The organism is Alkalihalobacillus sp. FSL W8-0930 (assembly GCA_037965595.1).
Lineage (GTDB): Bacteria > Bacillota > Bacilli > Bacillales > Bacillaceae_D > Alkalicoccobacillus.
Genome location: CP150183.1, coordinates 1,038,089 through 1,153,431 on the forward strand (window position 1 = coordinate 1,038,089; position 115,343 = coordinate 1,153,431).

Genomic DNA, 115,343 nt, shown 5'->3' on the forward strand with positions numbered 1-115,343 from the left:
AGAACATGTGCATTCGCTTGTGATGGATCCACAGGTACAGAACTATCGTGCATTAGCGTGTTATGAAAAGTGTGGATTCATCAAACAAAAGCTTCTCCCATCACGTGAATGGCATGAAGGAGAATACCGTGATTGCTGGCTCATACAATACACGGTATGATAAAAAGGAACAAAAAATTAAAGCTATATGTAGCTGACTAGCGCTCAGCTGTGATCGATTGATTATTCGGATTGATGGGTACTCGGAGGATATTTTTATTACGGGAAGATCATATCCTGTTAGAAAAGTGAGAGAAATGTACAAACACGCCATGTCGATGACCTATGAGATGGAGCACTTTCCAGATGTGTTTTGTCGGTTGTATAGGTTTGAACGGTTGGATGTGGAAGAAATAGATCCTGATATTGCAATGGATGTAGATACGGATTTAGTGTATCGGCCTGGCTAAAAACCTCTATCCACCATACCGCTTCTGCAAAAACTCAATTGACTGAGTAATCAGTTTACGTAAAACATCTTCATCTACATCGGCAAGCTTATTAATATACACGCACGCTTTTCCAGTCGTGTGTTTACCAAAGGTTTGGAGCAGTTGTTCGCGTTCTGTATCGCCAGTTGCAAAGTACAAACTAATTTTCGCTTTACGGGGAGAGAATCCAACGAGTGGGGCGTCACCTTCGTGTCCAGTTTCATATCGGTAGTGATAGCGACCGAACCCAATGATGGTGGGACCCCACATTTTGGCTGTGTACCCGCTTGTCTCTGTAAATAAATCTAAGAGCTTGTAGGCATCCTCGCGTTTTCGGGGATGTTCTATTTGTTCAATAAATTCAATGACACTTTGGTCCGTTTCCTTTGTTTTTAGCTTGTACATACAATCTCTCCTTTTTAATGTTTGAGAACGAATAGAGATGGTAAAGTAAAGTATATGTTCATTATGAGGGAGTGAGCGAATGAAATCTATTTATTTAATTCGTCATTGTGAAGCGAGTGGACAGGAACCAACTGCTCCTTTAACGGAAAAAGGTACGCAGCAGGCACTGGAGCTTGCCGAATTTCTCACACATGAAGAGATTGATCGAGTTATAACAAGTCCGTATACCCGTGCTGTTGATTCGATCAAACCGTTTTGTGAACAAGAAAGGCTAGAATTAACGCTTGATGAACGACTAACGGAGCGTGTTCTGAGCAAGCAGCCGTTAGATGATTGGTTAGATGCGTTAAAAGCATCTTTCTCTGATATGGAGCGAGTGGTTGGTGAGGGGGAATCCAGTCAGGCGGCTCAGGACCGAATTGTTACGGTACTAAAAGAGCTTTTAACCGATGATTCTTCGCAAGGGATTGCCATTGTGTCACATGGGAATCTGCTATCATTGCTCCTTCATTATGTTGATTCAAGGTTTGGGTTTAGAGAGTGGAAGCAGTTAAGTAATCCAGATGTTTACTTAATTACTGCAGAGTCTGATGAATCGTTATCCATGACAAGGTTATGGAACTCGTGAGGAGGAAACAATGAGCAAAAAACATCTTATTTTTTATGATGCCAGATGTCCATTATGTCAATCCATCAAGTCCATCATCGTGAAGTTAGATTGGTTTCATCGATTAGAATGGCTTCCAGTACAGAAAATCCATCAAACAAATTATCGGTTTTTACGGAATCGAAACCTGTATGATGAAATTCATATGATTACGTCCACGAATGAAATCAAGACGGGCTTCTATACGGTTAGAAAAATTCTTATGAATATCCCGCTAGCCATGCCTTTAGCCTTGATATTGTTTCTCCCATTAGCAGATAAGCTCGGAGTACCCTTGTATCAGTTTGTCTCTGAGAACCGATACGAATGGTTTGGTCGACTGGAAGAAAATCCATCTTAATTGATGGATTTTTTTCTTTGCAGTCCAACCCTAAAAGGCGTATACTATTAGAAAAATCAGAAAATAACCAAGGGGAGGACTTTTTGATGATGAACCATCCAAAAGGACAGAGAGACCTAGTATCGTTTTCAGGATTTATCCGTGATCAAAACTTGCAGCAAGTAGAGTGGTCACAAACGAAAGTCAAAGAAAGAGACATTCGTGACGTTGTTTTTGAAAACTGTCGTTTAAACAACGTGGCCATTGAGAATTGTGACATTCAAGGATTAACCATTAACGGGATCGACGTGCAGGATTTATTAACGAACTATTATGAAAATAAAGCGCCATTAATTGATATGGCTCGAGAATTATAATAAGAAGAGATTGAGATAAAATGGCGAATGATTCTACGATCAAATCATTCGCCATTCGTGTTTCCCATATTATTTAGTAAGACGAGAAGAAGGAGAACCCGAGACTCCTGCGGAAGGGGCTGAGGCCGTCCCTCGCGGGTGCGAGGGATTCTCCTGTAGCGGATATTGTGCTATGTTTGTGTCTTGGTATCCGCATTAATGTTAGTCTCAGTTCTTCTTGTTAAAGTTAAATAAATGAACGTAACAACGAAACAAATACAAACACCACATGAGTAAAGATATGAGCAATCATAGCCGCTTCAAGACCTTTACGCCAATAAAGCCACCCAAAGATAAGCCCTCCAAACCCATTTAGAAAGATCATACGAAGAAAAACAAGTGGAGTCATCTCAGTTAATGCGGCCGTTGCACCGTAATGACCTAGCCCAAAGAGCAGAGCTGAAAGAATAATCCCTATCCAGACAATGGCTGGGCTTGGTTTTGTTTTACGACGTTGAAAGATCTTCCACATAAGAAATACAAGAAGGGTCATGACTCCAAAGCGGAGCATAAGTTCTTCAGCTATTCCTCCATACAAAAACCGTGTGCCAAGATCAATAAATGTAATCGACATCTCATCAGAGGAAGCATGTAATTCTTTAGGTAGGTAAGGAAGGAGTAAGAAATCAACAACTAGAATCGTGATACCCGCGAGCACTCCAAAACCAATTGCGGATGGAAGAATGGCTTTAAAACGAGTAAAAAACGGCGTCCCATATCGATCTCTTTCATATACGAATGATGAAAACCCAGTCTTTTCAGCCAAGAAATGACCGATTGTCAGACCGATAATAATAAAGAGTAGGGGATTGATTAATGACAATGCTGCTAAAAGCTCTAATGGAAGCCCAATAGAAACGCCTAGCTCATCTAATTGCGCACTTATTTGCTCAAGGAGCATTGGGTAGAGAAACAAAACGGCTACAATACCAATGCCTAAGAAACATAAAAATGAACGCCATGCTTTTCGTTTGACTTGCACTGTACCAACTCCTTTACTTAAGACTATGTAGGATTGTTACCAATTTAATACTTATGGTATGACAGCCATAAAGTACAGTCTACCTTTTTCAGGAAAATAATACAGACAAAAAACAGGCAGCTCCCATTTGGGAGCTGCCTGTTTCCACATGTACGAATCAATCAAAACCGTAACGTTCTTTAAAGCTCTTCGCATATACATCAACTGCTTTGATGGCTTGAACGACATCATCTGCAGTTACCTTCTGCGGAAGGTTGTGAATCGTTTCCCCTTCTTGTGTCGCCAGTTCAGCAATCTTCATTAAGTCTTCATCAGATGCATCTTGAAGATGAATTTCTTCAAGAGTGACTGGTAAGCCTAACTGAACATAAAGCTCTAAGTAACGATCAAGCTCGTCTAACGGCTTGTTTTCAAGAACAAGCTGTGCGATTGTACCATAAGCAACCTTTTCACCATGTGTCAGGTTGTGAATGTCACCGTGAATCGCTGTAAATCCATTATGGATCGCGTGTGCTGCAGCAAGTCCAGCTGTTTCAAAGCCAAGCCCACTTAGAAGTGTGTTTGCTTCGATAACTGCTTCAAGTGCTGGAGTCACAAGCTTATTCTTGTTGGCTTCTACTGCTTGAATGCTGTATTCAAATAAGACTTCCTCTGCTTTTTCAGCAATGGCTTGACCCGCAATTGTTGGTTGTCCACCAGACATAATTTGTCCGTTGGATTGTTTAACTGCACGAGCTTCAACCCATGTAGCTAATGCATCAGCAATACCAGATACTAAGAAACGTGGAGGAGCACCTGCGATAACCGCAGAGTCTACAATGACTAGATCTGGGTTCTTATCATAGAAGGAGTATGTTTCAAATACACCTTCATCAGAGTAGATAACAGATAGTCCAGAAGTTGGTGCATCTGTTGAAGCAGTAGTAGGAATGATTGCCACTGGATATCCTAACTTATCAGCTACCCCTTTAGCGGTATCAAGTGTTTTTCCTCCACCTAATCCAATCACAACATCAACTGAGCTTTCTTTGCCAAGTTTGATGATACGATCGATCTCGTTCAGTGAAGATTCTCCACCAAATGTTACTTTTTCAGCTTCGATTCCATCTTGTTTAAGTGTATCGACTAATTGATTCCCTGCCATATCCCATACAAATTCATCTGCAATAAGGAGAGCGTGTTTCCCGAGCTTCTGTATGTAGCTACTTGCGCCACCTTGTAAAATGTTTTTTCCTTGTACATAACGGCTTGGACTAATAAATACTTTTTCCACTTTTGTTACCCCCTAAATGATCATTCCCTCATCTATTCCTCACAAATAAGGACTTAAAACTAAAAACACCCCTTATAACGTCTCCAAAATGAAGGAGTATTATGTGAAAATGTAGACTTCCATTAAAAGTCCTCTGGATTCTAGGTGCAATTTCTGTTAAAATAATGCCGGTCAAGGAATTAAGATTAGAGAGCCTATACACATAGGCAAGCCTAAGATTTGTATCCTGCAAATATAAATGAATAGGTGGTTTATTTAATATGAGTCAAATGACAGACACTACGTATCAAGTATTACTTTACTATCAATATGTAACAATTGAAGATCCAGAGGCATTTTCTGCCGAGCATCTTGCTTTCTGTAAGGAGCTTGGGTTAAAAGGAAGAATTCTTGTAGCGTCAGAAGGTATTAATGGAACGGTTTCTGGTAGCATTGAGCAAACAGAAGCATACATGGAAGCCATGCATGCCGATGAACGTTTTAAAGATACAGTTTTTAAAATTGATGAAGCAGACAAGCATGCATTTAAGAAGATGCACGTACGTCCTCGTTCTGAGTTAGTGAACTTGTCACTAGAAGACGACATCAATCCGAAAGAGCAAACAGGTAATTACCTGGCTCCTAAAGAATTTTTTGAACAAATGCAGGATGAAAATACAGTGATCATAGATGCAAGAAATGACTACGAATATGAGATTGGTCATTTTCGTGGGGCGATTAAGCCAGACATTCGCACATTCCGCGAGCTTCCAGAATGGGTTCGTAACAATAAAGAAATGCTTGAAGGTAAGAAGCTATTAACGTATTGCACAGGGGGCATTCGTTGTGAAAAGTTCTCGGGCTGGTTAAAGCGTGAAGGCTTTGAGGATGTGTCTCAGCTTCATGGAGGAATTGTCAGTTACGGGAAAGACCCTGAAGTACAAGGTGAGCTTTGGGACGGGCAATGCTACGTGTTTGATGAGCGTTTAACGGTTCCAATCAACCAAAAAGAACATGTTGTTGTAGGACGTGATCATTTTGACGGTGAGCCATGTGAACGTTATGTGAATTGTGCAAACCCAGAGTGTAATAAACAAATTATTGCATCTGAAGAAAACGAACATAAATATATGCGTGGATGCACTCCAGAGTGTCGCGTACACCCACGTAACTTATATATTAATAAAGAACACAATCTTTCTGAAGCAGAGATTGATGCAAGACTTGCAGCGATCGGTGAGAAAAGAGAAGTGAACGCATAGAATGGACGAGAACGTGGGACTTTCCTTAAGTGAAAGGGCCCACGTTTTTTTATATTCTTAGAGAATTGTATACATAACCTTTTGTAAAGCGGGAATAGGGAAGGGAGGAGGGTCTGACATGGAAAATATGCAAGAAGAAATCCTTGAATATCTAGAGAAAATCATTGAAGAAGAAAAACAGCTTGCACGAAAGGGTGAGATCCCTGATTATATCGAAGCCGTGGATAATAATGACCATGGGGCTGTAACGGTGTCACTGACCTCAACGAATGGCACAACCGTGCGCGCAGGCGATTACGAGGGGCGCTTTTCCTTGCAAAGTATTGCTAAGCTATTTCCGCTAGCACTCGCTTTAATGGATCATGGAAGTGAAGAAGTATTTAAATATACCGGGAAAGCGCCAACCGGTAACGTCTACCACTCCCTGATCCAAATGGAGATGCAGGAGAAGGAGAAGCCACTTAATCCATTAGTGAATTCAGGAGCTATTGTTATGTGTGGGTTAATGAAGGGGAAGGATGCCGATGAGAAGGTTGAGCGTATCTTATCTCTTGCCAGAAAAATGACTGGTAACCCTGATTTATCTTACAACGAAGAAGTGTACCAAGCAGAGGATCAGGACCTAAACCGATCACTCTTTTACTATAATCGACATAATGGCTTTATTAAAGGTGAGTTTGAAGATACACTCCCTGTCTATTGGAAAATGACTGCGATTGAAGTCACCATTGAAGAACTCTCAAATATGGCTGCTGTCATCGCAAATCATGGAATTTGCGTGCATTCAGGAGAAGAATTAATCCCTACGGATGTTGTCACAACATTAAAGGCATTTATGACTACATGTGGCATGTATGATGAATCAGGCTCCTTTGCTTTAGAAGTTGGGATTCCAGCTAAAAGTGGGGTATCCGGAAGTATCGTAGCCGCTATACCTGGGAAACTCGGGATCGGAGTGATGGGACCGGACTTAAATCAATACAGTAATAGCATCGCAGGTATTCGAATGTTAAAGAAAATATCAGACAAATGGAAGCTAAGTATTTTTAGTAAGGATGAGATAGGCGAAGAAAAAGGAGAATCCTAGGTTGTTCTAGGATTCTCCTTTTTTGTTTAATAACCCTTTTCATAATCAACAACGTTAATCGTTGGTTTTTTGCCTTCTATATAATTCTTCAGGTTAGGTATGAAGATGTCCTGGATGACGCGCTCCTGGTAATGCTCTGTCGCCCCAGCCGTATGTGGCGTAATGATGACTTCATCCATTTCCCAAAGTGGGCTGTCTTCTTCCAGAGGCTCTTTCTCAAATACATCGAGTCCGGCTCCAGCAATTTGTCCGGATGTTAAGGCGTCGACAAGGTCCGCTTCCTTTACAATTTCACCACGCCCAATGTTAATAAAGAATGCAGTTTCCTTCATGACATGGAATGCATCTTTATCAAAGAGCTGATGTGTTTCCCGTGTTAAAGGAAGGGTGACGACAACGTAATCGCAAGCTGGTAGCATCTCTTGAAGTTGATCCGTTTTGTACATTGTATCTACATACTCATTTTCTTTTCCGGAGTGGCGCAGACCAAGCACATTCATTCCAAACGCTTTGGCAATTTTGGCTGTCTCTTCACCAATCGCACCAACACCAAGGATTCCAATTGTTTTTCCATGGATCTCAAGCTTTAGGCCTTCATTTTCCCATGATTTTGTTTGTTGATTGCGGACATAGGAATGAATTTTGCGAGTGAGTCCGAGCATTAAGGCAAAGATGGTTTCAGATATAGGGTAGGCATGCACACCGTTTGCGCTTGTTACAGTGATTCCGCCTTGATTCATTTCTTCAAGTGGTAAGTAATCCACTCCTGCACTCCAAGTCTGTAGCCATTCAAGCGAGCTTGGTTGATTGAAGTTTAAGTTCTTCAACTCTTTTTTCCAACCTACAATGACACTTGCATCTTCAAGCTTAGATTCCCACTTCTCAGGATCTTTCCCGTAATCAATTGACCAATCAGGAGCGACTTCCTTAATTTGTTGAAGCGATTCCTCTGATAAATTGTGTGTAATGACTAAATGTTTGGGTTGTGACATTGTTAGTCCTCCGCATCTGCTTTTTTAGTTAGTGTACCAGAATAAACAGAGAATTTCGTTCATTTTACCTTAACCTACAAGTGGATTTCGTTTTATATAAAGAATAATAGTCGCTAAAACAAGCAGCTCGGCAATAGGAATAGCAAGCCAAACTCCATTCACACCTAGTGCATAAGGGAGTGTGAACAAGATGATCAGCATAAATAAAATCTCGCGCGCAAACGTAATCCAGGTAGCCATTTTTACATTTCCAATAGATTGATAATAGGTCATCATGACAAAATTAGCTCCCATAAACAAATACGCAAAAAAGAATAAACGAATACCTGTTGTCGCTAGGCTTGTGACCGTTTCATCAAAATCTCCAAAAATACTAACGATTGGTCGCGCGCCGAACTGACCTATTATGAAAAAGACTAGACCTGCTATGGCTGCCGTTCGAATAGCAATCTTAATTGTCTGCCGTTTGCGATCCTGTCTGCGTCCTCCATGATAATAACTAATCAATGGTTGAATGGCTGATCCCATTCCAAGGAACATCAGAAGCATAACACCATGTACATAGTTTAAAACGGAGAAGGCGGCCACCCCGTCGGTTCCTGCCAACCTCTCTAATGTCACGTTGTGCGAAACGGTAAAGACAGAAATTCCGACCTCAGCAAGAAAGCTAGGGAATCCCAGCATGATAGCTTGAACAAGTAATGGTCGCTGTAAGCGAAACTTTACTAATTTTAGTTGATTATCTTTCCTGAAAAAGTGAAGGCTCAATACACCAATTCCAAGTGCTGCAGAAATAATTGTTCCATACGCTGCACCTGCAACTCCTAAGTTTAAAACGTATAAAATAATATAGTTCAAAATAACGTTTGTCACAGCTGTCACAATTAAGGCGCTCATCGCAAGTGTTGGATTACGATCATTTCGAACAAACACACTTGTCGCATTCTCAACGGTAAAAACAAAACCAAAGAGAAGCATGACGTTTAGATAGGCCGATGCGTAAGGGTATGTTTCTTCGTTAGCACCAAGGGCATATACAAGTGGTTCTCTGAAAATAAATGCAATGATACCAATTACAAGCGTAGCAGAGAAGATCACAATCAGTGATTGAGTGAAAATGAATTGTGCCTTCTTAGGGTCTTTGGCACCCATAGCTTGTGAAAACAATGTTGCTCCACCAATTCCAATCCATAAAGACATCGCAACAAATACCGTATAAACGGGACCGGCAATCCCAACACCAGCAAGAGCCACTGGCCCAAGACGATTTCCGACCATGATTCCGTCGGCAACAAAGTTTAATGCCATGAGTAACATCCCAACAAGTGAAGGAACAAGATATTTTAAAAAGATCTTTCCAACTGGTTGAGTGTCTAATGGATTCGTAAGTGTTTCTTGAGTAGTCATGTAAGCATCTCCATCATTCATTCAATTTATTTAACGACACCACGCCAGAATATTGACCATAATGCCTTTAACTTCATCAGAGCACGTTCCTTATTTCCATAAATTAATTCGATGAATATCGCATCGACCATTGATAAATAAGCTAATACACCTGATCTGGCATCTTTTATGTCCAAGAAACCTTCTGAAAGAGCTGTTTCAAATATAGGCATAAAAGCCTCCTCAAATCTTGATTCGTACTGGGCAACCTGATGCATCACCTTTTCATACAAATGAGAAGGTGGGAAGAAGGAAATTCGCAGCCCAAATCGGTAGCTATCCTCTTCAGAAAAACGTCGAAGCAATAAGTAAAGATGTTCTTCCAAAAGGTCATGCATTGAGAGGTCTTGATTCTGATCAATCCAGTTTACGAGAAACGACCAATCATTTTGTAAAGAATCTTCAAGTACCGTTAGAAAAAGATCATCCTTGTTTTTAAAATGTGTATAGATTGATTGCTTTTTAATGCCCACTTCATCAGCAATTTGGGCTAAAGAAGCACCTTCAAAACCATTTTGTCCAAACGAAAACAAAGCAGCTTTTTTAATTTCATCAGCTGTCATACATTATCCACCTTCCGAACGTTCGTCAGCTTATCCTAACAAAGATTTTTATTCGTGTCTAGAATGAAAATGAGGGACCCTTTTGACACAAAATTGTCACATTACAATATGGAAAAAGAAGGACTATTTCTACTATTTTTTTATTATACTAGTACTAGACAAAAATCGAGTTTCACAACATAAGAGAAGATAGAGAGAAAATAAGATTAGGAGGAATGAAAGACGTGAAGGGCGGTCTCGGCATTAAAATTATTTCAGCGGTATTTTTAGTTGGTGTAGTCGGAATGATGATCATGGCTAGCGTACAAGTATCTTCATAAGAAGATGATCATATAAAGAGCTCCATGCGCTTGAATCAAGCGTTTGGGGCTCTTGTTTGTTTTGGACGTGGTATGAAGGTAGGAGTTAGTCAAGTCCATATTCATGTGTAAATTCCAACCACAAGGTATTGTTTTCGTTTGGTTTTATCTTTTGTTTTTTGGAGAAGAGGGAAGGGCCCTTCCCCCTTCTCCAAAAAACGGCCGTTCTCATGATGATGGGTTTACACTATCCTTAAAGATTAACTGTCGCTTTTTCATGGAGTCGGCTTCATCCATCAAAACTGCTCCTATGAGTCGGAAAGCCGATTGGGTATTTGGAAATATGCGAATGACCCTTTCTCTTCTTCGTATTTCTTGATTCAATCTCTCGATTGAATTCGTTGTTCTTAAGAACACATGATAAGGATGAGGTTCATTCATGTATTGAATCGAATCATCAAATCCTTCTTCCAGCTTCACGATGGCCTTTTCTAATTTGGGATGATCTGCATATTTGGAAATAAATTGATCTTTAAATAGACGGGCATCTTTTGGGTTGATGGCTTGAAAAATTCGTTTAAGATCCAGCTTTACCTCATCCATATTATTCTTTGGAAGTGACTGAATGATGTTCTTCTTGAAATGAACCGTACAGCGTTGCCAGGCTGTACCGATGAACTCTTTCTGAATGGCTTTTCTTAATCCAGCGTGCGCATCTGAGATCACTAATTTTGGAGACTGTAGGCCTCTACCTTTTAACTGATCAAAGAACGCTTTCCACGCTTCAAAACTCTCTTCATGACTCACATTCAACCCTAGAATTTCCCGACTATGGTTTTCATTAATCGCTGTGGCTATGTAGACAGCTTTAGATACAACTTTATGGTGTTCACGCACCTTAATGTACATCGCATCTACAAACACATATGGATAATATTCGGTGTTAAGAGGACGTTCAGCCCACTCGCGAACGAGTGGATCTAGCTTCTTGGTCAACGAAGAAACAAAGGATTTTGAGACGGTTTCTCCACAAAGCTCCTGAACGATATGATTCACTCTGCGAGTAGAGACTCCGTTGACGAACATCTCAAGCATCGACATGATAAATGATTGATCACATCGTAAATACTTTTCAAAGATAGATGGCGAAAACTCTCCACTTCGAGTGCGAGGGACACGGAGTTTCACGCGCCCGATTTGATACATCATCTCTCTCTCATAGTAGCCATTTCGATGGTCTTTTCGAAGATCTGAACGTTCATAATGATCTACTTGGAGATAATCATCTCGTTCTTTTTCCATGTATTCATTTAAAATTAAAACAATCATAGACTTCATAACAGGTTCAATGGAAGAATTCATTACGGATTCTTTTAAGGTATCCATATTTAGGTTAAACTGAAATTGAGTCATCATCATTCTCCTTCACGTTTTGTTTTTATGGGTAAAAACATTGTGGTCGGAATGATGATGGCTTATTCTCTTTTACACAATTATATGGACTTAATCTAGGAGTTGGCTGTCGCGCACAGATGAGCCAAAGTCGCGCAAAAGGAGAGGAGGTCGCGCATACATGAGCCAAAGTCGCGCAAAAAGAGGGGAGGTCGCGCACACCTGAGTCAAAGTCGCGCAAAAAGGGTAGAGGTCGCGCACAGATGAGGCAAAGTCGCGCAAAAAGAGGGTAGAGGTCGCGCATACATGAGCCAAAGTCGCGCAAAAAGAGGGTAGGCCGCGCACAGATAAGCCAAAGTCGCGCAAAAAAGGGAGAGGTCGCGCACACCTGAGTCAAAGTCGCGCAAAAAAGGGAGAGGTCGCGCACATCTGAGTCAAAGTCGCACAAAAAGGGTAGAGGTCGCGCACACCTGAGTCAAAGTCGCGCAAAAAGAGGGTAGGCCGCGCACAGATGAGCCAAAGTCGCGCAAAAAAGGGAGAGGTCGCGCACACCTAATCCAAAGTCGCGCAAAAAGAGAGGAGGTCGCGCACACTTGAGCCAACCTCGCGCCTCTTCCCATGCTTACACCTCTGTAAGGTTCTTGAAAGTATAATCGATAGGTGCAGAGTGGTTTGCTTCTTATACTAGAGGTATACTAAGTGAACAGGAGATGGACTGAATGAGGGGAAGTCTAGGAATTAAAGTAATATCAGCGACATTTATTATTGGGGTTATCAGTATGCTATTGATTGCAGCGAGCGTTCAGGCTTAAGAGGAGGAAAGTAAGATGCTAACAGTGAGCCATGTTTCCAAAATGTATAGTGGAAAGGTTGCTTATCGTGCGCTTGAGGATGTTTCATTTGATGTGGGTGACGGGGAATATGTTGGGATTATGGGACCCTCTGGTAGTGGGAAAACGACTCTTCTCAATATCATGTCAACGATTGATTCACCCACTTCAGGCTCGATCCAATTGGATGGAGAGACGCCTCATGCATTAAATGAAAAGCAGCTGGCTTCCTTTCGGGCGAGAAAGCTGGGATTTGTGTTTCAAAACTTTCAACTGCTTGATACGCTAACAGTGGAAGAAAATATGGTCCTGCCTCTTACGCTTGACGGAGGTCACTCCATTCAAGAAATGCAAAGTCGGATTCAGCAATTGGCAAAGAAACTTGGAATTCATGAAATTCTTGATAAACGGATCTATGAGTTATCAGGTGGACAAATTCAGCGCACGGCGATTGGACGGGCTTTAATACATAAACCGAAGCTTTTGCTGGCAGATGAGCCTACGGGAAATTTAGATTCCAGGGCAACAAGTGATGTCATGGAGCTTTTACATAAGATGAATAAGGAAGAGAAGACAACCATTCTGATGGTGACACATGACCCAGTTGTCGCGAGTTACTGTGATCGGATTTTATTTATTAAGGATGGTCAGCTGTTTAACGAATTATATAAGGGGGAGCATCGGGAATCCTTTTATCAAAATATTGTTCAGGTTCTTTCATTGATGGGAGGAGACAATCGTGACCTTTCGTCAGTTCGCCTACCGTAATATTATTCGCAACAAACGAACGTACTCTGCTTTTTTACTTAGCTGTGCGTTTTCTGTGTTTGTATTTTTTGTGTATGCTGTATTTGTGTTTCATCCGAGTGTTGGTGAAGGATTGATTACAGAGGTTGCAGTTGTTGGTATGACCGTGTCTCTTTATGTAATCTTTGGATTTTCGTTCTTATTTGTGCTGTATTCAATGGGCACGTTTTTAACATCAAGGAAACAGGAATTTGGCATTCTGGTGCTACATGGCTTAACGAAAAAAAAGCTAAGGCAGCTGCTTTTTTTTGAAAGCTGTTTAATTGGATTTGGGGCGATCTTGATCGGAGTAAGTGTTGGGCTAGCGTTTGAAAAGCTGTTTCTAATGGCGATTAGCAACGTCATACTGTTGGACCATATGCCGTTTTACATGCCGTGGAGTGCGCTTGGATTAACAGTCTGTGTCTTTATATTGTTATTTGCAAGTATTTCATATTTTACGTCCTTTATCGTGCGGACCACAAAGGTTCGTGAGTTGCTTCAAGGGAAGGAAAGGCCTGAATCTTTTCCAATTGCCTCTCCATTTCTTAGCATCCTCGCGCTCGTTTTAATTGGTGGAGGATATCTTCTGGCGTTTACCGCCGAATCAGAGCAAGTGGTTGTTCGCTTTTTCCCAGTAACGTTGATGGTGGTTGTAGGTACCTATTTCTTCTTTACGCAGCTAAGTGTATTCGTTATGAGGCGACTTCAACAGAACCCGAGGAAACATTGGAAAAGTTATAAGTTAATTAGTCGATCTAATTTAATTTATCGATTGAAGGATCATTCACGTGTGTTCTTTCTAGTTTCTATAATTTCGACAATCGCTATTTGTGCAACTGGGACGATTGCTACCTTTGGAACAACAATGGATCGTGAGTTTGAACAGCCGATGGCGATGACATATATCAGTCTAGATCAAATGGATGCGAATCAAGTTCGACAGCAGTTATCTGAGGAATTAATGGAGAAGCAGATAGACTATCAAGAAACGAGCCTCACGTTAAAAGAGACAGAAGGCAAACTTCAGAGCTCTGAATGGGAAGTGGACTATGCTTATGATTATACTCTAGTTTCGTTATCAGATTTTAATCAGCTTGCGAGTATGTTAAACCTTCCAAAACTTGATTTAACCGATCAACAAGTGCAACCACTAGCTACTCATGAGGGGGAATGGGAAAATAGAAGAGAGGAAGAAACATTACGTTTCGAGGGACAACCTCCCTTAGTTATAGAGGATATGTACCCTTATCAAGTGTTTGGTACTTCCTATTTCTTGAGCGTTAATCCTGTGGTGGTATCAGATTCTGTTTATAATGACGTTCAAAGGTTTAAAGAACAGTTTTTTGTCGGTTACGCAATCGCTGATTGGGAGAGGACAGAGTTAATAGGACGAGATTTATACGAAAACGAATTGCAACTGGAACGTGCGTACTTTCAGGATAGGAGTAACCCTGTTCCAACCTTTAGCTTCCATTCAAGTGGACTCTTTTATTTACAAGCAAGTAGCCTGTACCAGACCACGTTACTGATCGGCTCGGTGATAGGAATAGTCTTTTTTATCGCAACGGGGAGTTTCCTTTATTATCGTTTGTATACCTATTTACCAAGAGACGCTGAGCGGTTTATTATTTTAAGGAAACTAGGATTTACATTTAAACAGATCAATCGTGTCGTGACAACCGAGATGAGTTTGTTATTTTTTATCCCATTTGCTTTATCACTTATTCATGCGAGTGTTGCGTTTGTAGCACTACAATCGATGTATGTACAAAGAGTGAATATTTCCCATCAGATACTTCTAGTTATTGCTGGATTTGTAGCTGCACAGGTGATTTATTTTCTATTAATGCGCAAGCAATACATTCAGAATTTACGCCAGCTCATAGAATAACCATAGGTCAGGAGGCGAGCAAACATGGCAGAAACGGTATTAATCATAGAGGACGATGAAAAACTGGCTTCCGTGTTAAAAGAAAAACTCGTTCGTTATGGATTCACGGTGTTTACACATAATGGAGAGGCGGATCTACTTTCTTTTTTTGAAAAAGCAGATCCAAGTATTATCTTACTAGATATTAACCTTCCGACCTTTGATGGATTTTATTGGTGTCGTCAAATTAGGCAACGTTCGACGTGTCCTGTAATTTTTATCTCGGCACGAAGTAGTGAGATTGATCAAGTGATGGCTTTGGAGCATGGTGGAGATGACTACCTTCCAAAACCGTTTCATACAGACGTTCTGGTGGCGAAAGTGAGAAGTCATATAAGGCGGGCGTATGGAGAATATTCTACCGCACCTGAAGAAAAAACAATTGAGCTTAATGGTCTTGTCTATCATTCAGAACGTATGGAGCTTTCATTTGAAGAGGGAACAGTTATGCTTTCTAAGAAAGAATGCCAACTGATTGAACTGTTAATGAAAACATATCCGAACGTGGTCACACGCCAAGCCATTCTGGATAAGCTTTGGGATGACACGCATTTTATAGATGAAAATACGATCAATGTTAATATGACAAGGGTTCGTAAGCAATTACAGTCGCTTGGGATCCATGAAGCTGTTGAAACCATTCGTGGAGCTGGCTATCGGTTGCACGTGACATGGGATCGTTCATTATGAGCTTATTTTGGCGAGACCATCGACTTTTACTCATCATTCAAGTCGTTCAAGCATTCATGATTGCATCCATTCTTTATCTTGATCCCGGGGCTCAAGAATCCAGTCTTCTGTACGCTGTGTTTTTGTCCCTATTACTAATGGCCGTCTATTTAGTGTATAGATATATTGTGTTAGCTCCCTACTACAAGAAGTTAACAAAGGAAGCAGGGGGTCATCACGACTTTGAAATTGAAGGAAATCATCCGCTCATTCGTGCACATAATCAATTACTCGCACGTTATTATAACCAGCATCAAGCAGAGCAGCACCAGCTTGAAATACGCAAAAATCAACAGGTTCAATTTATGACGCAATGGGTGCACCAAATGAAGACCCCTGTTTCTGTCATGAATTTGATTACTCAAAATGAAGCAGATTTTCACGAGTATCCTGCTCTCAGAACAGAATTAAAACGACTGGAAAAAGGGCTAGATCTTGCCTTACATACAGCCAGGTTCGAACAATTCGAACAAGACTTCCGGGTGAAATCAGTTCATTTAAAAACGCTTGTTCAACAAGTCGTACAAGAAAACAAGCGATTGTTTATCTTGAAGGAAATGTATCCGAAAATTGATGTAGATGAGAAAATCACGATATCCTCAGATCCCAAATGGCTTGTGTTTATGTTGGATCAATTAATTGTAAATGCCATTAAGTACACAAAGGATTCGGGAAAACAATTATTGATCTCAAGTCAATTAGATCAAGATGTCCCAACTCTCCTGATACAGGACCAAGGAGTAGGAATTCAAGCATCAGACCTACCAATGATCAGCCGGCCCTTTTATACAGGGGAAAACGGGCGCAAATACGGTGAATCAACAGGAATGGGACTGCATCTTGTCGATCAATTATGCGAGAAACTCAATATCGAAATTAAAATTAAATCAGAAGTTGGGGTAGGTACGAAGGTTTACCTCACCTTCCCGAGCTCGTAGAACCTATAGAGGTTGGGACAAAAATAAAAATCAATGAGAAAATGGCGAATGATTCTACCTCCGAATCATTCGCCATTCATGTTTTTTATGAGTAAGTCTCCCGTAGCGGATTTGGTGCTATGTTCGTGCTTGGCTAACAACGTTAATGTAATGTCCACTCTATGATCTGTTATTTAATCAAGAGTATCATCTAAGCAAAACTCATCAGTTGTCATAATCGTCTTCGTGCTCGAAATAAGATATAATTAGATTAACGAAATAGATGCCGGGGTTGGGGTTAAGGAGTAGATTAAATGAAACATGTATTTTCATATTTGAAGCCTTATCGAATAGCTGTGTTTATTGCCCTGTTTTTAATGCTTCTCGAGCTTACGGTTGAGTTAGCATCACCACTCATTTTGGCCCGGATCATTGATGATGGTGTTGTGGCTGGAGATTTAAACGTGATTTTATTTTGGGGAGCTATCCTCATGGGGAGTTCTTTTATTGCTTTCTTTGCAGGGGTCGTCAATTCATTTTTTGCAGCGCATGCGGGCCAGAGTACAGGACTTGATCTAAGATCATCGATGTATCGGCGTATTCAATTGTCCTCATTTGAAAAGCTGGAGAAATTCTCAACTTCTTCATTAATCATGAGACTCACAAACGACGTCACTCAAATTCAGAATACTGTGTTTATGGGACTACGTATTATGATGAGGGCCCCACTTCTGATCATTGGGGGAATTACTTTATCCTTTTTTGTGAATGTCCAGCTGGCACTTGTATTCGCTGTTGTCATCCCTTTACTTGTTTTAACCATTACGATTTTAATGAGAAAAGGTGCTCTATCGTTCGGCTGGGTCCAACGAAAGCTTGATCAAGTGAATCATAGTATGAGAGAAAATCTATTAGCCATTAAGTTGATCAAGGCATTTGTCCGACGTGGTCACGAGGCTAAACAATTCGTCACAAAGAATGAGCAATTAAAGGATCAAACGATGCGGGCATTACGTTTAATGGAGATCACCCAACCCATCCTATTACTTCTTATGAATGCATCAATCATTGCTGTATTATGGTTTGGTAGTGTTCAGTTGGGTACGGGCGGAGCTCAAGTTGGAGAGATTGTAGCCATTGTAAACTATGCTACGAGAATTACTGGTGCCCTGACCGTTCTTTCCATGATTATTATGGTCGTGTCGAGAGCGAAGGCTTCCGCAGAACGAATTGAAGAGGTATTAACGGAATGTAGTGGGGATGAGGAACAAGCGATTCAAAAGAGTGGAACATCTTATACTCAAAAAGGTGATCTCACATTTGAACATGTGTCATTCGCTTATCCTGAGGCTAACATTGATGCGATTCGTGACCTCTCCTTTCATGTATCAGCTTATCAAACGGTTGCGGTGATTGGCGCAACAGGTTCTGGGAAATCGTCTCTTTTTCAATTAATTCCTCGGTTATATCAGCCGACTAGTGGCCGCATATTAATCGATGGATCAAATATTAATGAGTTTGATTTACGTACATTACGACATACGATCGGATACGTATCCCAGCAAACGATGCTTTTCTCCGGAAGCATCCGTGAGAACATCTCATGGGGAAAACCAGATGCAACAATGGAGGAGATCATTCAGGCTACTGAGGCTGCACAAATTCATGATACAATCTCTAAACTGCCGGATGGGTACGAAACACGAATTGGTCAACGGGGTGTGAATCTTTCTGGTGGCCAGAAGCAGCGTATTGCCATTGCACGGGCTCTACTTAGAAAGCCTGCTATCCTTCTATTAGATGATAGTACGAGTGCACTTGATAACAAAACCGAGGCAGCGTTTTTTAAAGCCTTAAGGCAGTATCCATGTACAACCATCTTAATTACACAAAAGCTCTCAACCGCAATGGCCGCAGACTCGATTCTGTTGCTTGAGCACGGGGAACTAGTGGATGAAGGTAGACACAAGCATCTTCTTGCTACATCAGCCTTCTACCAGGAATTGTACTATTCGCAGTATCGAAAGGAGGCATAGAGTATGGGATCTCCTCTAAAAGAGCCGTTCCAGTACGAGAAGATTGAGATTGATCATTCAAAGGATAAGAAAAAGAAAAACGATAAAAAGGCGAAGGATTGGAAAGGAACACTTCTCCGAATTTGGACGTTTTTATCTATTTATAAGTTTAAATTAGTTCTTGTGGTCACGATGGTTGTCATTAGTTCCATATTAAGTTTACTTGGACCATTTCTTGTGGGAAAAGCCATTGATGATTATTTTATTGCTGGAAATTTGGAAGGATTACCTTCGCTTCTACTTGCTCTAGCAGCGATTTATCTGGGCCTGTCACTCGCCACGTGGTTTCAAAATTATTGGATGATTGGTGTATCCCAGCAAACTGTTCAGGAAATGAGAACTCTTTTATTTCTGCAGATTCAACGGTTGCCTCTTGCCTATTTTGATAAACGACAACATGGTGAATTGATGAGTCGCATGACAAATGATATGGAGAATGTCAGTAATACCTTAAATAGCTCAATTATCCAACTACTCTCCAGTGTTATTACGTTTATTGGGATTTTAGCCGTCATGCTTTGGTTAAGTCCATTACTGACGGTTGTCACGCTGATGGTAGTTCCATTAATGTTCATTGGCTTAAGATGGATTACTAAACGAACCTCTGTCTTTTTTAAGGAACAACAAAAAAATCTAGGGAATTTAAACGGCTATATTGAGGAAACCATTGCGGGTCAGGCGATGGTTAAGACATTTTCTAGAGAAGAGCCCATCATTCAAGAGTTTGAAGAAAAAAATCAAAAGCTCCGAACATCAGGATTTTGGGCTCAGACGTATTCAGGTTTTATCCCTAAAGTCATGAACGTCTTAAACAATGCTAGTTTTGCGATTATCGCAGGTGTTGGTGGATTACTCGCTTTAAATCCAGCCTCAGGTGTGACGGTGGGGACCATTGTGATCTTTGCGGAGTATTCACGACAATTCACCCGGCCACTTAACGACTTGGCCAACCAGTTTAATACGTTACTTTCTGCTATTGCTGGAGCGGAGCGAGTGTTTGAAGTCATTGATGAACCATCAGATCTAGATCACGAAGGGGCAAAATCAATCGAGTCAATTAAAGGTGATGTCAGGTTTGAGCGTGTGTCTTTCTCTTATGACAATGAATTGATCTTAAAGGATGTTTCTTTTTCTGTGCGATCGGGTGAAACGGTTGCGTTTGTTGGACCAACAGGTGCTGGAAAAACAACGATCATTAATTTGCTTTCGTACTTTTACGAAACCGATAGCGGTCACATTTTCATCGACGATATCGATATGAAGCACATTCAAAAAGAAAGCTTACGGAAAAAGATGGGGTTTGTCTTACAAGATTCCTTCCTTTTTCAAGGTAGCATTAGAGAGAATATCCGCTATGGACGATTGGACGCAACAGACGAAGAAGTAGAAGAGGCAGCCAAAAAGGCCAATGCGCATGACTTTATTATCAGGCTTCAAAATGGGTATGATACAGAACTGAAGCAGGATGGTGGAGGAATAAGCCAAGGGCAAAAGCAACTCCTTTCAATCGCAAGAGCTATCCTTGCTGACCCTTCCATTTTAATTTTAGACGAAGCCACATCCAGTATTGATACGATTACTGAAATGCGTATACAAGAAGCGCTTCAACGTTTGATGAAAGGGAGAACAAGCTTTATGATTGCTCACCGTTTAAACACGATTGAACAGGCTGACCGCATTTATGTCCTACAGGATGGCGAGATTACAGAGCATGGTTCTCATGAAGACCTTATCAGCCAAAAAGGTTTTTACTTCGGCCTACATCAAAAACTTGAGCAGCAGCAAACAGGGTAACATTATAATGAGAGAGTGACATAACTATAATATGGATAGCAAAACACAAACATAGCACCTAATCCGCTACAGGAGAAGCCCTCGCACCCACAAGAACGGCCTCAGCCCCTTTCGCGGAAAGGGCGCCGCTACAGTGTCTTCACCGCGTTCTGTTCCGTAGGAGTCTCGGGTTCTCCCTCCGCTTGTTCAAATAAAATCATGAATGGCGAATGATTCGATAGTTGAATCATTCGCCATTTTCGTATTGATTTTTAGTTATATCCCAGGATCATTTTTAATAAGATTTTGATTCAAGATTTCTGTAACTCTCAAAAAGGATTCTGTTAAAACATGTCGAAATATACAACAAGAAGGAAATTGTTAATACGTGGGGAGCGCCGACAACATGATTTTTGGGATTTTTGAGAAGCTAATATTACATGTGTTAATTGTACTAGTTCCAATTATTCTGTATTTAATGATCTATGAAGGTCAGCCAAAGAAACGAAAAAATATCGTATTAATTTGTTTTATGTCCATTGCCGCTATACTTTGTGTCATGTACCCATTTCACGATAATGGACTGCTATGGGATCTACGTTATGTTCCGATTGTCATAGCGTTTATGTATGGAAATCGTACAGCAGGTTTGACTGTAACCGGAATTGTCTTGCTTGTCCGTGTTTATCAAGGTGGGGACATGATTGTCTATGGCGTGATAGGACTGATTATAAACTCCATTATATTTCTTCTGTTAACTCACTTGGTAAAAGAGAAGGTGCTCCAGAGTAACCGTTTGAAAATTTCTATGTTCGGTATTTTAATTCCTATTGGCTTACAGCTTATGCTGGCGCTCGTTAAGCTGGTAAGAGAAGGAACATTTCAATCTGATATCGATGAATTACTGGTATTCTCAGGAGTTTATACCTCGCTTATCTTATTTTCAATGTTTATAGCTGCATCATTATACGAAATGTTTTTAAAAAGAGAACGAATGCAGGATGAATTATTATATGCAGTACGGCAACAATCAATTAGCGAGCTTTCCGCCTCCATTGCGCATGAGGTACGTAACCCATTAACGGTTGTTAAAGGATTTCTTCAACTAATGAAGGAAGACGACACGCAAGCAAAGCAAGAATACTATCAACTGATTTTAAGTGAATTAAACCGAGCTGAGAACATCATTCATGAATATCTCACCCTCTCAAAGCCACAGCTAGGAGAGAGTCTTACGGTTCCGATGAAAGAGTGCCTCGTGCACACGATCACCCTCCTTACCCCTTATGCTTTTAAAGAAGGTGTTCTATTAAAAGAACTTAAGACAAATGAACAAGAAGCGTTTGTGTTCACAGATCGTTCTAAGTTAAAACAAGCCATTATTAATTTCTTGAAGAATGCCATCGAAGCATCTGCCCCAAGCGGTGAGGTTGAAGTCACAATGAACGTAAACAAACAATTTGTTGAAGTAGAGATTCGAGATACTGGTAAAGGAATGAGTAAAGAGGAGTTAGCTAAGATTGGAACAGTTTATTATTCAACAAAAGAAGAAGGCACAGGACTTGGCACGATGGTTTCTATTCGTTTGATTGAAGAGATGGGTGGGAAGATTTTATACGAAAGTGAAGTCAATAAAGGTACAACGGTTCAAATTGTACTTCCCTTAAAAACAGATAATGAGTAAAGTAAAAAGAAAGGGTTTACAAAATAAAATGTATGCGTTATAGTGAACCTAAGTTTATAATGCCAAGCTGATGAGCCAATGAGAGCAGCTTTTTATTCCATAGTGTGTACTTGCGCTACGGGAATAGGAAGCTGTTCTTTTTTGTGTTAGAAAAAGATGGAATCAGGGTAGGTTATACAAGAGGGGGAAACAATATGTTTGCAGAATTTTTAGCTGAGATGATAGGTACGATGGTGTTAATTATATTTGGTGCCGGTGTTGTGGCAGGTAACCTATTAAAGAAATCGAAATCAGAAGGATCCGGATGGGTTGCTATTTCCGTAGCATGGGGTTTAGCTGTTACAATGGGTGTTTATGTATCAGGAACAGTAAGTGATGCTCATTTGAATCCCGCGGTAACACTCTCATTTGCGGCAATTGGAGAATTTTCATGGGATATGGTACCTGCCTATATTGCTGGTCAATTAATTGGAGCGTTTCTAGGTGCTTGTGTGGTGTATTTGAACTACTTACCACACTGGAGAGAAACAAAGGACCAGGGTGCAAAGCTTGGAGTATTTGCTACTGACCCTGCGATCCCGCATTACCCATCTAACATTATTAGTGAAGCAATTGGAACCGCTGTTTTAATCTTTGGTTTGCTTGCAATTGGGGCAAATCAGTTTTCAGAAGGACTTAATCCATTTATAGTAGGGTTGTTGATTACAGCCATTGGTTTCTCACTTGGAGGACCAACAGGATATGCAATTAACCCTGCCCGTGACTTGGGACCGCGTATTGCTCACTTCCTATTGCCGATTCATGGAAAAGGACCATCTAATTGGAGCTACGCTTGGGTGCCGATTGTTGGACCACTACTTGGTGGTGTGATCGGAGCAGTTCTTTATCAATTTGTCTTTTTGGAAAACTCAGTTGTAGGAATTAGTATTGGCGTTATTGCCATTTTGGCATTGGTTGCTTTATCTACAACCTTCTCAATTGTGAAATCGAACCAAGAAAAAACCAGCAAAACAGCTACAAAACGTGTTTAATCAAAGCTAAAGGGGGAAACAGTAATGGAGAAAAAGTACATCTTATCACTAGATCAAGGAACAACTAGCACAAGAGCCATTCTATTTAACAAAAAAGGGGAAATCGTTCACTCTGCACAGCGCGAGTTTACGCAGCATTTTCCTAAGCCAGGCTGGGTCGAGCACGATGCAAATGAGATTTGGGGATCTGTTTTATCCGTCATTGCTGGTGTTCTTTCAGAATCAGGCGCGACTGCAAAAGAAATCGCATCAATCGGGATCACAAACCAACGTGAAACAACGGTTGTTTGGGATAAGGAAACAAGTAAGCCGATCTACCATGCGCTTGTATGGCAATCACGCCAAACAGATGGCATCTGTCAGGAGCTACGCGCGGCTGGGCACAATGATTTATTCCGTGAAAAAACAGGTCTATTAATTGACGCTTATTTCTCAGGGACAAAAGTTAAATGGATCCTCGATAACGTTGATGGTGCTAGAGAGCGTGCAGAAAAAGGAGAACTCGTTTTTGGAACAATCGATACATGGTTGATCTGGAAACTTACAGGTGGAAAAGCACACGTAACCGATTATACGAATGCGTCTCGTACATTAATGTATAACATTTATGATCTGAAATGGGATGATGAGTTACTAGACATTTTAGATGTACCACGTAGCATGCTTCCTGAGGTTCACTCTTCTTCAGAAGTATATGGGGAAACGGTTGGTTATCACTTCTTTGGTGAAAATGTACCGATCGCAGGTGTTGCTGGAGACCAGCATGCAGCCTTATTTGGTCAAGCATGCTTTGAACCAGGAATGGTGAAAAACACATATGGAACTGGTTGCTTCATGCTTATGCAAACCGGTGAGAAAGCTGTTAAATCCGACAATGGTCTGTTAACAACGATTGCTTGGGGAATTGATGGCAAGGTTGAATATGCGCTTGAAGGAAGCATATTTGTAGCTGGATCAGCGATTCAATGGCTACGCGATGGATTAAGAATGTTTAACGATGCGAAATTAAGTGAAAAGTATGCAGAGAGAGTTGCAAGTACAGATGGCGTATACATGGTTCCGGCATTTGTAGGTCTTGGCGCTCCGTACTGGGATAGTGAAGCAAGAGGTGCCATCTTCGGCCTAACAAGAGGAACAACAAAAGAGCATTTTGTTCGTGCAACGCTTGAATCACTTGCCTATCAAACACGTGATGTGATGCGAGCGATGGTTGCAGACTCAGGAATTGAAGTGAAGAAGCTTCGAGCAGATGGTGGAGCCGTTAAAAACGACTTCCTTATGCAATTCCAAAGTGACATTTTAAATCAGCCAGTTGAAAGACCGGTCATTAATGAAACCACAGCACTTGGTGCAGCATATCTTGCAGGGCTTGCAACAGGTTTCTGGGAAAGCAAAGATGATATTGCTCAAAACTGGAAGGTTGAAAAGTCCTATGAGGCGAACATGGATGAAGAAGAACGCGAAGCTTTATATGATGGCTGGAAGCAGGCTGTCAAAGCAACTATGGGGTTTAAGCCAAACGTGAAATAACGTTACAGCAAAATGTGGAAACCTCATCAATTATTTAAATAAGTCTACTTCAAGCAAAATCCTTTACGTGGACCTTCAAGTGGACTATAATTTAGATAAGTTAATAACGGTCTGAGACGATGAGGAGGCCACAGCATTCCAATGTTCCTAGCGATAGGACTCGGAATTTGCTGTGGTCTCCTTTTTTTCGTCTTTGGCACACTTTACATCAGGGGTGGAGCAAAATGAGTTTTTCATACAAGCAAAGAGAAGAGAATATGCGCAAGATGAATGAAACAGAATTAGATCTGTTAATTATAGGTGGAGGAATTACTGGATCAGGGATAGGATTAGATGCTGCATCAAGAGGCTTGCGTACTGGATTAATTGAGATGCAGGACTTTGCGGCAGGTACATCAAGCCGTTCCACAAAGCTTATTCACGGTGGACTTAGATACTTGAAGCAATTTGAAATAAAACTTGTTGCAGATGTGGGGAAAGAGCGTGCCATTGTTTATGAGAATGCACCACATGTAACAACACCACTATGGATGATGCTACCGTTCTACAAAGGAGGAACGTTTAACTACTTAACGACTTCTTTTGGACTGAAGGTATATGATTTTCTAGCAGGTGTTAAGAGAGATGAACGTCGGAACATGTTGAAGTCCGAAACAGCCCTTTCTAAAGAACCATTGCTAAACAAAGAAGGACTTAAAGGTGCAGGCGTTTACGTAGAGTATCGAACGGATGATGCGAGATTGACAATCGAAGTCATGAAAAAGGCGATTGATCATGGTTTGCTTGCATCAAACTACGTTAAAGCAGATACATTCATTTACAAAGATAAGAAAGTTGTAGGTGTTCAAACAACGGACTTAATTACTGGCGAGAAGCAAGAGATCTACGCCAAGAAGATAGTGAATGCTACGGGACCTTGGGTAGACAAGCTTCGGGAAGAGGATAACTCGAAAAAAGGAAAAACAATCCACCTAACAAAAGGAGTTCATCTTGTTGTAAGTGGAAAACGATTCCCGTTACGTAGTGCCCTATACTTCGATACACCGTTTAAAGATGGACGCATGATGTTTGCGATCCCACGTGAAGGAAAAACGTATATCGGTACAACGGATACGAACTATAAAGGCGATCAAGCTGATCCTGGCGTAACAAAGGAAGATGTTGATTACATCTTAAATGCTGCGAATGGAATGTTCCCTGAACTTGATCTGCACGCAGAGGATGTAGAGTCAAGCTGGTCTGGTTTAAGACCACTAATTCACGAGGAAGGCAAGGATCCTTCAGACATCTCTCGTAAGGATGAAATCTTCCGTTCAGATAGCGGATTATTTACAATCGCAGGTGGGAAGCTGACAGGATACAGAAAAATGGCTGACAGTGTAGTGAATATGGTTATTGATGAGCTTCCTGGTAATTATTCTTCCTGTAAAACGGAAAAAATGCTGTTATCGGGTGGGGATGTAGGAGGATCTGATCAGTTCGAAACATTTGTTAAAAAACACGTAGCGAAAGGACAAGAGCTTGGACTATCCAAAGATGAAGCAACAGAGCTTGTTCACCGTTATGGTTCAAATGTAGAGACTGTGTTCTCTTATCTCGGCCAAGGTAGAGAGACTGGATTACCAGCTTATCTTCAAGCAACATTAGACTACGCACTTGAGCACGAAATGGCCGTTACACCTCTTGACTTTTTTGTTCGTAGAACTGGGTATTTATACTTCCACATCGATCGCGTCTTAAAATACAAGGACTTAGTTGTCAATGAAATGGCAGATCGTTTAAACTGGGATACAGAACAAAAAGAACGACTGACTCAAGATCTGGATCATCAGATTGATGCAGTATCATTTAAGCACACGGTGAACTGATCCGTCTTAAGAAGTCGATGAGGAGAGTACGTCATGTTTGATGGGCAACAAATTCTTCCCGCGATCAAGCGAATGAAGGACTTCGAGAAGGTACTTGAAAGTGAGTATACGTATATTGTGATGCTGGACCTCCATATCTCACAGCTTGTGGGAGTGGCTAAATATGCGAAGGCTCATAATAAGAAGCTCCTTCTTCATGCAGATATGATACAGGGAATGAAAAGCGATAAGTACGCAGCTGAGTTCCTGTGCCAAACCCTGCGACCAGCAGGTCTGATTTCCACTCGGGGAGAAGTATTAAGAACGGCAAAGAAAAATGGATTGCTCGCAGTACAGCGCTTGTTTCTACTTGATACGATTGCACTAGAGACAAGCTATAAGCTTGCTGAAAAGGTTGAACCAGACTTAATTGAAGTCCTTCCAGGTGTTGTGCCAGATCTGATCTCAAAGGTGCAAAAGGAGACTGGAATCTCTGTGATAGCTGGTGGACTTATTGAGAGCGAGTCCGACTTGAAAAGAGCACTTGATGCAGGTGCACAAGCCATTACAACCTCACGTCAGGACCTTTGGGGCACGCACTAAAGATAAATAAGGGTTCATGTAAACCGATTCCGTCTTTATTTATGGGTTGTACCATATTTAAAGGACATCCCTCATATACCTAATATGAGAGATGGATAAAGGAGTGGACGGTAGCATGAACCCTTTTTTTCGTGGAGCGTTGTTGTTAAGTACAGCAGCTCTGGCTGGAGAATCACTAGAATTTCTAATAAATATCGTTTTAGCAAGAGAACTTGGGGAGCATAACTTTGGCTTATATATGGCTATTCTGCCAACCTTAGTCTTTGTTGTGGTTTTATCAAGCTTAGAGCTTCAAGTATCTGTGTCAAAAATGGTAGCAGAACGAGAGCATTCAGAACATATAAGCTTAGTGAGTGTGGCGCTTAAGCTTGCCATTATAGTTGCTGTTACCTGTCTAGTCGCTGCTTTCTTCGTTTTGCCGAATCTATCTGTATTAAACAACTACCATCCTTTAGTCAGGTGGATGCTCATCCTTTTAATTCCGATCGTTACGTTTTCATCAGTGGCACGAGGCTACTTTGTTGGTGCCCAGCATACTAAAAAGATCGCAGTTATTAATTTAATGAAACGTGGAGCACAGTTAACTTTTTTGTATGGTGTGTTCCAACTCTTTCAGTTTCAAAGCCAGACGGCCATTTTTGTGGCATTGGGCACGGTTGTCCTAAGTGAAATTCTTGTTTTATTTTACATGGGAACAGCGTTTACTCTGCACATGAACAAACTTAGAAAACAACCACAGAAAGAAGTAGAGAACAAAGAAATTTATCAATCATTATTAGCGGTCTCCCTGCCGACAACTGGGCTTCGGGTGTTTCACGCGATTACTTTTGCTATAAAACCATTTTTAATTACAACGGCTTTATCTAAGGCCGGGTTAATGGAAAGCATGGCTTTGATTCAATACGGGAAGCTTGCTGGAGTAGCCTTTACGATCGGTTTTTTCCCGGCCTTTATTGCTCATTCATTACTGACGGTCATGGTGCCACTCGTCTCCTCAGGTTATTCGAAAGGGGATTTCCAATCTCTTGCAAAGATGCTTAGACAGGCGATGGGTGTAACACTTGCTTATGGATTACCCGTGGTGATGGTTTTTTATTTCTGGGCTGAACCGATGACTGATTTGTTCTTTGAGCATTCTCCCGCTTCGGGGTACCTCACTCTTCTTGTTCCTTATTTCCTCTTTCACTATTTTGCCATTCCGATGCAAGCGTACCTTATTGGAATTGGACTTGTACGAGAGGCATTTATGCATTCTGTCTGGTCAACGGGTGTATCCTTTTTGTTAATGTTTACGTTAGGGTCACTTCCGTCTCTTCAGATGGATGGCATCATTATCGGAATGAATGTTGGGGCTGTTTTACTAACGCTGATGCATTACTTAACGATTACTGAGAAGCTGAATTTAACATTATTTTTAACGCAAAAAAAAGCTGTGTGAACAGGGATAGAGTAGTGTGGAGATTCGCTTCACACTACTTATAGCTAAGGGATGCTAGACGGATTACACTTGTCCGTATATGATTAGAGTATAATGTAAGCGCTATTATAAGGAGATGAAGTGGTATGAATAAAAAAGCTGTGATTCACTTTGACGGAGAACGCTCAATTATTAACCCAAACGTGTACGGTCATTTTGCTGAGCATTTAGGGCGCTGTATTTATGAAGGGATCTGGGTAGGGGAAGAATCAGCGATCTCTAATACAAATGGAATTAGAAATGATGTGTTACAGGCATTAAAAGATTTAGAAATTCCTGTGCTGCGCTGGCCTGGTGGTTGTTTTGCTGATGAGTATCACTGGAAAGACGGAATTGGACCAAGAGAAGGCAGAAAGCGTATGGTTAACACGCATTGGGGTGGAGTGGTAGAGAACAATCATTTTGGCACACACGAATTTTTCTTATTATGTGAATTGATTGGTGCGGAGCCTTATATCAACGGAAATGTGGGAAGTGGAACGGTTCAGGAGATGCAAGAGTGGGTGGAGTATATGACCTTCGATGGGGAATCTCCAATGGCGAACCTTAGACGTGAGAACGGTCATGAGAATGCCTGGTCCCTCACTTACTTTGGTGTGGGGAACGAGAACTGGGGCTGTGGCGGAAATATGCGTCCTGAGTTTTATGCGGATCTCTACCGGCAGTTCCAAACCTATGTCCGTAATTACGGAGAAAATAAGATCTATAAGATTGCCTGCGGACCAAACGGAGATAACTACCACTGGACTGAGGTGCTGATGCGAGAAGCAAAACCATATATGGACGCACTTACCTTACATCACTACACCATTGCGGGACCAAGCTGGAATCAGAAGGGCTCAGCTACCAAATTCACAGAGGAAGAGTGGGACCGGACATTCAAAAGTGCATTACACATGGATGAACTGATCACAAAACATAGCACAATCATGGATAAATATGATCCAGAGAACAAAGTCGCATTAATTGTTGATGAGTGGGGCACATGGTTTGATGTAGAGCCGGGAACAAACCCGGGCTTCTTATTCCAGCAGAATACCATTCGTGACGCTCTTGTAGCAGGTGTTACCCTTAATATTTTTCAAAACCATGCGGAGCGTGTTCAAATGGCGAATATCGCCCAAACGGTAAATGTTCTGCAAGCGATGGTTCTGACAGAAGGAGATCAGATGCTCCTGACGCCGACTTACCATGTGTTTAACATGTATAAGGTTCATAAGGGAGCAACAGCCATTCATCTACAAATGGAACATGGCACGGAGCCTTTGCACATCAGTGCCTCTAAAAACAAGGAAGGTGAAGTTCATATCTCCCTTTGTCATTATGGGTTAAAGGGAGATGCAGAATTTGAGCTGGAACTAAGAGGATGGGAGAGCCAACCGAGTCAAGCAACTGGAACGATCCTACAATCAAGCTCAATGAATGAGCACAATACCTTTGAACAACCAGATACACTCACGCCAACAAGCCTGGAAGGAATTAAGCTAACGGAAGGGAAAGTATCTGTTTCCATTCCACCGATGTCTGTGTCTGTCATTAAATTAAGGTAAGGAGTGAGTACGTGTGGCATGTGTGGGGTGCTTACTAAAGGAAGAGATGAAGAATATGTCCATCGAAACACTTGTGAATGAACAACTGGCATATGAAACAGATATTTTAGATGAGAAAGCCTACCAAAAACGCCTCTCCATCTGTGAACAATGCCCATCGCTCCAAACAAACACGACCTGCAAACATTGTGGTTGTTTTGTAGGCTACAGGGCAAAGCTTGCTTATAAGAGCTGTCCATATCCCGGGAAAGATCGTTGGAGTGCACTCGCAGAATGAGATCTGCGAGTGCTTTTTTGATTTATTGCCATTGGATTTCATTGAAGAAGTAACGAGCCAATTGAGCAGAAGGCCACTCTCCAAATTGTTGTGTGCTCGTTGAGTCTATTTGTTCATACATGAAATACGTTTTGTTATGAATTGAATAGAGCTTTAATACACCTGATATTTTATTAATTGGATCGTCAAAGGTGATGGTCTCATCATTCGCTTTTTCTATAGCATCAAAGGTAATCCCATATGTATCTATGAGAAAATCTTCTACTTGATTTAATTCAAGTTTTGAATGCAGTAGGCCGAAACTATAGAATTGCTTGTCGGTTGTATCTAATGAGACCCTCCATTCTGTAAAATCCTTGTGAACGAATTCGTTGATTTCGGATTCCTTAGGAATGTAGGTAGAAAACCGTAATTCCTCATTCTGATACAGTTTAAATGCTTCTGAGACGTATTCATCTAACTGTACAGTTGTAACCATTTCTTTTTCTAAAGGTCGACCATCTTTTGAGACTTCCTCACTAACCTCGAGTACATAAGGTTGATACGCTTTAGGAATGATTTTAGACATAAAGTGATAGGTCTGAGCCCATGTCTCAGGTTGATCTAGAGGGTAATCGGCGAATAATAGGATTTTTTTACCAAATAACTCTGACGCAAAAAGGTCATAAAATCGATCTGTCTCTTGGTTCTCGAATGAATAAAACCATGAATGTTGATCGATTGTAAAACCAAGTCGGTCATGTCGTTGGCCAATCTCCGTATTAACAATATATTTTACTAGGTTTTCATATGGTAATCGAGTTGCGGAAGTGTAGGGGTGTTCTGATAAGAGATTCTCGGCCTCTTGCATGACTGTGTCTTTAGAACTTAAATGATCAAAAATAACAACCGATAGTTCTTCTGAGTTAGGTCCAGTAAAAGTTGTTTTTGTTCCGTCTTTTATATTTTCCTCTCGTATGTTCCAATCAGTAGAAAGAGATACCGTAAACTCGCCGTGGTGGAGACTTTCTGTTTTAGTAACAGAATAATCATAGGTGCCTCTTGGAATAAGCTCTAATGCCCACTCTGTATCAATTTCAACATCTTCTAGAGATGCAGGAACTTCGGCCTCGTCTTCGTTCTCGTCTCCAATTATGATCAGTTGATCCGCTTGCCCAATCGGATTAGGCGCCCCCGTAACTGAAACAAACAGCAACATTGCGACAATTGCTGCGCCAGCTAACGCGAGACCTGCTAACAGATAGGGTTTGTTTTTTCTTGCAGGTGCCCCGTCTATTCCATGTTTAAAGGCCTGAAAGCCTTTTTGATATGTTCGATCAGACATCTCCACATAATCCTGATCAGGTGGTTGTTTGTTCAAAGGTATGTACCTCCATTCCTACGTCTTTTTTGAGCATCAAAAGACCACGTTTTTGTAGGGCTTTAACTGAGTAAATGGTTTTTCCCATGACCGCCGCTGTTTCCTTTAACGAAAAATCTTCGATGTAGCGAAGATATAAGACTGTACGATAAGATAAAGGGAGTTGATTAATCGCGTGATGAAGTTGCTTTGTCTCTTCGTTTCTCATGACGGTTGCTTGTGCACTTTCTTGTTGCTGTTCGCTACCAGGGATAAACCGGGCTAACTGATTTCGGAAATAGGAGCTTCTGTAATAATCAATAATTGCATGACGTGCAATTTTAAAGATCCATGTTTTAAACGAAGCTTGTTTCTTAAATGTTGATAAATGGTTTGCTGCCTTAAAGAAGACGTCTTGAAGCAATTCCTCTGAGTCATGATAATGATTCGTTTGTGAATAAATGTATGAAAATAGCTTTTTCGTATAACGATCATATAAGGTTTGAATGGCTACTTGGTCACCGTTTAAGATTCGTTCTACAAGTTCCTGGTCACTCATATTGACCTCCTCTCTACATATATAGACGAAACCTATTTTAAAAGGAGTCTCGAAAAGGAGAAATTAAATGAAATATAGTTTAAGTGGACTGGCATTAGTACTAGGATTGCTTCTCATTGAGCACCCATTGTTGATTCAATCATATGCGTTTTGGTTTGGGATGGCTTCGCTAGCTGGTCTTGTTTTAAGCAGACCTCTGTGGCGTTCAGTGTTGTTTTTTTATGGAACGCTTTTAGGTATATACAGTCTATTTCATTTATTTATTTTACCGGATGGGATGATTACACCCTTTAGTGTGTATAGTATCCTAGCAATTGCTTCGAGCTTTGAGGTAAAACTAAAAAACAACCTCTTACTCTATGTAAATGGTCTGCTCTTATTTAGTCAGGCACTTCTCACACAAGCGTCGATTTCATTCATTCTTCTTATTCTTACACAGTATAGTCTCTTAGCAATGATTCTTCTAACTATTAAAAAATTATTGATAGCCAATGATGAGGCGAAGCATGAAAAGCAAACGCATGTAATGGAGTATCGTTCACTGAGTAGGCAGCTCAGAGAACAGGAGCTTAACACAGCGGCAAAGGAGCGGAACCGGATTGCACGTGACCTTCATGATTCTGTTGGTCATCAGCTAACAGCTTTGATGATGCAGCTTCAGGTTGTCGAGTTACAGCTTCAATCGATGCCAGAGCAGCAGGCTCTAGTTAAACAAACAAAGGATTTAGCGAGAAATAGCTTACAGGAAATGCGTGAATCCGTTCAGGCACTCCAGCAGGATTCGGCTAAAGGTCTGGATGCTGTGATTCAGTTAATTCGAAAGCTTGAAGCAGAGAGCCATGTTCGCATTCAGCTTGTGACCAAACCAGGAGCAATGTCGGTTAAGCTAACTGATGATCAGAGTGTTGCCGTTTATCGTTTTATCCAAGAGGGCTTAACAAATGCCATGCGCCATGCGTATTCCAGAGAGGTGGATGTTACTCTCGAGGTGGTGGGTGAGCATAGCTATGCCTTAACCATGTCAAATCGAGTTCATAACGAGAGTCGCGTAGAAGAAGGGTTTGGCTTGCGTAATCTTAGAACTCGGTTTACTGCGTTAAGAGGAAGGTTTGAGTCTGGTATTCGTCGAGATCAATTTATCATTGAAGCCATCTTCCCGATGACCGAACAAACGAAGGAGTGATAAAGTTGGCAAATATCATGTTAGTAGAAGATCAGGCTCTAGTCCGGCAAGGATTAAAGATGATGATTGAAACAGACTCGACGTTAAAAGTGGTTGCAGAAGCAACAAATGGCCAAGAGGCAATTGAAACATATCGAGCAAACCAAGTGGATTTACTATTAATGGATATTCGCATGCCTGTTATGACTGGGCTTGAAGCTACAAAAAAGATCAGAGAAGAAGATCCTCTTGCAAAAATTGTGATCCTAACAACCTTTTCAGATGATGAGTATGCGCTTGAAGCGCTAAAGCTTGGGGCAGTTGGATACATACTTAAGGATGCAGATAGTGAAAAACTGATTCAGTCCATTCATAGTGCAATGCGCGGAGGAATGAGTCTTGATGACCAGGTGGCTGCATCTGTTGTGCCGAAGCTACTTACGCAAACAAAAGAGAATTCACTGTCGATCGACTTAAGTGAACGAGAAATCTCGATTCTACGTCTTATTGGGGAAGGAAAGAATAATCAGGAAATCGCAGGTACTCTCTTTCTATCACTCGGGACGGTTAAGAATTATGTCAGCCAGCTTTTAACAAAGGTCGGGGCTAGAGATCGAACTCAATTAGCAATATTTGCGATCAAACATCATTTAGTGTAACAGAAGCACACAGTCTTCATCTGACCGTGTGCTTTTTTTCATGACTTAAGTCACCTCGTTAAACCCGATAATGATGACTTTTAGGAATAGGCTGGAAACGGAATCTAACATAAAATGAAAATGAAGAGAGGGAGGGAGTTACATGCTTGAAGTGGTAAACATGTCAAAAACGTATAAACAGCTCGAGGCTGTTAAAGGCGTAAACCTATATTTAGAAAAGGGAGAGTCAGTTGGGCTACTCGGACCTAATGGCGCTGGGAAATCAACGGCTATCTCCATGATTTCCACACTGATTAAACCAACGGAGGGGAATGTGCTTTACTACGGAGAAAGCATGATTAAGCAACCAAAAAAGCTTAGAAGAGCGATTGGACTTGTTCCGCAGGATTTGGCTTTGTTTCCGCAGCTTACGGCTGAGGATAATCTGTTGTTTTTTGGGAAAATGTACGGGATTGCAACAAAGGAGCTTAAGCAGAGAGTCCAGGATTTATTAGTTGAGATAGGCCTTGAGGAACGGAAAAAAGATAAGGTGAAAACATACTCTGGTGGGATGAAACGGAGATTAAATATTGCCATTGCTTTAATTCATCAGCCTGACATTCTTATTATGGATGAACCTACAGTGGGGATCGATCCGCAATCCCGCCACTTTATATTAGAGATGGTCAGAAGACTTCAAAGAGAAAAACAAATGACCATCCTTTACACAAGTCACTACATGGAAGAAGTCGAGCAGGTTTGTGACAGGGTCTATATTATGGACCGTGGATCTATGATTGCGTCAGGAACAAAGCACGAATTAAAAGGGATTTTACGTTCTGAAGAAACCATTGTGATCCAAGTGGATCGAATGAGTCACCATCTTGAAGAAACCTTATCATGCCACCCAAGCGTTTCATCGGTTGTCATAGAAGATTCATCATATAAAGTAGTGACCATGCAAACGGATTTGTTTGATGAGATTATTGCGATGGCTGCTGAAGCCCGTGTGAAGCTCTTAAGCATTCAGGTTAAGCCACCTACGCTTGAAGATGTGTTTTTACACTTAACAGGCCGAAAGCTGCGAGATTAGGAGGTGAGTGGATGTTATGGGCACTAGTTAAAAAGGATCTTCAGCATTTACTAAGAGAGAAATCGGTACTTATTCTCTTGTTTGTTATGCCTCTCGGGTTAATTGCAATCCTTGGATATGCACAATCAGGTGGAGGGATTGAGCCTTTTTCAATTGCCGTGGTGGATGCAGAGCTAACCGATGAAGAGACACAAAGGTTTGTAGAAGAGATGGAAGCTGAAGGCATTCCTGAAGATGCCGTACAAGAACTCATGACTTCTTTTAACGTGAAAAACATCTTAGTTGAAGATGTTTTTCAAGAGAATCTTAAGGAGATCACGATAGAAACCTCAATGACCCTTGACGAAGCACTAGCTGACAAGGAGCTAGCAGCCGTGATTGAATTTCCAGAAGGATATCAACAAAGCATTTGGCGGTCTCAATTAGTACGAACAGGTGAACAAGAAGAGGTCATTGTTCATATGAATCGTGAGCAATCGACAAGCTCACAATTGATCAATAGTATTGTGCAATCCTTTTATGAAACCTTACGTATGAATCAGTTGGCTCTTGAGATAGATGGAGCAGCTTCATTTGAAAGTAATCGTGTAGAAAGCACCATTACACAAACACAGAACCGAACCATTAGAGTGTTTGATTATGTTGTGATTGCCATGTCTGCGATGTTTGTTTTGTATACGGCTGGTTTGGTGTCAGAGTTTGCGTTTGATGAAAAGCGCGCTAAAATTGTGGACCGCATGATTTTATCCAGCGCACCGCCATATATTTATGGTATTAGTAAATGGATAACGGGAACATTGACAGCTGCCTTTCAGCTGTGTGCGATCTTTTTAATTTCCTACGTTATATTTGGTGTCACATGGGGTAGTTTGTTTCAGTTTGCACTCACAACGCTTGCAATCAGTATGACTGTTGGAGGGCTTACTGTGTTACTTACAGCTTTGAATTTCAAGTTTAATTCCCACAAAGCCTCTACGTTATTTATCAATATTGTCGTAACAATCTTTGCTTTTATTGGGGGAAGCTTTATTCAAATTGATATATTAAGTCCACTTCTTAGTAAGTTTGGAGAACTTACACCAAATGGAACGACGATGAAAGCTTATTTTCATGCGTTTCAAGGGGGAGACGTTTTAGACATTCTTCCAAGCATCCTCCTATTACTCGTATATAGTATTGTGTTAGTTTTGGTCGCAGTGTGTTTGTTTCCGAAAAGGGGGGGACAACAATGAGGGGTATTATCTGGGGATTATTAAGAGATTCTATACGAAATCCGTGGGCACTTCTCTCTATGTATGCTCTCACAATTGCTTTTGTCTTTGTTTTAGGCAACACGGATTTATCTCCTGCTATTCGAATACCTGTTTATTCAGAAGAACTAAGCATAGTAGAGATTGAAGAAGCAGTGGAAGATTTGAACTGGGAACAAAATCTAGCATTTGAAGTAACGCTGAAAGAAGATATTCAGGGAATCTTAGATAGACAATCGGCTGAGGCAGCGGTTGAACTAAATGAGGAGAGTTATTCCATCCTCGTTGCTAGAGATTCGTTTGTCATTGATTTTGTGGATTCACTTGTTCAATCATATTATATGAAAAAGCAATTTGCTGATGCTGCTGTAGACTCAGGTCTTGGAGAAAAAGAAGAGATCTTATATGAAATCCATGAGAGTGAGTCGCTTTTTCCTGCTAGTGTTAAAAGCTTTGAAGGAGAAAACTCTGAAAGCTGGGTTTATGACCAATCCTTACAATCGATCTTTGGTTTTTCACTATTCTTTGTTATTTATACAATTACATTTTCTATCTCATCCATCATCGAACAGAAGCAAAATGGTGTATGGGATCGTCTCATTCTTTCACCCGCTTCAAAATCAAGTATTTATTTGGGGAATTTAACGTTTAGCTTTTTAATAGGATACCTTCAAATTATTCTAGTGTTTCTTCTATTTGCGACACTCTTTCAATATGATTTTCAAGGTGGACTTTTATTAAGTATGATTGTTGTGATTCCTTATGTATTTGCACTAGTCTCATTTGGCGTATTTATCAGTGGTATCCTTACGTCTACAAGGCAGCTTGGCGCGATCATTCCATTCATCGCTGTCAGCATGGCTATGCTTGGAGGTGCATTTTGGCCAATTGAGATTGTTTCATCTAAGGTCATTTTAGCTCTCTCCTTTTTAAGTCCAATAACGTATGGAATGGACATGTTAAAAGGAGCAACACTATACAATTGGGACTTTGAACAATTTTTGTTTCCGGCATCCGTCCTATTCTTTATGGGTGTGATTTTTATGGGCATTGGACTAAATTTAATGGAAAGAAGATCCGTTCAATAGTAACAAAGAGACTGACACACAACTAAAAATCAATAAGAAAAAGGCGAATGATTCTACAATCGAATGATTCGCCTTTTTTGTTTTTAATATTTTTGGAAGACGAGCGAGGGATTCTCCTGTAGCGGATTTTTTGCTAAGCTCGTGTTTTGCTAACCACACTAATATTATATCTCTGTCTCTTTTTTTATGATTCAAAAGAATTAGCGATTTAACAGGCCTTTTTAAGGGTATAGGAAGGCGACTTTATCGTCTTTGTCGAAAAAAGAAGATTTTAGTTGACTAATTTGTATATACAAGTTAAGATGTAACCGTAATCATTTGTATATACATGTTGATCATATGTTTAGTACGAGTTGAAGAATGATATAGGGGGGATAAACGATGAGTGAGAACCGCAAGATTGCAAAAGACATACTTGAAGCAATTGGAGGGAAGGAAAACGTATCGTCAGCAACACACTGTGTGACAAGGCTGCGTCTTGTTTTACATGATGAAAGTAAAGTAGACAAACAAGCATTAGAAGGTATTGATAAGGTAAAAGGATCATTTGCTGCGAATAACCAGTATCAAGTGATTCTTGGACAAGGTCTTGTTGATAAGGTCTATAATGAGTTTGTTTCTGAAGCGGGGATCTCAGAGTCAACGAAGGAAGAAACGAAGCAAGCATCGGCAGAGAAGATGAATCCGTTGCAACGAGCAGTAAAAGGACTTGCTGATATTTTTATTCCGATTTTACCAGCAATCATTACAGCAGGTTTGTTACTGGGTATTAACAATATTTTAGTAAACGCAATTTTTACAGACCAACCATTAGTGGAGATGTATCCTCAGTGGGCAGGACTTGCTGAAATCATTAATACAATCGCAAGTACCGCCTTCGCGTTTTTACCAGCATTAATTGGGTGGTCTGCGGTGAAGAAGTTTGGAGGAAGTCCACTTCTTGGTATTGTACTCGGACTCATTCTATGTCACCCTGATCTATTAAATGCAAACGGATACGCCGATGCAGTAGAGAATGGTACGGTTCCTTATTGGAATTTGTTTGGCTTTGATATTGCTGCAATGGGATACCAAGGACAAGTTCTACCAATTCTTTTAGCATCGTATGTGCTCGCGAAGATTGAAAACTTTATGAAACGAATTACTCCGGATTCCATTCAGCTACTTGTGGTTGCTCCGGTTGCATTACTTATTACTGGTTTCCTTGCATTCGTATTGATTGGTCCTGTAACCTTTGCAATAGGTAACAGTATCACGGATGTGTTTGTATTCTTATTTGATAAATTTGCAATTGTGGGCGGACTTATTTATGGTCTATTTTATGCACCACTTGTTATAACAGGTGTGCACCACACGTTCCTTGCAGTAGACTTTCAATTAATTGCGAGTCAGGGTGGTACATTCTTGTGGCCGATTCTGGTTATGTCAAACATCGCACAAGGTTCAGCAGCACTTGGTATGTATTTTGTATTAAAGAACCAAAAAACAAAAGGATTGTCGTTTGTCTCTTCTATCTCTGCTTACCTTGGAGTTACCGAGCCGGCGTTGTTTGGTGTAAACTTACGCTATCGCTTCCCGTTTATTTGCGCCATCATTGGTGCCGCGATTGCAGGAGCATGGGTAGCACTCAATGGTATTTTAGCTCCAGCGATTGGGGTAGGAGGTTTGCCAGGAATCCTTGCAATTGAAGGAACAAGAGGAAATTATATTAACTTTTCAATTGGGATGGCCATTGCAATTATCATTCCTTTAGTGGCTACTATAATTACAGCTCGCTTCCAGAAGAATTTAGACGAAAAATAATGAAAATTAAAGAGGCCGCTTCGCAGATTCCTGCAAAGGCGGCTTTCTTACTTGAAAGGGTGTTTATGAATGAAGGAATGGTGGAGAAAGTCCGTTGTGTATCAAATCTATCCAAAGAGCTTTAATGATACAACGGGAAACGGAGTCGGAGATTTTAAAGGAATTATTGAAAAGCTCGATTATTTGAAAAAGCTAGGAGTAGACGTCATTTGGTTAACTCCTGTTTATTCATCACCTCAACGAGATAATGGCTACGATATTAGTGATTACTACTCGATTCACGGTGAGTACGGGACGATGGAAGATTTCGAAGAGCTTTTAGATGAAACTCATAAAAGAGACATGAAACTGATCATGGACTTAGTAGTGAATCATTCATCTACAGAGCATGAGTGGTTTAAGCAGGCTTCTTCTTCAAAAGAGAATCAATACCGTGATTTTTATATTTGGAAGGATGCGGTGGATGGACAAGCTCCAACCAACTGGATTTCCAAATTCGGAGGCTCGGCATGGAAGTGGGACGAGACGACTGAGCAGTTCTATCTGCATTTATTTGATGAAACACAAGGAGACCTTAACTGGGAAAACGAAGAGGTGCGCAAGGAAGTCTATAAGCTGATGAAGTTCTGGTTTGAGAAGGGAATTGATGGTTTCCGGTTAGATGTGATTAACTTAATCTCAAAAGATCAAGACTTTCCAAACGATGATGGATCGGTAGCACCTGGAGATGGGCGCAAATTCTACACAGATGGACCGCGTGTTCACGAGTATCTTCAAGAAATGAATCGGGAAGTCCTTTCCCCGTACCAGGCCATGACTGTAGGCGAAATGTCATCAACGACATTAGAACATTGTATTAAGTACTCGCACCCCGACCGAAATGAACTAAGCATGACATTCAATTTCCACCATCTAAAGGTCGATTATCCAAACGGTGAAAAATGGGCACTTGGTGAAATGGATTTTCTCGCTTTAAAACAGATACTGTCTAAATGGCAGGTGGGTATGCATGAAGGTGGTGGCTGGAATGCATTGTTCTGGTGTAACCATGATCAGCCTAGAGTTGTAAGTCGCTACGGGAATGACGGACAGTATCATAAGGAATCTGCGAAGATGCTTGCCACAGTCATCCATATGATGCAAGGGACACCGTATATTTATCAAGGAGAAGAGTTTGGAATGACCAATCCTAAATTTGAGACCATTGATGAATATCGTGATGTTGAAACGTTAAATATGTATGAAGAATTAAAAGAAGCACAACTCGATGAAGCGACAATTATGGAGATTATTAAGCAAAAGTCTCGCGATAACTCACGCACACCAGTCCAATGGAATCAAAAGCCAAACGGTGGGTTCACGACAGGTACTCCGTGGATCAATGTGGCCGACAACTATAAGGAAATCAATGCTGTAGAAGCTCTTAGTGATCCGAATTCCATCTTCTATTATTATCAAAAGCTGGTTGATCTAAGAAAGACTCATGATATTATTACATTTGGAGACTACCAGCTGATACACGCTGACCACCAGCAGGTATTTGCGTACGTGCGACAGTGGCAGGATGAAAAGGCATTGGTATTGGCTAACTTTTATGAGCAACCTGTAACCATCGATCTTCCAGATTGGATAAACGAGGAGGATGCGAAAGTTCTGCTTTCGAATTATGAGCAATTAAGTAAGCCAAGTCAAGAAATGACATTACGACCTTACGAAGCAGTGGTGTATCATGTTCAGACGTCTTCATCATGAAGAATAAGAACAGGCGGTGTTTGTGTTGAAAAGCAAATTCCAATGGGTATACGAGGAGCTGGCAAACCAGATTCAAACAGGGAAGTGGAAGCCAAAAGAGCTTCTTCCATCAGAATTAGAGCTAGTTAAAACCTACGATGCCTCGAGGGAGACCATTCGAAAGGCATTAAAGCTATTATCAGAGCGTGGGTATATTCAAAAAATACAAGGAAAAGGATCGGTCGTACTCGATCGATCTAAGATTGATTTTCCTTTTTCGGGTGTATCAAGCTTTAAAGAGCTGAGCGAACGCATGAGTATGGATGTAGAAACAAAAGTTGTTGCATTTAATGAGATAACTCCTGATCTTGATTTACAGGACAAGCTGCAGCTAACAAGTGAACAAAAGGCCTTGCGTATCAAACGCGTACGTAAGGTTGATGGGGAACGGGTCATCTTAGATAAGGATGACCTTGTTCAATCCGTAGTACCAGGTCTTACAGCGAAAATAAGTGAGAGCTCAATCTATGAATATATAGAAGGAACGCTTGGACTTGTGATTAGCTTTGCAAAGAAAGAGATTGTAGTAGAAGAACCGACGGAAGAGGATCTTGAACTACTAGACATGGAAGGATTCCAAAACATCGTTGTTGTTCGCGGGAGAACTTACTTAGATGACGCACGGATTTTCCAATATACTGAATCAAGGCACCGACCTGATAAGTTCCGCTTTGTTAATTTTGCGAGACGAGAGAAGCTATAAGCACAAAAGTAGGCGAGCACGTAATTAAGCGGTATAATGCAGACAGATACTTGATTACAGGAGGTTAGCGTATGTCTGTCTATGATTTCTCAGTGAAGTCTTCCAAAGGGGAAGAAATTCAACTGTCTAAGTATGAGGGTAAAGCATTACTAATTGTGAATACCGCTACAAAATGTGGGTTTGCACCACAGTTTGACGGTCTGGAAAAGCTTCATCAAGAATATGCAGACCAAGGGTTTGAAGTGCTAGGCTTTCCGTGCAACCAATTCATGAATCAAGAGCCTGTTGAAGATGATGAAATGGAAAACGTGTGTAAGGTTAATTTTGGTGTAAGCTTTCCTTTATTTGCAAAGGTTGATGTGAATGGAAGCGACGCACACCCTCTTTATCAATATCTTAAAAAAGAGAAAAAAGGCACAATTGGTTCTGATGTAAAATGGAATTTCACAAAATTCCTTGTGAACCAGCAAGGGGAAGTAATTGAGCGTTTCGCCCCTACAACAAAGCCTGAGAAGATTGAACCTGAGATCAAAAAGCTTTTAAAATAACGTTGATAGACGAATGGCTGTGCGGACACCCTAGGTGAATGCACAGTTTTTTTTAAGGAGGTAAGGGATGATGAACGACCAAAGTGAAAGGTATGATCAAGCAGAAGATTTTCTCAATCAGTGTTATAGTGAATTAGGGAAAACGAAAGATGAACTCCTTGATCGATTAAATCAAGTGAAGGATGAAATTCAACAATCAGGTGAATACACCCATACATATGAAGAATTAATACATGGAGCGAGGATGGCTTGGCGTAACAGCAATCGCTGCATTGGACGCTTCTTCTGGGAAACGTTAAAGGTTATTGATGCCAGAGAGTGTAACGATGAGGAATCGATGGCTCGTGCACTGTTTGATCATATTAAAAAAGCAACTAACAGCGGCAGTATCGTCCCTTACTTAACGGCTTTTTACCCTACTCATAAAAAGGGGAAGATCCGCATATGGAATCATCAACTTATTCGTTATGCAGGCTATGTGGCTGAAGATGGTACAATAATAGGAGACCCAGCTTCCGTAGATTTTACAAACGTTTGTCAAAAGCTTGGATGGGAAGGTAAAGGGAGTTCATTTGATATCCTCCCGTTAGTGATACAGCTTGGAGAAAATCGACCGTCACTATTCCCCATCCCAGATGAACTCATTTTAGAGGTGCCTTTAACTCACCCAACAAATCCTTCGTTTAAATCGCTTGAATTAAAGTGGTATGCCCTTCCTATTATTTCTGATATGAAGCTAGTGATTGGAGGAATTGAATACACTGCTGCGCCTTTTAATGGATGGTATATGGGAACGGAAATTGGTGCGCGGAATCTTGCGGACACCGACCGTTATAATATGCTGCCCCGTGTAGCTGAGGTGTTTCATTTGGACAGGTCAAGAGAATATACACTTTGGCGTGATGAGGCGTTAATTGAATTAAATAAGGCTGTTTTGTTTTCGTTCAAACAGGCAGGTGTAAGTATTGTTGACCATCATACGGCTGCTAAACAGTTTGAGCGTTTTGAAAAGAGAGAGCAGGATATAGGTAGAAAGGTTACGGGGAAATGGTCATGGCTGATCCCACCCATTAGTCCTGCTACTACACATATTTTTAGAAAAGGGTATAAGGATGATAGAGTGTTACCGAATTATTTTTATCAGCCCGTACCGTATAAGTAAAAGGAGGCAGGAGCATAGATGAGCATCTTGCGTGTTGAAAACCTGCATAAAACATTTGGAGAGAAAACGTTATTTGACCACCTTTCCTTTACTATAGAAGAAAAAGAGCGAATCGGCCTAATTGGTGTAAATGGAACAGGGAAGTCAACATTACTAAAAGTACTTGCTGGACTTGAAGGGGCAGAAGAGGTTAATCTTTTTCATTCGAATGACTTTTCCGTTACATATTTGCCTCAGCAACCGGATTTAACAGAGAATCGGACGATATTAGAGCAAATTTATTATGGGGAATCCGTCATCATGAAGGCAATGCGAGCGTACGAACAAGCCCTGATTGATCTTGAAAAACAACCAGAAAGTGAAAAGGTTCAAAATCGCTTCATGACTGCTCAACAGAAAATGGACCAGGAATCTGCATGGGAAGCCAATACAACGGCTAAAACGATTCTTTCCAAGCTAGGGATTCGCGATGTTAGTCAAAAGATTGGCTCGCTTTCTGGTGGACAGAAAAAACGTGTGGCCATCGCAGAAGCATTAATTCGCCCCGCAGATCTGTTATTACTTGATGAACCGACCAACCACTTAGATCACGAAACCGTTGAATGGTTAGAAGGATATTTGGCGAACTATAAAGGGGCGCTAATTATTATTACGCACGATCGCTACTTTCTAAATCGTGTAACAAATCAAATGTATGAGCTTGACCAGGGCAAACTCTTCCAATATGAAGGAAACTTTGAAACCTATCTGCAGAAACGAGCAGAACGCGAAGAGATGGAGCAAGTGGCAGAAAGTAAGCGCCAAAATCTTCTTAGACGTGAGCTTGAATGGTTAAGACGAGGAGCTAAAGCCAGAACAACGAAACAAAAAGCGCGAGTACAGCGGGCAGAAGGCCTCAGAGACGAGGCCGGCCTTAGTAAAAAACAAGATCTTGATTTCTCGATTGGCTCAGATCGCCTAGGCAATGATGTTATAGAGCTTAAACAGGTTGGAAAGTCATATAAGAACCGTGTACTTTTCCGCGATGTTGATTATTTAGTCGTTCCACATCAAAGACTTGGTATCATTGGATCAAACGGTACAGGCAAAACCACGCTTCTGAATATCATGGCTGGAAGAATTGCGGCTGATACAGGAGAAGTTAGTAGGGGATCAACCGTTAAGATCGGATACTACACCCAGGATGATCAAGAGATTGATGGGGAGCTGAAAGTTATTGAATATATTAAGGAAGTGGCTGAGGTTGTGTATACAGCGGATGGGCAAAATGTCACGGCTGAGCAAATGCTCGAACGTTTCCTTTTCCCAAGAAGTATGCAATGGACGTATATCAGACGACTATCAGGCGGGGAGAAGCGTCGTCTTTATCTATTAAAGGTATTGATGGGCGAACCAAATGTACTCTTTTTGGATGAGCCGACAAATGACTTAGACATTCAAACACTTTCTGTATTAGAGGATTACATTGATCAGTTTCCAGGCGTAGTTATTACCGTATCGCACGATCGCTATTTCTTAGATAAAGTTGTGGATCATCTCCTTTATCTGAATGGTGATGGAAACGTTGAACGTTTTCAAGGAGATTACTCCGAGTTTCTGAAGCAAAAGCAAGAACAAGAGGCTAGCCAGATCTCGGTAGCTGCTGAAACAAACTCAAAAGGTAAAGTAAAGACTCAACAATCTCGCAGACTCACCTATAAAGAAAAGCAAGATTGGGAAAGCATTGAAGGAAAAATGGAAGACCTCGAACAAAAAATAACCGAGGTTGAACAAGCAATTGAAGCGGCTGGAAGTGACTATACCGAAATAGAAAAACGCCTTGCTGAAAAGCAACAGCTTGAAAGTGAGCTGGAGGCGGCAATGGATCGTTGGACAGAGCTGTCTGAACTAGTAGAAGGACTAAAAGAATAGATCGTAAACAAAGTGGTTTCACTCTGAACCACTTTGTTTTTATGTGAACTTGGATGAAAATTATGACAATGAGTGTTTTTGAATAATTTTGATTGATTATGACTGTTTAAAAGGGTATACTAATTTCGACGAGAGATAGGAGTGTGCATTATGCTTACTGTGGAACGTCAAGCAATGATCATGAACGTTTTAAAAGAGAAACATACGGTAAAGCTGAATGAACTTGTAGATTTAACCGGATCTTCGGAGTCTACCATACGCAGAGATCTAACAGAATTGGAAAGTGGAAAGAAATTAAAGCGCATACATGGAGGGGCAACACTTCTTCAAAAGAAGCGACTTGAGCCGACCATCGCTGAGAAATCTTCCAAAAACATTCAAGAAAAACGTCAAATTGCTCAATTCGCGTCAACATTCGTTGAAAAGGGTGACTGTATTTTCTTGGATGCTGGAACAACAACGCTTGAAATGATTCCATTTTTAAAAGAGAAACAAGTCGTTGTCGTGACGAATGGGTTGTCAAATGTGGTTGAGCTTGTAGAGGCTGGAATTGAGACGCATGTTGTAGGTGGTCAAGTAAAGCCAGGCACACGTGCTTTTATTGGACGTAGTGCCATTGAAACGCTTGAATCGTTCCGTTTTGATTGCGCATTCCTAGGAGCGAATGGAATTACACCGGAAGACGGATGTACAACACCAGATCCTCAAGAAGCCTTTGTAAAAACGTATGCAAAGAGTCGTTCTAGACAAAGCTACGTGGTAGCAGACCATTCGAAATTTGGAGAAGTGTCCTTCGCCAAATTTGCTGAATTAAAAGATGTGACGCTTTTAACAAGTTCTCATCTCGAGGATCATGTTCAGAACACGTATAAAGAAATAGTAGACATAAAGGTGGTTGCAATATGATATACACGGTCACACTAAACCCGGCTGTTGATTACTTTGTGGAGTTGGATGACCTAAAGCCAGGTCATGTGAACCGATCCAGGAAAGAGCATAAAGCACCTGGAGGGAAAGGCATTAACGTATCACGTGTATTAAAACGACTAGGACATAATAGTCAAACACTTGGTTTTATTGGTGGATTTACAGGTGACTACATCATTAATACGTTGCAAGAAGAAAAGATTGAAACAAGCTTTGTTGAGGTTAATGGAGATACGCGCATTAACATTAAAATGAAGGCAACAGAAGACGAAACAGAGTTAAATGGTACGTCGCCTGAAGTGACAGAGCAAAATGTAGCAGAGCTCGTTAGCCAGCTTGATCAGCTTAAAAAGGGTGACACACTAGTGCTTGCAGGCAGTGTTCCTGGAACACTGCCTACATCTATCTACACAGACTGGATTAAACAAGTAAAAGAAAACGGTGTTAACGTCTTTCTTGATACAAGTGGTGAACCATTTGCCGATGCGGTTGAAGCGGCACCAACGTTCATTAAGCCGAATCATCATGAGCTTTCTGAGCTAGTTGGAGCAGATATTCAAACACCTGAGCAAGCCGTTCCTTACGTAAGACAGCTTGTTGAAAAGGGCATTGACTATGTATTTGTCACATTTGCTGGTGACGGAGCCATTCTTGGAACAAAGGAAAAAACTCTTTTTGCTACAACTCCAAAGGGTACGGTTGTAAACTCCGTTGGAGCAGGAGATTCAACACTTGCTGGATTTATAGCAGCGAGCATGGATGAATTACCACTAGAGGATGCATTCCGTTTTGCCGTATCTTCAGGTAGCTCAACAGCCTTCTCAAAAGGGTTCTGTGAGTTATCACACGTGAAAGAATTAATGAACCAAGTAAACGTATCAACACTCTAATTACAAAAAAAGAGAGCATATTTGGGGGAAAGGTGGATCTTTATGAAGATCTCAGAACTACTAAAAAAAGATACAATGATTTTAGATCTAAAAGCGACAACGAAGGAAACAGTCATCGATGAGCTCATTACAAAGCTTGATCAAGCGGGTCGCTTAAAAGATAAACAAGCATACAAAGAAGCAATTCTTGCCAGAGAAGCACAAAGTACAACGGGTTTAGGTGAAGGGATTGCTATTCCTCACGCAAAAACAGCAGCTGTCCGCACACCAGCAATCGGCTTTGGTCGCTCAACGGCAGGTATTGATTACGAAGCACTTGATGGGCAACCGAGCCAATTGTTCTTTATGATCGCAGCAAGTGAAGGAGCAAACAACGAGCACTTAGCCACGCTATCTCGTTTAACAACATTCTTAATGGATGACAGCTTCCGTCAAACGATTTTAAACGCTTCTAGTGAAGATGAAATCTTAGCTGCTATTGATCAAAAGGATGCGGAAAAGGAAGCTGAAGAAGCAGCAGAGGCAGAAGCCGAAGCTGCAAAACAAAACGAATCACAATCTTCAGCTGTAAAAGCATCTGACAGCCCTCAAATCTTAGGTGTTACTGGCTGCCCGACTGGGATTGCACACACGTATATGGCAGCAGATGCCCTAAAAAACAAAGCAGCAGAGTTAGGCTATACTATTAAAGTAGAAACAAATGGTTCAGGCGGAGTGAAAAACAAGCTAACAGCCGCTGAAATCGAAGCAGCTGATGCCATTATCGTTGCAGCCGATACAAAAATTGAAATGACTCGATTTGCAGGTAAAAAGGTTATTCAAGCACCAGTAGCTGATGGTGTGCGCAAGCCTAAAGATCTGATCGATCGTGCTATGTCAGAAAATGCACCAATCTATCAAGCGACTGGCGGATCAAGTAGTGACGATTCTTCCGAGTCTGAGAAAAAGGGTCTAAACATTTATAAGCACATCATGAACGGTGTATCCAACATGCTACCATTTGTTATCGGTGGCGGGATTTTAATTGCGTTGTCGTTTTTAATTGGTGGATATGAGCAGGAGGGTGTTATTGCAGAAATGCTTAACGCTATAGGTGGTGGAAACGGGGCATTCGGTTTACTAGTTCCTGTTCTAGCTGCTTTTATAGCAATGAGTATTGCAGATCGTCCTGGTTTTGCGCCTGGTTTAGTAGCTGGTACGATTGCGATGACCGGAGAAGCAGGTTTCCTTGGAGGTTTAATCGCTGGTTTCTTAGCTGGTTATATTGCATTACTTGTACGTCAATTAATTAATAAATTACCACAGGTTCTATCTGGTATTGGAAACATTTTATTTACGCCTGTTCTTAACCTTTTAATTACAGGTACGATCATGCTTTTAATTGTTACTCCGCTTGCAAGTGTAAACTTAGGATTACAAAGCTGGTTAAATGGTTTAGGAACAGCAAATATGATTATTCTAGGTGTTGTACTAGGTGGAATGATGGCAGTTGACATGGGTGGTCCAGTGAACAAAGCCGCATTTACCTTTGGTATTGCGATGATCGACGCTGGTAACCTTGCTCCACACGCAGCTGTAATGGCTGGGGGTATGGCTCCACCAATCGGGATTGCCCTTGCTACAACGTTCTTCCGTAGTAAGTTCTCTAAAAAGGATCGTCAATCTGGTCCAACAAACTATCTGCTTGGTTTGTCCTTTATTACAGAAGGTGCAATTCCATTCGCTGCAGCGGATCCACTTCGAGTGATACCAGCCGCAGTAGCTGGTTCTGCCTTAGCAGGTGGATTGACAGCATTTTTCGGAGTGTTACTTCCAGCTCCACACGGTGGTATCTTTGTATTCCCTCTTGTTAACCAAGGAGAAAATTGGGTTCCATATGCACTCTTTTACCTACTAGCTGTAGTTCTAGGAGCAATCCTAACGGCCATCCTTCTAGGTATTTTCAAAAAGAAAGTCATCGAAGATTAATTCATATTACAGACCTGTCTGGATTTCCAGACAGGTTTTTTTGATGAATTTTTACCGGCATGAGCGCACTTACAGCATTTTATAAAAAAAACGATGTTTAACAACTGTTTTAGAAGGGTTTTGTATACAGTGTAACCAAGATTAGGAGGGATGGCTCAATGAGCATGTGTTGGCGCTCGCACTTGTTTTAGGCGCGAAGACCACATTGAAACTTTCGAATAGTGAATTAGCACCGAGAAGCCGACAGAATCGTGAGGAAAGTCAAATAAATACTCGGGAACCGTACTAGGAGGTAAGTGAAATGGACATGAACATTGATTTATATCCCTCAAGGGTAAGCAGCAAGGCAACGATAAAAGAAAGAAAGGATCCAATCATCCATTCAAATGGAGGAAATGGTCCATTAAAGCAAACTGAGTTAACTTCCTATGAAGAAAATGGATACTTAATGATTGAGAAGCTATTTACGGATGAAGAAGTAGAGTTAATGAAAAAAGAATTAGAAAAGACGATAAAAGAAAATCAATCAAGAGATTCAGCAGATGTTATTAAAGAGCCTGGCAGCAACGAGATTCGCTCCGTTTTTGAAATCCATAAAGACAGCGGTTTCTTTGAATTGTTGTCTAAGAATGAGCGCATTGTTAAAATTGCCGAGCAGTTGCTAGGAAGTCAGGTATACATTAACCAATCTCGTATTAATTTCAAGCCTGGTTTTAAAGGAAAAGAATTTTATTGGCATTCTGACTTTGAAACATGGCACGTGGAGGATGGGATGCAGCATATGCGCGCGGTGAGCTGCTCGATTATCTTAACGGATAATTATGAGTTTAATGGACCGTTAATGCTGATTCCGGGCTCCCATAAGTGGTATGTGTCTTGTGCTGGGACAACTCCAGACGCCAACTTTAAATCATCTCTACAAAAGCAAGAAGCAGGGACTCCAGACAACGATAGCTTAAGCTGGTTAACAGAAGAAGCAGGTGGTCGAATTGATCGTGCGACTGGTCCAGCTGGTTCGGTGTTATTTTTTGAATGTAATACGATGCACGGGTCAAATGGGAATCTCTCCCCTTACCCAAGGAGTAATGTGTTTTTCGTATTTAATTCGATTAAGAATATTATAGGGAAGCCTTACTCAGGGCAAGATCCGAGACCGGAATTTTTGGCAAATCGTGATGAGGTGAAGCCAATTGAATCTGTTCGGGCAGATTCATTAACCAAACACGAAATCCACCATTAAACAAAAAAACCTTTAAAATCCATATGAAGCACTGTTAGTTTTCCTGGGAAATAAATCTTGCCGTTTTTAAGGTTAAGGTGGCGAATACTAGGGGAATAGAGGAATGAGTGGAGGAATGCATATGAAGCTTATTTCCTATTCCTATCAAAAAAGAGGAAAGATGAAGGCCATTTATGATCGTTTCTCTGAATCGCCAGTCATTTTTTGCAAAATAAATGGCTATTATTTTGTTTACTATGTTAGATGGTCGGAGAATGATCCAATCGTAACAACTCAAGATTTGGTTGATATGGAAATCGAATTGAATTTAGAGATGGAAACGATTGAAGCATATCGAAGAAGAAAACGGTACAAGTAAACAAAGAAAAGGCGAATGGCCCACATGGACATTCGCCTTATTTCTTAGTTACACCGTTGCTTTTTGTAATTTATCAATAAATTTCAAAGAGCGTCCAGTACCAATTGCTACTGATTCAAGAGGATTAGGTGCTATGTGCACAGGAACAGAGATTTCATTAGATAACCAGTCCTGTATTCCTTTAAGCAATGCTCCGCCACCAGTAATTAGAACGCCACGGTCCACGATATCTCCACTTAATTCTGGAGGACAATCTTCAAGTGTAGAACGAACAGCTTCAAGAATTTGAAGTAAGTGCTCACTAATTGCATGGCGTACCTCATCTGATTGTAAGGCAACCGTTTTAGGGAGTCCGTTCACAAGATCACGACCTCGAACTTCCATACTCAAGATTTCGTGGTCAATTGGTGCATAGCCAATCTCCATCTTGATTTGTTCCGCAGTGCGTTCACCAATTAAAACGTTATATTGCTTGCGAACATGCTGGATGATTGCTTCGTCAAGCTTGTCCCCACCAATACGTACAGAGTTACATGATACAACCCCGCCAAACGAAATAATTGCTACTTCCGTTGTACCTCCACCGATGTCAACTACAACGTTTGCTGTAGGCTCTTCAACGGGTAGGTCAGCACCAATTGCAGCTGCAACAGGCTCTTCAATGACATGAACATTTTTAGCGCCACAGCTACGAACAGCATCTAAGATTGCACGACGCTCTACAGACGTTGAGCCTGATGGTGCACAAACAACAACATTTGGTTTTCTTAGCGTTCCAATTTGTTTGCTAGCTTTTTTCATAATTGCTTTTAACATACTGCTTGTTACGTCAAAATCTGCAATAACGCCATCACGTAATGGGCGAACAGCAACGATATGAGAAGGTGTTTTACCAACCATACTTTTTGCCTCTGCACCTACTGCAAGAACGTCACGAGTTTCTGTATTAAGAGCCACTACTGAAGGCTCATTTAATATAATGCCTTTGTCTTTACTATAAACAAGAATATTTGCAGTTCCTAAATCAATACCAATCTCTGCATTTGAAAACATAGACTCACCAACTTTTCATAGAAATACTCATTAGGCTCCATTTTAACAAGATATTACCCGTAAAAAAAGGGTCGGAACGCTTATCTACTATGTAAGAATGTGAGATTTGTTGAGGATTTTATCATAGGTCTTGATCAGTAAGAAACAAATGTATATTGGGGGAAAATGAATGATCTGTTAAACTAAAACTAGCAAAGCCAGACATTAGTGGAAGGTGATGAACGTGGAGACGGATAAAAGTATTATTTTATTTGATGGAGTATGCAATTTATGTAATAAAGGTGTAGATTTCATCATAAAACGAGATAAACATCGCTATTTTCATTTTGCCTCAATTCAATCTGAAATTGGTCAAACGCTAATGGAAAAGTACTCAATTGGAGAAGATGTAGATTCAATGATACTCATTGAAAATGGTCGCGCCTATACTCATGATCGTGGAGTTCTAAAGATTATTTCTCACTTACCTCTTCGTTGGAAGATCTTTAAAGTTGCATACATTCTTCCTCCAGCTTTGAGAAAAGCCTGCTACCAACTTGTGGCAAAGTATCGCCATCATTTCTTTGGGAAAAGTGAATCCTGTCGTCTACCTACTAAAGAGGAACGTGCGCAATTCTTATAAATTTGTGAAGATTTTTCAATACTTTAAGCAGGAACATTTAGCAAAAGATCGAACCATGATATACTAGCAAAAAGGTGTAGCTAAGATATGACTTGCTGCATCATTAGGAGGGGACATAGATGGAAGTCAATCACAACGAGACGTACTTCAAAGAAAGATTGGAACATGCGAAAATTCAATTTGAGCGTACAATTGACTGTAAGCATACGGAGTTTGATGACCTTTACCCTTATATGACAGAACAACCACAGTTTTTCTGGTATAAGCGATATGTTGCTTGGCAGGAGCTTTTAACCTTTGTGCGTGTAGCCGAGGATTTTAAGTATAAATGGACTGAGTTGTTTACACAAAAACAAGCTGCTTACATTCAATCTCGCATTCTCGATGCAAAGGTTTTAGATGATTGGTATGAAGAGCAAGAGCTTGAAGCAGAACAAGAACAATCACAGTAATTGAGTTGATATACGAGGGTGGTACCCAGACATGGGCCACCCTCGTTTTTTATGCGAAGGTGATTTTTGATTGCGTATGGTGATGGACGCTTTCGATCTCATCTTCTATATCATACGTGATCTCATCGTTTGTTGGTAAGTCATCATAGTATTGAATGATCTTAAATTCAGTTAATGACACTAGCAGGTAGGAAAAACGTTCGTCTTCATCTTCAAGTAAGGCATAAAGATGTTTATTTTTAGCATAAATTAATTCTCCGGCTTGTCTCTTTTCATCTTTACGATTAAGTAAGACCTCCATTATACTCTCTCCAATCTTTCATGGTTTCATAGACAATTGAGAGCGAACCTTAAGATTCGCTTGACTCTGACTTCTTTGATTGTTTGTGATTTGATGTGTTTCCACCATTATCAACTAACTCACTTGCTACCTCTTGATTAAAAAGGGTTTCAGTAGGTGTTTGGTTATTTGTTAATGCTTTATTTTTTTGTGGATCACGCTTATGCATATGAACAGCCTCCTATCACATTTTGGGTTACACTAGAGATAACATTAGTATTGGGTTTATTAACTGATTTCATACAAAGAGAAGGTGGATATTTTGGCAAAAGGTAAGTTTTACGTAGTGTGGAAGGGAATCCAACCAGGAATCTATACAAGCTGGGCAGCATGTGAGGCTCAGGTGAAGGGGTTTCCTGGGGCAAGATTTAAATCCTTCCCATCAAAAGCGGAAGCAGAAGCGGCGTTTCATTCAAAACCAGGTTCAACAACAGCTAAAACAACAAAATCAACTAGCTTTAGAAAAAAAACGGAAGCTCCAGTAAGCAAAGATAAAATAATCTGGGAAAGTATCTCCGTAGATGTTGGATCAAGGGGAAATCCGGGTATAGTTGAATATAAAGGTGTTGATACCAAGACAGGTGAAATTCTTTTCTCCCACGGAGAAATACATATCGGTACAAACAATATGGGAGAGTTTCTAGCAATCGTTCACGGACTCGCTTATTTAAAAGAACGTAATGATTCAACGACGCCCGTCTATTCTGACTCAAGAACAGCGATCAAATGGGTGAAGGACCGGAAAGCCAATTCAAGCTTGGAGCGTTCAATAAAAACTGAAGAAATGTGGATGTTAATTGATCGAGCTGAAAAGTGGCTTGCGACAAACCAATATAAAAATCCTATTCTTAAGTGGGAAACAAAGCACTGGGGAGAAATTAAAGCAGACTACGGCCGAAAATAAGGAGGAATTCGCTTGTATCACGTTCTACGCACAAAACAGAAGCAGTACTTCTATAGTGGCACAACACGTTCCGAGGAATTCAGACTTCATCAGCTTGATAAGCTGAGAAAGGTCATTAAACAAAAAGAAAACCGTATTTTACATGCTTTAAAATTAGATTTAAATAAATCAAAGGAAGAGGCTTTTACAACGGAAATTGGCTTTGTTTATGCAGAGATTACGCTCGTAGAAAACTCTTTAAAAGAATGGATGGCTCCACAAAAAGTCAAAACACCTCCCTCACATACGGGCTCTAAAAGCTATGTCATTCATGAGCCAAGAGGTTCTGTGTTAATAATTGCACCGTGGAACTATCCATTCCAACTCGCAATGGCCCCATTAATTGGAGCGATTGCTGCTGGGAACTGTGCGGTGGTGAAGCCATCAGAGCTCACTCCCCATACATCAGCTGTTATTGCTGAAATCATTGGAGAAACCTTTAATGAAGATTATATTGCTGTTGTAGAAGGTGCTGTTGAGACTAGCACAGAGCTGTTAAAGGAGCCATTTGATTATATCTTCTTTACAGGTAGTGTTGCTGTCGGAAAAGTCGTGATGGAAGCAGCAGCCAAACACCTTACCCCTCATACGCTTGAACTTGGAGGCAAGAGTCCAGCCATCGTCCACCGTGATGCCAAGCTTGATCTTGCTGCCAAACGAATTGCTTGGGGGAAATTTTTGAATGCCGGTCAGACCTGTATTGCTCCAGATTATGTGTTAGTGGACGAAACGGTAAAGGATGTTTTTCTTGAAAAGCTGGAGAAGCATATTAACTCTCTATATAAAAAGCCGTGGAAAAAAGGTGAGTATCCCCGCATTGTCAGTGAGAAGCATTTTGACCGATTGGTGGAGTTTATTGAAGACGGGGACGTTCTCGTAGGTGGACAGTTTAAACGAGATGAGCTTGCCTTGTCACCAACTGTTTTATCTGGAGTAACGTGGGATTCAGCTGTCATGCAGGATGAAATTTTTGGACCTGTTTTGCCGGTTCTTACGTATTCCTCTACCGCTGAAGCACAAACCAGAATACGAGAGCTACCCAATCCGCTGGCTTTATATGTGTTTACGGAAAGTAAAGAGGTTGAGTCTCAATTCGTAGAGGAGCTTTCGTTTGGTGGCGGCTGTGTAAATGACACCATCATGCATGTAGCTAATCCATATCTTCCTTTTGGAGGAGCCGGACCAAGTGGAATCGGAGCATATCACGGGTACGATAGTTTTCTCACATTTTCACATCGTAAAGGAATGGTGAAGCAATCTACCTCATTTGATCTACCTATCCGCTATAAACAAGGACCCGTTACACACAAACTGATCCGGAACCTGATGAAATAGGAGGAATCACCTTGCAGATAAAGGAACACATAGATGTTCTTGGAGTAGGCATCGGCCCTTTTAATTTAGGGCTGGCTGCGCTACTTGAAGAAGGAACCGAGCTAAATTGTTTATTTCTTGAAAAACATACAAGTATGCAATGGCATCCTGGAATGCTGTTAGATATGACAGACCTACAGGTGCCTTTTTTAGCGGACTTAGTTACGTTCGCTAACCCTAAGAGTGAGTATACGTTTTTAAATTATCTTCACGAGCAGGAGAGGCTGTATGCTTTTTACTTTTTCAATCGATTTGATATACCAAGAAAAGAATACAACGCATACTTACAGTGGGTTGCAGCAAAGCTGTCAAATTGCCGTTTTGCAACGAATGTAACAGATGTTACGTATGATTCAGGAAATGAACAATATCTTGTATCCTGTGAAGACTTACAGACAAATGAAACCTACATATTATCAGCAGGTCATGTCGTAATGGGAACAGGCAGTGAACCGCTTGTACCAGGTGCAATTAAAGAATCGTTAACTGAAGATTTTGTGCATTCGAGCAAGTACATACAAAACATTGAAGAGCTCAAGTCAGCAGGTTCAATCACAATTGTTGGGTCAGGTCAAAGTGCGGCAGAGATTTTTTATGACCTCCTTCATGATCAAGAGCGCTTTGGCTATTCATTAAGCTGGTTTACACGTTCGGCTGGTTTCTTTCAGATGGAAGAAGGGAAACTAGGAATAGAGATGTTCTCTCCCGAGTATGTTGAGTACTTTCATGAGCTTCCCTATTCAAAAAGGAAAGAAGCTCTACCATTACTAGGGAGTATTCGAAATGGTATTCAAGTAAAGACACTTAAGAATATTTATGACCTACTCTATCATCGTTCGATTGAGAGTCCTCATAGCCCAGCTCACATTCAAGCTATGTGTGAGCTAAATGAGATTAAGCAGGTGGATTCTAAGACATATGATCTTACATTCCATCAATGGCAAACGGATTCAGATCTAACACATCATACGGAGAAAATTGTTTTAGCTACAGGTTATAAGCCCGCTATTCCAGAATGGATCGAACAAATGAAGGATGAATTTGAATGGGAAAGCGATAAGGAATTTAAAGTAGAGCTAGATGGTCGTCTTGTCTTTAAGCAACCAAGAGGTGCTCAAGTATTTGCTTTATCGAACGTTGTGCATGCTCACGGAACAGGAGCTACGAATTTGCAATTAGCTGTCCAACGTAATCAGAGAATCGTAAATTTTGTAACTGGCGAAGACACCTATCCGATAAGCAGAGGAAATACGTTTCAACAGTTTTAACTAGAGAGTCTAGTTTTTCATTTGACTGTTTACTAGAGTTATTATATTATAATCATTATAATCTAATAACCGTTATTAAAAACGAAATGAAGAGAGGGTCTACCGTGAAGAAACTAACAACGAATCAAGGTCAACCAATTTATGACAATCAGAACTCACGTACAGCAGGCAGAAGGGGCCCGACATTACTTGAAGACTATCAATTAATTGAAAAGCTTGCCCACTTTGATAGAGAACGTGTACCAGAACGTGTTGTACATGCTCGTGGAGCAGGAGCTCACGGCGTATTTAAAGTAGCCAATAGTATGAGACGTTACACAAAAGCTGCGTTTTTACGAGATGAAGGCGCAGAAACACCTGTTTTTGTGCGATTTTCAACAGTAATTCATGGTCAGCATTCACCTGAAACGCTACGAGATCCACGTGGATTTTCTGTGAAGTTTTACACGGAGGAAGGAAACTGGGACTTTGTCGGAAACAATCTACCAGTCTTTTTTATCCGCGATGCGATTAAGTTTCCGGATATGGTTCACTCACTAAAGCCAGATCCGCGTACAAATGTTCAAGATCCAAACCGCTACTGGGATTTCATGTCACTGTCTCCTGAATCAACAAACATGATGATGCATCTCTTTACAGATGAGGGGATTCCAGCGAGTTATAGAGAAATGCGTGGTTCAAGTGTTCATGCATTTAAGTGGATTAATGCATATGGAAATACGGTGTATGTAAAGTTCCGCTGGGTACCTAAAGCAGGACAGCGTAACCTATCCGCAGAAGAAGCAACCGAGGTGCAGGGAAAAGACTTTAACCATGCGTCGGTTGATTTGTACAATGCGATTGAGAATGGTGACTATCCTGAGTGGGACTTCTACGTGCAGATCCTAGACCCTGCAGACATGGATAACTATGACTTTGATCCGCTTGATGCAACGAAGGATTGGTTTGAAGAAGATTTCCCGTATCACCATGTTGGTACCATGACATTAAACCGCAATCCTGAGGATGTGTTCTCTGAAACAGAGTCTGTTGGATTTAATCCCGGTGTAGTAGTTCCGGGTATTGAACCATCAGAAGATAAATTACTTCAAGGGCGCCTGTTCTCTTACTCTGACACACAACGTTACCGGATAGGAGCAAATTACTTACAGCTGCCGATCAACTGTCCGTTTGCAAGTGTCGATAACTATCAACGAGATGGTGCAATGCCATTTAAGCAGCAGAAGAGTCCAGTAAACTATGAGCCAAACCGCTACGAAACGGAGCCAAAGGAAGATGAGCTTCATATGGACTACAAGGCACCGAATGAAGGAGAGACAAGGGGTAGACAGCCGATTGAAAAGACAAACCATTTTGGTCAGGCCGGTCAAGTCTATCGCCGTCATAGCAAGGAAGTTCAAGATCAATTAGTGAAGAATCTTGTTGCCGACTGGCAGACAGTTGAACAACGAACGGTTCTATTGCTTCTCTGTAACTTCTACCGCGCAGATGCTGACTTAGGAAAACGGTTAGCAGATGAAATGGGTGTTGATTTAACTCCTTATCTTGAAAAGCTAGAACAGATGTAAGATGTAAGTGTGGTGGTAGTAAACGAGGTTGGGTTAAAACTCAAAATAAATGAGGAAATGGCGAATGATTCAATTAGCGAATCATTCGCCATTCGTGTTTATGAAAAAATGAGCGGAAGGAGAACCCGACACTCCTACGGAAAAGTACGTGGTGAAGACACTGTAGCGACGTTTTTTCGCGAAAGGGGCTGAGGCCGTACCCCATAGCCGTCAAGTTAAGAAAGGAAAAAGAAAGAGCTCATCCTTTCTCTTGTAGTGGATCTAGTATTTTCCATCAGGGTACGTATGGATAGATTGGCTCTTTTTATATTTTTTTGCACCGGATTCTACCGTTTTACTCCATACGCGCATGTGTTTCATAGGCGATCTGTAAGATGTCATAGGGACTTTGATGGCGGTGGCGATGGTCTTTTCGTCCATATCGGTAAATGTTCTCGTAGATATTTTCTAGAACGTCTTCTAATGAAGAACGATGATAGAGAGCGTATCCTTTTGACTCTTCTATAGCCCTTTTGGCATGATGGATACACTTGTATTCACTGCCTTCGAGGTGGTGTTTTTGATGAAGATAGAACCGGCATTGAAACGCCACCATCGAAGAAAGCAGAATGTGTATAAGTTTCCCATACATGTGGCAGAGAAACCGATCTGGATTCATCGCGCGCACGTGATCAATGGCGAAAAGGGATTTCCACGTTTTGAAAAGAATCTCGACTTGCCAGCGTAAGGAATACATCGGATACAATGCTTGCACATCCATTTCTTCCTGTGTTAGGTTAGTGGCAAGGATTTGGGTATGATCCTTTTTGTCGGCGGATTGGGTATGACCCCCTTTCCGTCTTCTTTTTCGTAAACCGGCTTTCCTCTTGTTTTGTTGATCCTCTGTCAATCGTTGCACGATGACACGGGTTTGAAGGGTGTTCTTTCCTTTGACCCCTAATTGGATGACCCCATAATCTTTGATCGCTCCCGGTTCTAGCTGCTTCGCATCTTCTTCTGGTTTGATTTGGATTCGTTCCCCTTGATCATCTCTAGTCCAATAGGTCATATTGGCCGGCGTCCGCGTGATATAAGAAGCGCCTGCACGATCGATTTGTTTCAAATGGTCGCCAGAAAAGTAGCCGAGATCACGGATGATCAAATCACCTGGTTGAATCGTATCGGCTAATGCATAGGCGGCGTGATGGTCACTTTCTCTTGAACCGGAAAGTAAGGTATGCAAAAATTTCCCCTCATATAGCTCATACTCTAAATGAATTTTCGCTCCATCTGAAGAAGTACCATCTTTCTTTGGTCGTTCAAATGAAGTCGCATCTAAGATGCGGATCCGAGAAAACGGGGTCTCAGGAAGAGGTGGCATGGCCATCAACTCTTGTTTGGCCGCCAATTGAAAAAACACATGCTTCAAAAAAGCCGCTCCTTTTTCATCGAAGCGTTGATGTAAGGCTTGTTTGGAAAGGTGGGTATTGGATTCACGTGAAAGAGCCCCGCAAAGCTGTGTTAACTCTGTCGCACCGACGGGTTGAGGAAGAAAGGAACAAATACTTAGGAAATCCTCAGGTTTTAATTTCTTTAGACGCTGTACAAACCCAACATCTCGGGCAGATTGGCGAAGGTTCGGTACAGATAAAACGTCCAACACGGTTTTCGCAAACGTACTGAACTCCTCTTTTAAAGACACAAACGATCCCTCCCTAGGACTGGTTAAACCCCCATCCTAACGAAGAATCGTCTATAGTTAAACCGATTTTACTTAACTTGACGGCTATGGGCCGTACCCGCGGAAAGGGAGGGATTCTCCTGTAGCGGGTTTGTTGCTATGTTCGTGTTTTCTTGACTGATTTGCTGTTATTTCTCAGTCACCTATCTTTTTTATCCTTGATACAGACATGTCTATCGTCCATCCCTTTTCGCTTTCTGATTTACAAATGGAGGAAATATTCATACAATGACAAGAGATGTAAAAAGGGGTGTGACACCGTGTTAACCTATGACATTATTGAGTACGATGAACGCTTTGCGGCAGCTGTGGCAAAGATGTGGAACGAGAGCAGAGAAGGCTGGGGTGGTGATTCCGAAGTTGAGACGGAAGAAGATCGCCGACTGGCTGAACAAACAAATGGAAATATCCTTACCTTACTCGCATTTGATGGTGAGTCTGTCATTGGATATTGTGGATTCTCGGAGTATAAAGGAGATGAGGGCGCCCTTTATATCCCTTTGTTAAATGTACATCCAGAGCATCACGGAAAAGGTGTGGGAAAACGCCTTGTCCTTGAAGCGGTTAAACGTACCACCGAACAAGGCTGGCCGAGATTGGATTTGTATACGTGGCCAGGGAATACAAAAGCAGTTCCCCTTTATAAGCGGTGTGGGTTCTTTTGGGAAGAACGGGACGACCGCGTACATTTATTAAACTTCATTCCGAAAATCCTGAATCATCCTGTGTTAGGCCAATCTGTTCAACCATCTACCTGGTACGCTGATCTTAAGCGAGACATTGAGATCAAGCCAGATGGTGAGAAAGAAAATGGATTTGTATTTTATACATATCAATTTGAAACAGAGAACGGACCTGTTTCTGCCAAGATTGAGCAGAGTGGTAGAGGCATATCCAGCTTTTCAACTAGAGAGTATGATGTTGAATTTACATTGCCTACTCAACTAATGTTACTTTCAGGTGAATATGAGGGTACGTTGCATCTTAGTACCAAAAATGGACCTATACAGCTTGAAGCGAAGGTAGAGGATCATCCATATATTTCAGGACAGACTCACATTGATGAAATGGTTTCTGGAACAAAATCATTTACAATCCCGTTCCGAGTACAGCAGGCACCAGAGCTCCAACAGTCCAAATGGAAAACCCATCCCAAGCTCACTTTGACTGTTTCATTAAATGGAGAGGAATTTCAGCTTGAGCTTGGTACGAGCATTCAAAAGCCTGTTACGATCGAGCCGTTTCTACTGAAAGAACAAGGACTTTATTGCATGCAAGTGAAAAATCAATTAGATGAAGTACAGAAGGTGATATTGAACGGAGCAGGTTTACCGGAACCTGTTGAATTAAGTCTTAACCCATCTGAGAAGCAAGTGATTACGGCTCCACTTTTTCAAGAAGTGGCAGGTGAAATGAAGATCGACTTACAGATCCAATCTACACTAAGCTGGCTTGACTCAAGTTATGAAGAAACCCTACATTTAGCGATTCCATCTAGAAATGAAGCATTTGTGATGGAGACGCCAACGTGTCTCTATCTATACAACGGGGCATATGTCATGAAATGGAGTAAAGAAGATCATGTGGCTACGTTAGAGGATGCATTTACTTCAAAGAAAATGCCTCTCGTCTTTCTTCATCCTGTCATTGGTAAGCCGGCCACGCACGCGTTAGCTAAACAATCATGGACACGTTATAGCTGGGAAAAACAAGCTGGAGGAATTGAATTAAGACTACAATACGAGCTAACTAAGCCGGAATGTACAATCACTCGTATCATTCATTGGTCAACTGCTGGAGAGTTAACGATGGCACTCGAGTTATCTAATCCTAAAGAAGATGTAAAGGATGTATATGTTGGCCAACTCTTTTATGCAGAAGAGGAGCAGGTGGTCTTTCCAATGAATGGTTCAGTGCTTGCTGCAGATGATGTTGCGCTTGATTTGTTACCTCTAGAGCAAATGGATGAGCCGTGGATGTTTATAGATGGAGGCTCCCATACCTTTGCATTTGAATGGGCATATGGTGCCACATTATATACGCCAAGCTGGCAAGCCGTATTTGAACAGAGCGTACATGCGATATCTGCTAATGGAACACATCAATTTGAACCATTAAAAATCGCTATCGATGTTCACAAGGATTGGAAGGCTTTTAAGCCGCATGCCACAAGCGTACCTGTCAAATCATTAATGGACCTGACGTTTACGAAAGGTCACGGTTTCTATAAGCCTGGAGACGAACAAGAGCTTACTCTCGAGCAGTTCTCTCAAAAGATCACAAGTGGTAGTCTCCGTTTAAGTCACGGAAAAGAAGAAGAGGTTCATCTTGAAGGCTTGGACCGTCTTGTATTAAATGAAGCATTCCACTCAGAATCAGTTACCACCTTTAAAGTTGAGCTTGAAACGGATTCACATAAAACCAGCTATTCTTTAAAGGGTATACCGATTGGGGAAGGTGAAGTCACTAAAAGCATTGATCATGAGCATGGGATGGATATATGGACCGTTACGAATGGCAAGCTGGCCTTTAAAGTGGCTCCCGATTATTTTCCAACGATGTATTCGCTGCAAACACAAACGAAAGAGTGGTTGGATCATAGCTTTCCAGAACCTGGGCCAAAGTCTTGGTGGAACCCTTGGGGTGGGGGCATTCACTCAATTCCTAACAACGTGAATTTGTATACAATTTTAAAACAGAAGATAAGTTCATCCTTTGTCAAACTAACGGATCAATGGGGACATCAGTGGGAAGGGATTAAGCTAACTGTTGAATTCACAGATCACGATCGATGGAAAGGGTTAAAGCTTGAGCAGTATTATGTTACGCTGCCAGAGAGCCCAGTTATTGCAACATTCTACGACATTAACTATCCAAATCAATTGCTTCATGCAGATGCAATAAAGTCTGTCGCATTTCTGGAGAAAAAAGAAGCATCGTTACACATCTATCCATTTGATTCAGATAAATCATTTAACAAATCTGGATCAGAAGAGCTTGAAGTCTCTCTTTCCACCATGAGTCATGTTACACGAATTTGGGATGAGAAGGTTCAAGAAGGTTTGGCTGTTATTTCAACAGATATAGAAAATCAACGATCTGTTTATTCGAATGCAGAAGTATTTGTATATGAAGCAAGTACAGAATATACAGCCTACTTGTCTGATTCAAACATTCGTTCGAAACCAATATTCTATTGCATGACGGATGAGCATCATTCTACGTCTGGATGGGAATGGCTAAAACAACTTAGATTTACGGAGGTCACTGTATGAAAGTAATTGATGCACATCTGCACTTCTCAAACATTCAATCGTTTAAAGAAACGGCAACTGATTTGTCTGAGATCTCCTATGATGCAGCAGGGTTAATGAAAGAGTATAAAGAAGCGAATGTAGTACTTGGGATCGGTATGGGTGTGACTGAACGAGTGCCAGGTGAATTTCCGGATCGAACAACCTCAAGCTTGATGGGGCTGGACCTGGAAAATCGACCGAAAGAAATTATGTGCTGTATTGGAATCAATCCGTTTCTTTTTTCCGAGGCTTCTTTAGTCGAGCTAGAAGAAGAATTACAGAAGGATTGGATTGTTGGGATTAAGATTTATTTAGGATACTATCCTTACTATGCATATGATGATGTCTATCAGCCGATTTACCGATTGGCTAAGCATTACGACGTTCCCATTGTATATCATACTGGCGATACATATGCAGAAAAAGGGCTATTAAAATACTCTCATCCACTAACCATAGATGAAGTTGCAGTCGAGCATCGTGACGTACGGTTTATGATGGCGCATTTCGGTGATCCCTGGTGCTTAACGGCAGCAGAAGTGATTTACAAAAATCGAAATGTGTATGCTGACCTGTCAGGATTAATTGTTGGGACGGATGAAAGAGTAGGACGTCACTTTGACCGAGATAATCGATATTTTGATCATTTACGTCAAGCATTGGTGTATTGTGATAGCTACGATCGTTTACTATTTGGAACAGACTGGCCACTTGTGCAAGTGAAACCATACATGGAATGGCTAGCTGATATGATTCCAGAAGCCTTTCATGAGGATTTCTTTTATCATACGGCAACAAAGGTGTTCCCCAAGATCAATAAGTTTCTATAAGTAATAAAGAGAAAGACGCTTCTTACCTTTTGATAGGGAAGAGGCGTTTTTTGATTGTCAGATGGTCATAATTCGATTAGTATTAAGGAGATTATGCCTGAGGGGTAGGAGGAGTAGAATGAATTTGTCGTTACAGAAAGATTTATTTATCGCGTTTTTCAGGTCAACCATGCTTGGCTATGGTGGGGGACCGTCTGCGATTCCACTTGTTCACGATGAAGTGGTAAAGCGTTACAAATGGATGGATGACGAGGAATTCGCAGATGTACTGGCGATCGGGAATACGCTTCCTGGGCCGATCGCAACAAAGATGGCTGGATATATTGGGTATCGTTTAGGTGGCTGGGCCGGTATGCTGAATGCATTATTTGCGACGGTCATTCCAACGGTTGTCATCTTAATTGTTTTACTAAGCATCCTCGCATCCTTTAGTGAATCATCGATTGTTGAAGGAATGACTCAAGCTGTTACACCTGTTGTTGGAGTGATGCTACTCGTGATGACATACAACTTCACTAAACAATCTGGTAAAGGACTAGGGTGGATTTGGACGAGTATTTTAGCCGTTGTTAGTTTAATCGGCATGCAGTTTCTAGGCATACATCCGGCAATTATTATAGTTATTTTAATTTGTTATGCCTTATTTAAGCCGACACAAAAGCAAAAAGAAAATCAAACAAGCTAAAAGGAGAATTGGATGGTTTATATACATTTATTTATCGCATTTTTTATTCCCGGCATTGTTGGATATGGTGGGGGACCTCCTTCCATTCCACTTGTTCAAAATGAAGTAGTAAACCGATACGGTTGGATGACAAACCAAGATTTTGGGGAACTTGTCGCTCTAGCTAATGCCTTACCAGGACCCATTGCAACAAAGCTTGCGGGTCAAATAGGCTATGAGGTTGCTGGTATTCCAGGAGCTGTAGTCGCCTTATTTGCAACGGTCGCTCCAACGGTCTTTTTGATGATTATTCTATTAAATATTCTTTTGAAATTTAAAGATTCACCAAAGATTAAGCTGCTAACAAAATTAATCAAACCAACGATTGCAATCTTACTTGGGATTCTAGCATTTGAGTTCTTTGTCACATCGTGGGACGGAGCAGGATCGGTTCAAACGGTTATTTTAATCATAGCGAGTCTTTTATTACTTGAAAAGTTTAAAGTGCACCCAGCTTTTGTTATCTTAGGGTCTCTTATTTACGGAGCTATTTTTCTATCATAAAAATGATGCTATCTTCTGAAAAATTTGATAAACTAAGTATTACGTAATCCGAAATACTTAGGAGGAGATACTATGCATTATCCAGAGAATTGGGACTTAGAAACGTTTTTTAAAGGTGGAAGTGAATCCGCTGAATTCCAGACTTTTTTAAATGAAACAGGTAAAGAGCAGGATCAGCTTGAAGCTGATTTAAAAGGAACATTAACAGAAGATGAGCTAGTAAATGGCCTTGTTCGTGTTCAAGACATTGCGGTAAGAGCTCAGCATGCAGGTGGCTTTGTTAGTTGTCTAACTGCACAAAATGTAAAAGATAAACAAGCTCTTTTACTTCAGGGACAGCTACTTGAGCTAAGTGCCAAACAGCAAAACCTTGTGGCAGCTCTTGACCAAATGTTAGCTGAACTAGATGAAAGTGCATTTGCACAGTTAATCGCTCGTCCAGAGTTAAAGGATGTGACGTTTAACTTAAATGAAAAGCGTCAAAAAGCAAAGGACAAGCTTTCTCCAGAAGAAGAAAAGCTGGCTTCGGGTCTCGCAATTGATGGCTATCATGCATGGGGGAACTTCTATAATCAAGCAGTTGGTCGAATGGAAATTCCATTTGAAGAAGATGGAGAAACAAAGCTTCTATCTGCAGGACAGCTCCAAAATCGGATGAATAGCAGTGATCGTTCTGTCCGTGAAAAAGCATTTAAGGTGAACGAAGAGGCGTGGCAGAAGGAAGCGGATGTGTTCTCACAAACACTGAATCATCTTGCCGGCTTTCGTTTAAAGCTTTACGAGGCACGCGGATGGACAAACGTATTAAAAGAGCCGCTTTACTACAACCGGATGCAGGAACAAACGCTTAACGCGATGTGGGATACGATTACTGCCAACAAACCAGCGCTTTATAGATTTATGGAGAAAAAAGCAGAGCTCCTTGGAGTAGAAAAGCTGTCCTTCCATGATGTAACAGCACCACTACCAGTTGAGAACGATCAAAAGATCAGCTATCAAGAGGCGTGTGAGTTAATTATCAAGCATTTCCGTACATTCAGCCCTGAGCTTGCTGACTTTACAGAAGGTGCCCTTCGTGATGGCTGGATTGAAGCAGAGGATCGCCCTGGAAAAAGACCTGGTGGATTCTGTACAGGCTTCCCGTTAAAGAAGCAATCGCGTATCTTTATGACGTATGATGGATCGATGGCCAATGTGGCAACACTTGCACATGAATTAGGACATGCGTATCATACATATTGTTTAAAAGAAAAACAGCCATTCGCTCGTCAGTATGCGATGAACGTAGCTGAAACAGCTTCGACATTTGCAGAAACAATTGTAGCAGATGCTCTTGTTGAAGAAGCAACGGACAAGCAGTTAAAGCTTTCTTTACTTGAGAATAAGATTTCTCGTGCCCTTGCTTTCTTTATGAATATCCATGCACGTTTCTTATTTGAAACAAGATTCTACGAGGCACGTAAGAATAAAAGCTTATCTGTTAATGAGTTGAATGCGTTAATGGAAGAAGCACAGCGCGAAGCATACGGAGAACAGCTTTCTGCATACTCTCCAACCTTCTGGGCTTCCAAGCTACACTTCCATATTACAGGCGTTCCGTTCTATAACTTCCCGTATACATTTGGATACTTGTTTAGTCTGGGGATCTACAAGCAAGCAGCTGAGTCAGAAGGTTCGTTCGAGCAAGCTTATATCTCACTACTTGAAGATACAGCGAGCATGACAGTAGAAGAGCTGGCACAGAAGCATTTGCAGGCTGATCTAACGGATTCATCATTCTGGCAGCAGGCCATTGATGTGGTACTCGAAGATGTAGAAGAATTTATTCGGTTGTCTGAACAATAAAAAAGAGAAGCCTGAGACAAATTAGTAATAACCAATAAAAACACGAACACAGCAATAAATCCGCTACGGGAGAATCCCTCGCTTTCCGTGGGTACGGCCTCAGCCACATCCGCGAAAAAACGTCGCTCCTGTGTCTTCACCGCGCACTTATCCACAGGAGTCTCGGGTTCTCCCTTCGCTCGTTCTGTTAAAAAAACGGATGGCGAATGATTCTACCTTTGAATCATTCGCCATTTTCTAGTTGATTTTGTGTTATGTCCCGGCCTTTTTCAGTACATGAAAAAATCTAAATGGTGAATGTGATACACTTATCTTAAAAAGAGAAGGTTGTAGGAGAGGTTCTATGTTAGAAATGACAAATCGAATGCTTGAGCGAGCTCTACCTTTTTTAACACCAGTTGCCGTTGTCATTGGTGTGGTGCTTAGTTCATTTGCATCAACAATCGTTTTTATGGTTCCATTTCTTTTTTCATATATTACATTTGCGAGCAGTGTTGCTATTAGTCCAAAGGATGTACGGAATGTCATTCAGTATCCCGTCCCTATTCTGATCAGCATGCTTATTTTACAAATCATTATGCCGGTCATTGCTTTTTGTGTAGGGCATCTATTTTTTCCGGGTAACATCGAAACAACAACAGGACTGCTTTTAGCATTTTCCATTCCAACTGGAGTAGTCACACTGATGTGGGTTTCCATTTACGGAGGAAGCCGATCCCTAACCCTTGCGATCATTTTAATCAATACAATTATCTCTCCATTTGTGGTTCCATTAACGTTAACTATTTTCATAGGGAACCAAATTGCACTTGATACATGGGGTGTGATGAGTGGCTTAATTATGATGGTTATCCTGCCTTCAGCATTAGGGATTTTCGTTAACTATCTACGAAAAGGAAAAGTCACAACACTAAGTAAATCAATGGCTCCGTTTGCTAAACTATGTTTGTTAACGGTCATTGCATTAAATGCATCTGTGGCAGCCCCTTATTTGTCTCAGGTTAATGGATTTGTCATCAGTGTCTTTCTTGTAGTTCTTGGTTTAGCGATTGCAGGTTATGCACTCGGTCTCGTTTTTTCAAAATGGCTTGGGTTTTCTAATGCCACAACAATCAGCATGATGTATAACAGCGGAATGCGAAACATCGGTGTAGGCGCAGCCATTGCCGTTGTGTATTTCCCTCCGGCTGTCACGCTTCCTGTGATTATGGGCACACTGTTCCAACAAATCCTCGCCGCCCTATTCGGAAAAATTGTCTCAAACCGAATGAAGCGAGAGATGGTTGAGCTTGAAACACCTGTGATGAGATAGGAAAAAAAGAGGCCGAGACATAACATTAATACAAATAGTAAAACACGAAAATAGCAAGGTACCCGCTACAAGAGAATCCCTCCCTTTCCACGGGTACGGCCTCAGCCCCTTTCGCGGAAAAGCGCCGCTACAGTGTCTTCACCACGTACTATTCCGTAGGAGTGTCGGGTTCACACCCGCTCGTCTTACTAAATAATCTGAAAAACACGAATGGCGAATGATTCGATCGTAGAATCACTCGCCGTTTTTTAGTTGATTTTTAGTTTTGTCCCACGCTCTTTCTTTTATTTCAACAGATACCTCTTATCCTTCATAAACAACCGCCAGAACCAAATAAACACTGGGATCAAGACGGCCATCCCACCTGCATATCCAAAGAGAAGCAATCTGAACATCGTTTCATTCGTAAACGCATCTTGAACCGTGATATCCGGATAAAGCAAGTAAGGAAGCTGAGCGGAGCTATATGCAAAGCTTGCTAGCCCGAATTGAATAATGATAAAAATCACAGCGTATCTGGGCTGTCCGATTTTGCGTTTTGCTTTAGCAGGCCACCATAAGGCACTATATCCAACAACAAAAGCAAGAAAGGATAAGCCGAGCAATATTAACCTGAAACTATCGGTAATGTTATCGAACATCCATGGTGCATGAGGGATCAAGGTATAAATGGCCGCTACTGCAAAAGCGAGAGTAATTGGACCAAGAGTCATCGCATTGCGGCGGTACGTGTGATACGTTTCCATTGAATTCGCTTCTCTGGCATAGTCACTTAGCAAGAGGGAAGAAAGAAATAGCTCAGTTGCTAACCCGAAGCCGATATGTGTATAGAAAGTTGAGCTTGAAAATAATTTATCGACGAGAATGTATTGATTCACCCCATCATTCATCACATAACCGCCGATAGCTGCTGGCAGGATGGTGATGAGTAGGGCAGGGATTAACAGGCCTGTTAATCCAGAGAAGATGGTGAACAGCCTTGTATATCGTTTTACACTATGAGAGTAGACCATAAAGGCACTACGAATGGTTAACAGAATCAATACTAGGCAAAACGGCACAATCATTAACGTACCAAGCGACGCAGCGCCACCCGGGAAAAATCCAACAAATGCGACGACGAGTAGAACAAGAAACACATTTGTTACTTCCCATGATGGTGATAAGTATCGGTTGGCAATACTAGAGGACTCGGTGTCTGTTTGATTTTGATAATACATCGCCCAAAACCCAGCTCCAAAGTCGATCGAACCAGCAATTGCGTAAATAAACAAGAATGCCCAAATAATGAGTAAGGCTATATTGATGGACTCCACAAACTCACTCCTTTCTACACATTGAGTTGATCATTTGTCGATTGAAATTCATCTGAAACCGGATTTCGTTTAAAGTAAAAGTACATAACAAGCCCGGTAATGACGAGCAAAACAATATAAAGAACAGAGAATAAGAAGAACAGAATCCCGAGGTTACCCGAATTTGTTGCGGCTTCTACAGTTCGTTGGATCCCATAAATGGTCCAAGGCTGTCGTCCGGTACAGCTATAAATCCAGCCCGTTTCAATCCCAATAATTGCAAGAGGTCCACAAGCGACATATGCTGCAAGAAGCCATTTAGGATAGATAACACCTTCTTGTTTACGTCTTAGGAACCAGAAAAATAAACCAAGAGCTGCAAGCCCTAATAAGGTAAAACCAATGGCAACCATGACATTAAATAACGTATGGATGAACAAAGGGGGCCACTCGTCTTGTGGAAATTCATTTAACCCTTGGATAACTCCGTCTGTCGAACCAGTTGCAATCCAGCTAAGCATGCCAGGAATTTCTATTCCACCGATTACGCTTTCTGTTTCCACACTAGGTGTTCCAAAAATGGTAAGGGCGGCATTATCGGTTGTGTTAAACAATCCTTCAGAGGCAGCAAGCTTAATAGGAAGCTCTTCATACAACATAACGGCTGTTTCGTGACCTGATAAAGCGGTGTACGAAGACATGATAAATGCAACGACTAAGGAAAGAAATAATCCTTTCCGGTGATAAGCGATTTCCCTTTTAGACAAATGATTATGTAATAACTTATAAGCAGCTACGGCAACTAACACAAAAGCACCTGTCATAAAGGCTGTGCCGACTACATGGTTTGCTGTAACAAAAAAGCTTGGCGCCTTAATAGCAGCAAGAGGATCGACATTTACCACCTGGCCGTCAACCAAATCAAACCCACGAGGCGTATTCATCCATGCATGCGCATTTGTAATCAAAATGGCGGAAGCTGAGGCTCCAAAGGCAACAAAAAAGACAGCAATTAATCTGGTCACAGGACCTAAACGATCAGCGGCATACACATAGATAGATAAGAACAACGCTTCTAAGAAAAAGGCAAAGATCTCAATTTGGAAGGGTAGGGCAATGACTTCCCCAACAATCTCCATGAACTTTGGCCATAAGAGGGAGAGCATTACGGCGACGATAGTACCTGAAGGAATGGCAACACCAAGTAAAACAGCTGCTCCTTTTGTCCATCGTTTGGCAAGTAACGCATAATCATCATCCTTCTTAACTAAGCGCATAATTTCTGCAAGAAGAATCATAAGGGTGATTCCAACTGTTAATGTTGCAAAAATAATATGAAAGGCCATAGATGACCCGAACAGCATTCTCGACAATAAGACACTATCCAATATTTTCAATCCTCTCCAGTGATGTTACATCTACCTTGTGTAAAAGAAGAGGAAATATGCACTTGCACAGGAAGTTTTTGAGGGACAAAAGAAAAACACGCCTATTGTTAAAGGCGTGTTCAAATTACTTCTGTTCAACTTTTTTTAAGTGCTTTAGTTCTTTTTCAGCCGTACGGGCATCTATGCGATCATCCAGACGGTCCAACGCATCTTCGTCGTTAAGTAACTCCGAACGATTTTGATCCATCAAATCTTCAAAACGAATAAATTGTTTTCTCACATAATCACCTAACCATTTATAGTATTATCACCAGTATAGCACGTTAGATAATCTTTCAAACATAAAATTATGACAATTTTTAAAATTAACACACAAAGTCGAAAAAAGACGAATGAAAAAGATCTTTGATGCTTTACAAATTAATTGAATATTGTTAATATAAAATTACAATCACACAGAGAAAGACCTTTTTTTATATCTAAATTCTGAGCGAGTGTTCAGTCAGACTTGATGTGGAGGAGATCTTAATGACAATATCAGAGAAAAAGCAAATCGAGATCATGGAAAGACAAATCGAACAAATGAAGTCAGAGCTAACAGAGCTAAAGAAAAAATCTAACAATGGATTTGAATTGTTAGAAACAGACGAACTTTTAGTTGAAGCCTATAATTGATAAGATACAGCAGCTACTTACTTTGGAGTAGTTGCTTTTTTGTGGGGAAAGGACAAAATACTAAGAGGAAACGTAAATGAACCAACACCGTAACCTCATTACTAAGCGAAATGAAGCAAGAAGTAAGCTCAGAGTACATTTCACCAAGACCGGGACCCCGATATCAAGATCAAATTCATTACCTCAAAGAAAGAATCCTCTTGTACCAAGAAGCAACTCCATTTAATAAGAAAGAGAAATATATCATCAAGAAAAAACACACCTCACCAAGTATCGCACCACAAAAAGCCAACCTGTAAAATCAAACTTCACCCTCATCTATGTGTTTCGCTTTTATTTTAATTGGACTTACTGATATGATAAGGACAACCACGTGTCTAAGGGAGGAATTGTTGTTGAAGAAGAAGTCTGGACTTTGTAAATCACTGATTATTGGTGGAGTCGCTGTGATTGGAGTGGCTGCGGTCTTATCTAAGAAAGAATGGCGTGACCAGCTTTGTCGAGAAGCAAGAAATATCAAAGATGCATCAACAGAGACATTCGTTTTTATTCGGGAGAATCGTGAGGAAATCATTGATCAAGTGAGAGTGACAGCGAATGAGGTATCGACCATCATTTCTGATCTTTCTGCTGATTTTAGGAAGCTCTCTGAGACAGCAAATCATATTAAGTTAACCTCCAAAGAGGCAATTGAATCAGCGAAAGATGCGGCGTCTGAGGTAAAATATTTAAAAATTCATCAAGACGAGGAATAAGAACTTTACTTCTGACCATACTATGATTACGGAAGGCAGTTCAACTGCATTTCGTTTCCTGAAAAATGTAAGTTGATGTTCAACAAGCAATAGGCTAGAAACGCTTTGTTTTTTGTATACTTCTGATGAGGTGATACGCATGCACAGAGATCGTTATTTTCGAGATTGTTTTTAACAAGCAATTAAGAAGTGAGGTGTCAGTGTGAAGGAAAATAATCGATTCGACCCCAGATTGTTATTTGAATAAATCTTCTTATGTTTTCATCAGGAATAAAAACGGCAGCATTCCGCTGCCGTTTTTTTATGATGGATGTGGTTCTACTTCAGAGTGTTGTTGCTTAAATAGTAAGCCGGCGACAACAACTAAAACCAGCATACCTCCAATGGAGTAATACACACTTCCGTGCTCCACTATTTCTATAAGCCATCCGCCAATGAGTGGTCCACTAATACTGCCTAATCCAAAGCTTACAGCCATCATGACGTTTGCAGTGGGAAGAAGATAAGTCGGGACTAGATCAGCCATAAAAGCAACGCCTAATGAATAAAGAGACCCCACACATCCTCCACCTGCTAGGAAAAGTATGAACAAAACAGTAGGTGAATGTTCAACGGCAATCATTAAAAAGAAACATACGCTCCCAAGTGTAGCGATGGTTAGCAGAATTATTTTGCGCCCGAACTTATCACTAGCAAGTCCTAATGGAATTTGTGTCAGAAGGCCACCGACGACAAAGGCAGGGAGTAAAAGGGAAACCTGATCAATGCTTAAACCGGACCTCAAGGCATAAACAGGATAGTTCCCATGAAGGGACGCTTCAAGATAGCCATAAGCAAACCCAGGAAGTAAGGAGAACCAGGCCATTTTCACAACCGAGCGATATCTGGCCCAGGTTGTTTGAGGTGCACGAGTATCGATGTCCTGGGAAGGAAATTCATTTGCAAGCCTCGATACAAACAACCACGTAATAAAGGTAAGAACAGCGGCAATCACAAATGGTAACCATTCGGCCACTTTTAATAAATGAATCATTAACGGACCTGCCCCGAAGCCAAGTCCAAAGGCTAAGCCATAAATCGAGATATTACGACCACGATTTTGGGCCGTACTGGTGGAGGTAATCCACACCTGTGTGGCATAATGAACCATATTGTCTGCGATTCCAATGATCATTCGTAACACAAACCAGAACCAAAAGAACGCCCAGATCGGGAGTAGTAGTAAGCTAATTGTCATAACAATTAGTCCAATTGTGATTACTGGTTTATAACCAAATGTGCGCACAGGTCGTTCAATAAAAGGTGAGGCAAGGAGCACACCTATGTACAAGGCTGTAGCGTTTAATCCATTTAATGAGGAAGAAACGCCAGCCTCCTCAAGTAGAATGGATAGTAAAGGTAGGAGCATTCCCTGTGCAAAGCCTGCGATCGCTACCATTGCAATTAGCATGCTAAATCGATATCCTGGATGATTCACTTTCATACTATAACCCTCCACTAACTTATAAGAAGTCATCTACATAATTTAAGACAACTTCGTATAAACTACCTCCATAAAAACCAGGAGGTAGACTTAAAATGAAACGAAAGCTGTGTCTTCTTATGCTAATCACTGTATTTTTGCTCACGCCATTTTCACATACTCATGCTAAGGATAAATTAGATAATCCATATAAAATTCCAGACTCTGCGTTATCTATTTCAAAAGAGAATACGTACACAAATGGAACGCAGGATCTTCCATATCTTCACCCAAGTGATCTCGCTAAAGAATTTCTTGAATCCACTGATGAGGAAATTACGAACCCGGACCTTATTCGATTACTTAATGAGTCCCATGTTGGCAATCCGCTTCTAGGACTTGGGTTACGAGTTTCTGTCTATCTTGGAGAGTGGCCACTTGCTTATGAATCAGCAGGGACCGAAGTGAATTGGCAATATCAAAAGGTAAATACGAACTATCTCGATAACCGAGGTGCGAATGCACCAGCTCAATTAACATATGCTCAAGATCAACAAAAAAAGATCACAGGCGGTCTGACAGCTACTATTCCTAATGCAGAAGCCGTTCGCAAAATGATGATGATCCATGCTGGTGAAAAAACAGGACTGCCTCTGTCGTTTGAAACCATTATTGGTCAAGGCACACGCAAAAACCAGACCTACAATGTGTCAACACAGCAGGTCGGGTATTTGCATAGCTACGCCCCAGCCATTCATGAAAAAGGAAATGTCACTTATGGTGAGGTGTATGTTGTTGTAAAAGGTGGTAAAAAGCGTCTTGAAGTGAAAAACATCACTCAACAAGGGATCGGTGCATGGATTCCAGTACAGGACTACTTATCTTTTACGTATATGGCTAAAAATCAACCCGGTTAATTAAAGCTTCAAATTCGAGCTTCTTTTTAAGAAATTAACATCTGAGTAATACGCATCTTTTACTAAGATATTTGGGCCAAGACATTTAACAGCGGGACAGTGGCATTGTACAGAGCGACCGACCTCGGAGTTCATCCAGGTGTCATAGGCCTGCTGTAAAGGTGTATCCTGAACGTTTCCAAGCTCAGGTGTATCTCCAAAATCAGTCACAATAATAGAACCATCAAAGATATTAATATTAAGCCTTGAACGACCGTCCGGATCATTACGAACCGTGACGTTTTTGGCTTGATACAAACGCTCTTGTAGCTCTAGATCTTCTTTAAGATCGCTACACGGATAAAAAGGAAGCGTCCCAAATAACATCCATACATCAGGGTCACGATGATCAAGTAACGTATGGATGCCTTTTCGGATATCTTTCAGTGAAGCCGCTTCAAGCGCACTTGCAAAATCAGCGGGGTACATCGGGTGAACCTCATGTCGCTGACAACCCATCTCAACAATTTGTTCGTGAATTTCTTTTAGATGTGGAATGGTCCGCTTATTTATCATTGTCTCTGCGGAAACAAGGACACCACGACGAGTGAGTTCGCGAGCATTTTCAACCATTCGATAAAAATAAGCCTCCCGTTGCTTAAGGCTTGGTTTCTTATCCATCATGGCAAAACCGATCTCTGTAAAATCTTCTACACTACCGTAATTATGAGAGATATGAAGAACGTCAAGATAAGGTAAGATCGCTTCATACCGTTCAAGTGGCAATGTAAGATTTGAATTGATTTGAGTACGAATACCTCGATCATGTGCGTATTTCAACAAAGGCACAACATATTCTTTTACCGATTTCATTGAAAGCATAGGCTCTCCACCTGTTATACTTAACGCTCGCAGCTGAGGTAACTCCTCTAAGCGACGAATAAATAGATCAAGTGGTAATGGATCAGCATCCTTGGGGCTTAATGTATAACCGACTGCACAATGCTCACACCGCATATTACATAGTGTGGTAGTTGTAAATTCTATATTCGTAAGTGCCAGGCGTCCATGTTCTTTAATATCTAGATAAGCTTCCCATGGATCATACTCTGGAGTAATAAGTGGTTTTGAAGTCTTTAACACTAGTAGGTCTCCTTTGGTTGCCTTCATCATAAAGGCATATCACAAGATTTCATAGTCTATCATATCGCAATTAATAGGAAGTTAAAAGTTCCTTAATGATTTGAGCTATATGTATGATTCTGTTAAGCTTTTTAGAAGTACCGAGAGTTGGGAGAAGGAGAGAAGATAATGGGTGGATCAATCCATGATAAAAAACAGCAAATTGATTACTTAAGAAATAGATTAAACTTATTACTCACATCACTTGAATCAATGGATCCAGAAGACGCTGAAGCTTCCGAGATGCAGCGCATGATTGATATGCTCGAGCAAATTCAGATGAAGGCAACAACGTTTAAAAAGGAATGGGAACGGGGATGACATTCAGATGAAATTATACTTAATACGTCATGGTGAATCACTTGGGAATCTGCAGGGGAAAATTCAAGGGACCATGGATTTCCCGTTATCAGATTTAGGAAAACAGCAGGTTGATTTAATCAGCTCTTATTGTGAGAAGATCAATCTAGACTTTTTGTACAGTAGTGATTTAGAGCGAGCTTACGCAACTGCTAAAGCGATTGGAGAGTCAGCAGGACTTCCTGTTCAAGCATGGGAACAAATTCGAGAGGTGCACCTAGGACCACTACAAGGACTTTCAAGAGATGAGATTAGAGAACAGTATCCTGAAACCGTGACAAATTCCATTATTACATCTGGAATTAAAGGTACGGAAACGGTTGAAGAACTTACTACTAGGTGTAAGAACGTACTTGAACAGCTTCATACGCAGCATTCATCTGATTCTGTTGCACTCGTTTCACACGGTGGCTTTATAAGCATTTTCCTTATGTATGTATTAGTTGGAAAGAAGTGGCCGGAGTTTCACCGACCATTTGTGATCAGTAATACAAGCGTCACGCTTCTAGAATGGATGAATGATAAGGAGCAGCCTTACTTACATTACACCAATCGTACCGCTCACCTAGAAACGCTCGAAGCAGAGCAACACGCAAAAAAAGGTGTGTTATAAGCTTGTAATAGTAGAGAGAGTTTGCAACTTAACTAAAAATCAATACGAAAATGGCGAATGATTCGATTGCAGAATCATTCGCCATTTGTGTTTTTATGAAAAAACTAGCGGAAGGAGAACCCGAGACTCCTACGGAACAGAACGCGGTGAAGACACTGTAGCGGTGCCCTTTCCGCGAAAGGGGCTGAGGCCGTTCCCGTGGAAAGCGAGGGATTCTCCTGTAGCGGATTTGGTGCTATGTTCGTGTTTTAAATTCAGTCCCAGTCTCTTTTGTTACGTAGAAGCAAGCTGTTGTTCAGTAATTTGATGATCTTCCTGACGCCGAACAATTTCCACTTGTTTTACTTGATGATTATCAAATTCCTTCACTGTAAATGTGAAATTTTCATGCTCAATGGCTTCATTTACAGCAACATCGTACTTTTCAGTAAGCAACCATCCACCAATGGTATCCACATCGGTCTCATCAAGTTCAATGTTAAGCAGTTTATTTACGTCACTAATCAAAGTCTTACCATCGATAATATAATGATCATCATTAATCTTACGGATTAAAGGATCTTCCTCGACGTCAAACTCATCGTTAATTTCGCCGACAATTTCTTCAATAATATCTTCAGCCGTAATAAGACCTGCTGTACCACCGTATTCATCAAAGAGAATAGCCATATGAATTTGTTGCTTTTGCATTTCTACGAGTAAATCATTAACTGGTATCGATTCAATAACTGAAATAACAGGACGAATATAGTCATTCAGGAAAATTTCTCTTGTCACATCTGGTGAAACAATATCAGTTAGCACTTCTCTAACATTAATCACACCAAGAATATGGTCCTTGTCACCATCAACTACTGGGAAGCGTGTAAAGCGTTCTTTTCGCATAAATTCTAGGTTTTTACTGATTGGATCAGCGATAGAAACTGCCGAAATTTCAGTTCGGGGAACCATGATTTCCTTGGCTACTCGGTTATCAAAATCAAAGATTTTACTTACATATTTGAATTCAGACTGATTAATTTCTCCACCTTTATAGCTGTCAGAAAGAATTAAACGTAACTCTTCTTCAGAGTGAGTAACGTCATGCTCTGACATAGGTTTCAAACCTACTGAACGAGTTAATAAACGAGCTGCTCCATTTAAGAACCAAATAAGTGGATACATAATTAAATAAAAAGCACGTAATGGTCTTGAGACGAGCAGTGTAATGCGTTCTGCTTTTTGAATGGCCAAGGTTTTTGGAGCAAGCTCTCCAACCACAACGTGTAAAAACGTCATGATCGCAAACGAAACAACAAAGCTTACGGTTGTAATAACGGCACTACTACTAATCGGTAACGCCTCAACCACGGGGTGAAGCATTTTCTCAAACGTTGGTTCACCCAAACGTCCAATACCTAGAGCTGTAATGGTAATCCCTAGTTGGCAAGCAGATAAGTACTCGTCTAGGTTTGAAGTAACTTTTTTTGCCAGAACAGCACTCTTATGACCCTCCTGTACAAGCTGGTCAATCTTTGTACTTCTGATTTTGACGATTGCAAACTCAGAGGCTACAAAAAAAGCTGTGAGAGCAATTAATAAAGCCACGAAAAACAAATTTAAGTATAAATTGTCCAAAAAGATCCCTCTAAATTAGAGGGGTCACCTCCTATTTTGTATAAAAAGATAAATGTGTTAAAAATACGAATAGATCGCTCCGTCAAGGTTGCATGTGACTCGGTTGCGCTGTGTTTGAAACAAAAACTGTGTGGCAAAAGCTAACTGATCAAATTGTACTGATACTGTATGTGATGCCGCAAGTTTGTCTTTTCTATTCACTGCCCCATCGAATCACCCCTTTAGCTAGTTAATGTATATATATTTTATTTTAACTGAATCATGCCGTCAACGTTTACGTACCTTTAATCTATGCTTTAAGAACCAAAAAAAACAGCGAACATGTCTAATGTTTGCTGTTTTTCTTAAGAACAACCGTTTATTTTTGTGTGCTTCCAAGTAGATAAGCAACGAGTAAGCCTGCTATAAATGTGATTCCGCACCCTAAAAGTGATCCTCCAGGTTCAATTTGAGAAAATAAAACAATAATGGATCCTGCAACAAGACCGATCATGACAGCATATGTATGCGTCATATATGCTTTAAATAAATATCGAACCAGCTTACTTGTCAATAATAGTCCAATGGCAATTCCGGCACCGACGGCAAGAATCACAGGAATCTGTAAAGTGGAGATCGCATTCGTTACTGTTGTATAGACACCTAACAAGAGAAAAATAAGCGAGCCGCTTATTCCTGGTAGGATTAATGCAGCACTTGCTAACCAACCTGCAACGAACAAGAAGAAGTAATTCCAAATACTTAAGTCTGTCATTAATGTATCTTCATGTGGTAACAATGAGGTTAATGCAATAAGAATAAAGGCTGTGATTAAGAATATGTAGTGGTTTAACTTGAATGTACGTTTAATGTCCACTTCTTTAACCAGGATAGGAACAATCCCAACAATTAATCCCAGAAATAAAAACATGGTTAAAGGTTGATGGTTCTCCAGTAGCCAACTGATCACTCGACTAAATATTAATAACGCACTTCCTACTCCAACTCCAAGAGGAATTAAAAAGCGTAAACTTTGTTTCCAATCTTTTGTAGTCAATCCATGTAAGGAAGCAATAAAGCGCTCATAGACGCCTAATACCATTAATACCGTACTTCCACTTACACCTGGAACGAGGTCAGTAATCCCCATAGCTAGACCTCTAAATATATTTTTAAATTCAAACAATACCAAATACCTCCATCTTTGCATTCAATTCTTTTCTAATCAAACCATACAAGCTATAAAAGGGCAAGCAGTGAATTTTGAAAAAACAGTAACAAAACGCTCAAAAAAAAGTGGGGAAAACGGATATACGAATAGGTCTTTTGGGCGTATACTGTTAAGGGGAAAAGGACAAGCCTGGAGGTAGTCAAATGAAGTTAAAGCAGATGTTATTTATATTAGTCGCTCTTTTTCTTCTCATTGCGATCACAGCATGTGGTGCTGCGGGCAATGACCAAGCAGAAGAGAACGAACCAGAAGAAGTGATCGGTGAACAAGTTGTGTTAAAAGCAACAAACTGGGCATTTGATCAGGAAAGCTATACCGTACCCGCTGGAGATATTAACATTGCCCTTGAGAATGTTGAAGGCCACCATGGTATTGAAGTAGACGGTACAGATGTATCAATTGCAGGTGAAGGTTCTGTTAATACATCACTTGAACCAGGAGAGTACACAATTCGTTGTACGATTCCTTGTGGCGCAGGTCACGCAGAAATGCTCGCAACATTAATTGTGGAATAATGTAAAAGCCAATTCATAAACATGGATTGGTTTTTTTTGTCCAAAAAATGGAGCAAGTAAAAAGAAACACTTGATGCATGCTATGAGTAAACAGCTGTTAATTGAGGTGAGTGTATGAAAAAGCAGGTTAAGCGATTGTTAGCGATCATGCTTCTAATAAGTATGGTTATAGGGATTCAAAGTGAACAAGCATTTGCCTACGACCGGAATGTCTTACATTGGGGCTTTAAGCCGGCCAAAAATCAAGAACTTGCAACAACAGAACCTGAATTTCTGAGAATGCTCGATGAGTCAGGTGGTTATTTTACTGGAGACACAGAAAGGAAAGTTCTTTATTTAACGTTTGATAACGGATATGAGAATGGATACACTGAAAAGGTGCTTGATGTGCTTCGTGAAAAGAAAGTGCCTGCTGCCTTTTTTGTAACGGGTCATTATCTTGATTCCGCACCTGATCTCATTAAACGTATGGTGAACGAGGGTCATATCGTGGGAAACCATTCGTGGCACCATCCAAGCTTGCCAGCTATTGATGATGAGCGACTAGCAAGTGAATTAATAAAGGTTAAAAAACGGTTCGCCGAATTAACTGGAATCGAATATATGAATTATTTACGCCCACCACGTGGCGAATTTAGTGAGCATAGCCTTCACAAGTCAGAAGAAGAGGGGTACATTAACGTATTCTGGTCTCTTGCGTATGCAGATTGGGATGTAAACAAGCAAAAGGGTGGAGATTATGCCTATAACAAAATTATGGAGCGAATTCATCCAGGAGCCATTATGCTTTTGCATTCAGTTTCAAGTGATAACGCAGAAGCTCTTCCAAGAGTCATTGATGAAGCGAAAAAGCAGGGGTATACGTTTGAAAGCTTAGATGATCTAACGGTTCAAAAGCAAATTCCTTCCTTTTGATAAACGAAAAAGACCTCAATCATAATGATTTGGGGTCTTTTTCGTGATGAAAGTCTAATTCACAAGTGTTTCTTGTCCGATCGCTGCAGCAATTGTTTTTAATGTGGAGACGTCTGTTACATCAAAGGCAATGGAATGTTTGCTACGTACAATCATGAGACCGATTTCCTTTTCAACAGAGTCGTGAATTGGAAATTTAAGTTCGCCATTACACGTCCATTGCATGTCATTTTCAAAACAAGAAGCGGCAACAAGTTTATGATTTAGATCTTCATAAAGGTAAATTCCTACCCAATCAATATACGGTACAGAACTCACGAGGCTTTCTACTGTCTTTTCAAATGTAGACTGAGCGCTTTTACGTTTATAGACATGCGCCATAATTTTTAAAGACGCTACGTCTGTGGGGATAGACAAATTGTTTCACTCCTCTACTGACCATTACGCTTCTATTTTATCAGACAAAAAGCGATACGTGTTTAGTAAGTTTAGGAAGATCGGTGAACATGGTATACTTCTTTTAGTTAGTAAATATGGGAGTGTCAAAAATGAAATCAGCAAAACAGGCAAATCACAGTGCTAAAACAACGGTGGAGGTTGGACAGCAATTTCCACTTACTATAAAAAGGCTTGGCATTAATGGAGAAGGTGTAGGCTACTATAAGCGCCATGTGGTCTTTGTACCAGGTGCTCTCCCTGGAGAAGAGGTTGTAGCTAAGGTTACAAACGCAGGGGAGCGCTTCTCAGAAGCAAGCATTAAAAAAATTCGTAAGTCATCACCTGGGAGGATTACACCACCGTGTCCAATCTATGATCAATGTGGAGGCTGCCAGCTTCAGCATATGGAATATGCGGCAACCTTGCGTGAGAAGGCAGACATCGTGAGACAAGCCTTTGAGCGGTATACAACGATTAAACAAGAAGCATTGACCATTCAACAGACAAAGGGTATGAAGGATCCTTGGTATTATCGTAACAAAAGCCAGATGCAGGTGAATAAGACAAAAGGGGTAGTACAAGCAGGGTTATATGCAGAGAAATCACATAAATTGATTGATCTGTCTGCCTGTATGGTCCAGCATAAACGATCGAATCATGTAACGCAGGTTATGAAACAGATTCTACAAGACTTAGATATTTCTATTTATAATGAGCGCAAGCATCGCGGAGCCGTCCGCACAATTGTTACTCGTGTCAGCTTCAAAACAGGAGATGTTCAGCTTGTTCTTGTAACAGCAGAAGTAACTCTTCCGAAGCGAAAACAAATGATGGAAGAAGTGAAGAAGCGTCTGCCTGAAGTGACATCATTTATGCAAAATATCAACGATCAAAAAACCTCCATCATTTTTGGAGATCGTACAACACTTGTATCTGGAGAAGAGACGCTTGAAGAAACACTTGGAGATGTATCATTCTCTCTATCTGCCAGAGCGTTCTTTCAATTAAATCCTGAGCAAACGGTTGTTTTATATGATGAAGCCAAGAAAGCTGCTAAGCTTACAGGAAAAGAAAAGCTTGTTGATGCGTATTGTGGAGTAGGAACCATTGGATTATGGCTTGCTGATCAAGCTGCAGAAGTGAGAGGTATGGATGTCATTCCTGATGCTATTGATGATGCCCGCGCGAATGCAGCAAACAACCATGTGAAGTCTTACGAGTACGAGGTTGGAAAGGCGGAAGAATGGTTGCCAAAATGGGTGAAGCAAGGCTGGACACCAGATGTTGTGGTTGTCGATCCACCTCGAACCGGTTGCGACCAAAAGCTACTCGCCACATTAAAACAAACAAAGCCATCGCGTATTGTTTATGTATCCTGTAATCCATCTACTCTTGCAAAAGATGTTGAACAGTTAAGAGCGGCGGGGTACAAGGTAGCAAACATACAGCCAGTTGATATGTTTCCGTGGACAGCGCAGGTTGAGTGTGTGACTGAGTTAGTAAGAGAAAAATAAATCTTTAAAGCATGGGAGCATTGCTTCCATGCTTCTTTTATTTTGTGTGAGAACGTTATCATATCTTGGGTAAATCTGTTGTTTTTTAAGAGAATGAATGATAGACTTCAACACGTAGTATGACTATAGGAAATGAAACTGGTTCTAATGAAATTGTAACCGTTCGCTTTTTGTGGAAAGCGTTCTCTTTTCTATAGATGCTATCGTAATTTAGCCTATTATACACACAATCACTTTAATCATGTAAAGAACGAAAGGGTGCGTAAAGATGAAAATTACAGCTTACGAATTGTTTCAGGTACAGCCGAGATGGTTATTTCTGAAAATAGAAACCGATGAAGGCTTAATCGGTTGGGGAGAGCCAGTTATTGAAGGAAGAGCTTCAACTGTTAAAGCAGCTGTCGACGAACTAATGGAATATTTAATTGGAAAAGACCCGCTTCAAATTGAGGATCATTGGAATGTGATGTATCGCGGAGGGTTTTACCGTGGAGGCCCTATTCTAATGAGTGCCATTTCAGGCATTGATCAAGCGTTGTGGGATATTAAAGGAAAGTACTACAACACACCGATTCATCAATTACTAGGCGGGAAGGCAAGAGAATCTATTAAGGTGTACTCATGGATTGGTGGAGATCGACCATCTGATGTGGCTGCACAGGCAAGGGCAGTGGTTGATAAAGGATTCCAAGCCATTAAGATGAATGCCACGGACGAACTCCAATACATTGATTCGTATGAAAAAATTGACCGCGTCCTAACAAACGTGTCAGCTATTCGAGAGGCAGTCGGTCCTTATGTTGGAATTGGGATTGACTTTCATGGGCGTGTTCATAAACCAATGGCAAAAATTCTCGCTAAAGAGCTTGAACCATTTAGACCAATGTTTATTGAAGAACCGGTTTTGCCTGAAAATAATGAAGCCCTCCGAGACATTGCAAGTCATACAGTGATCCCGATAGCAACGGGCGAACGCATGTATTCTAAATGGGACTTTAAAAATTTACTAAAAGACGGTTATGTAGATATTATTCAGCCCGATCTATCCCACGCAGGCGGTATCACTGAAAACAAAAAAATCCTTTCAATGGCAGAGGCATTTGATGTAGCGGCTGCTCCACATTGTCCACTTGGTCCTATTGCATTAGCCGCATGTCTTCAAGTAGATGCCACATGTCACAATGCGTTTATTCAAGAGCAAAGCCTTGGTATTCACTACAATGAAGGTTCTGACTTACTCGATTATCTAACGGATGGTAGCGTATTCAAATATAAAGATGGATATGTAAATATTCCTGATAAGCCAGGACTAGGTATTGAAGTTAATGAGGAGCATGTCCGCAAAATGGCAGAAACAGGCCATAATTGGCGGAATCCAATCTGGAGACATAAGGATCATAGTGTAGCTGAATGGTAGGGAGTGTGTAGCATGTCAACAACAGGTTTAATTTTGATCACCGTAATTGGTGTAGCTGTTTTATTATTTTTAATTATGTATTCAAAGATGCAGGCATTTCTAGCCCTATTAATTGTAAGTATTCTAATAGGGCTAGCTACTGGAATGAGTCCAGCCTATCTCCTTGAAACAATAGAGGCAGGTATGGGTGGAGCACTTGGATTTATTGCCATTGTTGTAGGGCTGGGTGCGATGTTTGGTGAAGTGCTGAGGAGCTCAGGGGGAGCGGAAAGGCTTGCCTTTACGTTAGTAGATAAGTTTGGTGAGAACCGGGCTCAATGGGCACTAGGACTAACAGGGTTTCTGATTGCTATTCCGGTGTTTCTAGATGTAGCCCTTGTTATATTAATTCCAATTGTGTATAGCTTAGCTCTACGAACGGGAAAATCCTTGTTGTACTATGCAATTCCATTGCTGGCAGGTCTTGCTGTTGCACATAGCTTTATTCCCCCGACACCAGGACCTATTGCGGTTGCCCAGGTGTTAAATGTCGATCTAGGCTGGATGATGCTGTTTGGAGTGATTGCAGGGATTCCTGCCTTAATCGTTGCTGGACCAATTTTTGGTCGGTATATTGGGAATAAGGTGTTTGTTGGGGTTCCAGATCATGTAGCACGTGCTGCAGAAGAGGTTAGTGCAACAAAGCAGAAGTTACCAAGCTTTGGATTGATATGCTTTATCATTTTAACGCCATTATTTTTAATCTTGCTAAATACGGGTGGGGAGTTATGGCTAAAAGAAGGCCAGTTATTAACCGTTTTAACCTTTATCGGTCATCCGTTTGTAGCGTTAATTGTAGCGACGCTTCTAGCAATGTACCTACTCGGAACAAGACGAGGCGTTTCGAAACAAGAACTGCAAAACATGGCGACAAAAGCGCTTGAACCAGCTGGTATTGTCATCCTTATTACTGGAGCGGGTGGCGTGTTTAAGGAAGTCTTGATCGAAAGTGGTGTTGGTGATGCGATGGGAGATTTAATGGCATCGTCAGGTTTTCCGCTTGTACTTCTTGCTTTCTTAATCTCAACGTTTGTCCGGGTTGCTCAAGGTTCAGCAACTGTTGCTATGATTACAGCAGCAGGGTTAGTATCTCCAATTGTTGAACTGGTTGACCTATCGCAGCCATCATTAGCTCTTATCGCGATTGCGATTGCGTGTGGAGCCACAGTGTTATCCCATGTGAATGACACAGGGTTCTGGCTTGTTAAACAATTTTTAGGCATGACAGAGAAAGATACATTAAAATCTTGGACTGTGATGGAAACGATTATTGGACTTGTCGGATTTGCGACTGTTTTTGGACTTAGTTTCTTCTTTTCATAGAAATAGGTAGAGCCCGAATGAATGCATCTCGATTCGTTCGGGCTTTTTCCAATTTAGATAGAGCAGATAGTTGCCATCCCTGTAAGCTATCTATTATAGTAGAACATGTTTATATGACATGGTTAGAAGGTATTAGGTCTTTAAGGTCTTTTAATTGATCAAGCTAATTCGATGCACATAATCCTAAAAGTAAACTAAACTGTTTCTATGTTAACAGATAGTCAAATCAGTGAGTCATTACCTTTATGGGAAGGAGGCCAACGTGAACTTATTTAAAGCACATATTATTCATCCCCATACACATGTTCCGTTAATTGTTTACTTTAATCAGAGTGATGGGTTTGTTAGTTTTGAACGTGATGAGAAAGTGTTAAAAGCTATTTATATGGTAAAAAGTGATCTAGCACAAAATGAGTCATTTCAAGAGAGTTTAAAGCGCACGAGTCATTTATGCCAAACACAATATCCACTTGATACGATGGAAGAGGTCATTGAATTTCTTAGCAAAATCGGTATTAATCCTAAAGAAATTGAATTTGAACAGGTGATTGTTCATTAAAGAGTATGCAAGTGTAAGGAGGATGACTCCATAACACTATTGTGGGTAGCAAAAAATAACATAGCACATAATTCCGCTACAGTGTCTTCACCGCGTTCTGTTCCGAAGGAGTCTCGGGTTCTCCTTTCGCTCGTTTTGATAAATAGAAAAGGCGAATGATTCAATTATTGGAATCATTCGCCTTTTTTCATTGATTTATCGTTTTGTTGCAAGCTCTTTTTGCTTAATCTTCATCAACTGGATATACACCATTTTCATCATGATGCTCTCGGCCCGTAAGTGGTGGGTTGAATACGCAAACCATACGCATGTCTCCGCCTTCATGGGCGCGTAGCAAATGCTCATCATGCTCATCTAATGCATAAATGTCTCCAGCCTTAATCGGCCAAACCTTACCGTCTTTAATGGTTTCAACTTCCCCAGAGCCTTCAATGCAGTACACAGCCTCTAGGTGATTCTGATACCAAATGTGAGTTTCTGTACCAGCTCGGATGATCGTATCATTAACGGAGTAGCCCATACCGTCTTTTTTAAATAGTAAACGTCTGCTGACCCAGTTTCCGTTCTCTGCTTCTACTTCTCGATCTGTTCCGATTACATCGTTTAGTGAAACTACTTTCATCTCGTATTCCTCCAGTTCAAAAATGACTTACCCGTTTGTCACTAATTCTTTTGGATTCACAGTTGCTTCTACAGATTCCTTAATCATTTGAAGTCCTTTTTCAAGCTCTTCATCAGAGATTGTCAGAGCAGGGAAAAGCTTAAATACTTCATCTTTTGGTCCAGCCGTTTCCATGATTAGACCTCTATCGAATGCTTCGGCGGCGATTTTCTCAGATAAACCTTCTTTCGCAGAGCACACACCAACCATAAATCCTCGGCCTCGTACTTGACCTTCAAGCTCAGGATAGCTTGCAACTAGATCCTCTAAGAATGAATAAAGGCGATCTGATTGTTTAGCAATCTTCTGCTCAAATTGGTCGTTCTTCCAATACGTAAGCGCAGCCGTAGCGGTTACAAACGCATGGTTATTCCCGCGGAACGTACCGTTATGCTCACCTGGCTCCCAAATATCAAGTTCTGGTTTAATTAATGTTAAAGCAAGTGGTAGACCGTAACCACTAATGGATTTAGACAGACAAACAATATCAGGTTTAATTCCTGCTTTCTCAAAGCTGAAGAACGTACCTGTTCTACCAATTCCCGCTTGTACGTCATCAACAATTAAAAGAATGTCCCAGCGCCTGCATATGTCCTCCACTTTTTTAAGCCACTCGTATCGTGCGGCGTTAATACCGCCTTCACCTTGGACTGTCTCGAGAATAATGGCTGCCGGTATGGCTACGCCGCTGCCTCCATCTTCTAGGAAGCGCTCGAGATACTCCAGAGTGTCGAGCTCGTCGCTGACAAAATTGTCATAGGGCATTGTTACTGTGTGTGTAAGTGGAATGCCAGCACCTTTTCGTTTAAAAGAGTTACCTGTTACTGATAGCGCTCCGATCGTCATACCGTGGAACCCATTTGTGAAGCTGATGACGTCTGTACGACCCGTTACTTTTCTAGCAAGCTTTAATGCACTCTCAACCGTATTGGTGCCTGTTGGACCGGGAAACATTACCTTGTAGTTTAAATTGCGTGGTTTTAAGATCGTTTCATTAAATTCTTTAAGGAAAACTGCCTTTTCGGTTGTCCCCATATCAAGCGAATGAGTGATTCCATCATTCATAATATAATCAACGAGTTTTTCTTTCATAACAGGGTCATTATGACCGTAGTTCAGTGCACCTGCACCGGAGAAGAAGTCGATGTATTCCTTTCCATCTTCATCCCACATTTTTGATCCTTTTGCCTTTGTAAAAACGGTGGGGAAACTGCGGCAGTAACTTCTAACCTCTGATTCCAGTTGAGCAAAAATGTTCATATCCGTTTTTTGAGTCATGTTTTAAAGTACTCCTCCTTTAGATATATACCTGTATCTTGTTTATACATGGAATGGACCAATTCTAAATAGTTGTTCTTTTTCATGGCTGTTATCTGGAAAAAGGGAAGCTGAAAAATGATCTGATACATCGCATTTAGTGTTGAACTCTCTTCCAAGCTTGTGGAATAACGCTCTGGATGCTTCATTTGAAGGTGTAACCGTAGCCTCAATATAATGCACTTGATCCGCATTCCATTGAACCAATTCCTTAATCATCTTAGAAGCAAGTCCTTTTCCTCTTTGAGAGGAATCTACGCCTACCTGCCAAACAAAAAGTGTATTAGGACGTTCTGGTTGAATAAAAGCTGTCACGAACCCAACTAACTTCTCGTCTTGTTTAGCTACCACACATGTGTCGGTAAAGAAATCAGCCATCATCATATACTTGTAAGGTGAATTCTGATCGAGAGTCGTATTGTTTACGAGCTCCCACATCGCTTTACTGTCTTCTTTTTTTGCTTTTTCAAATGTAACTGGAACGATTGTTGCTGTCTGTTTGCTCATTGTCTTCACCCCTTTTTAAATTGCTGTATTTTTAATTGGAAACAAACTCCACTCATCATGTTAACCATAAGCAGGGAGAGAGGCAAACGACCTATGAAGCCATAAAGACGCATGCAACTCTCTAACTACGACTGAGCAGACGTAGCCCCCATCATCTGTTTGTTTCCTGTATATACGTACCCGATGAACCGTAGCTTAAACCACAATTGTTTGAACTTTTTAAATGTTGGCTTATTCGCTTATTTAACCGATTAAATCGCGAAGGGCGGGCTTTAACTCACTGTACTTGAATCTATATCCAAGATCCTTCGCTTTCCTTGGGAATACCTTTTGTCCATCAACGATCAATGTACTCATTTCTCCTGAAAGGGTTGTCATTGCGAATCTAGGCGCAGGTAACCAATGAGGTTTTCTTGTGACCTCTGAAATGGTTTTACCGAACTCAATCATCTGCATAGGATTGGGTGCTGTAATATTTAGTGGACCCTCAACTTTTTCATTTTCTAAAGCGAATTGATAAAGTGATACAAGATCATCAATATGAACCCACGACATCCATTGCTTTCCTGTTCCGAGCGTTCCCCCAGCAAATAGCTTATAAGGTAAAACCATCATAGGTAGTGCGCCTTCTTTTGAATCTAAAACAATTCCAATTCGTCCAAAGACCACTCTTAACCCGAATTCTTCAGCCTTTTGTGCACAAGCCTCCCACTTCTGTGTAACCTCTGAAAGAAAATTAGGTTCATCCGGTTCCGAGCCTTCTACAAAGTCCTTTGAAGTAGATATTCCGTAATAGCCTATGGCCGATGCGTTAAGCAGCACTTTTGGTTTTTGTTTAAGCTTCTGAATAATAGAGAGTACAGCTTGGGTAGCCTCAATCCGACTGTTTAAGATCTTTTCCTTTTTTTCTTTTGTCCATCGACCCATAATGGATTCACCAGCTAAGTTAACGATTGCATCTATTCCTTCAAGCTCAACTTCAGGCGTGGCATCTTGACTCATCCATTTAACATATGACACACGATCTGTAGCTTGTTTTCCTTCTAAGTTTCGAGTAAGAATGAGGACTTTATGTCCGGCAGAAGTTAATGTTGACGTAAGCTTCTGTCCAATAAATCCACTGCCTCCTGTGATTGCGATCTTCATATTTAGCCTCCTAAAGTGTATGATGTTACAGTGAGTATACCCGAATGTCTTTTGGTTCAAGACTTCTTTTGATAAGAAAGGAGGATACGTATGGCTGTGATTAGTCGAATTACAATGCAGAAACGCAATAAGGAACGATTGAATATATACCTTACAACGGAGGGGAAGGAAACATTTGGTTTTGCTGTTGACCAGAATGTTTTTGTAAAATATAACTTACGTAAAGGATTAGAGATTGATGAAGAAGCAATCAAGGAACTGATTGATGAAGATGAAAAGAAAAAGACCATTAATCTCGGACTTCATTATTTGTCTTACCGCATGCGAACGGTGCAAGAAATGATCGATTATCTAGAGAAAAAAGAACGACAACCTGAACATATTAAAGCAGCGATTGCTACATTTAAAGAACATGGATACTTAGATGACAAAACGTTTGCCGCGTCTTATATTCGGTCAAAGTCAGTATCTCAAATAAAGGGACCTATGAAGCTTAGTCAGGAGCTTAAGCAGAAAGGGGTCCATCAAACTGTGACAGAAGAAGCGCTTGATCAATTCAACGCGGACGATGAGCGAGCCCTTATTGAAAAGTGGGTTGAAAAGCAAAAGAGAAAGTCAGCCAAGGAATCAACAAGCGCTCAGAAACAAAAGCTGTTTCAGCAGCTGCGCGGCAAAGGGTTCCGTACAAGCTCGATCCAAGAGGTACTTGAGCGCATAGAGCCGCAAGAGGATACAGATGAGCTGGATGCATTATCGTACCAGGCTGAAAAGCTCGAGAGAAAACTTTCAAAAAAGGTTACAGGAACTGAATTACGCTTTAAAATGAAACAAGCATTATACCAAAAGGGGTTTTCAATCGGTTTGATTGAGTCCTATCTAGAAGGTCAGCAAAGAGGGGATGATCGGGATGAGTGAAAAGCGTTTTAGTGAAATGACGGCGCCTGAGTTAAGACAAGAAATTGTGGCGTTAAATGAAAAAGCAAAAAAAGCCGAGCAGATGGGAATGGTTAACGAATTTGCGGTGTATGAGCGTCGGGTTCTGTTAGCAAAAGCGTATTTACTAGATCCAGAAGACATTAAACCTGGACAAACGTATCCGTTAAAAGATGGACAGTCCACCTTCTCGGTTTCTTATATGAATGGACATTTTGCTTGGGGTTATCGTAATAATGAAACGAATTTAGAGGGGATTCCGATCTCACTAATTGAACAATAAAAAAAGCAGGGAAGTAAATTCCCTGCTTCGTTAAAACATTACGTACGGGTTCTCATTTGTTTCTCTAAGATAATGTTGTGCTGACTTTGTTCGGTTTCGCCATTCACTTGGTTAAAGGACTTTTTAGCATTAGCCCGTGGCGATTGAAAGGGATCTTTGTAGTGAGAACTAAAACGTTGTTTATGACTCATTACACTTGCACCTCCGTCATTTGCTTGAATGATTGGTGTTTGAACGGAACATCCGCTCTTGAGGTCGATCCGCAATCGTACCATCAGCACGTTTTGAAGAGAATTCAGGTTTTGCTTTAGGCTCTCCCGATAAGGAGATCCTACCTGGAAAATGAGATGCTTTGTTTCTCATGCTGCAGCCTCCTCTCCTGGTGGCCTATTACTATTGTGTGTAAGAAGCGAAGAACTATAAGACGTAATTATTGTAAAGGAGAATGATGAATGGAAAAACGATTTGAAGAACTAGCTGAACGATTACTTGGAAAGAACGCTGAGATGACTCATGATCAGGCTCGCACATGGGTGGAAAGCTTATGGGAGGATTTTGAAGCGACTCGTGCAAAGGCAGGACGTCCGTACAGAGGACCTGAAACAACGGAAGCTATTGTGATTAAATGGATTGAGCAATATGGTCCATACCTACATCGATATGAGCCAGGACAAAAGAAATTTAGTCACTTGAACGAATAGGTTAGACAAAAAGGAGGAGACCCTTTGGTCAACCTCCTTTTTACATTACGTAATGACCTTTAGTTTTTTCTGGAGTGTTTCTTCACTAAACACCCAGCCGGTATACGAGGAAACAATGTTATAATCCTGGTCCATTTGCACGATCGCTACAAAGGGATAGTGACCCTTACTTCGATAGCGTAAATCGTAAAAGCGAACCTCTTGCATACCGTCCTTACTCTCATCAACTTCCCAACGGTACGTTGGAGAGAAGGAGAGGAATGCGGATAAGTTTGGGTCCTTCCTTGCTGCATTAATAATATCAGTCTCCGGAATTGGAACAAACTTATACCGTTCAAAAAAGTTAATCTCACGCTGTCTTGATTCTGCAACATGAAGCATGGACGGTGTTCGAATGACAAGGTGCCATTGATTCCAGCGAATAGATGGTGAAACAAAGATGTGAGTGGCATCAGGATGAAGCTGTCTTGCATTTTGAACCACTTGTTTTTTCTCGAGTATTCGCCATCCATAGTATAGAACTAAAAGACCATAAAGAGTTAAGAATACAGGTCCAGCAGATAGTAAATTACTCCACCATAAAAGAATGGCAATTAAGTGAGCTGTGAAGATGAACGGGTCAAAGATATTAATGACTCCGAGTGCAATCCACCTGTTTGAAAACGGGCGGAGTGCTTGAGTTCCATAAGCATTAAAAATATCTACAAATACATGTAAGAAGACAGCAATAAAGGTCCAAAGCAATAAATGTAGCCAATCTGATCCACTGACCATAAGTGAAATAACTCCAGATATGAGAAGCGTCCAGATTAATACTGCCGGTATAGAATGTGTGAGGCCGCGATGATTTCGAATATATACGGCGTTATTTCTTAATTTAAGAACTGTGTCAAAATCGGGTGCCTGTGAGCCAATAATTGCGCAAGCCATAACAGCACCAGGCATTACGGGATTAGATGCTACGGCAGGATCAATCGTTGCTAGTCCACCAAGGCTAATACCCATCACAATATGTGTTGTTGTATCCATGAAACAGGGGAGCCTCCTTTAATGGTTCCAACCCAAATCAGGTGATAAGGATGTGTGGTTTATGAATCAATCGATACGTGTATTTATTGAGTATAAAATTCAAGCTGATGCAAAGGTTTCTTATGAAACGCATATGCCTTCAATCTTAAGCGAGTTGGCTCAAGAAGGAGCAACAAACATTGAATGGTTTGAGGCATGTGACCAACCTTTGTTGTACGTAGAAATGTTTGACGCAACATCGTTCTCCCATTATCAGCGTTTGAAAGAGCTTCGTCAAATTAAAACCCATACCATTTTTGGAGCTTTAGATCACTCAATTGATGGTGGCCTCATCAAGCTGCATTGTTGGGCCTTTGCTAAAAAGAAGTAAGGAGTGAGCATGTTTGAAATTACGCTGTACAGAACAAATAGATATTCAAGCTTTTAGATCGCAGCTTGTGGGCTGGTTTTATCATAACCAACGCGACCTTCCATGGCGCGAAAATAAGGACCCCTATCGTGTTTGGGTTTCAGAGATTATGCTCCAACAAACGAGAGTAGATACTGTGATTCCTTTTTACTTAAACTTCATGCGCCAGTTTCCCACACTTACAGCATTAGCTGATGCGACAGAAGACGAGATCTTAAAAGCATGGGAAGGCTTAGGTTATTATTCCCGCGTACGAAATTTACAAACGGCAGTCCGTGAAGTTGTTGCTGAATATGCGGGGGTTGTTCCAAACACAAGGGAAGAGATCTCTACCTTAAAAGGAGTGGGACCTTATACAGCAGGGGCTATTTTAAGTATTGCTTATAACAAAGCTGAGCCAGCTGTAGACGGCAATGTCATGAGAGTTCTCTCAAGGGTGCTGCTTATTAATGAGGATATTGCAAAAGCTAAAACAAGAAAAACCTTTGAACAAGAACTTTACGAGCTGATTGATCCAGATGATCCTTCTGCGTTTAATCAAGGGTTAATGGAGCTTGGTGCACTTGTCTGTACACCGACCTCACCTGGCTGTCTGTTGTGCCCAGTGCAAAGTGAGTGTGGGGCATATAAAGAGGGTTTACAAAACGAGCTCCCGGTGAAAACAAAAAAGAAGAAGGCTATTCCTAAGCAAATGGCTGCGTTTATTGTGCGAAATAAAGAAGGGCAGTATCTCATTGAAAAACGTTCTGAGAAGGGATTACTAGCTGGGTTGTGGCAATTCCCTAACTTTGAAATTTTCCAACCTGGTTCTAAGGAGGAATTGGAGCAAGGGTTAAAATCAGAATACGGGATTCACGCGTATACGCATTCAGATCCTGTTCAGCAGATTGAGCATGTGTTTTCACACATCATTTGGAACATCTCGGTTTTTGAAGCTAAGGCAGAAGAAGCAGTGACAACAAAAGAAACCCCATTGCTATGGGTAACAGAAGCTGAACTAGAATCATACGCTTTTCCAGTGTCTCATCAGAAGATCATTACACATTCCATTCGAGGTGAATAAGCATGGACTTGCAGTTAAAAGGCAAAGTTGTTTTTATAACGGGTGGTTCAAAGGGAATTGGACGAGCCATCGCTGAAGCATTTCTAGATGAAGGGGCAACAGTTGCCGTTGCGGCCCGTGGTGAGAAAGAATTACTGCAGTGTGAAAAGGATTTAAATATCCATACAGTGCAAGCTGATCTTTCAATTGAGAGTGAACGCGTAAGAGCATTTAAAAACGTAACAGAAGCTCTTGGAACTGTTGATATCTTAATCAATAACGTAGGTGGGAGTAATGGTTCTACCATTGAGGAAACAGAGATGAATACATTTCAAGAAGCCTTTGATTTGAATTACTTCTCTGCTGTGCATTTTAGCAAATTGGCTTTTCAACAGATGAAGGAAAAACAAGGTGCGGCAATCGTCAACATCTCATCTGTATTTGGTCGTGAATCAGGTGGTAAACCGACCTATAATGGTGCTAAGGCGGCTTTAATTAGCTTCACTAAAGCCTTTGCGGATGAAGCCATTCATACTGGAGTTCGTGTCAATGGGGTCGCTCCAGGATCAATTCTACACCCGTCCGGTAACTGGGTAAAGAGAGTGGACGAAAATCCAGAAAAGATGAAGGCATTTGTTGAAGCGGAAATTCCAGCTGGTCGATTTGGTACGGCTGAAGAGGTCGCACAAACCGTAGTATTTTTAGCTTCACAGAAAGCAAGCTGGGTCGTAGGGGCAACTCTAAATGTTGATGGCGGACAGTCAAAATCGAATTTCTAAAGGATAAACGTGCCTGGTGTTCAGATGTATTTGAACCCAGGTATTTATTTTTCGCAATTACAGTGGGATTGTTGATATGGGAACTGGCAGAGTATTTAAATTTGCCAATTACGAAGAGAATGATGTCGCAGTGATGGCAACGTAGATACTGCAATTGAAAGAGGAGCTTCGGCCAAGAATTAATATGAAAATGGCGAATGATTCAACAATCGAATCATTCGCCATTCGTTTTTTAACAAAACAAGCGGAAGGAGAGCCCGACACTCCTGTGGAAAAGTATGCGGTGAAGACACTGAAGCGGTGGGTTTTTCGCGGAGGGGGCTGAGGCCGTACCCCGCGGGTGGGAGGGATTCTCCTGCAACGGGTATCATGCTATATTCGTGTTTTATAATCTACTTTAATTTTGTTTCAGACTCTCATTTTTGATGCGAGTGGTTACTCACATATCATCATTAATCAAATGAATCTCTTTAATCTTTGCCTTTGTTTCTTCTGTACCTAACTTGTACAATTCATCAAAAACGTCATTTAACCCTCGTTGAAACTCGTTTTTATCTGCATCGCCTTCCAAATCATCAAAATGCCTAAAGCTAATCAAGTTACCAAGCTCAACATCATGGGCTTGCACCTCGTGCAGCAAGTGCTCAAGATCTTCACGCTCACTAAGTGTCGCTTCTATTTCATATTCGATAAGCTGACCGTCATTTACACGAACGGGACTAATGGTATCCATGCTGATTGGATTAAGGTTCACGTAATACAGCTGTTTTTCTTCTTCATTAGTCATAATGGATTTCCGTCCCTTGTGTATAGGTTGCGCTATGATGCATGCCACCTCTTGATTCGATTTCTTTTATAATCTGAGTATGAATCGATGCACCTTCTTGATTTAAATACGGCGCAATTTGCCCTAAGCTATGGTGGAAATAAGCAAGTTCTTTATCTGTCCATTTGCCCTTACCCATCATTGAAAGCTCCGTCATATCTCGTCCTACATACATTTGCAGTCCTCCTCGTATCATCATCTACGTTTAGTGTGGCTTTCATGGTTGGTGGCTATGCGCTATAATAAGTGGGCAGGTTTGAATGGAGGAAATAAAATGAGTCAAAAAGTAGCAGTTGTAACAGGAAGCAGTAGAGGGATTGGTAAACAGATAGCATTGCGTTTAGCCGGCCTTGGATATGATTTGGTTATTAACTATGCAAGAAGTAAGCAACCAGCCCTTGATACAGCAGCTGAAATAGAGGCAATGGGTCAAAAAGCGATTGTTGTAAAAGCAAACGTCGGGAAGCCAGAGAAACTAAAAGAATTGTTTCAGACAGTAGAAGAAGAATATGGTCGCCTTGACGTATTTGTAAACAATGCAGCTTCAGGTGTTCTTCGTCCATTAATGGAATTAGAAGAAAACCATTGGGACTGGACAATGGACATTAACGCTAAGGCGCTTCTTTTTGGTGCTCAAGAAGCAGCTAAGCTTATGGCTAAAAGCGGTGGGGGTCGAATTGTTAGCTTAAGTTCACTTGGTTCGATTCGCTACTTACCAAACTATACAACGGTTGGCGTATCAAAAGCAGCAGTTGAAGCCTTAACGCGTTATTTGGCAGTAGAGCTTGCTCCAATGAATATCGCAGTTAATGCTGTTTCAGGTGGAGCAGTTGATACAGATGCGTTAGCTCATTTTCCAAACCGCGACGAGCTTTTAGCGGACGCGGCTAAACGTACACCGGCTGGTCGAGTGGTAGAACCAGCAGATTTAGCGAATGCAGCTATTTTCTTATTATCTGACGAAGCGAATATGGTTCGTGGACAGACTTTAATCGTAGATGGTGGAATTTCGTTATTAACTTAAAAATGTTTGTATAAGTTTTTCGTCTCCGGGACATCTTAATTGTTGTGGAGGTGATAAACCATGGAAAACAAAACAAATACAAACGCTAAGACTGTTCAAAAGCAAAACCAAGCTTCTAAACAAGGGAGCTACAACACTGAATTTGCATCTGAAACAGATGTACAACAAGTGAAGAAACAAAACGCTCAGTCTCAGTCTAAAAAAACACAACAGTAACACTCTGTTTTTGTGACAGAGCAAACGCCCTCTGACCAATCGGTTTAGAGGGCGTTTTTACATCTATACATATAAAATTTTATGCTTGTTTGATCATTTCAGGCGCTTACCGTTTCAAAACGATAATGAAAACTGTATAATGAGAGTGGATAAAAGGATGGTTAGTACGTTAATTTTGCAGTAAACAGGATGTAGCCTGTTTATGGCGTCCGAATCAATAGAAAGGAGCCATTTATGAACTTTCCCAAAGTAGGAAGCAATATTCAAATCCATAGTTATAAACACAATGGATCACTTCATCGCATTTGGGAAGATACAATCGTGCTTAAAGGGACGTCAAAAGTCGTAATTGGTGGGAATGATCGAATTATCGTAAAAGAATCAGATGGTCGAAATTGGCGGACGCGAGAGCCGGCAATCTGTTATTTTGATTCAGAGACGTGGTTTAACACAATCGGTATGATTCGTTCTGACGGTATTTACTATTACTGTAACCTTGGCACGCCCTTTACTTGGGATGACGAGGCGGTAAAGTATATTGATTACGATCTCGACATAAAGGTGTTTCCGGACATGACCTTTAAGCTTTTGGATGAAGACGAATATGAGCTTCACAGCAAAGCGATGAATTATCCTCCGGAGCTTGATGGCATTCTAAGAAGAAGTGTAGATGAACTGATCTCATGGATTCACCAAAGAAAAGGTCCATTTGCTCCGCAATTTGTAGAAAGCTGGTACGAGCGGTATCTGCAATATCGATAAGCTAAGAAGCCTGGATTCCAGGCTTTCTTTATTCAGAAGAAGGTGTACGTAATTTGAGTAGTATCCGTAGGTATATGGTGTTTGTGAAGCCTTACTGGAAACAAATCGCAGCAACAATTGTGATTGGTATTTTAAAATTCGGTATTCCATTGCTCCTGCCACTCGTGATGATGTACATCATTGATGACCTCATCTTAAACGATGCCCTAAGTCAAGCTGATAAGCTTTCCACCCTATTTTGGATTATGGGAGGAATGTTTTTTCTTTTTGTCGTCATTCGGCCACCGGTTGAATATTACAGGCAGTATTTCGCACAGTGGATCGGGAATAAAGTATTGTTCGATATTCGGGATCAGCTTTTTGGTCATATCCAAAAGCTGAGTTTGCGTTTTTATTCCAACCGTAAAGTAGGAGAGATCATCTCCCGAGTCATTCATGATGTGGAACAGACAAAGAACTTTGTTATTACAGGATTAATGAACATTTGGCTTGATCTCTTTACAATCGTCATTGCCATCGTTATTATGATGAATCTACATTTTTGGCTAACCATTGTAGCCATTTCCATGTTTCCTTTATACGGATTGTCCATTAAATATTTCTATGCAAGGCTCCGCGGTTTAACGAGAGACCGGTCTCAAGCATTAGCCGAAGTTCAGGGACACCTCCATGAACGAGTGCAAGGAATGAACATTATACGAAGCTTCGCTCTTGAGGATCACGAGCAGAAGGCATTTGCTAAACGGAATAATCATTTCTTAGATAAAGCTCTTGATCACACAAGCTGGAATGCGAAAACATTTGCAGTGGTGAATACCATTACGGACTTTGCACCATTGCTGGTGTTAGTGGTTTCAGGTTATTTTGTCATCACAGGCAGCCTTGAGGTAGGGGCAATGACGGCCTTTGTTCTCTATATGGAAAGATTGTATAGTCCGCTTAGAAGGCTGATTAACTCATCAACTACGCTCACTCAATCAATTGCCTCAATGGACAGGGTGTTTGAGTTTGTTGATGAGAAGTATGATATTAAAGACTCCGATCAAGCTTCTGATCTCGATGAAGTAAACGGAAATGTATCGTTTCAGCATGTATCTTTTTCATATGAGTCTGAGAGCGAACCAGTTCTAATGGATATTAATCTAGATGTAAAAAGCGGAGAAACCATTGCATTTGTTGGAATGAGTGGGGGTGGAAAGAGTACCCTAATCAGTCTGATTCCAAGATTTTATGACGTAACAGAGGGGCGCATCTTAATTGATGATCATGATATACGATCCTTCCGAGTGCGGACACTCCGTGACAAGATTGGAATGGTTCTGCAGGACAATATCTTATTTAGTGATTCCATTAAGATGAATATTAAGATGGGGAATCCTGAAGCGTCAGATGAGGATGTCATTCAGGCAGCCAAACTTGCCAACGCACACGAGTTTATTCAAGGGCTCGCCCATGGATATGATACGCAAGTAGGTGAGCGTGGCGTCAAGCTATCAGGTGGGCAGAAGCAGAGAATTGCTATTGCAAGAGTGTTCTTAAAGAATCCGCCTATCCTCATCTTTGATGAAGCAACTTCAGCTTTGGATCTTGAGAGTGAGCATTACATTCAAGAGGCTCTGGGCACGCTTGCTAAAAACCGGACAACCTTTATTGTGGCTCACCGCTTATCAACGATCACATCAGCTGATCGCATCGTTGTGATAGAAAATGGACAAATCAGTGAAGTGGGCCCTCATGATGAACTGATGAAAAAGGAAGGCAGCTATTATAAGCTGTTCCAAGTCCAGCAACTGAATTAAATACAAAAGCCGTGAACATTAGCTGTTCACGGCTTTTCTTATGTTGATTCGTTATGAGAGGTTATGTTTTCAACTAATTGGTCCAGGTACTCAAGCTCTTCATGATATTCTATGACCTCTGAAATAGCGGGTAAAAAGTGGTGCCATTGTGCCAAATCAAATTCAGGCTCTTCATAAAGTGTCACAAACAAATTCGTTAACTTCGCTTGCCCTTTATCAATGTCGCTGACTAATTCGTCAGAAGGGTTACTACTGACCTTACCTGCGTATCTCATCATAATGCGGTTATGATACGTCGTTAAGTGTTCGAGCTGACTTTGAATGATTTCTCGCACTCGTGGTGGCAGTTCGTCTATTTCGTTTAAACGTTTATCAAAGCTACTAAGCACATCAAGTGCTTTTTTAGACGTATGAACCATCTGTCTAAACACGACTACACGTCTAGCCTTGCCGAAGCTTCGTTTTAAGAAATACGTTCGTTCTTCCTTAAAGAGATCAAACAAAGTATCAAGCTTCTCCATCTCAGAGTAAAGACGATCGATATCCTGTTTTAACATCTTTAAGTCGGCATCTCTATGAACAAACAGCATCAGCCATTGAATTGTTTCATTCACCGCTTTTGTCATTCGATCATATAACTTCAATTCATATCGAGGTGGAATGAAAATCAAATTCACGATAAATGCTGCAAGAATCCCCAATATGATTAGGAAGAAACGACCTGCAGCGAATTGTAAAAAGTTATCACTAGGCGTCTCCATAATAATGATAATGGTCACGATCGAAATTGGAATCGTTGCAGCTTGAAGATTCAGTTTTAGAATGATAGCAATGGATAAGGCAACAACTACACCAACAACAAACGGCTCGTTTCCAAAAGTAATCACAAAGACTACACCGAGAACGGCACCGATCACGTTTGCTTGGGACTGGTCAAGCAACGTTTTAAATGTTCGATAAATCGATGGCTGAATGGCGAACGCAGCTGCAATGGCTGCAAAGGTTGGGGGCTCCAACCCAACCCATTCAGCGAGATACAAAGCAAGAATAATCGCGAGCCCCGTTTTAAATATTCTAGCTCCTAATTTCATCTTAAATGAATCCTTTCCAGGTTAATGAATAAAACAATCCTTATTCGAATGTGGCTGCAACCTCAGCGAAGGCAATGTCTGCCGCAACAAGCGTTTGATCAATATCCGCGTCAGTATGTGCAATCGTTAAGAACCAAGCTTCAAATTTAGAAGGTGCTAAATTAATTCCTTGATCAAGCATCGCTTTAAAGAAAGTAGCGAATTGTTCACTATTGGTCGCATCGGCTTGATCATAGTTCGTAATCGTCTCCGTTCCAAAATAGAGTGTTAATGCTCCTTTTACCCGATTCACCGTACATTTAACATGATGTTTTCGTGCAAGTTGCAATAATCCTGTTTCAAGGCGTTCACCCAAGTGGTTTAGGTGTTCGTATACACCTTCTTCGGCTAACACATCTAAACAAGCAATTCCAGCTGACATCGAAGCGGGGTTTCCTGCCATTGTTCCGGCTTGATAGGCAGGTCCAAGTGGAGCAACCTTCTCCATAATGTCCGCGCGCCCGCCGTAAGCACCAATAGGCAGTCCACCACCAATAATCTTTCCGAGTGCAGTCATGTCAGGGTAGACATCTAAGTAGTCCTGAGCTCCACCATACATAAAGCGAAATGCTGTGATAACCTCATCATATATAACGAGACCGCCATGCTGATGGGTTAACTCATTTACTTGTTGAAGAAAACCGGGAGCGGGCTCAACCATTCCAAAGTTTCCAACAATCGGCTCGACTAGTACAGCAGCAATTTCCGTACCCCATTTTTCTAATGTTTCCCGGTATGCATCAATATCATTAAACGGAACGGTGATGACTTCTTTTGCAATGTTTTTAGTAACTCCTGCTGAGTCCGGTGTACCAAGTGTAGCCGGCCCGGAACCAGCGGCAACTAAAACTAAATCAGAGTGTCCGTGGTAACAACCCGCAAACTTCACAATTTTGTCTCGACCTGTATAGGCGCGAGCGACACGGATTGTGGTCATAACAGCTTCAGTACCGGAATTAACAAAGCGTACTTTTTCAAGAGATGGAATCGCACCTTTTAATTTAGCGGCAAATTCATTCTCGAGCTTTGTAGGTGTACCGTACAACACTCCGTTCTCAGCAGCAGTTTGAATGGCTTTTGTAATTGTCGGATGAGCGTGGCCTGCAATAATAGGGCCGTACGCACCTAAGTAATCAATGTATTTGTTATCATCTTCATCCCAGAAGTATGCACCGGATCCACGTTTCATAAAAACGGGTGTACCTCCGCCAACTCCTTTAAACGCACGGGAGGGACTGTTCACTCCACCTAAAATATGTTCTTTTGCTTCAGTATATAATTGTTCTGATCTAACTCTTTCCATAAAAAAATACCCTCCAGCTATCTAAGTCTCTCTTAGCCATTCAACCATACAGGTTAGGGGTAGGCAAGTTTTTTTGAGGGAGCAAGGCGATTAAAGAAACATAAGATAGGGTAAAAATACATGGAAAGACCTAAAACATTGATAATGAAGAAAGAATCGATTACGATTTACTATAATATGAAGAAAAGGAATGATTGGATGACCGCAGAAGTTGGCAAACAGGCACCAGACTTTACACTACCAATTACAACAGGGGAAACGAAATCTCTTTCAGATTATAAAGGACAGCATATCGTTCTTTACTTTTATCCGAAAGATAATACACCTGGATGTACGACCGAAGCGTGTGACTTTAGAGATCTAACAACGCCTTTAAAAGAACAAGGAGCAGTTGTACTTGGCGTTAGCCCGGACTCAATTAAAAAACATCAGAATTTCACGGAAAAGTATTCACTTCCATTTCCACTTTTCGCAGATGAAGAGGCTAAAGCAGCAGAAGCCTATGGAGTATGGCAGTTGAAGAAGAACTTCGGTAAAGAATACATGGGGATTGTTCGCTCAACCTTTATCATTGATAAAGACTTTAACTTAGTGAAAGAATGGCGTAAAGTAAGTGTGAAAGAACATGCAAATGAAGTGCTCGCTTTTCTAAAAGAATTAAATGAAGCGTAGGCTTTTGAAAAAGGGAGGCTCTTATGAAATTACTTGTATGCATTTTAGATGACTTTTACAAAGACCAAGTAGAAAAAGAACTAAAAGAAAAAGGATACCGAATGACTGAGCTTGCAAGTTCAGGAGGTTTCTTACGTAAAGGAAGTACTACATTTTTATTCGGAGCAAACGAGGATGATCTGCCTGGATTACGTGACTCATTAAAAGAGGCGTGCTTAAACGTAGAAAAGAAAAAACAACGTAAAGACAAACGACCTCATCGTTACACTTCATTTCTTATGAAATCAGGTGATTTATCTGCTCTGCTCGCCAATCAGTAAATCGCCTAATTGACAGGGAGTTTATTCTTGCCTTATAATTATTATAAAGTAAGAATAGGTTTCGAAAGCGAGGTGCGTGTCGATGTCAACAAATCATCGCCTGCATGAAGCAGTTGAGGCTCTTAAAAGCACTCGTGTCCGTATGACTCCTCAACGCCACGCCATTTTGGAGTATCTATATGAATCATTGATTCATCCTACTGCAGATGATATTTATAAAGCGCTTGAAGGTAGATTTCCTAATATGAGTGTTGCAACTGTATATAATAACCTACGTGTATTTAAAGAAGTAGGGATTGTAAAAGAATTGACGTACGGAGATTCGTCCAGTCGATTCGACAGTGTGACAACAGATCATTATCACGCTATTTGTAATGTGTGTGGCAAGATCGTTGATTTCCATTACCCTGGACTAAATGAAGTGGAGTCGTTGGCAGAGCATGTTACTGGTTTTGACGTAAGTGGCCATCGAATGGAGATTCATGGTACTTGTGCAGATTGTAAAGGCAAGGTTGAACATTAAACTGAACAAATACAAAGCCCATCAGCTTAGACCGATGGGCTTTATTTTTTTAGGTTGTTATGATTTACTTGATTTTCGATTATAGTTTTCATCAAAATCTAGACCTTCAAGCGTTTTGTCTACTGTTAATGGCTGATTACAGTGCATACATGCATCAACTCGTCCTAAGACTTTAGTGTGCCCTTCACAATTAGGGCATTGCACAGGAACGGCTCTTGTTGAAAGCATGCCTATAAAAAAGTAGACAACCGTACTTGATATAACGGCAAGAAAGCCAATTAACATAGCAATCGTCATAATAATCGCATTACCCTTAAAGAAGATGCCTATGTACATAATGAGGATTCCGATAAAGACTAAGGAAAGAGCAAAGGTTCTTATCTTATTAATCTTGTTTGAATATTTAATAGCCATTCTCCGCCTCCTTAGCAAAAGTATAACATAGAAAGCGCATCCAAACAGTCATTTCTATGAAGGTAAAGAAGGAAGTTTATCTTTTATGTTGAATTGAAAGAAATAGAGTTCAAACTTTGAGAGCAGTTTTTCTACGGGGAGGAACATCATGGATATTTTATTACGACAGCTCTATCAGGATCAGGCGAGTAAAGAGCACACGTGTGCAATTCTCGTATTAAAGAAAGACGATTCATCCTTTTTAAGTACAGACGGATTCGATGCAATTATTTTGCTGATCTCTGATGGAGTAACCGACTGGGTTAGTAAACATTACGAAGCGTCAGGTAAAAGGATTGCGTTCCATACTATGAGTCAAGACATGATGCATCATTCATTAATAACGGGAAATCAACGACGGTTAATTGATTGGCTTGTAAATGGGAAGATTGTTTATGATCGAAATGAGTTTATGCAGGAAGTAAAGCAGCGCATCGATACATTCCCACCAGGAGACCGCACAAAGAAATTAACGATCCAGTTTGCGAAGCTACTCCGTAGATTTGAAGAGGGGAAGGCCCTTTTTAGTCGTGGGTACATATTAGATGGTTTTAGTAATCTATTTCATGCGCTTCATCATTTAGCAAGAATAGCGGTCATTAAAGATGGGTTTTATCCAGAAGTGACGGTTTGGGAACAAGTAAAAAAGATTGAACCTGAAATTCACAAACTGTATCAAGAGGCTTTAAATAGTGAAGAACCGCTAAACAAAAGAATTGAATTGTTGATCTTAGCACTGGAGGTAGCAATTATCTCTAAACTAGAACTCGGAGCAAATCATTTTCTAGATGTTCTACGTTCGGCTGAAGGGGAAGTTTCTATCTCTGAATTACTAGCCATTCCAGAGGTACAAGAGTATCGAATTGATCTAGAACTTATTTTAAACGTTTTAATAGAGAAAGAATTTGTTACAATAGTAAAGAAAGAAACGCCTGCGAAAGCTATTTTTCAAACAAAATATAAAATAAATGATTTTCTTTGAAAAAAGTATTGACTCATTTCTTGTGGCGTGATAAATTATTACTTGTCGCTGCGGAGGAATCTTGCAGCGGACAAGAAAAACTTTTAAAAAAAGTTATTGACTTCCTGATAACGAAATGTTATTATTTAAAAGTCGCTGATAACGACAAACAAGTTCTTTGAAAACTGAACAAAAGCCAAGCGTACGAAGAGATACAAGATATCTCATAAGTATAAAAAGTCGTAGTGTAAACTACGCAATTGGAAAGTTGATGTTAACATCAACGCCAGCAGTTGAGCAATCAACTCACCACTTTTATGGAGAGTTTGATCCTGGCTCAGGACGAACGCTGGCGGCGTGCCTAATACATGCAAGTCGAGCGGACGTTTTTGAAGCTTGCTTCAAAAACGTTAGCGGCGGACGGGTGAGTAACACGTGGGCAACCTACCTTATCGACTGGGATAACTCCGGGAAACCGGGGCTAATACCGGATAACATCTAGCACCTCCTGGTGCTGGATTAAAAGAGGGCTTCTTGCTCTCACGATGAGATGGGCCCGCGGCGCATTAGCTAGTTGGAGAGGTAACGGCTCCCCAAGGCGACGATGCGTAGCCGACCTGAGAGGGTGATCGGCCACACTGGGACTGAGACACGGCCCAGACTCCTACGGGAGGCAGCAGTAGGGAATCTTCCGCAATGGACGAAAGTCTGACGGAGCAACGCCGCGTGAGTGATGAAGGGTTTCGGCTCGTAAAGCTCTGTTATGAGGGAAGAACACGTACCGTTCGAATAGGGCGGTACCTTGACGGTACCTCATCAGAAAGCCACGGCTAACTACGTGCCAGCAGCCGCGGTAATACGTAGGTGGCAAGCGTTGTCCGGAATTATTGGGCGTAAAGCGCGCGCAGGCGGCCTTTTAAGTCTGATGTGAAATCTTGCGGCTCAACCGCAAGCGGCCATTGGAAACTGGGAGGCTTGAGTACAGAAGAGGAGAGTGGAATTCCACGTGTAGCGGTGAAATGCGTAGATATGTGGAGGAACACCAGTGGCGAAGGCGACTCTCTGGTCTGTAACTGACGCTGAGGCGCGAAAGCGTGGGGAGCAAACAGGATTAGATACCCTGGTAGTCCACGCCGTAAACGATGAGTGCTAGGTGTTAGGGGTTTCGATGCCCGTAGTGCCGAAGTTAACACATTAAGCACTCCGCCTGGGGAGTACGGCCGCAAGGCTGAAACTCAAAGGAATTGACGGGGGCCCGCACAAGCAGTGGAGCATGTGGTTTAATTCGAAGCAACGCGAAGAACCTTACCAGGTCTTGACATCCTTTGACCACTCTGGAGACAGAGCTTCCCCTTCGGGGGCAAAGTGACAGGTGGTGCATGGTTGTCGTCAGCTCGTGTCGTGAGATGTTGGGTTAAGTCCCGCAACGAGCGCAACCCTTGACCTTAGTTGCCAGCATTTAGTTGGGCACTCTAAGGTGACTGCCGGTGACAAACCGGAGGAAGGTGGGGATGACGTCAAATCATCATGCCCCTTATGACCTGGGCTACACACGTGCTACAATGGATGGTACAAAGGGTTGCGAAGCCGCGAGGTGAAGCCAATCCCATAAAGCCATTCTCAGTTCGGATTGTAGGCTGCAACTCGCCTGCATGAAGCTGGAATTGCTAGTAATCGCGGATCAGCATGCCGCGGTGAATACGTTCCCGGGCCTTGTACACACCGCCCGTCACACCACGAGAGTTTGTAACACCCGAAGTCGGTGAGGTAACCTTTTGGAGCCAGCCGCCGAAGGTGGGACAGATGATTGGGGTGAAGTCGTAACAAGGTAGCCGTATCGGAAGGTGCGGCTGGATCACCTCCTTTCTAGGGAGTTTTACTTCTAGTCGATCACACAGTTTATCTGATGTGAATACGCTTTGGCTTTTGTTCGGTTTTGAATGAACTTATTCATTCAAACGAAGACCGACTTTCTGTCGGCATGGTTCTTTGAAAACTAAATCGTGCAATGCAAAACACACACAACGCAATCATCGTTAGATGAAAGCGAGTCTATATACACCATACTTGATGAATGACATCTTACGATGTTCTGAAATCAACTTGGTTAAGTTATGAAGGGCGCACGGTGAATGCCTTGGCACTAGGAGCCGAAGAAGGACGCGACGAACGGCGAAACGCCTCGGGGAGCTGTAAGTGAGCTTTGATCCGAGGATATCCGAATGGGGGAACCCACCATTTTTAATCGAATGGTACCCGTATCTGAATACATAGGATACGAGGAGGCAGACCCGGGGAACTGAAACATCTAAGTACCCGGAGGAAGAGAAAGAAAAATCGATTTCCTGAGTAGCGGCGAGCGAAACGGAAACAGCCCAAACCTGAAGGCTTGCCTTCAGGGGTTGTAGGACATTCCATTGGAGTTACAAAGAAACGGAGTAGGTGAAGCATCTGGAAAGATGCGTCAAAGAGGGTAACAACCCCGTAGCCGAAACTTCGTTTCCTCCGGAGTGTATCCTGAGTACGGCGGGACACGTGAAACCCCGTCGGAATCCGGGAGGACCATCTCCCAAGGCTAAATACTCCCTAGTGACCGATAGTGAACCAGTACCGTGAGGGAAAGGTGAAAAGCACCCCGGAAGGGGAGTGAAAGAGATCCTGAAACCGTGTGCCTACAACTAGTCAGAGCCCATTAACGGGTGATGGCGTGCCTTTTGTAGAATGAACCGGCGAGTTACGATGTCGTGCAAGGTTAAGCTGATGAGGCGGAGCCGTAGCGAAAGCGAGTCTGAATAGGGCGAATTGAGTACGCCGTCGTAGACCCGAAACCGAGTGATCTACCCATGTCCAGGGTGAAGTTCAGGTAACACTGAATGGAGGCCCGAACCCACGCATGTTGAAAAATGCGGGGATGAGGTGTGGGTAGGGGTGAAATGCCAATCGAACTCGGAAATAGCTGGTTCTCCCCGAAATAGCTTTAGGGCTAGCCTCGAGGGAAGAGTCTTGGAGGTAGAGCACTGATTGGACGAGGGGTCCCCACAGGATTACCGAATTCAGTCAAACTCCGAATGCCAAGTACTTATCCTCGGGAGTCAGACTGCGAGTGCTAAGATCCGTAGTCAAGAGGGAAACAGCCCAGACCATCAGCTAAGGTCCCAAAGTATACGTTAAGTGGCAAAGGATGTGGAGTTGCCCAGACAACCAGGATGTTGGCTTAGAAGCAGCCACCATTTAAAGAGTGCGTAATAGCTCACTGGTCGAGTGACTCTGCGCCGAAAATGTAACGGGGCTAAACGTATCACCGAAGCTATGGATGAACACCTTAGGTGTTCGTGGTAGGGGAGCGTTCCAAGGACAGCGAAGCTAGATCGTGAGGACTAGTGGAGTGCTTGGAAGTGAGAATGCCGGTATGAGTAGCGAAAAGAGGGGTGAGAATCCCCTCCGTCGAAAGCCCAAGGTTTCCTGAGGAAGGCTCGTCCGCTCAGGGTCAGTCGGGACCTAAGCCGAGGCTGAAAAGCGTAGGCGATGGACAACAGGTTGATATTCCTGTACCACCTCTCCACCGTTTGAGTAATGGGGGGACGCAGAAAGGTAGGGTGAGCGCGCTGATGGATATGCGCGTCTAAGCTGTTAGGCTGGAAAGTAGGCAAATCCGCTTTCCGTTCGGCTGAGCAGTGATAGCGAGGGAAATTTAGTACCGAAGTCCCTGATCCTCCGCTGCCTAGAAAAGCCTCTAGCGAGGTGGAAGGTGCCCGTACCGCAAACCGACACAGGTAGGCGAGAAGAGAATTCTAAGACGCGCGGGAGAACTCTCGTTAAGGAACTCGGCAAAATGACCCCGTAACTTCGGGAGAAGGGGTGCTCTATTAGGGTGCAAGCCCGAGAGAGCCGCAGTGAAAAGATCCAAGCGACTGTTTAGCAAAAACACAGGTCTCTGCGAAGCCGCAAGGCGAAGTATAGGGGCTGACACCTGCCCGGTGCTGGAAGGTTAAGAGGAGGGGTTATCCTTTTAGGAGAAGCTCTGAATTGAAGCCCCAGTAAACGGCGGCCGTAACTATAACGGTCCTAAGGTAGCGAAATTCCTTGTCGGGTAAGTTCCGACCCGCACGAATGGTGTAACGATTTGGATACTGTCTCAACGAGAGACCCGGTGAAATTATAGTACCTGTGAAGATGCAGGTTACCCGCGACAGGACGGAAAGACCCCATGGAGCTTTACTGTAGCCTGATAGTGGATGTTGGTATCGTTTGTACAGGATAGGTAGGAGCCTTTGAAACCGGAGCGCCAGCTTCGGTGGAGGCATTGGTGGGATACTACCCTGACGGTGCTGACATTCTAACCTCGACCCGTGATCCGGGTCAGGGACATTGTCAGGTGGGCAGTTTGACTGGGGCGGTCGCCTCCTAAACAGTAACGGAGGCGCCCAAAGGTTCCCTCAGAATGGTTGGAAATCATTCGAAGAGTGCAAAGGCATAAGGGAGCTTGACTGCGAGACCTACAAGTCGAGCAGGGACGAAAGTCGGGCTTAGTGATCCGGCGGTGCCGAATGGAAGGGCCGTCGCTCAACGGATAAAAGCTACCCTGGGGATAACAGGCTTATCTCCCCCAAGAGTCCATATCGACGGGGAGGTTTGGCACCTCGATGTCGGCTCGTCGCATCCTGGGGCTGAAGTAGGTCCCAAGGGTTGGGCTGTTCGCCCATTAAAGCGGCACGCGAGCTGGGTTCAGAACGTCGTGAGACAGTTCGGTCCCTATCCGTCGCGGGCGCAGGAAATTTGAGAGGAGCTGTCCTTAGTACGAGAGGACCGGGATGGACACACCGCTGGTGTACCAGTTGTTCCGCCAGGAGCATCGCTGGGTAGCTACGTGTGGACGGGATAAGTGCTGAAAGCATCTAAGCATGAAGCCCCCCTCAAGATGAGATTTCCCATAGCGTAAGCTAGTAAGACCCCTTAGAGATGATGAGGTTGATAGGTCTGGAGTGGAAGTGTGGCGACACATGGAGCGGACAGATACTAATCGGTCGAGGACTTATCCAATTTGGTGTATGACTGTGTGAGCACGATTTAGTTTTGAAGGAATCATTTTCTTTCAATGAGTCCGGTGGCAATAGCGAAGAGGTCACACCCGTTCCCATGCCGAACACGGCCGTTAAGCTCTTCTGCGTCAATGGTAGTTGGGGGCTTCCCCCTGCGAGAGTAGAACGTTGCCGGGCTTATATATTATTCCACAGTAGCTCAGTGGTAGAGCAATCGGCTGTTAACCGATCGGTCGTAGGTTCGAGTCCTACCTGTGGAGCCATTATTCTGGAGAGCTGTCCGAGTTTGGCCGAAGGAGCACGATTGGAAATCGTGTAGGCGGTGTAGAACCGTCTCGAGGGTTCGAATCCCTCGCTCTCCGCCAGCTAATCTCTTACTTATATAAATGGCCCGTTGGTCAAGCGGTTAAGACACCGCCCTTTCACGGCGGTATCACGGGTTCGAGTCCCGTACGGGTCACCATTACTTCATACATATTTATTACCCAGGAGGATTAGCTCAGCTGGGAGAGCATCTGCCTTACAAGCAGAGGGTCGGCGGTTCGAGCCCGTCATCCTCCACCATTTAAGAAATTTGATAACGTCGCGGGATGGAGCAGTCTGGTAGCTCGTCGGGCTCATAACCCGAAGGTCGGAGGTTCAAATCCTCCTCCCGCAATTACCATTGGTCTGGTAGTTCAGTTGGTTAGAATGCCTGCCTGTCACGCAGGAGGTCGCGGGTTCGAGTCCCGTCCAGACCGCCATTATATTTTTAAAGCAATATGGCTCAGTAGCTCAGTTGGTAGAGCAACGGACTGAAAATCCGTGTGTCGGCAGTTCGATTCTGTCCTGAGCCACCATTTGCCGGCCTAGCTCAATTGGTAGAGCAACTGACTTGTAATCAGTAGGTTGGGGGTTCAAGTCCTCTGGCCGGCACCACTTATTCTTTGAAAAGTGGCTGTTGACTAACAGATTGGAATTGTGTATCATTGTTATTGCTTTGGAGGGGTAGCGAAGTGGCTAAACGCGGCGGACTGTAAATCCGCTCCCTACGGGTTCGGCAGTTCGAATCTGCCCCCCTCCACCATTTAGGGGCATAGTTTAAAGGTAGAACAGAGGTCTCCAAAACCTCCGGTGTGGGTTCAATTCCTACTGCCCCTGCCAATTTAAAACCTAAACGATTTGCAAAATATGGCGGTTGTGGCGAAGTGGTTAACGCACCGGATTGTGATTCCGGCATTCGTGGGTTCAATTCCCATCAGCCGCCCTTTTTGGGCTATAGCCAAGCGGTAAGGCAACGGATTTTGATTCCGTCATTCCCTGGTTCGATCCCAGGTAGCCCAGCCATTATTTGCGGAAGTAGTTCAGTGGTAGAACACCACCTTGCCAAGGTGGGGGTCGCGAGTTCGAATCTCGTCTTCCGCTTTTCTACGGCGGTATAGCCAAGTGGTAAGGCACGGGTCTGCAAAACCCTTATCCCCGGTTCAAATCCGGGTACCGCCTTTTTTTTGTTTTTATCTGCCTGCCGGGGTGGTGGAATTGGCAGACACACAGGACTTAAAATCCTGCGGTAAGTGATTACCGTGCCGGTTCAAGTCCGGCCCTCGGCATCAACTTCATTTAAACAGTCTCATGCGCCCGTAGCTCAATTGGATAGAGTACTTGACTACGAATCAAGAGGTTAGAGGTTCGAGTCCTCTCGGGCGTGCCATTTGCCGGTGTGGCGGAATTGGCAGACGCGCACGACTCAAAATCGTGTTCCTTCTGGAGTGCCGGTTCGACCCCGGCCACCGGTATACGGATTCCATATGTTTTACATGAAAGACCTAAGAGATCAGTTTCGACTGAATTCTTAGGTCTTTTTTTTTGATGTTTCTTATTAGATATAAAGATTATATGATTGCTACATTTTATATGATTTTTGCAAATCGACATTGCAATAGAGTTTAGAAAGACGATAAACTAAAGTTATTAATTGGAAATGATAAATAATTTTTTCTAGAGAGGAGTATTAGATGAAACTAAGGGATCGATATGCAACGTGTAACAGGGTGTGATTTTAAAACTGCAATCTTTACTAATTTAACTCAAGATCATCTTGATTATCATGGTACATTTGAACAATACAGATGGACAAAGTCTTTGCTTTTTTCAGGACTAGGCTACAGGTCTCAAAAAAAGAAATATGCAATTTTAAATGCAGATGACCCAAATTTCGAATATTTTTATAAAAGCACTCCAGTTGAAGTCGTTACTTATGGTCTTACAAGCATTTCTGATGTGTTTGCAAAAAACATCAAGATGTCATCGAAAGGAATTCATTTTTTACTAAGTACATTTAAGGGAGATATAGAAATTGATTTAAAGCTAGTAGGGAAGTTCAATGTTTATAATGCCTTAGCAAGTATTACTGCGGCTTTAGTGGAAGGCATAACATTAGAACAAATTAAAAGTAGTCTTCTTAAATTAGAGGGTGTTAAAGGTAGGATGGAAATAGTAGATGAGGACCAAGAGTTTTTGGTTTTAGTTGATTATGCTCATACACCTGATGCTTTGGAGAGTGTACTAAAAACAACTAAAGACTTTGCAGAAGGAAAAATCATAACTGTTTTTGGTTGTGGGGGTGATCGTGATAGAGAGCAGGAAAAGGGCATGAGACGTACCAAATTTTTAAAGATGAAACCATTCACTTTGACGACAAGGAAGTGGCACAAGCAGCAATTTCATATTACAACTAGAATGAAAATACAAACTTCATAGTGTTAGAGTTTGGAGGATCTTAATGAGCCTATGGGTATGGATCTCTATATTTATTACTTTAGCAAGGGGTGTTGTTATAGGTGTTACAAGCACGAATAAACCGAAATGATTAAAATACAATTGTATTTTGCGCTAGAACTGAGAGGATACGTCTATGAACCAAGAAGAACTACTTAATAAGATCAAACGACTATCTATATGGAAACAAGGTAACGTTAGAGCCCCTCATAAGCCGCTCCTAATCCTATATGCGTTAGGGCAGCTACAGTCTCAGGAAACTGAGATGCTCCCTTATAGCCAAGTGAAACCGGATCTAACGAATCTTTTAAGGGAGTTTGGTCCCCAACGTAAGTCATATCATCCAGAACAACCTTTTGTTCGACTTGCAAATGATGGGATCTGGGATATAAATCTTCCTTTTGAAAAGAATCAATTTACAAGTGGTTTATTACTTAAGCATGATGTTAAAGGTGGATTTAAAAAAGAAATTATCAATCTTTTTAATTCAAATCAGTATTTAATACAGCAAGTGTCTGATTTTATATTGCATGAACATTTTGCAGAATCTCTACATGAAGATATTCTACAAGCTGTGGGTTTAACATCAGTCTATGTGAAACGAAAACAAAGAGATCCGAGGTTCAGAGAAAAAATCTTACAGGCCTACGAGTATAGCTGTGCGATATGCGGCTTTAATATACGTCATGGGCATCGATTGGTTGGAGTAGAAGCAGCTCATATTAAGTGGCATCAAGCTGGGGGACCCGATGTTGAGGAAAACGGACTAGCACTCTGCACAATGCACCATAAGCTTTTTGATCAAGGCGTATTCACTTTCTCAGATGAAAAAGAAATTCTTGTCTCGAAGTTAGCTCATGGTACTCATGGGTTCGAGGATTGGCTCATGCGATATCATGGTAAGAAAGTAAAATCACCTATCGATCCACGTTATAAGCCAAATGAATTCTATCTGAACTGGCACGTAAAAGAAGTGTTTAAAGGTCCAGCGAGGTATATCGTTACGCACTGATTTTCATTACACACTTTCACACATTCTATCGACGCAAACTGACAGAAACCTGCTAATGACCTAGATATAATGAGTGTTTAAAGTCCCTTTTTTGACTACATAGTTTTAAAGATTGGAAAAGGTGTGATGTGGAATGTATGATAGATCAACGCGTGAAATAGGTGTAAAGTCCTCTGGTAAGAAGAATATTTATAAAAAATCTCTTGCTATTGATCTAATCAAATGTGGGCATGACTTTTTACATACGATGAGGAATAAGCACAATCAACGCTATCAAATTTACGTATTCACGGAGACACCTGAACTGATTCAAGACATGCAACGTCTAACGAAAAGAGAGGATTCTTAAATGAAGAAAGTACTTACGATCTGTGGTATTACGGTCGGTTCTTTAGCTCTGACTGCGGCATTGGTTTTTGGATTACTTGAATTTGCAAATAAACCCGTTAATACGAAGACTGCTGAGGCAGAGGAAGTTGGCCAGGTTGAATCTGAAGAGGTTGATGATATTGATATCCCGGAAGTGATCTTAAAAGAAACAGCGAATGAAGACCTGGAAGAGTTATTCCCGGATTCTATGACTGAGTCCAACATGCAAACGACGATTCATCACATGGCGCATGGACTCGTTTACGCAGAACAAAAGTGGGGCAAAATCGAAATTACAGAGGATCGGTTAGAGCGACTGCTA

At 41.5% G+C, this 115,343-nt stretch carries 111 protein-coding genes, 17 tRNA genes, 3 rRNA genes and 1 pseudogene (2 of these 132 running past the window's edge); 98 read left to right on the top strand and 34 right to left on the bottom strand.

The window, feature by feature from the left end; all coding sequences use genetic code 11:
• On the top strand, positions 1–160 hold the 3' portion of the coding sequence (locus NSQ54_05495) for a GNAT family N-acetyltransferase (GenBank protein WYP27565.1). Its footprint begins 377 nt before the window's first position; 160 of the gene's 537 nt are visible here — the last part of the coding sequence; its start codon lies off the left edge, out of view; its stop codon occupies positions 158–160.
• 58 nt (positions 161–218) lie between these two features.
• Positions 219–449, top strand: a complete 231-nt coding sequence (locus NSQ54_05500; GenBank protein ID WYP27566.1) for a hypothetical protein — start codon at positions 219–221, stop codon at positions 447–449.
• Between the two features lie 6 nt (positions 450–455).
• On the opposite strand, the gene NSQ54_05505 is transcribed toward NSQ54_05500, so the two are convergent.
• Entirely contained in the window at positions 456–875 is a 420-nt protein-coding gene (locus NSQ54_05505; protein WYP27567.1) for a DUF1801 domain-containing protein, read from the bottom strand.
• A 79-nt stretch (positions 876–954) separates the two neighbouring features.
• Between NSQ54_05505 and NSQ54_05510 the strand changes: the two genes are divergently transcribed.
• The 3 genes from NSQ54_05510 to NSQ54_05520 all read left to right on the top strand — a co-directional run bounded on the left by NSQ54_05510 (position 955) and on the right by NSQ54_05520 (position 2,238).
• Positions 955–1,503 carry a histidine phosphatase family protein gene (locus NSQ54_05510; GenBank protein ID WYP27568.1) on the top strand — a complete coding sequence of 183 codons (549 nt, stop codon included), beginning with the start codon at positions 955–957 and terminating at the stop codon, positions 1,501–1,503.
• A gap of 10 nt (positions 1,504–1,513) precedes the next feature.
• Positions 1,514–1,882: a DUF393 domain-containing protein gene (locus tag NSQ54_05515; GenBank protein ID WYP27569.1), complete on the top strand. Its 369-nt coding sequence runs from the start codon at positions 1,514–1,516 to the stop codon at positions 1,880–1,882.
• Between the two features lie 86 nt (positions 1,883–1,968).
• Positions 1,969–2,238, top strand: a complete 270-nt coding sequence (locus NSQ54_05520) for a hypothetical protein (GenBank protein ID WYP27570.1) — start codon at positions 1,969–1,971, stop codon at positions 2,236–2,238.
• Between the two features lie 226 nt (positions 2,239–2,464).
• On the opposite strand, the gene NSQ54_05525 is transcribed toward NSQ54_05520, so the two are convergent.
• Both NSQ54_05525 and NSQ54_05530 read right to left on the bottom strand, forming a co-directional pair.
• Positions 2,465–3,259, bottom strand: coding sequence for a CPBP family intramembrane glutamic endopeptidase (locus tag NSQ54_05525; protein ID WYP27571.1), 795 nt, complete (start codon positions 3,257–3,259; stop codon positions 2,465–2,467).
• A gap of 157 nt (positions 3,260–3,416) precedes the next feature.
• Positions 3,417–4,532 carry a glycerol dehydrogenase gene (locus NSQ54_05530; protein WYP27572.1) on the bottom strand — a complete coding sequence of 372 codons (1,116 nt, stop codon included), beginning with the start codon at positions 4,530–4,532 and terminating at the stop codon, positions 3,417–3,419.
• Positions 4,533–4,801: 269 nt separating this feature from the next.
• Here NSQ54_05530 and NSQ54_05535 point away from each other — a divergent pair, with 269 nt between their 5' ends.
• Complete coding sequence (locus NSQ54_05535) at positions 4,802–5,773, top strand: rhodanese-related sulfurtransferase (protein ID WYP28501.1); 972 nt, start codon at positions 4,802–4,804, stop codon at positions 5,771–5,773.
• A 118-nt stretch (positions 5,774–5,891) separates the two neighbouring features.
• Positions 5,892–6,860, top strand: coding sequence for a glutaminase A (gene glsA, locus NSQ54_05540; GenBank protein ID WYP27573.1), 969 nt, complete (start codon positions 5,892–5,894; stop codon positions 6,858–6,860).
• A gap of 26 nt (positions 6,861–6,886) precedes the next feature.
• On the opposite strand, the gene NSQ54_05545 is transcribed toward glsA, so the two are convergent.
• The 4 genes from NSQ54_05545 to NSQ54_05560 form a co-directional block, all read right to left on the bottom strand.
• Positions 6,887–7,852: a D-2-hydroxyacid dehydrogenase gene (locus tag NSQ54_05545; GenBank protein WYP27574.1), complete on the bottom strand. Its 966-nt coding sequence runs from the start codon at positions 7,850–7,852 to the stop codon at positions 6,887–6,889.
• 69 nt (positions 7,853–7,921) lie between these two features.
• Positions 7,922–9,259, bottom strand: a complete 1,338-nt coding sequence (locus NSQ54_05550; protein WYP27575.1) for an MATE family efflux transporter — start codon at positions 9,257–9,259, stop codon at positions 7,922–7,924.
• Between the two features lie 26 nt (positions 9,260–9,285).
• A complete protein-coding gene (locus NSQ54_05555; GenBank protein WYP27576.1) occupies positions 9,286–9,861 on the bottom strand; it encodes a TetR/AcrR family transcriptional regulator in 576 nt (191 codons plus the stop codon).
• A gap of 527 nt (positions 9,862–10,388) precedes the next feature.
• A complete protein-coding gene (locus NSQ54_05560; protein ID WYP27577.1) occupies positions 10,389–11,573 on the bottom strand; it encodes an IS256 family transposase in 1,185 nt (394 codons plus the stop codon).
• A gap of 806 nt (positions 11,574–12,379) precedes the next feature.
• Here NSQ54_05560 and NSQ54_05565 point away from each other — a divergent pair.
• From NSQ54_05565 to NSQ54_05630, 14 genes are all read left to right on the top strand, one after another.
• On the top strand, positions 12,380–13,150 hold the full coding sequence (locus tag NSQ54_05565; GenBank protein WYP27578.1) for an ABC transporter ATP-binding protein: 771 nt from the start codon (positions 12,380–12,382) through the stop codon (positions 13,148–13,150).
• Positions 13,122–15,062, top strand: coding sequence for an ABC transporter permease (locus tag NSQ54_05570; GenBank protein WYP27579.1), 1,941 nt, complete (start codon positions 13,122–13,124; stop codon positions 15,060–15,062). The genes NSQ54_05565 and NSQ54_05570 overlap by 29 nt, the downstream gene beginning before the upstream one ends.
• A 24-nt stretch (positions 15,063–15,086) precedes the next feature.
• Entirely contained in the window at positions 15,087–15,791 is a 705-nt protein-coding gene (locus NSQ54_05575) for a response regulator transcription factor (GenBank protein WYP27580.1), read from the top strand.
• The gene (locus NSQ54_05580) at positions 15,788–16,768 is read left to right on the top strand and encodes a sensor histidine kinase (protein ID WYP27581.1); all 981 of its coding nucleotides are present in this window, start codon (positions 15,788–15,790) and stop codon (positions 16,766–16,768) included. Before NSQ54_05575 ends, NSQ54_05580 begins: the two co-directional genes overlap by 4 nt.
• A gap of 293 nt (positions 16,769–17,061) precedes the next feature.
• Positions 17,062–18,783, top strand: coding sequence for an ABC transporter ATP-binding protein (locus NSQ54_05585; protein WYP27582.1), 1,722 nt, complete (start codon positions 17,062–17,064; stop codon positions 18,781–18,783).
• A gap of 3 nt (positions 18,784–18,786) precedes the next feature.
• Entirely contained in the window at positions 18,787–20,616 is a 1,830-nt protein-coding gene (locus NSQ54_05590) for an ABC transporter ATP-binding protein (GenBank protein WYP27583.1), read from the top strand.
• 385 nt (positions 20,617–21,001) lie between these two features.
• Positions 21,002–22,279 carry an ATP-binding protein gene (locus NSQ54_05595; GenBank protein ID WYP27584.1) on the top strand — a complete coding sequence of 426 codons (1,278 nt, stop codon included), beginning with the start codon at positions 21,002–21,004 and terminating at the stop codon, positions 22,277–22,279.
• Between the two features lie 194 nt (positions 22,280–22,473).
• Positions 22,474–23,310: an MIP/aquaporin family protein gene (locus tag NSQ54_05600; protein ID WYP27585.1), complete on the top strand. Its 837-nt coding sequence runs from the start codon at positions 22,474–22,476 to the stop codon at positions 23,308–23,310.
• A 24-nt stretch (positions 23,311–23,334) separates the two neighbouring features.
• A complete protein-coding gene (gene glpK / locus NSQ54_05605) occupies positions 23,335–24,840 on the top strand; it encodes a glycerol kinase GlpK (GenBank protein ID WYP27586.1) in 1,506 nt (501 codons plus the stop codon).
• A gap of 224 nt (positions 24,841–25,064) precedes the next feature.
• Entirely contained in the window at positions 25,065–26,708 is a 1,644-nt protein-coding gene (locus NSQ54_05610) for an FAD-dependent oxidoreductase (protein WYP27587.1), read from the top strand.
• 33 nt (positions 26,709–26,741) lie between these two features.
• Positions 26,742–27,290, top strand: coding sequence for a glycerol-3-phosphate responsive antiterminator (locus tag NSQ54_05615; GenBank protein WYP27588.1), 549 nt, complete (start codon positions 26,742–26,744; stop codon positions 27,288–27,290).
• Positions 27,291–27,405: 115 nt separating this feature from the next.
• Positions 27,406–28,728 (top strand): oligosaccharide flippase family protein, encoded by a 1,323-nt coding sequence (locus NSQ54_05620; GenBank protein WYP27589.1) that lies wholly within the window; start codon positions 27,406–27,408, stop codon positions 28,726–28,728.
• A gap of 125 nt (positions 28,729–28,853) precedes the next feature.
• Positions 28,854–30,317, top strand: a complete 1,464-nt coding sequence (locus NSQ54_05625) for an alpha-N-arabinofuranosidase (protein ID WYP27590.1) — start codon at positions 28,854–28,856, stop codon at positions 30,315–30,317.
• A 13-nt stretch (positions 30,318–30,330) separates the two neighbouring features.
• Positions 30,331–30,594, top strand: coding sequence for a DUF6171 family protein (locus NSQ54_05630; protein ID WYP27591.1), 264 nt, complete (start codon positions 30,331–30,333; stop codon positions 30,592–30,594).
• A 22-nt stretch (positions 30,595–30,616) separates the two neighbouring features.
• Here the strand turns inward: NSQ54_05630 and NSQ54_05635 are convergent, their stop codons facing one another.
• Both NSQ54_05635 and NSQ54_05640 read right to left on the bottom strand, forming a co-directional pair.
• A complete protein-coding gene (locus NSQ54_05635) occupies positions 30,617–31,954 on the bottom strand; it encodes a hypothetical protein (protein ID WYP27592.1) in 1,338 nt (445 codons plus the stop codon).
• On the bottom strand, positions 31,935–32,492 hold the full coding sequence (locus NSQ54_05640) for an RNA polymerase sigma factor (GenBank protein WYP27593.1): 558 nt from the start codon (positions 32,490–32,492) through the stop codon (positions 31,935–31,937). The genes NSQ54_05635 and NSQ54_05640 overlap by 20 nt, the downstream gene beginning before the upstream one ends.
• A gap of 67 nt (positions 32,493–32,559) precedes the next feature.
• Here NSQ54_05640 and NSQ54_05645 point away from each other — a divergent pair, with 67 nt between their 5' ends.
• The 16 genes from NSQ54_05645 (at position 32,560) to NSQ54_05720 (ending at position 51,024) form a co-directional block, all read left to right on the top strand.
• Entirely contained in the window at positions 32,560–33,675 is a 1,116-nt protein-coding gene (locus NSQ54_05645; protein ID WYP27594.1) for a histidine kinase, read from the top strand.
• A gap of 5 nt (positions 33,676–33,680) precedes the next feature.
• Positions 33,681–34,313, top strand: coding sequence for a response regulator transcription factor (locus tag NSQ54_05650; protein WYP27595.1), 633 nt, complete (start codon positions 33,681–33,683; stop codon positions 34,311–34,313).
• A gap of 142 nt (positions 34,314–34,455) precedes the next feature.
• Positions 34,456–35,385 (top strand): ABC transporter ATP-binding protein, encoded by a 930-nt coding sequence (locus tag NSQ54_05655; GenBank protein ID WYP27596.1) that lies wholly within the window; start codon positions 34,456–34,458, stop codon positions 35,383–35,385.
• Between the two features lie 11 nt (positions 35,386–35,396).
• Positions 35,397–36,617 carry an ABC transporter permease gene (locus NSQ54_05660; protein ID WYP27597.1) on the top strand — a complete coding sequence of 407 codons (1,221 nt, stop codon included), beginning with the start codon at positions 35,397–35,399 and terminating at the stop codon, positions 36,615–36,617.
• Positions 36,614–37,723, top strand: a complete 1,110-nt coding sequence (locus NSQ54_05665) for an ABC transporter permease (GenBank protein ID WYP27598.1) — start codon at positions 36,614–36,616, stop codon at positions 37,721–37,723. Before NSQ54_05660 ends, NSQ54_05665 begins: the two co-directional genes overlap by 4 nt.
• Before the next feature lie 381 nt (positions 37,724–38,104).
• Positions 38,105–39,526 (top strand): PTS system trehalose-specific EIIBC component, encoded by a 1,422-nt coding sequence (gene treP, locus NSQ54_05670; GenBank protein ID WYP27599.1) that lies wholly within the window; start codon positions 38,105–38,107, stop codon positions 39,524–39,526.
• A gap of 69 nt (positions 39,527–39,595) precedes the next feature.
• Positions 39,596–41,278 carry an alpha,alpha-phosphotrehalase gene (gene treC / locus NSQ54_05675; GenBank protein WYP27600.1) on the top strand — a complete coding sequence of 561 codons (1,683 nt, stop codon included), beginning with the start codon at positions 39,596–39,598 and terminating at the stop codon, positions 41,276–41,278.
• Between the two features lie 22 nt (positions 41,279–41,300).
• Entirely contained in the window at positions 41,301–42,020 is a 720-nt protein-coding gene (treR, locus tag NSQ54_05680) for a trehalose operon repressor (GenBank protein WYP27601.1), read from the top strand.
• 71 nt (positions 42,021–42,091) lie between these two features.
• Entirely contained in the window at positions 42,092–42,568 is a 477-nt protein-coding gene (locus tag NSQ54_05685; protein ID WYP27602.1) for a glutathione peroxidase, read from the top strand.
• 70 nt (positions 42,569–42,638) lie between these two features.
• Positions 42,639–43,730, top strand: a complete 1,092-nt coding sequence (locus NSQ54_05690; protein WYP28502.1) for a nitric oxide synthase oxygenase — start codon at positions 42,639–42,641, stop codon at positions 43,728–43,730.
• 18 nt (positions 43,731–43,748) lie between these two features.
• On the top strand, positions 43,749–45,641 hold the full coding sequence (locus NSQ54_05695) for an ABC-F family ATP-binding cassette domain-containing protein (GenBank protein ID WYP27603.1): 1,893 nt from the start codon (positions 43,749–43,751) through the stop codon (positions 45,639–45,641).
• A 150-nt stretch (positions 45,642–45,791) separates the two neighbouring features.
• Positions 45,792–46,547 carry a DeoR/GlpR family DNA-binding transcription regulator gene (locus NSQ54_05700; GenBank protein ID WYP27604.1) on the top strand — a complete coding sequence of 252 codons (756 nt, stop codon included), beginning with the start codon at positions 45,792–45,794 and terminating at the stop codon, positions 46,545–46,547.
• A complete protein-coding gene (gene pfkB, locus NSQ54_05705) occupies positions 46,544–47,458 on the top strand; it encodes a 1-phosphofructokinase (protein ID WYP27605.1) in 915 nt (304 codons plus the stop codon). The genes NSQ54_05700 and pfkB overlap by 4 nt, the downstream gene beginning before the upstream one ends.
• Positions 47,459–47,500: 42 nt before the next feature.
• Complete coding sequence (locus NSQ54_05710; GenBank protein ID WYP27606.1) at positions 47,501–49,426, top strand: fructose-specific PTS transporter subunit EIIC; 1,926 nt, start codon at positions 47,501–47,503, stop codon at positions 49,424–49,426.
• 307 nt (positions 49,427–49,733) lie between these two features.
• Entirely contained in the window at positions 49,734–50,666 is a 933-nt protein-coding gene (gene thpD / locus NSQ54_05715; GenBank protein WYP28503.1) for an ectoine hydroxylase, read from the top strand.
• A gap of 103 nt (positions 50,667–50,769) precedes the next feature.
• Positions 50,770–51,024, top strand: a complete 255-nt coding sequence (locus tag NSQ54_05720; protein ID WYP27607.1) for a hypothetical protein — start codon at positions 50,770–50,772, stop codon at positions 51,022–51,024.
• A 48-nt stretch (positions 51,025–51,072) separates the two neighbouring features.
• Here the strand turns inward: NSQ54_05720 and mreBH are convergent, their stop codons facing one another.
• On the bottom strand, positions 51,073–52,077 hold the full coding sequence (gene mreBH, locus NSQ54_05725) for a rod-share determining protein MreBH (GenBank protein ID WYP27608.1): 1,005 nt from the start codon (positions 52,075–52,077) through the stop codon (positions 51,073–51,075).
• A 223-nt stretch (positions 52,078–52,300) separates the two neighbouring features.
• On the opposite strand from mreBH, the gene NSQ54_05730 reads away from it, so the two are divergent.
• On the top strand, positions 52,301–52,699 hold the full coding sequence (locus NSQ54_05730; protein WYP27609.1) for a thiol-disulfide oxidoreductase DCC family protein: 399 nt from the start codon (positions 52,301–52,303) through the stop codon (positions 52,697–52,699).
• Positions 52,700–52,818: 119 nt separating this feature from the next.
• Positions 52,819–53,151 (top strand): hypothetical protein, encoded by a 333-nt coding sequence (locus NSQ54_05735; protein ID WYP27610.1) that lies wholly within the window; start codon positions 52,819–52,821, stop codon positions 53,149–53,151.
• Between the two features lie 49 nt (positions 53,152–53,200).
• On the opposite strand, the gene NSQ54_05740 is transcribed toward NSQ54_05735, so the two are convergent.
• Entirely contained in the window at positions 53,201–53,452 is a 252-nt protein-coding gene (locus NSQ54_05740; protein WYP27611.1) for a hypothetical protein, read from the bottom strand.
• 49 nt (positions 53,453–53,501) lie between these two features.
• Positions 53,502–53,660, bottom strand: a complete 159-nt coding sequence (locus NSQ54_05745) for a hypothetical protein (protein WYP27612.1) — start codon at positions 53,658–53,660, stop codon at positions 53,502–53,504.
• A gap of 93 nt (positions 53,661–53,753) precedes the next feature.
• On the opposite strand from NSQ54_05745, the gene NSQ54_05750 reads away from it, so the two are divergent.
• From NSQ54_05750 to NSQ54_05765, 4 genes are all read left to right on the top strand, one after another.
• Positions 53,754–54,395 carry a ribonuclease H family protein gene (locus tag NSQ54_05750; protein WYP27613.1) on the top strand — a complete coding sequence of 214 codons (642 nt, stop codon included), beginning with the start codon at positions 53,754–53,756 and terminating at the stop codon, positions 54,393–54,395.
• 12 nt (positions 54,396–54,407) lie between these two features.
• Positions 54,408–55,769 carry an aldehyde dehydrogenase gene (locus tag NSQ54_05755; GenBank protein WYP27614.1) on the top strand — a complete coding sequence of 454 codons (1,362 nt, stop codon included), beginning with the start codon at positions 54,408–54,410 and terminating at the stop codon, positions 55,767–55,769.
• A gap of 17 nt (positions 55,770–55,786) precedes the next feature.
• Positions 55,787–57,076 (top strand): SidA/IucD/PvdA family monooxygenase, encoded by a 1,290-nt coding sequence (locus NSQ54_05760; protein ID WYP28504.1) that lies wholly within the window; start codon positions 55,787–55,789, stop codon positions 57,074–57,076.
• A gap of 86 nt (positions 57,077–57,162) precedes the next feature.
• Complete coding sequence (locus tag NSQ54_05765) at positions 57,163–58,644, top strand: catalase (GenBank protein WYP27615.1); 1,482 nt, start codon at positions 57,163–57,165, stop codon at positions 58,642–58,644.
• A 334-nt stretch (positions 58,645–58,978) separates the two neighbouring features.
• On the opposite strand, the gene NSQ54_05770 is transcribed toward NSQ54_05765, so the two are convergent.
• Positions 58,979–60,325, bottom strand: a complete 1,347-nt coding sequence (locus tag NSQ54_05770; GenBank protein WYP27616.1) for an IS4 family transposase — start codon at positions 60,323–60,325, stop codon at positions 58,979–58,981.
• Positions 60,326–60,624: 299 nt separating this feature from the next.
• On the opposite strand from NSQ54_05770, the gene NSQ54_05775 reads away from it, so the two are divergent.
• The 6 genes from NSQ54_05775 (at position 60,625) to NSQ54_05800 (ending at position 68,875) form a co-directional block, all read left to right on the top strand.
• On the top strand, positions 60,625–63,639 hold the full coding sequence (locus NSQ54_05775; GenBank protein WYP27617.1) for a GNAT family N-acetyltransferase: 3,015 nt from the start codon (positions 60,625–60,627) through the stop codon (positions 63,637–63,639).
• Positions 63,636–64,490 carry a TatD family hydrolase gene (locus tag NSQ54_05780; GenBank protein WYP27618.1) on the top strand — a complete coding sequence of 285 codons (855 nt, stop codon included), beginning with the start codon at positions 63,636–63,638 and terminating at the stop codon, positions 64,488–64,490. Before NSQ54_05775 ends, NSQ54_05780 begins: the two co-directional genes overlap by 4 nt.
• Positions 64,491–64,608: 118 nt before the next feature.
• Positions 64,609–65,175 carry a chromate transporter gene (locus NSQ54_05785; protein ID WYP27619.1) on the top strand — a complete coding sequence of 189 codons (567 nt, stop codon included), beginning with the start codon at positions 64,609–64,611 and terminating at the stop codon, positions 65,173–65,175.
• A 12-nt stretch (positions 65,176–65,187) separates the two neighbouring features.
• Positions 65,188–65,718 (top strand): chromate transporter, encoded by a 531-nt coding sequence (locus tag NSQ54_05790; protein ID WYP27620.1) that lies wholly within the window; start codon positions 65,188–65,190, stop codon positions 65,716–65,718.
• Between the two features lie 72 nt (positions 65,719–65,790).
• Positions 65,791–67,563, top strand: coding sequence for a M3 family oligoendopeptidase (locus tag NSQ54_05795; GenBank protein ID WYP27621.1), 1,773 nt, complete (start codon positions 65,791–65,793; stop codon positions 67,561–67,563).
• A gap of 343 nt (positions 67,564–67,906) precedes the next feature.
• Positions 67,907–68,875, top strand: a complete 969-nt coding sequence (locus NSQ54_05800; GenBank protein WYP27622.1) for a bile acid:sodium symporter family protein — start codon at positions 67,907–67,909, stop codon at positions 68,873–68,875.
• A gap of 284 nt (positions 68,876–69,159) precedes the next feature.
• Here the strand turns inward: NSQ54_05800 and NSQ54_05805 are convergent, their stop codons facing one another.
• The 3 genes from NSQ54_05805 to NSQ54_05815 all read right to left on the bottom strand — a co-directional run bounded on the left by NSQ54_05805 (position 69,160) and on the right by NSQ54_05815 (position 71,838).
• Complete coding sequence (locus NSQ54_05805; protein WYP27623.1) at positions 69,160–70,191, bottom strand: cytochrome d ubiquinol oxidase subunit II; 1,032 nt, start codon at positions 70,189–70,191, stop codon at positions 69,160–69,162.
• Positions 70,192–70,205: 14 nt separating this feature from the next.
• Positions 70,206–71,558 carry a cytochrome ubiquinol oxidase subunit I gene (locus NSQ54_05810; protein ID WYP27624.1) on the bottom strand — a complete coding sequence of 451 codons (1,353 nt, stop codon included), beginning with the start codon at positions 71,556–71,558 and terminating at the stop codon, positions 70,206–70,208.
• A 124-nt stretch (positions 71,559–71,682) separates the two neighbouring features.
• Entirely contained in the window at positions 71,683–71,838 is a 156-nt protein-coding gene (locus NSQ54_05815) for an FbpB family small basic protein (protein WYP27625.1), read from the bottom strand.
• Between the two features lie 248 nt (positions 71,839–72,086).
• Between NSQ54_05815 and NSQ54_05820 the strand changes: the two genes are divergently transcribed.
• Both NSQ54_05820 and NSQ54_05825 read left to right on the top strand, forming a co-directional pair.
• Positions 72,087–72,233, top strand: coding sequence for a hypothetical protein (locus tag NSQ54_05820; GenBank protein ID WYP27626.1), 147 nt, complete (start codon positions 72,087–72,089; stop codon positions 72,231–72,233).
• Positions 72,234–72,628: 395 nt separating this feature from the next.
• A complete protein-coding gene (locus NSQ54_05825; GenBank protein ID WYP27627.1) occupies positions 72,629–72,988 on the top strand; it encodes a hypothetical protein in 360 nt (119 codons plus the stop codon).
• Between the two features lie 301 nt (positions 72,989–73,289).
• Here NSQ54_05825 and NSQ54_05830 read toward each other — a convergent pair whose 3' ends face one another.
• Positions 73,290–74,471, bottom strand: a complete 1,182-nt coding sequence (locus NSQ54_05830; GenBank protein ID WYP27628.1) for an MFS transporter — start codon at positions 74,469–74,471, stop codon at positions 73,290–73,292.
• Positions 74,472–74,566: 95 nt separating this feature from the next.
• On the opposite strand from NSQ54_05830, the gene NSQ54_05835 reads away from it, so the two are divergent.
• Positions 74,567–75,367, top strand: a complete 801-nt coding sequence (locus tag NSQ54_05835) for a YfkD family protein (protein WYP27629.1) — start codon at positions 74,567–74,569, stop codon at positions 75,365–75,367.
• Here the strand turns inward: NSQ54_05835 and yfkAB are convergent, their stop codons facing one another.
• On the bottom strand, positions 75,368–76,516 hold the full coding sequence (gene yfkAB / locus NSQ54_05840; protein WYP28505.1) for a radical SAM/CxCxxxxC motif protein YfkAB: 1,149 nt from the start codon (positions 76,514–76,516) through the stop codon (positions 75,368–75,370).
• Between the two features lie 141 nt (positions 76,517–76,657).
• On the opposite strand from yfkAB, the gene NSQ54_05845 reads away from it, so the two are divergent.
• On the top strand, positions 76,658–76,849 hold the full coding sequence (locus NSQ54_05845) for an SE1561 family protein (protein WYP27630.1): 192 nt from the start codon (positions 76,658–76,660) through the stop codon (positions 76,847–76,849).
• Positions 76,850–76,856: 7 nt separating this feature from the next.
• On the top strand, positions 76,857–77,501 hold the full coding sequence (locus NSQ54_05850) for a histidine phosphatase family protein (protein WYP27631.1): 645 nt from the start codon (positions 76,857–76,859) through the stop codon (positions 77,499–77,501).
• Between the two features lie 273 nt (positions 77,502–77,774).
• Here NSQ54_05850 and NSQ54_05855 read toward each other — a convergent pair whose 3' ends face one another.
• The 3 genes from NSQ54_05855 to NSQ54_05865 all read right to left on the bottom strand — a co-directional run bounded on the left by NSQ54_05855 (position 77,775) and on the right by NSQ54_05865 (position 80,283).
• Positions 77,775–79,118: a hemolysin family protein gene (locus NSQ54_05855; protein WYP27632.1), complete on the bottom strand. Its 1,344-nt coding sequence runs from the start codon at positions 79,116–79,118 to the stop codon at positions 77,775–77,777.
• 57 nt (positions 79,119–79,175) lie between these two features.
• The gene (locus NSQ54_05860) at positions 79,176–79,319 is read right to left on the bottom strand and encodes a hypothetical protein (GenBank protein ID WYP27633.1); all 144 of its coding nucleotides are present in this window, start codon (positions 79,317–79,319) and stop codon (positions 79,176–79,178) included.
• Between the two features lie 157 nt (positions 79,320–79,476).
• The gene (locus tag NSQ54_05865) at positions 79,477–80,283 is read right to left on the bottom strand and encodes a DUF368 domain-containing protein (GenBank protein WYP27634.1); all 807 of its coding nucleotides are present in this window, start codon (positions 80,281–80,283) and stop codon (positions 79,477–79,479) included.
• Between the two features lie 188 nt (positions 80,284–80,471).
• Here NSQ54_05865 and NSQ54_05870 point away from each other — a divergent pair, with 188 nt between their 5' ends.
• Both NSQ54_05870 and pdaA read left to right on the top strand, forming a co-directional pair.
• Entirely contained in the window at positions 80,472–80,843 is a 372-nt protein-coding gene (locus NSQ54_05870; protein ID WYP27635.1) for a cytochrome C oxidase subunit II, read from the top strand.
• A 162-nt stretch (positions 80,844–81,005) separates the two neighbouring features.
• Positions 81,006–81,758, top strand: coding sequence for a delta-lactam-biosynthetic de-N-acetylase (gene pdaA, locus NSQ54_05875; GenBank protein WYP28506.1), 753 nt, complete (start codon positions 81,006–81,008; stop codon positions 81,756–81,758).
• A 54-nt stretch (positions 81,759–81,812) separates the two neighbouring features.
• Here pdaA and NSQ54_05880 read toward each other — a convergent pair whose 3' ends face one another.
• Positions 81,813–82,175, bottom strand: coding sequence for a GAF domain-containing protein (locus NSQ54_05880; GenBank protein ID WYP27636.1), 363 nt, complete (start codon positions 82,173–82,175; stop codon positions 81,813–81,815).
• A 131-nt stretch (positions 82,176–82,306) separates the two neighbouring features.
• On the opposite strand from NSQ54_05880, the gene rlmD reads away from it, so the two are divergent.
• The 4 genes from rlmD to NSQ54_05900 all read left to right on the top strand — a co-directional run bounded on the left by rlmD (position 82,307) and on the right by NSQ54_05900 (position 87,048).
• Positions 82,307–83,710, top strand: coding sequence for a 23S rRNA (uracil(1939)-C(5))-methyltransferase RlmD (rlmD, locus tag NSQ54_05885; protein WYP27637.1), 1,404 nt, complete (start codon positions 82,307–82,309; stop codon positions 83,708–83,710).
• A gap of 268 nt (positions 83,711–83,978) precedes the next feature.
• Positions 83,979–85,127 carry a galactonate dehydratase gene (dgoD, locus tag NSQ54_05890; protein ID WYP27638.1) on the top strand — a complete coding sequence of 383 codons (1,149 nt, stop codon included), beginning with the start codon at positions 83,979–83,981 and terminating at the stop codon, positions 85,125–85,127.
• A 12-nt stretch (positions 85,128–85,139) separates the two neighbouring features.
• Positions 85,140–86,489 (top strand): gluconate:H+ symporter, encoded by a 1,350-nt coding sequence (locus NSQ54_05895; protein WYP27639.1) that lies wholly within the window; start codon positions 85,140–85,142, stop codon positions 86,487–86,489.
• A gap of 262 nt (positions 86,490–86,751) precedes the next feature.
• The gene (locus tag NSQ54_05900) at positions 86,752–87,048 is read left to right on the top strand and encodes a hypothetical protein (protein ID WYP27640.1); all 297 of its coding nucleotides are present in this window, start codon (positions 86,752–86,754) and stop codon (positions 87,046–87,048) included.
• Between the two features lie 223 nt (positions 87,049–87,271).
• On the opposite strand, the gene NSQ54_05905 is transcribed toward NSQ54_05900, so the two are convergent.
• From NSQ54_05905 to NSQ54_05920, 4 genes are all read right to left on the bottom strand, one after another.
• Positions 87,272–87,670 carry an ectoine synthase gene (locus NSQ54_05905; GenBank protein ID WYP27641.1) on the bottom strand — a complete coding sequence of 133 codons (399 nt, stop codon included), beginning with the start codon at positions 87,668–87,670 and terminating at the stop codon, positions 87,272–87,274.
• Positions 87,671–87,697: 27 nt separating this feature from the next.
• Positions 87,698–88,987, bottom strand: a complete 1,290-nt coding sequence (gene ectB / locus NSQ54_05910) for a diaminobutyrate--2-oxoglutarate transaminase (protein WYP27642.1) — start codon at positions 88,985–88,987, stop codon at positions 87,698–87,700.
• A gap of 42 nt (positions 88,988–89,029) precedes the next feature.
• Positions 89,030–89,533 (bottom strand): diaminobutyrate acetyltransferase, encoded by a 504-nt coding sequence (ectA, locus tag NSQ54_05915; GenBank protein ID WYP27643.1) that lies wholly within the window; start codon positions 89,531–89,533, stop codon positions 89,030–89,032.
• Between the two features lie 243 nt (positions 89,534–89,776).
• The gene (locus NSQ54_05920) at positions 89,777–90,679 is read right to left on the bottom strand and encodes a TIGR01777 family oxidoreductase (GenBank protein WYP27644.1); all 903 of its coding nucleotides are present in this window, start codon (positions 90,677–90,679) and stop codon (positions 89,777–89,779) included.
• Positions 90,680–90,769: 90 nt separating this feature from the next.
• Here NSQ54_05920 and recX point away from each other — a divergent pair, with 90 nt between their 5' ends.
• Together recX and NSQ54_05930 are read left to right on the top strand one after the other, a co-directional pair.
• A complete protein-coding gene (gene recX, locus NSQ54_05925; protein WYP27645.1) occupies positions 90,770–91,594 on the top strand; it encodes a recombination regulator RecX in 825 nt (274 codons plus the stop codon).
• Positions 91,587–91,895, top strand: coding sequence for a YfhH family protein (locus NSQ54_05930; protein ID WYP27646.1), 309 nt, complete (start codon positions 91,587–91,589; stop codon positions 91,893–91,895). Before recX ends, NSQ54_05930 begins: the two co-directional genes overlap by 8 nt.
• A 38-nt stretch (positions 91,896–91,933) precedes the next feature.
• Here NSQ54_05930 and NSQ54_05935 read toward each other — a convergent pair whose 3' ends face one another.
• Positions 91,934–92,086: a YpzG family protein gene (locus NSQ54_05935; protein WYP27647.1), complete on the bottom strand. Its 153-nt coding sequence runs from the start codon at positions 92,084–92,086 to the stop codon at positions 91,934–91,936.
• A 16-nt stretch (positions 92,087–92,102) separates the two neighbouring features.
• Complete coding sequence (locus tag NSQ54_05940) at positions 92,103–92,258, bottom strand: small, acid-soluble spore protein K (GenBank protein ID WYP27648.1); 156 nt, start codon at positions 92,256–92,258, stop codon at positions 92,103–92,105.
• An 89-nt stretch (positions 92,259–92,347) separates the two neighbouring features.
• Here NSQ54_05940 and NSQ54_05945 point away from each other — a divergent pair, with 89 nt between their 5' ends.
• On the top strand, positions 92,348–92,596 hold the full coding sequence (locus tag NSQ54_05945) for a YfhJ family protein (protein ID WYP27649.1): 249 nt from the start codon (positions 92,348–92,350) through the stop codon (positions 92,594–92,596).
• Positions 92,597–92,641: 45 nt separating this feature from the next.
• Here the strand turns inward: NSQ54_05945 and NSQ54_05950 are convergent, their stop codons facing one another.
• Positions 92,642–93,625 (bottom strand): metal-dependent hydrolase, encoded by a 984-nt coding sequence (locus NSQ54_05950; GenBank protein ID WYP27650.1) that lies wholly within the window; start codon positions 93,623–93,625, stop codon positions 92,642–92,644.
• Positions 93,626–93,686: 61 nt separating this feature from the next.
• Between NSQ54_05950 and NSQ54_05955 the strand changes: the two genes are divergently transcribed.
• Genes NSQ54_05955 through NSQ54_05965 form a run of 3 tightly spaced genes read left to right on the top strand, consistent with a single transcriptional unit; the run spans position 93,687 to position 95,855 of the window.
• Positions 93,687–93,995 (top strand): hypothetical protein, encoded by a 309-nt coding sequence (locus NSQ54_05955; protein ID WYP27651.1) that lies wholly within the window; start codon positions 93,687–93,689, stop codon positions 93,993–93,995.
• A gap of 13 nt (positions 93,996–94,008) precedes the next feature.
• Positions 94,009–95,097: an A/G-specific adenine glycosylase gene (gene mutY / locus NSQ54_05960; GenBank protein ID WYP27652.1), complete on the top strand. Its 1,089-nt coding sequence runs from the start codon at positions 94,009–94,011 to the stop codon at positions 95,095–95,097.
• A gap of 2 nt (positions 95,098–95,099) precedes the next feature.
• The gene (locus NSQ54_05965; protein ID WYP27653.1) at positions 95,100–95,855 is read left to right on the top strand and encodes an SDR family oxidoreductase; all 756 of its coding nucleotides are present in this window, start codon (positions 95,100–95,102) and stop codon (positions 95,853–95,855) included.
• A gap of 439 nt (positions 95,856–96,294) precedes the next feature.
• Here NSQ54_05965 and NSQ54_05970 read toward each other — a convergent pair whose 3' ends face one another.
• A complete protein-coding gene (locus tag NSQ54_05970; protein ID WYP27654.1) occupies positions 96,295–96,642 on the bottom strand; it encodes a hypothetical protein in 348 nt (115 codons plus the stop codon).
• Positions 96,635–96,856, bottom strand: a complete 222-nt coding sequence (locus NSQ54_05975; GenBank protein WYP27655.1) for a cytosolic protein — start codon at positions 96,854–96,856, stop codon at positions 96,635–96,637. Before NSQ54_05975 ends, NSQ54_05970 begins: the two co-directional genes overlap by 8 nt.
• Positions 96,857–96,955: 99 nt before the next feature.
• Here NSQ54_05975 and fabL point away from each other — a divergent pair, with 99 nt between their 5' ends.
• The 4 genes from fabL (at position 96,956) to NSQ54_05995 (ending at position 100,482) form a co-directional block, all read left to right on the top strand.
• Entirely contained in the window at positions 96,956–97,705 is a 750-nt protein-coding gene (gene fabL / locus NSQ54_05980) for an enoyl-[acyl-carrier-protein] reductase FabL (protein ID WYP27656.1), read from the top strand.
• A gap of 60 nt (positions 97,706–97,765) precedes the next feature.
• Complete coding sequence (locus NSQ54_05985; GenBank protein WYP27657.1) at positions 97,766–97,921, top strand: gamma-type small acid-soluble spore protein; 156 nt, start codon at positions 97,766–97,768, stop codon at positions 97,919–97,921.
• A 234-nt stretch (positions 97,922–98,155) separates the two neighbouring features.
• On the top strand, positions 98,156–98,683 hold the full coding sequence (locus tag NSQ54_05990) for a DUF402 domain-containing protein (GenBank protein WYP27658.1): 528 nt from the start codon (positions 98,156–98,158) through the stop codon (positions 98,681–98,683).
• A gap of 53 nt (positions 98,684–98,736) precedes the next feature.
• Positions 98,737–100,482 carry an ABC transporter ATP-binding protein gene (locus tag NSQ54_05995; GenBank protein WYP27659.1) on the top strand — a complete coding sequence of 582 codons (1,746 nt, stop codon included), beginning with the start codon at positions 98,737–98,739 and terminating at the stop codon, positions 100,480–100,482.
• Between the two features lie 38 nt (positions 100,483–100,520).
• Here NSQ54_05995 and NSQ54_06000 read toward each other — a convergent pair whose 3' ends face one another.
• Positions 100,521–101,573: an aromatic acid exporter family protein gene (locus NSQ54_06000; protein WYP27660.1), complete on the bottom strand. Its 1,053-nt coding sequence runs from the start codon at positions 101,571–101,573 to the stop codon at positions 100,521–100,523.
• A gap of 40 nt (positions 101,574–101,613) precedes the next feature.
• Positions 101,614–102,915 carry a glutamate-1-semialdehyde 2,1-aminomutase gene (locus tag NSQ54_06005; GenBank protein ID WYP27661.1) on the bottom strand — a complete coding sequence of 434 codons (1,302 nt, stop codon included), beginning with the start codon at positions 102,913–102,915 and terminating at the stop codon, positions 101,614–101,616.
• 198 nt (positions 102,916–103,113) lie between these two features.
• On the opposite strand from NSQ54_06005, the gene bcp reads away from it, so the two are divergent.
• From bcp to perR, 3 genes are all read left to right on the top strand, one after another.
• Positions 103,114–103,587, top strand: a complete 474-nt coding sequence (bcp, locus tag NSQ54_06010; protein WYP28507.1) for a thioredoxin-dependent thiol peroxidase — start codon at positions 103,114–103,116, stop codon at positions 103,585–103,587.
• A 23-nt stretch (positions 103,588–103,610) separates the two neighbouring features.
• Positions 103,611–103,907, top strand: a complete 297-nt coding sequence (locus NSQ54_06015) for a cyclic-di-AMP receptor (GenBank protein ID WYP27662.1) — start codon at positions 103,611–103,613, stop codon at positions 103,905–103,907.
• An 82-nt stretch (positions 103,908–103,989) separates the two neighbouring features.
• Positions 103,990–104,430 (top strand): peroxide-responsive transcriptional repressor PerR, encoded by a 441-nt coding sequence (gene perR, locus NSQ54_06020; GenBank protein ID WYP27663.1) that lies wholly within the window; start codon positions 103,990–103,992, stop codon positions 104,428–104,430.
• A gap of 57 nt (positions 104,431–104,487) precedes the next feature.
• Here perR and NSQ54_06025 read toward each other — a convergent pair whose 3' ends face one another.
• A complete protein-coding gene (locus tag NSQ54_06025) occupies positions 104,488–104,844 on the bottom strand; it encodes a YgzB family protein (GenBank protein WYP27664.1) in 357 nt (118 codons plus the stop codon).
• 148 nt (positions 104,845–104,992) lie between these two features.
• On the opposite strand from NSQ54_06025, the gene NSQ54_06030 reads away from it, so the two are divergent.
• The 25 genes and pseudogenes from NSQ54_06030 to NSQ54_06150 form a co-directional block, all read left to right on the top strand.
• Positions 104,993–105,865, top strand: coding sequence for a nucleotidyltransferase-like protein (locus NSQ54_06030; protein ID WYP27665.1), 873 nt, complete (start codon positions 104,993–104,995; stop codon positions 105,863–105,865).
• Between the two features lie 293 nt (positions 105,866–106,158).
• Positions 106,159–107,710, top strand: a 16S ribosomal RNA gene (locus tag NSQ54_06035).
• 239 nt (positions 107,711–107,949) lie between these two features.
• Positions 107,950–110,884, top strand: a 23S ribosomal RNA gene (locus tag NSQ54_06040).
• A gap of 60 nt (positions 110,885–110,944) precedes the next feature.
• Positions 110,945–111,060 (top strand): 5S ribosomal RNA (gene rrf / locus NSQ54_06045).
• Together the 16S, 23S and 5S rRNA genes with 17 tRNA genes alongside form the textbook arrangement of a ribosomal RNA operon.
• Before the next feature lie 11 nt (positions 111,061–111,071).
• Positions 111,072–111,146: transfer RNA gene (locus tag NSQ54_06050), tRNA-Asn, on the top strand.
• Positions 111,147–111,153: 7 nt separating this feature from the next.
• Positions 111,154–111,248 (top strand) — tRNA-Ser (locus NSQ54_06055).
• A 23-nt stretch (positions 111,249–111,271) separates the two neighbouring features.
• Positions 111,272–111,346: transfer RNA gene (locus NSQ54_06060), tRNA-Glu, on the top strand.
• 25 nt (positions 111,347–111,371) lie between these two features.
• Positions 111,372–111,447 (top strand) — tRNA-Val (locus NSQ54_06065).
• A gap of 20 nt (positions 111,448–111,467) precedes the next feature.
• A tRNA-Met gene (locus NSQ54_06070) sits at positions 111,468–111,541 on the top strand.
• Positions 111,542–111,549: 8 nt separating this feature from the next.
• Positions 111,550–111,626 (top strand) — tRNA-Asp (locus NSQ54_06075).
• Between the two features lie 20 nt (positions 111,627–111,646).
• Positions 111,647–111,722: transfer RNA gene (locus NSQ54_06080), tRNA-Phe, on the top strand.
• 3 nt (positions 111,723–111,725) lie between these two features.
• A tRNA-Thr gene (locus NSQ54_06085) sits at positions 111,726–111,801 on the top strand.
• Positions 111,802–111,864: 63 nt separating this feature from the next.
• Positions 111,865–111,949: transfer RNA gene (locus tag NSQ54_06090), tRNA-Tyr, on the top strand.
• Positions 111,950–111,952: 3 nt separating this feature from the next.
• A tRNA-Trp gene (locus NSQ54_06095) sits at positions 111,953–112,026 on the top strand.
• A gap of 30 nt (positions 112,027–112,056) precedes the next feature.
• Positions 112,057–112,129: transfer RNA gene (locus NSQ54_06100), tRNA-His, on the top strand.
• 5 nt (positions 112,130–112,134) lie between these two features.
• Positions 112,135–112,209: transfer RNA gene (locus tag NSQ54_06105), tRNA-Gln, on the top strand.
• 6 nt (positions 112,210–112,215) lie between these two features.
• A tRNA-Gly gene (locus NSQ54_06110) sits at positions 112,216–112,287 on the top strand.
• A gap of 7 nt (positions 112,288–112,294) precedes the next feature.
• A tRNA-Cys gene (locus tag NSQ54_06115) sits at positions 112,295–112,365 on the top strand.
• 21 nt (positions 112,366–112,386) lie between these two features.
• Positions 112,387–112,472: transfer RNA gene (locus NSQ54_06120), tRNA-Leu, on the top strand.
• Positions 112,473–112,496: 24 nt separating this feature from the next.
• Positions 112,497–112,573 (top strand) — tRNA-Arg (locus tag NSQ54_06125).
• Between the two features lie 3 nt (positions 112,574–112,576).
• Positions 112,577–112,658: transfer RNA gene (locus NSQ54_06130), tRNA-Leu, on the top strand.
• 229 nt (positions 112,659–112,887) lie between these two features.
• Positions 112,888–113,600: pseudogene (locus tag NSQ54_06135) on the top strand (Mur ligase family protein).
• A 176-nt stretch (positions 113,601–113,776) separates the two neighbouring features.
• Entirely contained in the window at positions 113,777–114,652 is an 876-nt protein-coding gene (locus tag NSQ54_06140) for an HNH endonuclease (GenBank protein ID WYP27666.1), read from the top strand.
• A 133-nt stretch (positions 114,653–114,785) separates the two neighbouring features.
• Positions 114,786–115,001 carry a hypothetical protein gene (locus tag NSQ54_06145; GenBank protein WYP27667.1) on the top strand — a complete coding sequence of 72 codons (216 nt, stop codon included), beginning with the start codon at positions 114,786–114,788 and terminating at the stop codon, positions 114,999–115,001.
• On the top strand, positions 115,002–115,343 hold the 5' portion of the coding sequence (locus NSQ54_06150) for a DUF6241 domain-containing protein (GenBank protein ID WYP27668.1). Its footprint extends 204 nt past the window's final position; the window shows 342 of its 546 coding nt (coding positions 1–342); the start codon lies at positions 115,002–115,004; the stop codon falls past the right edge of the window.

Excerpts from the sequence above, each read along its gene's own strand:
- NSQ54_05505 (WYP27567.1), bottom strand. The coding sequence starts at position 875 with ATGTACAAGCTAAAAACAAAGGAAACGGACCAAAGTGTCATTGAATTT.
- NSQ54_05510 (WYP27568.1), top strand. The coding sequence starts at position 955 with ATGAAATCTATTTATTTAATTCGTCATTGTGAAGCGAGTGGACAGGAA.
- NSQ54_05515 (WYP27569.1), top strand. The coding sequence starts at position 1,514 with ATGAGCAAAAAACATCTTATTTTTTATGATGCCAGATGTCCATTATGT.
- NSQ54_05520 (WYP27570.1), top strand. The coding sequence starts at position 1,969 with ATGATGAACCATCCAAAAGGACAGAGAGACCTAGTATCGTTTTCAGGA.
- NSQ54_05535 (WYP28501.1), top strand. The coding sequence starts at position 4,802 with ATGACAGACACTACGTATCAAGTATTACTTTACTATCAATATGTAACA.
- glsA (WYP27573.1), top strand. The coding sequence starts at position 5,892 with ATGGAAAATATGCAAGAAGAAATCCTTGAATATCTAGAGAAAATCATT.
- NSQ54_05545 (WYP27574.1), bottom strand. The coding sequence starts at position 7,852 with ATGTCACAACCCAAACATTTAGTCATTACACACAATTTATCAGAGGAA.
- NSQ54_05550 (WYP27575.1), bottom strand. The coding sequence starts at position 9,259 with ATGACTACTCAAGAAACACTTACGAATCCATTAGACACTCAACCAGTT.
- NSQ54_05555 (WYP27576.1), bottom strand. The coding sequence starts at position 9,861 with ATGACAGCTGATGAAATTAAAAAAGCTGCTTTGTTTTCGTTTGGACAA.
- NSQ54_05560 (WYP27577.1), bottom strand. The coding sequence starts at position 11,573 with ATGACTCAATTTCAGTTTAACCTAAATATGGATACCTTAAAAGAATCC.
- NSQ54_05565 (WYP27578.1), top strand. The coding sequence starts at position 12,380 with ATGCTAACAGTGAGCCATGTTTCCAAAATGTATAGTGGAAAGGTTGCT.
- NSQ54_05575 (WYP27580.1), top strand. The coding sequence starts at position 15,087 with ATGGCAGAAACGGTATTAATCATAGAGGACGATGAAAAACTGGCTTCC.
- NSQ54_05580 (WYP27581.1), top strand. The coding sequence starts at position 15,788 with ATGAGCTTATTTTGGCGAGACCATCGACTTTTACTCATCATTCAAGTC.
- NSQ54_05585 (WYP27582.1), top strand. The coding sequence starts at position 17,062 with ATGAAACATGTATTTTCATATTTGAAGCCTTATCGAATAGCTGTGTTT.
- NSQ54_05590 (WYP27583.1), top strand. The coding sequence starts at position 18,787 with ATGGGATCTCCTCTAAAAGAGCCGTTCCAGTACGAGAAGATTGAGATT.
- NSQ54_05595 (WYP27584.1), top strand. The coding sequence starts at position 21,002 with ATGATTTTTGGGATTTTTGAGAAGCTAATATTACATGTGTTAATTGTA.
- NSQ54_05600 (WYP27585.1), top strand. The coding sequence starts at position 22,474 with ATGTTTGCAGAATTTTTAGCTGAGATGATAGGTACGATGGTGTTAATT.
- glpK (WYP27586.1), top strand. The coding sequence starts at position 23,335 with ATGGAGAAAAAGTACATCTTATCACTAGATCAAGGAACAACTAGCACA.
- NSQ54_05610 (WYP27587.1), top strand. The coding sequence starts at position 25,065 with ATGAGTTTTTCATACAAGCAAAGAGAAGAGAATATGCGCAAGATGAAT.
- NSQ54_05615 (WYP27588.1), top strand. The coding sequence starts at position 26,742 with ATGTTTGATGGGCAACAAATTCTTCCCGCGATCAAGCGAATGAAGGAC.
- NSQ54_05620 (WYP27589.1), top strand. The coding sequence starts at position 27,406 with ATGAACCCTTTTTTTCGTGGAGCGTTGTTGTTAAGTACAGCAGCTCTG.
- NSQ54_05625 (WYP27590.1), top strand. The coding sequence starts at position 28,854 with ATGAATAAAAAAGCTGTGATTCACTTTGACGGAGAACGCTCAATTATT.
- NSQ54_05640 (WYP27593.1), bottom strand. The coding sequence starts at position 32,492 with ATGAGTGACCAGGAACTTGTAGAACGAATCTTAAACGGTGACCAAGTA.
- NSQ54_05645 (WYP27594.1), top strand. The coding sequence starts at position 32,560 with ATGAAATATAGTTTAAGTGGACTGGCATTAGTACTAGGATTGCTTCTC.
- NSQ54_05655 (WYP27596.1), top strand. The coding sequence starts at position 34,456 with ATGCTTGAAGTGGTAAACATGTCAAAAACGTATAAACAGCTCGAGGCT.
- NSQ54_05660 (WYP27597.1), top strand. The coding sequence starts at position 35,397 with ATGTTATGGGCACTAGTTAAAAAGGATCTTCAGCATTTACTAAGAGAG.
- NSQ54_05665 (WYP27598.1), top strand. The coding sequence starts at position 36,614 with ATGAGGGGTATTATCTGGGGATTATTAAGAGATTCTATACGAAATCCG.
- treP (WYP27599.1), top strand. The coding sequence starts at position 38,105 with ATGAGTGAGAACCGCAAGATTGCAAAAGACATACTTGAAGCAATTGGA.
- treC (WYP27600.1), top strand. The coding sequence starts at position 39,596 with ATGAAGGAATGGTGGAGAAAGTCCGTTGTGTATCAAATCTATCCAAAG.
- NSQ54_05685 (WYP27602.1), top strand. The coding sequence starts at position 42,092 with ATGTCTGTCTATGATTTCTCAGTGAAGTCTTCCAAAGGGGAAGAAATT.
- NSQ54_05690 (WYP28502.1), top strand. The coding sequence starts at position 42,639 with ATGAACGACCAAAGTGAAAGGTATGATCAAGCAGAAGATTTTCTCAAT.
- NSQ54_05695 (WYP27603.1), top strand. The coding sequence starts at position 43,749 with ATGAGCATCTTGCGTGTTGAAAACCTGCATAAAACATTTGGAGAGAAA.
- NSQ54_05700 (WYP27604.1), top strand. The coding sequence starts at position 45,792 with ATGCTTACTGTGGAACGTCAAGCAATGATCATGAACGTTTTAAAAGAG.
- pfkB (WYP27605.1), top strand. The coding sequence starts at position 46,544 with ATGATATACACGGTCACACTAAACCCGGCTGTTGATTACTTTGTGGAG.
- NSQ54_05710 (WYP27606.1), top strand. The coding sequence starts at position 47,501 with ATGAAGATCTCAGAACTACTAAAAAAAGATACAATGATTTTAGATCTA.
- thpD (WYP28503.1), top strand. The coding sequence starts at position 49,734 with ATGAACATTGATTTATATCCCTCAAGGGTAAGCAGCAAGGCAACGATA.
- NSQ54_05720 (WYP27607.1), top strand. The coding sequence starts at position 50,770 with ATGAGTGGAGGAATGCATATGAAGCTTATTTCCTATTCCTATCAAAAA.
- mreBH (WYP27608.1), bottom strand. The coding sequence starts at position 52,077 with ATGTTTTCAAATGCAGAGATTGGTATTGATTTAGGAACTGCAAATATT.
- NSQ54_05735 (WYP27610.1), top strand. The coding sequence starts at position 52,819 with ATGGAAGTCAATCACAACGAGACGTACTTCAAAGAAAGATTGGAACAT.
- NSQ54_05740 (WYP27611.1), bottom strand. The coding sequence starts at position 53,452 with ATGGAGGTCTTACTTAATCGTAAAGATGAAAAGAGACAAGCCGGAGAA.
- NSQ54_05745 (WYP27612.1), bottom strand. The coding sequence starts at position 53,660 with ATGCATAAGCGTGATCCACAAAAAAATAAAGCATTAACAAATAACCAA.
- NSQ54_05765 (WYP27615.1), top strand. The coding sequence starts at position 57,163 with ATGAAGAGAGGGTCTACCGTGAAGAAACTAACAACGAATCAAGGTCAA.
- NSQ54_05780 (WYP27618.1), top strand. The coding sequence starts at position 63,636 with ATGAAAGTAATTGATGCACATCTGCACTTCTCAAACATTCAATCGTTT.
- NSQ54_05785 (WYP27619.1), top strand. The coding sequence starts at position 64,609 with ATGAATTTGTCGTTACAGAAAGATTTATTTATCGCGTTTTTCAGGTCA.
- NSQ54_05790 (WYP27620.1), top strand. The coding sequence starts at position 65,188 with ATGGTTTATATACATTTATTTATCGCATTTTTTATTCCCGGCATTGTT.
- NSQ54_05795 (WYP27621.1), top strand. The coding sequence starts at position 65,791 with ATGCATTATCCAGAGAATTGGGACTTAGAAACGTTTTTTAAAGGTGGA.
- NSQ54_05800 (WYP27622.1), top strand. The coding sequence starts at position 67,907 with ATGTTAGAAATGACAAATCGAATGCTTGAGCGAGCTCTACCTTTTTTA.
- NSQ54_05820 (WYP27626.1), top strand. The coding sequence starts at position 72,087 with ATGACAATATCAGAGAAAAAGCAAATCGAGATCATGGAAAGACAAATC.
- NSQ54_05830 (WYP27628.1), bottom strand. The coding sequence starts at position 74,471 with ATGAAAGTGAATCATCCAGGATATCGATTTAGCATGCTAATTGCAATG.
- NSQ54_05835 (WYP27629.1), top strand. The coding sequence starts at position 74,567 with ATGAAACGAAAGCTGTGTCTTCTTATGCTAATCACTGTATTTTTGCTC.
- yfkAB (WYP28505.1), bottom strand. The coding sequence starts at position 76,516 with ATGAAGGCAACCAAAGGAGACCTACTAGTGTTAAAGACTTCAAAACCA.
- NSQ54_05845 (WYP27630.1), top strand. The coding sequence starts at position 76,658 with ATGGGTGGATCAATCCATGATAAAAAACAGCAAATTGATTACTTAAGA.
- NSQ54_05850 (WYP27631.1), top strand. The coding sequence starts at position 76,857 with ATGAAATTATACTTAATACGTCATGGTGAATCACTTGGGAATCTGCAG.
- NSQ54_05870 (WYP27635.1), top strand. The coding sequence starts at position 80,472 with ATGAAGTTAAAGCAGATGTTATTTATATTAGTCGCTCTTTTTCTTCTC.
- pdaA (WYP28506.1), top strand. The coding sequence starts at position 81,006 with ATGGTTATAGGGATTCAAAGTGAACAAGCATTTGCCTACGACCGGAAT.
- rlmD (WYP27637.1), top strand. The coding sequence starts at position 82,307 with ATGAAATCAGCAAAACAGGCAAATCACAGTGCTAAAACAACGGTGGAG.
- dgoD (WYP27638.1), top strand. The coding sequence starts at position 83,979 with ATGAAAATTACAGCTTACGAATTGTTTCAGGTACAGCCGAGATGGTTA.
- NSQ54_05895 (WYP27639.1), top strand. The coding sequence starts at position 85,140 with ATGTCAACAACAGGTTTAATTTTGATCACCGTAATTGGTGTAGCTGTT.
- NSQ54_05905 (WYP27641.1), bottom strand. The coding sequence starts at position 87,670 with ATGAAAGTAGTTTCACTAAACGATGTAATCGGAACAGATCGAGAAGTA.
- ectB (WYP27642.1), bottom strand. The coding sequence starts at position 88,987 with ATGACTCAAAAAACGGATATGAACATTTTTGCTCAACTGGAATCAGAG.
- ectA (WYP27643.1), bottom strand. The coding sequence starts at position 89,533 with ATGAGCAAACAGACAGCAACAATCGTTCCAGTTACATTTGAAAAAGCA.
- NSQ54_05920 (WYP27644.1), bottom strand. The coding sequence starts at position 90,679 with ATGAAGATCGCAATCACAGGAGGCAGTGGATTTATTGGACAGAAGCTT.
- recX (WYP27645.1), top strand. The coding sequence starts at position 90,770 with ATGGCTGTGATTAGTCGAATTACAATGCAGAAACGCAATAAGGAACGA.
- NSQ54_05930 (WYP27646.1), top strand. The coding sequence starts at position 91,587 with ATGAGTGAAAAGCGTTTTAGTGAAATGACGGCGCCTGAGTTAAGACAA.
- NSQ54_05935 (WYP27647.1), bottom strand. The coding sequence starts at position 92,086 with ATGAGTCATAAACAACGTTTTAGTTCTCACTACAAAGATCCCTTTCAA.
- NSQ54_05940 (WYP27648.1), bottom strand. The coding sequence starts at position 92,258 with ATGAGAAACAAAGCATCTCATTTTCCAGGTAGGATCTCCTTATCGGGA.
- NSQ54_05945 (WYP27649.1), top strand. The coding sequence starts at position 92,348 with ATGGAAAAACGATTTGAAGAACTAGCTGAACGATTACTTGGAAAGAAC.
- NSQ54_05950 (WYP27650.1), bottom strand. The coding sequence starts at position 93,625 with ATGGATACAACAACACATATTGTGATGGGTATTAGCCTTGGTGGACTA.
- NSQ54_05955 (WYP27651.1), top strand. The coding sequence starts at position 93,687 with ATGAATCAATCGATACGTGTATTTATTGAGTATAAAATTCAAGCTGAT.
- NSQ54_05965 (WYP27653.1), top strand. The coding sequence starts at position 95,100 with ATGGACTTGCAGTTAAAAGGCAAAGTTGTTTTTATAACGGGTGGTTCA.
- NSQ54_05970 (WYP27654.1), bottom strand. The coding sequence starts at position 96,642 with ATGACTAATGAAGAAGAAAAACAGCTGTATTACGTGAACCTTAATCCA.
- NSQ54_05975 (WYP27655.1), bottom strand. The coding sequence starts at position 96,856 with ATGTATGTAGGACGAGATATGACGGAGCTTTCAATGATGGGTAAGGGC.
- fabL (WYP27656.1), top strand. The coding sequence starts at position 96,956 with ATGAGTCAAAAAGTAGCAGTTGTAACAGGAAGCAGTAGAGGGATTGGT.
- NSQ54_05985 (WYP27657.1), top strand. The coding sequence starts at position 97,766 with ATGGAAAACAAAACAAATACAAACGCTAAGACTGTTCAAAAGCAAAAC.
- NSQ54_05990 (WYP27658.1), top strand. The coding sequence starts at position 98,156 with ATGAACTTTCCCAAAGTAGGAAGCAATATTCAAATCCATAGTTATAAA.
- NSQ54_06000 (WYP27660.1), bottom strand. The coding sequence starts at position 101,573 with ATGAAATTAGGAGCTAGAATATTTAAAACGGGGCTCGCGATTATTCTT.
- NSQ54_06005 (WYP27661.1), bottom strand. The coding sequence starts at position 102,915 with ATGGAAAGAGTTAGATCAGAACAATTATATACTGAAGCAAAAGAACAT.
- bcp (WYP28507.1), top strand. The coding sequence starts at position 103,114 with ATGACCGCAGAAGTTGGCAAACAGGCACCAGACTTTACACTACCAATT.
- NSQ54_06015 (WYP27662.1), top strand. The coding sequence starts at position 103,611 with ATGAAATTACTTGTATGCATTTTAGATGACTTTTACAAAGACCAAGTA.
- perR (WYP27663.1), top strand. The coding sequence starts at position 103,990 with ATGTCAACAAATCATCGCCTGCATGAAGCAGTTGAGGCTCTTAAAAGC.
- NSQ54_06025 (WYP27664.1), bottom strand. The coding sequence starts at position 104,844 with ATGGCTATTAAATATTCAAACAAGATTAATAAGATAAGAACCTTTGCT.
- NSQ54_06030 (WYP27665.1), top strand. The coding sequence starts at position 104,993 with ATGGATATTTTATTACGACAGCTCTATCAGGATCAGGCGAGTAAAGAG.
- NSQ54_06140 (WYP27666.1), top strand. The coding sequence starts at position 113,777 with ATGAACCAAGAAGAACTACTTAATAAGATCAAACGACTATCTATATGG.
- NSQ54_06145 (WYP27667.1), top strand. The coding sequence starts at position 114,786 with ATGTATGATAGATCAACGCGTGAAATAGGTGTAAAGTCCTCTGGTAAG.